Origin of the sequence: Peribacillus sp. NPDC101481 (assembly GCF_044767165.1) — a bacterium.
Classification (GTDB): Bacteria; Bacillota; Bacilli; order Bacillales; family DSM-1321; genus Peribacillus.
In genome coordinates, this window is record NZ_JBIWNJ010000002.1 from 1 (window position 1) to 115343 (window position 115343).

Here is a 115343-nt window from a genome sequence, read left to right on the forward strand (position 1 = left end):
GCCTCCAACGCGATAACGGCAGCTGATATGGCGCTTGCAGGCATTACGAGCCGCATTCCATGTGACGAAGTTATCGATGCCATGTATAAAATAGGATTGACCATGCCAGTTGCACTTCGTGAAACGGCAGAAGGCGGCCTGGCTGCGACTCCTACTGGGCGTAGATTGGCAAAGGAAATTTTCGGTTCATATAAATAAACATTCAGTCCCATTAACAAAAGGTTTGTTAATGGGATTTTTAATTTGTCTTAAAAAAACAACTCCAATCCCTTAACCTGCTCAATAATAAGATTATCTTTTTGTGAATGAAAAAAGGAAATTAGAGGAAGATGGAGGAATTTGGCGTTTATGGACACGGAGATGGAAAGAATCGTTAAAAAATCTGAATTATCAGTGAATATGGAGCCGTAGCAACTTTGTTAGTTATCAATTTCAATGATAAGATGAGTACGAAATTCACTATGGGAAGGATTGATTCTTCATTAATTTTCTCGAATTAACGTACACGTCGGCAATGGAAAAAGCGATGTTTCAGGCTCATGGAATCGGCTATGCACTATATGCTCAAAAACTGGAGCAGCGCATGATGGTTGAACAAGAACGGGAACAGGATTATCTAAAAAGCAGGCGTATATCAGACGAGATGAGAGCCAATCTTTTTTTGGGTAGTTAATTTCGAAGATATCGAATAACATAAAACGAAAAAACATGAACAAGCGAAAGAGCAATCTTAAAGATTGCTCTTTTTGTCCTGCCCTAAAGGGGTATTTTCTATTAAAAAGGAGGTGACACCAATTTTAAATAGAATGTATGTTGATGAAGAGGAGGATTGATCTTAGTGGAGAGAAGAGCTTTACTGGTATCAGCATTACCGGGATATGAAGAAGAAATTGGGCGGTGGCTATGGTGTTTAGAAGATGTTCGCCGTACGTTGATAACGAAATTGACTGGAATCAGCCAAAATATACTTGATACGAAAATCGATGAAAGGCAAACGATTGGCTCGATGTTGTATCACATAGCTCTGATAGAGGCAGATTGGTTATACGAGGAGGTCCTTGTTTCGGAATGGGATTCGGAAATACGCGCGTTGTTTCCATTAGGATGTCGTGCCGAAGATGGCTCCCTAAACCACATTGAAGGACAAACATTAGAAGAACATTTCTACCGCCTCAATAATGTACGTGAAGTATTTCTTTCAAACTTTCGCACAATGGACCTAACGGATTGGCGTAAACCGAGGGTACTTGAACAATATGACGTCACGCCTGAATGGGTCGTTTACCATTTGGTTGAACATGAATCACATCATCGAGGACAGATTTTTCAGTTGCTGAAGAAATTACGGAATGAATAAGAAATTAAAGAATGTGTTTTTTTAATGGCCTGCTATCCATATCAGTTTGTCGACAAATCTGCCGAATAACTGCTTGGCAGACGATCGCTGAAACGTTTGTCAAAGAAAAAAACTGTAGGCAAACTCGCTTTTCTTCGAATTTGTCTACAGTCAATATTCCTGGACTGATTTATATCATTAATCTATTTGGTGATTGAATTTCGACTTTAAGACGCTGCTGGCATACCCAATGAATCCTCCAACAATGGCAGGAATGACCCATCCTAGTCCTGCCTCATACATAGGAAGTATTGCAGTGAAGAAATCATTGATGAATGAAATGTGTACACCTGCTCCATTTAATCCATCAAATAAACTGACGATGAATGTTAAAAGTAAGCTGCCTTGATAAACTTCAGGTCTTCCTTTAAATAAAGAATGAAGAAATGTTAGGAAAATCAAAACAATGGCCAATGGATAAATGGCTGTCATAACAGGTACGGAAATGGCAATTAACTCGGTTAGTCCAATATTGGCAATAATTGCACTGAATATGGATAAACTTATGGCAATCGTTTTGTAAGGCAGATTTGGAAATAGCTTATGGAAGTATGTCGAGCAAGATGTAATGAGTCCTACGCTTGTCGTTATGCAAGCCACTGTGATCATTAATCCTAATAATAGCCCACCATATGCTCCAAAGTAATAATCCGAGACTTTCGCTAAGACAATGCCTCCATTATCCAAGCGTCCAAGTTCCCCAACGCTTGAAGCACCCATATAAGAAAGAGCTGTATAAATGGTGGCAAGAATAACAGCCGCAATGGCAGTCGCTTTCCCACAAACGATCATTATTTGTTTTTTTGTTTTAGCCCCTTTTTCTTTGATGGCATTAATGATGATGATTCCAAAAACAAAAGATGCAAGGGTATCCATGGTTAAATAACCTTCTCTGAACCCATTGAAAAATGGTTGAACCATATAGTGCTCTGCAGGTGCTTGAAAATCTCCAATTGGATTAACGAAAGCGACTACCACCAGGATTCCAATGAATGTCAACTTGATCGGTGTTAAAACTTTCCCCACAATTTCGACAATTTTCGCAGGATTGAGCGAAAGAAGGCACGAAACTGTAAAAAAGATGATGGTGAAAATAAGTAAAGGCAATGGACCTGAATCTTCAGGTAAAAAAGGTTTTACACCGATCTCAAAAGAAACGTTTCCTGTTCTAGGCATTGCGAATAATGGACCAATGGCTAAGTAAAGAACGGTTGTGAATACAATACCAAAGACTGGATGGACACGGCTCGCTAATGATTGTAAGTCATCTTTTCCAGAAAAACCGAGTGCCAGCACACCAAGTAACGGTAATCCTACTCCTGTGACCAAAAATCCTGCATTAGCTGACCATATATTCATACCTGCTGATTGACCAAGCATTGGCGGGAAAATTAAATTCCCTGCCCCAAAGAAAAGGGCAAATAACATGAACCCAATCACTACTATAAATGAAGATGGTACCTTATTAGACAAAATAAACCCTCCGAAAAACCAAAATTTGCTATTTTAGAAAATTATTAAATTTTCTAAAAATTATATAAACAGTAATACTAAGACCGTACAGTATTATAACTAAATTAAATTGATATTTCAATATATTTTTTGTTTTTTATTAATTACCTTGATGTTAAGTGATCCGCCCTTATCTTATTTTGAACATCTAAAGGCTGCTCATACTCATGAAATTTGAAATGTTAAAGAAATGAGGGTGCGGAAAAAAATGCTTAGCGTCGCGAACCTGCTTGAGCTCACGATAAAGATTGACGGTTTAGACGGCGGACTTTAGTTTAATTTAGAGTGGAAAAATTAAGGGGTGTTTAAAATGGGAGTATTTTTTGAAAAAATACTGGGGTTGTTTTTTGAAAAACGGAAACAAAGCAAAAAAGATGTTTTATTACTAATTTTCATATTCGCGCTTCCTATTGCTAATATGGTTGGGTATATCACGGATATGGACTTATTTTGGTTAACTGACATTGTATTAATTGCAATCATTGTTCTTTCGGCATTCATATATTTTGAAGGAAAACGAAACAGGGAAAATGAACATTAAAATTTGTTTTTTTTGGTGAGGGACGTTAGGTTAAATGTTGTAGTAAAGTAAAATAGTGGTGTTAAAATAACACACATGTCCACTCATTGTGTTAAATAAGGAACAGTTGTTTAAAGTGATAATATCGTTCTGGTATTAATAACAAAGATTGCTAAAAATTTTAGTGGCCTTCGCTGTATAGTTTGCGCAGAAAATATTCCTGGCTAATAAAATTGGCACGTTAAATGCAAGAATATGTATTGTCTTAATTAAACGGGGAGAGCGAACAAAAAACTGAGAAAAACTTAATTTTCAAAGAGTTTGTCTACAGTTTGGGCTGATTATGCAGCTCTTTTTTTATGGGGCCATAGGGGCAGCTATAATGCGCAGTATTCCGGAATTATTAAAAAGTGAATCGAAGCTCTAAGTTATCTCCTAACAAGGGGAGTCAGGATTTATAAAACACATTATTTCTAATTTTTCAAACTGCCTGCGGCTTGAAGTGGCAAAAAAATAACTTGTATTCAGCAGGGTTTGTATATTCTTCTTCTGTCAATAATGGTTATGGAATCAGAATTTCTGCCTTTTGTATATAACACTTTACCGTTTTGTCGTGAAAGGAACTTATGAAAATGCTCGAGAAGGGTAAAATCGGAAGCCGTCAACTGACGATATTAGTGATTTTATATACGCTTGGAGATTCTATATTAGTCATTCCCTCCATTGTCGCTTCTGAAGCTAAACAAGATGGTTGGATTTCGGGTATTATAAGCGTGGTGATAGCACCGTTATTGGTTGTTTTTATATATGACGCTTTAAGGAAATGCTATCCTGATTTAACATTAGTGGAATACAGCCAAAAAATTCTGGGTAAGTGGCTGGGAATAGCAATTTCTCTTTTATTTATAAGCTACTTTTTTATAACCACAGCGACTTATCTGAGTGAAATTGGGGATTTTATGATAAGTCATATTATGCCTGATACTCCAAATCAAGTAATCATGATTCTATTTATGAGTGTCGTCCTCATGGCCGCACGTCTTGGTTTGGAACCTTTGGCCCGAAGCGCAGAAATATTTTTCCCATTTGTTGTATTACTTGTATCAACATTGATAATTCTTCTACTTCCTGAGATTAAATTTCAAAACCTGCAACCCATATGGGAGGGGGGATTGAAACCGGTTATACGGGGATCTATACCATTTATTGTTTTTCCGTTTATTGAACCGGTTGCGATTCTAATGATTCTCCCGTTCGTAAGTCAAAAAGACAGAATAAGAAAAAGCCTTTTTGTCGGTCAAGTGTTGGCTGGAAGTGTTTTGATCATTATAACCATGTTAGCACTTCTTGTACTTGGTCCAGAGTCAACAGCAAGACAAAATTATCCAATCTATATGCTGGCTAAGAAAATAAATATCGGTGATTTCATGATGCGGCTGGAAGCAATACTAGCCATAATATGGTTCATCACCATTTTTATTAGATTTAGTTTGTTTTTTTATGTGACCGTTTTAGGCTTGGCACAAACGTTTAAATTGCAAGATTATCGTCCTCTGATTTTTCCGTTTGGTATCCTTTTGATTGCCTTTACATTGATTATGACACCCAATATCGTCCATTATAGTAAATTCATTTCAGAAATCTGGCCGTTTTATGCAATGACATTCGGGTTTATTCTTCCGTTGATATTACTAATAATCTCCAAAGTTCAGAAAAATGATGGACCAAACTAAGGGGTCTTATTTGTTAAGAAACTTGTGTAAATTTCTAGAAGGTTTTTATAGTTATCTAGAAGCTCAGGTGTTATTCCATAAAAGGGCGCAATTCTTTACTTTATCTCAGTTTTTATGAGGGTTTATAAAACCCCTCGACCGTTGATTTCCACTCCAGGCACTCGCTTTCCGCGGGCGGTCCGGGAGCCTCCTCGGCGCGCTTTTCCCGCAGCAGTCTCGAACACCTGATCAATCAACTGTACTAGATTATCTTTCATGTTTTTTTACAGTAATCCTTAATGGATGGAAGAAATTCGCGACACTCCTGATAACTGGCTAGCCGAGACCCCACAGACGCTTGCGTCGAGGAGGCTTGGCAGACAGTCGGCGGAAAGGGAGCGGATTTCTGAAATCAACTGTAGACAAATTCAAAGAAAATAACTGTAGGCAAACTGCTTTCTTCGAATCTGTCTACAGTCTGGGAGTTGCTTTTGCAGGCAGCTAGTATAACAAGAATAGGTGGATTTAATTTAATAGAGGAGGATTGAAAGAAAAGGCTACTTTGATCAAAAAGAGGATTTAATAGACAATAAAAAATAGTTTGACTTTTTTTAAAACTATGTTTATATTTGGTTTAATACTAACTACCGTTAGTTAATAAAATTCTAAAAGTAGGTGTTAGAAATAAAAAGTAAATTAATGAATCATAGGTTGTAAGCGATTACACCTTGTGTCTGTAAATTTATATGAAAAGATTTTTATTTAAAACCAGGAGATGATACTTATGAAATATCCACTTACACCAGATGTAAAGCCAGAGTTTTGTACAACAGGAACCTTTATGCGTTTACCTTCTCAAAAGTATGATGCAAAGCTGGCAATTGTGGGTATGCCCTTTGATACAGCAGCTTCTTTTAGGGTGGGAGCCAGGTTTGCTCCTCAAGCCATTCGCCAAGCATCCATGACCCTGTTTCCTTATCATCCTATTCATAAGGTATATCCTTTTGAACAATTGAATGCCATTGATATAGGGGATATCCCTGTTATTCCCCATAATATTCATCGAAGTTATGATCTAATGAAGGAATCCATGTTTGAATTGATGTCCAAAGGGGTCATACCTATTGGATTAGGGGGAGATCATTCTGTCACTTTAGCTAGTTTACGAGCTGCGGCAAAGGTATATGGCCCGGTAGCCATGATTCATTTTGATTCCCATACAGATACTTGGGATACATATTATGAGGAAAAATATTGGCATGGATCTCCATTTATACGTGCACACGAAGAAGGTTTGCTGCAGGCAGATAAAGTATTTCAAGTAGGAATCCGAGGTACGCTAAACCACTCTGGAGATTTACAGGCAAGTCTTGATTTAGGTTATCGTTTGATTACAACTGGTGAACTTTCCAATCGTGGATTTGAAGATGTTTTGAAAGAGATTAGAAAAACGATTGGTAACACACCTTGTTTCTTGACATTTGATATAGATTTCGTTGATCCATCTTTTGCTCCAGGTACAGGTACACCTGAAGCAGGCGGTTTTAGCAGCTTTGAAACACTTAAAATGATTCGTGCCCTAACTGACTTTAACTTTATAGGATATGATGTGGTTGAAGTGCTGCCATCATATGATCCAAGTCAAATCACTTCACTTTTAGCAGCAACACTTGTACATGAGTTTGCCAGCCTAGCAGCATTAAGTACGAAAGAAGTCAATCAATAAAAAGCAGTCATTACATTAGATAAAGGGGGCAGCTCTTTGCGATGAAAGGATTACCCGAGCTTAAGCGTTCACTAAATACAAGATATGTTATTGTATTTGGACTTTCCTTTATGGCGCCTGTGACAGTCTTTAGCACATATGGTATCGCCATTGATCGTACCCAGGGAATGATTCCGACAGCATATATAATTGCTTTAATTGTCATGCTGTTCACTTCATATAGTTACGCAAAAATGGTTCAGGTGTATCCGACTACAGGTTCAGCTTATACCTTTGTGCAGAAAGGAATTAATTCACATCTTGGTTTTCTGGTAGGATGGGTAATTTTATTGGATTATCTTTTCAGTCCTATGATCAGTGCTTTACTTTTTGGGATTATGGTGAATGCTTACTTCCCTGGTATTCCTATCATTGCAGTTATTATTTCTTTTATTATAGGTGTGACTACCATTAATATTTTTGGGATTAAGGTTGCTGCAAATGTGAATACCTTTTTGGTGTTATTTCAATTTCTTTTTATCATTATCTTCAGCCTGCTTTGTATAAATGGACTTTTAGCAGGAAAAGGTACCGGAGAGTTGTTTTCGAAGGATCCGTTTTTTAGTCCTGACGTAAATTTTAATAATCTGCTCTCGATTGTACCTCTATTATGTTTTAGTTTTCTTGGGTTTGATGCGGTTACTACATTAGCTGAAGAAACCAAAAATCCGAAAAAAACACTTCCTAAAGCTATTTATGCTACGACATTGATCGGGGGGGTATTATTTGTTGCATCTACCTATTTTGCACAATCCATTTTCCCGAACTTCAATGCTTTTAAGAACCCTGATACAGCTATAGTGGATATCATGATTTATACCGGGGGTAATTTTCTGAATAGTTTGTTTGTTTCCGTGGTAGTGACATCTGCTACTGCTTCTGCAATAGCTTCAGGAGGCAGCGGAGCTAGGATCTTATATGCAATGGGGAGAGATAATGTTCTGCCTAAGAGGGTTTTCGGATATGTTTCTCCAAAATTCCAAACGCCCATTTTCAATATCCTAATCATTGCTTGTGTTGCAATGAGTGCTGTATTTTTGGATATCGCAACAGCTACTTCTTTCATTAACTTTGGAGCCCTGTTTGCTTTTACATTCGTTAATCTTTCAGTGCTTATCCATTATTTTGTGAGGCAGAAGCAGAGATCGCCTAAAAGTATCGTTTTATATTTACTTCTTCCCTTAATAGGCACCGGTATAACTATATTGTTTATGACAAAGTTAGATATCCATTCTTTAGTATTAGGGATTACTTGGATGGCAGTAGGGTTCATATATTTATTGTACTTAACTAAAATGTTTAAGGAACGTCCTCCTGAACTGAATTTTGCAGAGCAAAAAGAAGAATTTGATGTAAAACTAGTGCAATGATCAGTTACTGTTTATTATTTTGAATGAAAAGAGGTAAACTCCATGGCTATTAAAAACGCGGATATTGTTCTTTCCAGTGATGCTATTTTTACAGGGCTTGCACAAGAGCCGACGTCTGGTGCAATTGCTATCTTAGGTGACAAGATTATGAGTGTAGGATCAAAAGCGGAGATTGAACCTTTTATAGGTAGTGAGACAAAAGTATTTAACTATGGAAATCAATTAATTATGCCTGGTTTTCATGATTTTCATCTCCATATCATGTTTAGTGCCCTAAGTTTAAATAGTGTAAATTTATTTGAAGCCAGGTCAGCTCATGAAGTAGCTGCAAAAGTACGGGAATTTTCTAAAGACTGTCCTGAGGAAGAATGGATTATTGGTATGCAATGGGACGCAGGTTATTGGCATGATAAACAAGAGCCCCATTATAAAATACTTGATGCTGTTATTCCAGATCGTCCTGTTGTTCTTTTTCATGCTGAGGGTCATTATACATGGGTGAACAGTAAGGCCATGGATTTAGCAGGAGTTACTGAGGATATACGTGATCCGGATTTTGGTCGCTATGAAAGAGATAAGAATGGTTTACTTACTGGGATTTTATATGAAGAAGCCCAGCAAATCGTTTTAAAAGAGGCATTACGGTTAACACAAGATAAAAAAGAAACGATACTAAAAAAGTATTTAAGATTGTTATCGCAATATGGGATTACTTCTGTAAACGATTTGTTTGCTCCAATAGATGACTTCCTTCAAGACTATGACCTTTTCGAGAAATTAGATAAGCAAGGAAAATTAACGACTAGATTTCATATCACTCCTGAATTAGATGGCAATTTGGATAAAGCCCAAAAGCTGAGAAATAAATATGAATCAAAGAAACTTCAATTTTCAGGATTAAAGCAATTTGTTGATGGAACAGTCACGGGTCATACTGCTTACTTCCTGAAACCTTACTCCGATCAAGTGGATATCTGTGGTCATCCAGCTCTAAATCCAGAAGTATTGATTGATCGAGTTGTTAAAGCAGATGAACTTGGATTTAGAATCCGGTTTCACGCTATTGGAGATGCGGCAATTCGTTTAGCTTTAGACGCTTTTGAAGAAGCAGTACGTAAGAATGGAAAAAGAGACTCAAGGCATACAATAGAACATATTGAAGTAATCGATTCGGGTGACATTGAACGTTTTTCCAAACTAGGGGTCATTGCCTCGATGCAGCCTGATCACATGGCTGCTTCATCAAGAGAGGTATATTCTTCAATTATAGGTCCTGAAAGGGAAAAAAATGTTTTCCTGACGAAGTCGCTTTTAAATTCAGGTGCATCTTTAGCATTAGGAACAGACTTTCCGGTTTCCATCTCATTAAATCCTATGCGGCAAATATATACTGCCATTACAAGAGTTGATAGCAGTGGAGATCCAAAAAACACATGGCATCCTGAACAAAAGCTCACTTTGGCAGAGGCATTGCAAGCATATACATATGGCTCAGCCTATGGAAGTTTCAGGGAGCATGAGCTAGGTACAATAGAAGAGGGAAAACTTGCTGATCTTGTGGTTTTAGACAGAAATCTTTTCGATATTCCAGAAAGTGAAGTGCTCAAAGCTAAAGTGGAACTTACAATAAACGATGGGGAAGTTGTGTATAAAAGTGAAGAAACATCTTTATCCAGCATATTCTAATTCTCTAATCATTTAGAGAAACAGAGGTATCAAATATTTAGTTTAAAAAGGGAAATGAGTTTATAATGATATTAACTAACGTTAGATAGTTTGGGGGATCATTATGACAAAAAATGAAATTAAAAACATTTCCTTAACGCTTTTTACCAAGTATGGATACGAGGGAACCGCTTTATCGGAAATTGCCAAGAGGGTAGGTATACAAAAACCCTCAATCTATAACCATTTCAAAAATAAGGATGACCTTTTCTTGTGTCTGTTTGAAGAAATACTAGAAGAGCATATAAACCAGGTCGAACAATTTGTCGAAGAAATAAATACACTCTCTTCTGAAGAAAAGTTAAAGCATATCCTTCTTGATACTTGTAACTATTATAAAAACCATGAAGATAAAGCAACTTTTTTAAAGAGGGCAATGATTTTTCCGCCGGAGCATTTGAAGCACATATTAAATGATAAATTCCTTAGATCTGAAGAATCATTTTCCGCTATCTTACATGATATCTTTGTCGAAGGAATTGACAAAAAAGAAATACGCCAAGGGACAATCGAGAACTTAATCATGTCCTATCTCTGTTTGATTGATGGGATATTCATGGAATTTTCTTATTATGGAAAAGAGAATATGGAACCTAGAATTCAGAATATATGGGAAAATTTTTGGTATGGACTAAGTGGATGATACATTCAAACAGTTCATGCTCTAAAAGCTATCTAATAGGAATACATTATTTGCTCATATAGAGTAAGTGAGTTTGTCGACAATAGGGATTCCATCTGAATTTTTAAACAAAGTTGATTGGATCGGGTGTTCGAGACCCCTGCGGAAAAAGCGTGTCCAGGGGAGACACCGCAATGCGCATAGGCGCCGGGGAGGCTCCCGGAACGCCCGCGGAAAGCGAGTGCCTGGAGTGGAAATCAACGTTCATATTCTAACACTCCCTCAAAAAAATGTAGGCAATCCTAATTAATATCAAATTTGTCTACAGTCTGCCTTGCTCATACCGAGTATGTTTTTTAAATATAATAAAAGCTATGTGAATATAAGGTTTCACATAGCTTTATTATTATTTTTGGTTATGTGATTAACATGGTCGCCATCTACACGTAAATCTTATTTTTAATCTGAAGCTAGGAATACCTGCCAAAAATCCTGCTTTAAAGTAAACTTACAATTCCTTTGACTTAATCCTTTTAATTAACTCTTCAAACCAATATATTGTGTGATCAGTCCTGGTCGAAAAATAGCTACCCAAAAATTCACGAATATTCTCGTTGCCATTAGGTTCTGACTCGAAATTCCCTAGCTGCTCCCAAATAGCCTTGATGGACTTTACTTTTTTTTCTAGTATTTCTACTACTTTGTCCCGATCTACATACTTGATGTTGGCTAAACCTACAATCATATCCTTAATTTCATCCGCACTTTCAAATAATTTATAGATTTTCTTTGGTAGTTCTTCGCGACCCTTAGCCGTAATCGCAAATACTTGTTTATCAGGCCGATGTTCTTCTTTTATGACTTCAACTGGTTCGACTAAACCTTGTTTTACTAATGATTCAAAATGGTAGTACAGTTTACTTTCAGTTAACCCACCCAGGCGATCCAACGGAATGGGTTCTGAAAGCTGTTTTTTTAATTTATAAGGATAGTTTTTATCCTCCATCAGCTTGCTCAATATAAAAATTTGAATAGACATTTACTACGCTCCTTTAAGAAGTATTATCTCCTTATTGTAGCAAAAACTAAGCTGAGATTTCTGCCGCTTTCTTTTCAACTTCTGTTTCAGAAACCTGTACTGGCATTGGTTTTTGTAAAAACGCGACAATAGCCATATTAATTAACATTGCAACGGCACCTACCGCAGCCATTGACCAAATATATGGACTTGGACTGATGCTGCCAAATAGGTTTGCAAAGTATGCTTGCACCGAGTAATACATCGGTGAAATGTGGCTCATCCATTCATACGGTAAATGCATCATATCACGTGTGATAGTGGCACCATTAGCTATTGTTTGCATTAATAAAATCGGTAAGTTTAAAATCATGCCGCCTTCACCAAATAAGAAGATTAAAATCGCAGTGAAATTAAAACATACCATATAGTTTAGTATTTGTTGACCTACTATACCGAAGAATAGGTCACCGCTCGGCTTGTCAATTAAATATGCTACACCTACAGCGATGATTGATGAAACCACTGCAATCAATAATGCAGCCATTTGCACATAAGTGAATAACCGTGTTTTGCTTGCTTTTCCCCGGCTGGCTCTAAATGCACCCACTAATTGCATCGCCCCGATCATCGCCCCTACATAACCGGCCATTGTTAAGAACATAGGCAGCATATTATGATTCATGCCATCCGGTATTTCGTTGATTGTAACGACATTTCCTACATAGGATTTCTCAATCTTTTCGGCTAATTCAGCGGATTGCTTTTCTGGTACATTAAAGTTCATCAATACGCCCTGAGCTGTTTGTTGCGAGAATTGTGTGCTTAACTGACTGTTAATTTCAGTTACGATCGCATTCATGGTAGAAGAAACGACCGTTGCCCCTGCCTCATTGATTGTAAAATCGATGCTTGATGACGCTTCACCTTTTTGTATATTCTCAGAGAAGGTTTTTGGGATGTGAACGACTAATGCTAAATCATTGTGCTCCAAATCTTTTAAGGCTTGTTTATTGGTTATATCCGTCTCGATTTCTTTAAAGGGTAAATTTTCTTGTAAATTTTCGGCGATCATCGCTCCATTTTTACCAGCATCATCATTGATGATGGAGATCGGTAATTTATCGACATTTCCTGGAATGGCTGTATACCCAGGCAAGAAGATGCCTAGCATGGCAACTGCATAGAAAATCCCCATAAAGATTGCCGCTGTTGCACCTCTTGTTTTTAAGAATGCAGTAAATTTCATATGTTGAATCCATCCTTTTAATTTCAGTATTTTACTCAATTTGTAGTACTCTAATTAGAGTAGTTTAATTTAAAGTACTTTGAATTTTATTTTAATTTTTATAAAAAGTCAATTGAAAAATTTTATGTATATGAAAAAACTCGCAACAAAGCGGAACGTCAAAACTTCTGCTTTGTTGCGAGTAACTATGAGGGAGGGAGGCATTTTGATTCCTTCGGCACTTCTCTGACTAGCATATATGACAACGTTTTAGATACTCATTTTCTCAGTGTCATTAAACCTGTTTAATACAACTTCAACAAATGCCTGTTGAGTGTGTTATTTTACCGTTTAATGAGTCGATTAAATTCGTTGCTATATATTTAGCTTTAACGATTTTTCTGGGATGGATGGCATTGCTTCTGTGGTCTGGATTCGGCTCGCTTTTTAAAGATTTTTTTGCTAAACATGATAAGTCCTTTCGGTTAATTATGTGTCTATTATTGATTTACTCTGCCAGTACAATCTTTCTGTGATTAATCAAAAAGTAGCTGTCTTTAAGTTCTTAGCTTGCTTAAAAACGATAAGCTTTAAAAAAAATAAGCAATCTTAATTTATGAACAATGACATTAATGCGGTCTTTTTTTCATACGATATTTTTGGGGTGAAAAAATGGCAAGAGTAAGTTACCGGAGCTCAGATGTCGACTTAATGGCAAGGATGATGAGAGCAGAAGCCGAAGGTGAAGGAAAACAAGGGATGTTATATGTTGGAAATGTAATTGTTAATCGTCTTAAAGCGAATTGTATAGACTTTATAGATTTAAGAACAATTCCACAGGTCATTTATCAAGTACAAGGAGGAAATTATTCTTTTGAAGCAGTTCAAAAAGGTAATGTATTTTATCAAAGAGCAAGATCTGCTGAAAAAAGATTAGCAAAACAGAATTTGGATTATTGGAGGGAACACCCAGGGAAATATGCCCTTTGGTATTTTAATCCATATGCCCCGTGTCCTCCAACATGGTACGATCAACCTTTTGCTGGTCAATTTAAAAATCATTGTTATTATGAACCAAAACCTGGAACATGTGAAAGTGTTTATACCGGAGGTTGACTGGGAGCTATTATTTCATTTCAAGGAGCTGATCAGCAGCTCCTTTTTTTATGCAACAATCGGGCATTTCAAAAAGGTAATGTGGATTTTGTGGTAAAATATAGTAAAAGATGGATTATTGTTTGGGGGACTTTTAGTGGAGGCTATAATGTTTTTTGTTTATTTTACTGTTGGGTTATTCATTCTCTATATAGTTATTGAAACAGCAGTAAGAAAAGGAATTAACAATTCAATTATCGGTCAATTTCTTGAAAAAAAATATGGGGTTAAAGAAGATAATAAGTCTTTTCTTGATGATGATTTAGATAATGAAAATAAAACGGATCATTAAAATAAGGGAGGTTGCTGCGGTAACCTTTTTTAGTGGGAATCTTTTAAAAATAAATTCAAAAAGACAACAATGATCTTACTCAAACAGACGCCAGTTTGTGGAAAAGCACACCTATTCAGTGTCTTTCCGAGGGCGACGAAATTCTCCGTAGTAGACCTTCCGCTTTTCTCGTTCGGATTCAATATTTTCGATGAAAGCCGTTTTTACTTCCTCCAGTAACAACCCCTTTAATTTCCGAAGCTTTATTGGTCCCACTCCTGGTAACTTATCAGGTATAAGAACTTCGAAATTACCCTGCCGTTTATAAAAACGAACGCTGCCAAGCCCCGTCCTTTCGACTTTCCCCAAGGTATATGCGAATTCAAATCGTTGCTGAATGAATGAAGATAACTCAGGCAGCCCTAAACCTTCATATAGGGGAGGGAATTCATGATAAACTGGAGGTTCTTTGAATGATATTGAAGAGATCTTCAAATGGATACCCCTCCTTTTGTGGAATAAAGACAGACATACGTTGCCTATATTATTGTGCTATGGGCCGTTTTTTTAAACATCCTTACAGTGATGGTGCTTTCCTGTAACCAGGAAAAATGCAGATTTTTATTAATGAAAATATTTTATAATCTAGAATAATTTTACAGGAATCTAGATAGTTATCAATCTTTTAAATTAATTGGGGCTAAAGTTCAATATGTAATGACAATAAATCTTCAGCAAACGTGAGCGATTCTTTAATAGGATCGCTTTTTTCATTGAACTAACGGGACACCTCAATAAGAAGTCTATGGTATTAAAAATAGATAAAACGATAAAACTTTAAATGGAAGGTTATTAGATGGTACATAAGTTGAAGGGGGCTAAATGATGACCGAATTAAACGGGAAAGTAATTATAGTAACAGGTGGGGGCAGCGGAATCGGAAAGGAGACTGCATTGCAGCTATCAACAAAAGGTGCATCCGTAGTAATTGCAGATTATAATGAAAATTCTGCCAAGGAAGTGGTTGCTGAGATAGAAGCCGCATCTGGTATTGCAGCTTCCTATAAAGTTGATGTATCAAAAGGTGATGAAGTTAGTGCTCTTATTGATTGGACAGTAGAAAGATTCAGTACTTTAAACGGGATCTTTAACAATGCTGGAATTGGTCTGGTAAAACCTTTCTTGGAGATGGATCCAGAATCATATCATCGGGTCATTGATGTTGACCAACACAGTGTATATTATGGGATGTATTATGGAGCTAAAAAGATGGTTGAATTAAATGTAAAAGGAACTATCGTTAATACAGCATCAATTTATGGAACAATGGCAGCAGTTGGAAGCTTTAATTATAACGCAGCTAAGGCAGCTGTGGTCATGATGTCTAAATCCGGGGCATTAGAGTTAGCTGAACATGGTATCCGAGTCGTAGGAGTTGCTCCAGGATTCATCGATACGCCAATACTTGGTGACAATGAAGAAGTGAAAAATGCTCTAGCTGCACAGCATATGCGGGAAAAGCTCATCCAACCGAAGCAAGTAGCTAGCGTAGTTACATTCTTGTTTAGTGAAGGGGCCAGTGCAATTAATGGTCAAACAATCCCTGTTGACGATGGTTTCCTAAGCTTCAAATCTAAATAAGAATTCTTAAAAAAAGACTTAACGGTGTAAATTTTTTACGCCGTATTTTTATGTAAATTAGCTTTTAACCTTCAATTGAGAAGCCTACCTAAGATTTTTTAGATCTTAGAAGAGAAGGTTAAAGGTTGTAGAATTGATACCAATTCTATTTAGGAATGTAACCTTCCTTTAAGTTGTTGTTGAAATCCGAATAATTCTAGAGCAGTCGCGAGATTGTGATTCGGTACTTAACGTTTGTATCCTTTGAATAAATTACTACTGTAAAAGCCAGATTATTAACATAGGAAATATAAGTGATATAAATGAGGGTCCTGTATGAACCAAGCTGGTGTGAATGAAAAGTATAAGGTATCGCCATTTTATGTGTTTTTTTTACTGCATTCCATGCAAACTGGGTTAGGCGTGTTAAATTTTCAAAGAGATTTAGCCAAGACGACGGGAACCGATGGCTGGATCTCCATACTCCTAGCCGGACTGATTGTTCATATATTAATTTGGCTTATATATAAGATTTTCAGTATTGTTCCCGGTGATATCATTTCTGCTAATAATCATGCATTTGGTAAATGGATCGGAAATATCTTTAGTCTCCTATTCATTCTGTACTTTTTCGCCCTTGGAATGACGGTCATAATCGGCTATATAAATGTAATTCATGTTTGGATGTTTGAAGAGATACCTTCTTGGGCATTTGCTTTGGTTTTCCTGATCCTGATTTATTATATATGTACGGGAGGTTTCCGAACCATTACGGGTATAGCCTTTTTAACCGTAATTGTTTCATACTGGCTTTTAATTGTACCTCTATATGGCTTTAAATACGCTGATTTCACTAGTTTTCTTCCTATTTTCGATCATACTTTAATGGAAATAATGAAAGGAACTAGAAGTACTTCATTATCAATGCTTGGTTTTGAAATGATCCTGATGTTTTATCCATTCATCAAAAATCCTGAAAAATCACAAAAATATGCTCATGGAGGAGCCTTGGCCACTACGTTATTGATCCTATTACTTTATTTTGTTTCGACAGTCTTCTATTCACAGAAACAGTTGGTCCTTACCCTATGGCCAACACTCTCATTGACCAGTGTCATTGAATTCCCCTTTATTCAACGTTTCGAATACATAACTGTTTCTTGGTGGGCCATCGTCATCATTCCCAACATGGTCATTCCTTTGTGGGCTGCCAGCAGGGGTGTCAAGCGCTTATTCAACGTCCAGCAAATGTATCCCTTATGGGTAATGTCCATAATCATATTGCTTGTCAGTATATTTTTTTTCGATGTCGATTCCTTATATGTATTAAATAAAATAATCAATCCATACAGCGTGGGCTTCCTTGTTTTATACTTGCCGCTTCTTTTTGTTTTAATAAGCATAAAAAATTCGAGGAAACGTTTATGACAAATTATCATTTATATAAATATATTTACTCAGACTGTAGACAAACTTGAAGAAAAGAGAGTTTGCCTGCAGTTTTTTATTCTAAAAAACGTTCCAGGTGATTTCAGAAATCCGCTCCCTTTCCGCCGACTGTCAGCCAAGCCGCATCAAAGCAAGAGTCTATTTTGAGCTATTACAGAACTTCTATCAGCTTAGTTTGGGGTTAAATTCACAATAAGTCTTATGGAGTTAACGGCAGGTTAGTAACCCAGTATATTCACATTTACATCCAATATTTATGGCACTATTCTGATTTTTTCAGAAAAAAGCAATTACTCATTTTTGTATATTAATTTGAAAGTATTTAATAAAAAAAAGCCAGGAAACCCTGCCTATATATTTATCTTTTTATGAAATACTTCATATAGGAGGCAGCATAAAAGGGTCATCTTTTTTAATTCGTTAATGATATCCCTTCTAAAACCTGATCCCAAATGGCATTATTACTGGGATCATTACGAGGAACTCGTACAAAGCATATCCCATCATGTGGCCAGTTCATGTCTGTAACTCCTTTTAAACCATCTACCGGCTGCATAAACAATAGGTTAAACTTACCCGTTGTAAGTTGAGATAAAATAGATTGTAATTCAATAATATCTTCATAGTTCGCCGTTGACCACTCATATCTGATGAATAAAGTATTTTTACTTTGTTCGATTTTTGTAAGGAAGTTTTGGATGCGATGATTCAGCTTATTTTTAAATGCTGGATATTGAACAATCCAATCTTGGTTTGGTATCTTCGGAAAATCATGAACGGAATCAATCTTATATTGGCTATCATGAATAAAATGGGCATTTGATGGTTGAGTACCCCCTGGTTCAAGAACAACATTTCCTTCATCAACAAAATGAGCGAGTATATTTTTCTCATGCATATTTTCTAACTCCATATATCCCTCGAATTTATTCTTTAATAATCTATTTACTTCAGGGAGAAAACCAGACTGAACCCAATCCAAGGGAAATGAATTCCTTCTTAAATCATGCCTCTTTGTATGGAGGGCAGGACCACACCAGCTGCCCAAACCAGCGATCAATCCATATGATCCTTTTATGTCCAATAAATTCAAATAATCACTCCTCTGCTTTTTAATATTCTATATCAGAGCAATTCTATTTGATTGGACAATTAAAAAATGTGTGTAAAAAAAGATGTCAACATAAGAAAAGTTTATAACTTTAAATCTCTCTGTTTAAAAGGTTTCCACGGAAGCCTTTATTCATTGTTGAACCAGAGGAGTAAGATACCAAACTTTTCTTTTATCGAAAGCAAGTTAGTAAATTCTTGTACTTAAAGCATAGGGTGCGTTACTGAAGATCGGTGCTGTCTTTAAGGCAGCTTTTTCTTATGGCTCTAACGGGGAAGGATAGTTGAAGAGTGCTCTTTGACCTTTCTTCAACAATTGGGACAGTTTGTTAAAGAAGGATATTTTCTGTTGTTAGAGAATTAAGATTTAAGAATACAGGATATTGCAAAATAACAGGAACATAGGAGGTATGAAATATGAAAATCCACAGAATAGATCATGTAGGTGTAATCGTAAATGATCTCTCTGCTGCTAAAGAGTTTTTTCTCGATTTTGGACTTGAAGTGCAAGGGGAATGGGAGATGGAAGGAGAATTGATGGATAAGATGAGTGGGCTTAATGACGTTAAAGTAGCATGTGTAGGATTGGGGAAGCCAGACGGTCAGGCATGGATAGAGCTAATTAAATTTCATACGCCGTCAGATGAAAAAGATATTCAGCAACCTTTTGCAAATACCCTGGGTATCCGGCATATTGCATTTGCTGTTGAAGATATTGAAGCACTTGTTGCCAAATTGAAAAAGAAAGGTACGGAAATCTTTAGTGAGATACAACAATATGAAGATAGTTATAAGTTATGCTACTGTCGTGGACCAGAGGGAATTATTTTAGAGTTGGCGGAGCAAATCAAATGAATTAAGGGTAATTAATAGTTGTTGGGTCAATTGTGGATTTAGAATAAAGTCACGATGCTTTGCCCCTTTAGATGTTATCAAAAGGATTATTTTTATAGTGAAAGGAAAAGTACATCTGAATTAAAAGTGGATAGGTAATTGTTGAGTGACAATAGAGTTGTTCCGCAATCGGGCAATTATATTGAATAAGAGGTTAGATAAACTCCACATTTTTATGCAGTAACCAGGCTTTTTCAGAAGCCAAAAACGTTGATGTGAAAAAATGTATAAAATCATGCATGAATGATAAAAAACGAACAGGTGCCAAACCCTTTAACTGTATGGGATTTAAATTACTTTGTTTACTGGATATAAAAAAAGCCACCTTCAAAATGGTGGCTTGTGATATTTGTCATTCTTGTTTTATAAATAAAGAACCTGCTGTATCAGAGTCATTGATGGTATACCCTCTGTTAATTTTCATGAACAGCAATTCTTCCAATTACTTAGGAAACTTTATAAATAATAACACCACTAATCCTGAGATATATTAATAACAGCAATAATGCAACAATGCATATCGTTCCGATCAAAGCTAAAACATTAAGGATTTTATTTGCTTTTGTACTAAACAGCTTACAAAATACAATATAAACTCCAACTCCAATAATTCCACCTAATGTATTTCCCATAAAGTCAGTTATATCGCTAGCTCCTATAGCAAAGCTGAATTGCAATACTTCAAATAACAAACTAACTCCTGCTATTACTGCAATCTTATTCAAGAAAGACCAATTTGGTTTTAGCATACTGATATAAATTCCAAATGGGATAAATGCAAGTACATTATAGATTATTTCATTAAAATCTATTTGATTATTAACATTAGCTGACCCAGCAAAAGGGATTAAGTTGATTTCCCTAAAATCCGGCAAGCCTTGAAATGAAAATTGCATTTTAAAGACTATAATCCAGGTTAATGCAAATAAATATACGGCCAACAAGCCAGCAGTTATTTTTTTTTGATTTTTTTTTGATTCTTCCATATAAATCCTCAATTCCTAATTCTTTTTCAAATTTATAATCTAAGCTTATCCTACTTACTTTACACTATGCTATCATCTCCGGAAATTTTTCAGCTATTTTTTCTGATAATTTTATTTCACTATTAAGTAATTGGTATCCGATTGTTAATTCTTTGTGTGTAAATAGATTTATGTTTTGATTTCTGCTCTTTTTAGTCTCCTCCTTGATGTAATTTGTTTATAGGATAGGAAAAACTTTTAAAATAAAAAGTGGGGTAAATATAAAATTTTTCTTAAATTTATACTTGGATTTTATTATTAATCTTCTTAGGAATCCGCCATTGGTAATTGTGTCTTTAAAATGAAATTGCGATGTTTTTAAGAAAGATGCAAATTTTTGATAAAGTAATGATACTTTATCTTTTCAATCAAAGATTTCTAAATGAGTTTTGATTAAAAAATTATGCCAGATTGCGAAGGAAGAATTGCTGACTTTACAAAAGTGAACCGAAAAGAAGGCGCTATTGAGTGGAGTTATTATTTGGAATTTAATGCATACGATTGGAACCAATGCCCATTTCAAACGTAAGTAATGTAAAAGACTTAAGGTTGGGAGGCATAAGTATGAGGCAGCTTTATATAAAGCAGAAGGTATTCAGTCTTAGCGGGAAATTTACAGTAAAGGATCAGCAGGAGAAGGATATATATTACGTGGAGGGAAGTTTTATGCAAGTTCCAAAGACTTTCTCCATTATGAATACAGCAAGGGATGAAGTATCTCTCATTACGAAAAAGGTGTTCAGCTTTTTACCAAAGTTTTTGGTTGAGGTGAATGGTCGAGAGGTATTAACAATAAAGAAGGAATTTTCCTTCTTTAAAGCACGTTATACAATTGATGCGGCAGGCATTGAAGTACATGGTAATTGGTGGGATATGGATTTTCAAATTTTACAGAATGGTAAAATCGTAGGCAAAGTGGGCAAGGAGTGGTTCACTTGGGGCGATAGCTACAAGGTTCAAATAATAGATGAAGAGATGGAAACCATTATTATCGCACTCGTTGTTGCTATTGATTGTGTGAAGGCTGATCAAGCAGCTGCTTCCTCAGCAGCGTCGATTTAAAGTAGAAGTGTAAAATAAAAATGCTGACAGTTTTTAAAAAATCACTGCTTGAATAGGTGCGGTGAAACGTATCATAAATAAATGACAAGGCCATTTGGTACCAAGGTTTTATATTCGTTATTCAGTAATCGAGCGCGATTCTTGAATAAGGTTCGCTTTTCTTATAGAACTAACAGGCTGAAGATCGGAGCTGTCTTTAAGGCAGCTTTTTCTTTATGGAACTATTGGGGCAGGTTAGTTGAATAAAGAAGGGAATATAAAATTTAAAGCGAATGAATTTATTTAACAAATTCGGTTTAGGAGTGAGAAATATGAACCCCATATTAAATCAAATCGGAACAATTTTTATTCCCGTAAGTAATATTGAAAGTGCTCGAAAATGGTATTGTGACTTATTGGGGTTAGCAGCAGCTGGTGAGATATTATACGGTCACTTATATATTGTACCTATGAATGGAATAGGGATTGTTTTAGATAGCAAGATTTATTCAGAGGGAAATATTTTTAAAACTCCAGTTTTTCATTTTAACAGTAATAATATAGACGAAGCATATGAATATATTAAGGAAAGAAAAGTGGAATTATCAACAGAAATTATGCATAATCATTGGTTTAATTTCAAAGACCCTGATGGGAATCATTTAATGGTATGCAAGTGTTAATCTTTTGAATGGGACTAAAGATAAATCGCTGTTGCGGTCATTTTTCTTGTTGAACTAGCGGGTGCATTAGTTCATTAAGGATAATCAAAAATAATAAAACTATATTATAAAAACTGTATACTAATCACAAGAAAAGAATAAGGGCTTGTTAGGTATTTTTTTATCAAACTTATTTTCAAAGCTTCACAGGCAGCTATTCTAACAAACATTAAAGGACCGTCAATAGACCTGTTTTTTTGTACGAAAGAAGGATAGCCACCAAGTTTCGACGAATATATCAATATACTTTTTGGAGGTGTTGATATGGCCATTTGTTGTGGAGAGTGTCACGTTGAATTAAAGAGTGATGATTATGTCACATTAGATGAATTTAGCACGATGAGGCACACATATTGCGGTTATGATCTTATTGCCGATCTGATCAAAGACATTGGGACTTATCGAAATATCAAAACAAAGTATTGGTTTTCCCGTGAGCGCACTAAATGAAAATCGGGGAAATCTTGGAGTTAATTAAAACTGATACACCAGCGAATATTGCCAAAAAGGCTGATGTTCATCTTTCAGAAAAATTACTAAGAAAAGCATTGAAAAAAGCTGGTTATGAGTATAGAAATTCAGGCGAAAAAGGCTGGTATTTCGTTGGTGAAGGTGACGAGGAAACGGTACAAGAGCAGCTTATTTATGACTTTGCAACAGCAGGAAAAGCAAAGGCCAACGTTACAACTAATGTAAATAAAGAACCTATTAACGATACCAACCAACGTTCTAACGTTTGCATAAAACGTGGTAAAGAACAGGTCAAACAAGCGAACGAACAATCAGCACCAACCATAGAACGAACCAACGTTATAAGAAAACGTTCTTCATTCGATATGGATGTTGAACTTATGAAGGAACTAAAAATACAAGCAATCATTCATGATAGGACGGTTTATGAACTAGTTGAAAGTGCCGTAAGACACTATTTAGTTGAATTAAAGGGAAAATGATGTGGCTTTGAAATAAGGTCACGATGTTTATAATAAAGTTACACCGTTTTACCCCTTTGGATAATATCCTCTAAAGGGGTGTTTTTATGTCCAAAAGATAAAGTACATCTGAAATTTAAAAATGGATCAAGGGAATTATACAACTTAATTTTTACAAACAAAATCCACTGAAACTAGCATTCTTAATTGTCTACTATGAGTGTACTCAAAATTTACACTATACATTTGTGTTATTGTAACATTGTGTTATAAAAACATTAATTGTCTCTAGTGTGGATTTTTACTTGTTCAACTATCGGGACAGGTTAGCTTAATAAGAACAGGACAATCAATATACTATGTAGAATATAATAAGATGATATTGTTTAAAGATTTAGAAAAAACAGTATATAAAAATTAGGAGTGTTTGTTATGGTTCATGCAAAAGATGTTTTATCGGATCAGTTTTTGGCAAATGCTAATGACCCAAGTTGGTACCTACCATTTTCAGATTCAATAGAAAGATTGTCTGAGGAACATGCATTTTGGAAGCCAAACGAAGAAAGTAATAGTATTGCTGAAATTGTGCAGCATCTACTATATTGGAATCAAACATGGCAAACAAGGTACCAAAAATCTCACGTTGATGCTGTGCCTTCAATAGGAAATAATAATAACAGCTTTATTATTCCTGAAAATCATACTTTTGCTGACTTAAAAAAACAACTATTAGAGGTGCTTTTACGTTGGCAAGAGTTATTATCTGAAGAAAAAGTTGAGAGAGAAGTTAATGGTTATCCTGGACACGTGAAATGGTGGGCAATACTCGGAAATGTGTCAACTCATAACGCATATCACATTGGTCAGATCATTTATATCCGGAAGTTACAAAATAGCTGGAAAATAGATGCAGGAGTAGATAAATAAATAAAAGTTGCACTAGTGCCTACTTGAACTATCGGGTGCTTACTTCAATAAGGAAGGTTGCTGAGGCAGCCTTTTTCTTATGGCACTAACGGGGCAGGATAGTTGCACAAGGATTATTTATTATCGTTGAAGAATATATACTCATAAATAGTACAGGTTGAGGAGAGATATAGGTGGATAAAGGCAAATTAGAGTTAATAAAAGTTGTGAGTTTAGCTGTAATTGCAATTAGTTCAGCAATAATAGCCTGGAGAATGGGTAAAGTTGTTAATTACTTGTATGACTTAGTTATGTTATCAGGAAATGGCTAATTCCTTTCTTTCCTGATAGGCCTTTTCTTAAGGCACTAACGGAGCAGGTTAGTGAAAGAAGGAGTTTCGACAATAGTTAGCGAGCAAGCAACAAGAATTTGAAACCTTCTATCAAAAGCGAACGTAGTATAAATATACTTACGAATAATAGAAAGGGGATGAAAATGTGGGCAATAGTGAAAATGTGTTTTCATTAGATGATAAAAAGGAGAAAAAAGAGGGATTTAGGAAAAAGGCATTAGATACAGCAAATGATATTACTGACAAATCCACAGAAGCATTTAAGGAACCTGTAAAATCCGTAACTGATTTAGGAAAAGACTTCTCAAAAACCATTAGAGATGGAATGAAACAAAGAACAGAAACAGTAATTCATATGTATGATACAGCAGAAGATAAAGCCGAAAGAGAAGATATTAGAAAAGGTGAGCTTAAAAAAAGTTACTGCCAGTATGGCTTGTTGGGTTTAGGGCTTGTTTGTGGAACAGCAATAGCAGTAACCCGGATAAAGAGCAACTCATAACTTTCTTAGATTCTTTTTCGATACGATTAAATATCAAAAGCATTTAAGTTTGTGAACAAATGTACTTCAACTAACAGGTGCGTTAGTTCATTAAGGAACACAAAAATTTTCAAGTATTTTGGTCATACAGACCGTTTTGAATAGTTTTGTGAACTTTTTTATATTGAGTAAAACGCTAACACTTGTTATACGGCTTACTAGGGCCTTAAAACACCAGCTTATAGTAAGTTCTTCGACTTAAATAAGCTTCGTAAACACTCATTGATTAATTCGGCTTAACTCTACCGCGTCACCCCTAATTTTCCATATTTGCATTTTGTGTTAATCACTTTCTAACCTCTTCCTGTGATGGTAAAATGAGTTGTTTTGGATAGAGCATCTAGGGGGAAAAGAGAGAATGGCAGATATATCCTATTTATCATAGCCGTCATGTTTACGGATATAGGGACGGAAGCAACTACTGAAGAGGTGGAGCCTGAAACAGTCGAACTGACTGCAACAGTAGAAACTGCCACTTTTAACAAGAAAAAAAATACGGTCTTTGCACAACTTCCAGAGCACACACCTGGGCGATCATCATCGTTAAGAGCGCATTTTCCATACAATATTCCCCTTGAAAAAATCTTTTCCTACTCTGTATGACGGACTTACTGAACTAAAGGGGCAGGTTAGTTTACAAACACAAAATGCGTTATTGTACTACCCTGTCTACTGTTATAGTAAAACCATAAATAAATGGTCAACCAGAAATATCTGATTGACCTTACTAATATCTTTAGAAATTTATTTAAAAAAGAAATCTAAATAAAAGCAATGAGCTATTATGACCTTTATATATCTAAGTTTATACTTTTAGCTTCTGCAAGAGTATTTTTAATTAATATTTCAACGGTTTCACTTTTTGCTAATCTTGGACTCTGTCCAGACCAGAGTGACATGAAATCCTGATTATTTTGTCCACTACACGTTTTTCTAATTACTTGAGTTAATAGGTTTTGAACAGGAAAATCGGGTACAGCCAATTCATGCTCTAGCATATCTTCAATAAATTTGTTTTTAATACCTCTTGCCCACTTACCAGAAAAGGCACGAGTAAAGGTTGTCTGGTCTTCATCAGCATTCAAAATGGCTTCTTTATGAACCTTATGTGCTCCACTTTCGATACAAGTCAAGAAAGCTGTACCCATTTGTATACCTTGTGCTCCTAAGCAGAGTGAAGCCATTAATCCTCTTCCATCCATAATTCCTCCAGCAGCAATAACAGGTATGCTTACATTGTCAACAACCTGTGGTATAAGTGACATTAAACCAACTAAGCTCTCCTGATGACCATCAATAAAGTTCCCGCGGTGCCCACCAGCTTCACTGCCCTGTATAACAACCATATCCATTCCTGCTTTTTCATTTTCAACGGCTTCCCTCACAGTTGTAGCTGTCCCTATAAGAGTAATGTTGTGCTGTTTTAATTTATCTATCACTTCCTTAGGAGGAATACCAAATGTAAAGGAACAAATAGATATATTTTCTTCAATGACAACGTTAACTTGTTCAATAAAGCTTTCAAAAATTTTGTTATATTCAGGAATATCAAAGCTGTCTGTTTGTTCTAAGTTTAATTGCTTACGGATAGTGTGTAATAGCTGGTTAGCTGAATGGACTGCTTCAGGCGTTACGTTAAACTCGTTTGGCACGAAAAGATTGATGCCAAAAGGGTTTGATGTTAACTGCTTAATTTCTCTAATCTGCTCTCTTGATTGTATGGGTGTCTGATAGCCTGCTCCAATCATTCCAAGGCCCCCATTATTAGATACCTCGGCTACTAAATTCGAAGTGGTGATCCCGCCAGCCATAGGAGCTTGTATAATAGGATTCTTAATCTTCAAATGCTTCATCATTTCATTATTTAACATCAATTAATCCCCCGATTTTGTATTTTAACCCCAATTAATTCTCTTCTATTTTTTGTATTGGACGGTTGAATTTCTTATGTTAGGGTTGTTCTCGAAATGAATCCCACTTAAAAGCAAAATTGCCCCAAAGAAGACAACACATGCTGCGCCAATAAAAGCAGCATTAAAATCATGTGTGAATGATGATAAGACTCCAGCAAGAGTTGGTCCTATCAACTGTCCTAAAGCATAAATAGCAGAAAGAATACCAATAGTCCGACTGCTATCAGATGGATTCATTTCTCGTCCCACTGTTGTAGCAAGGGTGGTGATACCCATAAAAGTGGCTCCAAATAATAAAGCACTTATGACAAAACTAGTTTTTGACATCCAAAAGACTGGCATCGCAATACCCAAGGATTGCAGAGCCATTGCAAGCACTAAAGATTTAATGTATCCCCACTTTTTAGCTAGTAAAGACCAAATGAGACAGGATGGAATCGCAGCCAATCCCACCATCATCCAAACTAAGGTGGCACCATTATGAAAGTATGAGGTCTTTTCAGCGATAGATACGATAAACGTTCCTGTAACAATGTAACCCAATCCTTCTAAACCATACGCAATAATCAACCATATAAGCCATTTAGTGGGGGGCACTTTTACAATAATATCTTGTTTATTTTTCTTCTTAACAACGTTGGGGGTTTCATCGAGCCAGATCCATACAAAGATAGCAAGGATTCCACCCACAACAGCTAGTCCTATCCATGTTCCTTCCCACCGAAATAAATGGTTTAAACTCGGAATCATTAGACTGGATAAAAAGATTCCCAAGCCTACTCCCCCATAAAACAACCCCGACCAACTGGTTTTTCTTATAGCCGCAAGTTTATCTAACACGATACCAGAGGCTAAGACCAAAACAAACGCACTGGCAAACCCTGATAGAAAGCGAAGTACATTCCATAGTAAATTAGAGTATGTGAGACCCATTAGGGCAGTGGTTAAGATACTGATGATAAGACTTACTCTTAATAAATTGGTTCTATACTTCTTAAACGGAATGGCACCAGCTAAAATTGCTCCAAGTAAATATCCTGCGTAATTACTAGATGCTATATAACCAGCTGTTGTATTTGATAAAGAAAGGTCTTTTTGCATAAGTGGAAGAATGGGAGTATATGCAAATCTTCCAATCCCCATTGCAATGATTAAAGAAAATATTCCCCCTATTAAAAAAAGATAAGTTTGCTTCTTCATAGATGCACCTCAATAAAATTGTATATTATAACCATATCTTATTTAGTTATAATGAACCTGTTAGAAACTGTGCTTCTCCTTGCCCAAAACTCCAATCAGCATCGCTGTTTTCTGTTATAGAAACCATCAAGTCTTGTGGAGAAATCCCACATTCTGATTCAAGTTTAAGTGCAAGGAGTGTGTATAATGTTTCTTTCTGTTTTTCAGTTCTTTTTTTACTAACAATACTAATAATTACTAAGTCTCTGCTCCTTTTAAACCCCAGTCCAGTATCCTCGATTATTAGCTCATGCGGTGGGTGCTGATGAACTATTTGATAACGATCACTTTCAGGCACTTGGAAAGCTTCCACCATCGCACGATGAGCTGAATCCAATAATTTTTTAAGAGTTTCCTCGTTTCTTCCTTCTACTAAGTCAAAACGTAATAATGGCATTTTGGTGTGTCTCCCCTCAAAAAGTAATGATGTCTTTAGAGTATCCAGTTAAATGTAGGATATTATAAGCATATCTTTTCTTTGCTATATGGTACAATACATAAAAATGATATTTGGTATCACTTTTAACGATGGCTAAAAGATATATTAACTAAGGAGAGATCATTTTGGATTTGCATACATTAAAAATTTTCCAGAGTGTTGCTAAGATGGGGAGTATTTCTCAAGCAGCAAGGGAACTTCAATATGCACAGTCAAATATTACGATGAAAATACAGCAGTTGGAATCGGATCTTCAAACAACTCTTTTTTATAGACATAATCGTGGCACTGCATTAACTGACAAAGGAATCATGTTGCTAACATATACAGAAAAAATATTCGATCTTATAGAAGAAACCAAAAGTATGATGAATGATGACCAAACACCTAGAGGTCCGTTAATTATTGGTTCAATGGAAACAACCGCAGCAATTCGCTTACCAGTCTTATTTTCAAAGTATCATAAAGACTTTCCAGAGGTTGATTTAACTTTAAAAACAGGTTCTACAGAACAAAATATTCAAGCAGTTCTTCAGAATGAACTTGATGGAGCATTTGTATCTGGCCCTATTAATCATCCTGATCTCATCCAGAAAGAAGTATTCGAAGAGGAACTAATGCTTATCACAGATACAGTTCATTCCCCAATATCTTCTTCTATCAAAGAAATTCAAACAAGGACGTTGCTTGTATTTCATTCAGGATGTGCATATCGTGAAAAGTTTGAACAATGGTTATACCAAGAGAAGATGATACCCAATAAGATAATGGAATTTGGCACTATAGATGGAATTATCGGTTGTGTAGCAGCTGGTCTAGGTATAAGTATGCTTCCACAAAGTGTGATTACAAAGCATGTACAAGACGGAATCATTCGACAAAACTCAATTCCAAATCTATACGGAAAAGTCAAAACAGTATTCATTTATCGAAAAGATAAGTATGTACCTGCGTCTTTAATTAAATTTATCAATATGTTAAGTGCTGAGGAGGAATTGTTAGATATTAAAATTTAATTTAAGTGGGTAGATATTTTCTTCAATGTACAAAGATTGTGAAGAAATGTACTTAAACTAACGGGTGCGTTAGCTGAAGATCGGAGCTGTCTCTAAGGCGGCTTTTTCTTATGGAACTAAAGGGGCAGGTTAGTTACAAGCGTAGGTTGTTCGTACTGTGTAGCTACATCGAATAACAATACTTTTAATTATTAGTATGTTATAGTTAATTAAAATTAGAATTATATGGGGCACCTCCAGACTGCTTTTAGTCATATTCCCTCTGTAATAGAAGGGAGACTAAGACGATATGTCCTTAGACCACATTAAAACAATGTTAGAAACCTTAAAACAGTATAATAACTGTGATATAACATTAACTTTCAAAAACAAAAATAGTATACCGTTATTGTCTGTATGCTATGACAATAATTGTTATGAACTAACACATTTGGATACACGAATTATCGAAACCTGTGAAGATATAAAATCTACTATCTCAGCTATTGATAAAGTTATGCAAGATAGTTCTAAAAAAACCTCTAATTAATTGAGGTTTTTTTGTTTCACATTTTTTTTTGTAGCTCTCTTCTTCAACTAACGGGTGCGGTAGCTTAAAATTGGAGCTGTTTTAGGGCAGCTCTTTCTTTATGCTACTTCGGGCATTTTAGTTGAAGATCAATACAACTGGTAAATCGGTTGCTGAGATAGTTACTAATAACGTATTTAAACCTCTAAATTTTACTGAGACTGGCTGGTATGGAGAAATAAATGAAAAACTTGTTGCTGTAGTACGGAAGCCTAATGATCCAAACTGGACTATAAGTAAGAGTACAAACGGTGATAAGATGAATATGTATGTATCATCAAGAGAGTTGGCTAAATGGGGATACTTCCATCTTAAAAAGGGAGATATAAATGGAAAACAAATTGTCCCAAATGAAATTATAGATATTGCTACAACCGTTCAAAGCCCAAATTCATTAGATTTGGAACTTCCCCAAAATGGTTACTTATGGTTCGTGAAAGATTTACCTGCAAAAAAATCAGAAATTGGTGAACTTGTATCTAAAGGCTGCTTTCAAATTTTAGGCTATACAGGAGTAACTCTTTTGGTTATACCTCAACATAATCTTATGGCAGTGCGTGCGTTTAATAGTTTTGGTTCTCCTAAAGGATTTGATTACTTAGCTGATGTCCGAGAGTTTGGTAATACGATAATGACCTGCTTAATGAACTAACGGGTCCTTTACTACATTACCAAGCGAATCAGTAGCTCCTTTTGTTATGCAACAAACGGTGCAGGGCAGGTTAAAGAAGGGATTTGGACTACGAATAAAAGACATTCTGTTTTCAAGAATGTCTTTTATTAATTTATTATTGTATTTTAAGTTTTTCTTTTTCAACAATATCCTTAGCAATATCTTCAATGGTTACATTTCCCAGTACCTTTTCCATAGCAAATTGAGCTGCTGACAACACAGGAGTGATCGAATCTTGAATGTTCCTGCCCACAAGGCAATCAGGGTGCGAATTTTCATGCACACTAAACAATTCTTTTTCCTGCACAACATCGACCGCCTTATAAATGTTAAGTAATGTTATATAAGAAGGTTCCTTGGCTAGTTTTGCCCCTGCAATACCAGGTTGTACTTCAATTAACCCTGCCTTTTTTAACATACCCATAATTTTTCTTATCAAGGTTGGGTTCGTGTTTACGCTCCCCGCTAAGAACTCCGATGAGCTTATTCCCTCTTTATTTAATTCAATAAGAGCTAATATATGAACACCAACGGTAAATCGGCTGCTGATGGACATATCATTCACCTACCTTTTACTTCATCGTAAAGTTTATTACACAGATTAATCATCTATTTAATTTGATTACAACGTATTATACCTTAAAATTTGAAGAAAATATAAAAGGTTTATAAATTGGTTGACAAGACAACTACATGTATCTATTATAAATACATGTATTAGATGTAGATACAGGTTAATGGATGGTTAATTTGAATATAAAAAATTATTGGAGGAATACCAAATGAAAATATTAGTAACAGGAGCAACAGGAAAGTTGGGAACAAAAGTTGTAGAAACCTTATTGAAAACTGTACCAGCTAATCAACTGGCTGTAAGTGTGCGAAATCCAGAGAAAGCTGAAGAATTAAGAACTCGCGGAGTAGACGTACGTCAAGGAGATTTTGATCGTCCAGAAACATTGGATACAGCTTTTGCAGGAATTGATCGCTTGTTAATTATTTCTGCGGATGGAGACAATGAAACAAGGATACGTCAGCATTCAAATGCGGTAGTTGCGGCAGAGCGTGCTGGAGTTAAATTTATTGCTTATACTAGCTTGGCCAATGCAAAGGAAAGTAAAAATTTTCTTGCTCCAACGCATCAGGCAACAGAAGAATCCATTCTGAAAACAGGCATTCCATACTCCTTCTTACGCAACAACTGGTATTTGGAGAATGAAATTTCAAGTATTCAAGGTGTTCAAGCAGGAGCTCCTTGGGTGACGTCAGCAGGAAATGGCAAGGTAGGATGGGCACTACAACAAGATTATGCAGAAGCTGCGGCATCGGTACTATCTGGTAACGGACACGAAAATACAATCTATGAGCTTTCTGGCAAGTTATTGACTCAGGAAGAACTTGCATCTGCAGTTGGTAATGTATTGGGTAAAGAAGTACCTGTTCAACAGGTTGATGATGCTACTTATGCTGATATTATGAAAAGTGTTGGCTTACCTGATTTCCTTATTCCTATGCTCATTGATATCCAAAAAGGCGTCCGAGAAGGCACCCTTGAAGTAGAAAGCAATGATTTCGAAAAACTTCTTGGACGGTCAGCTACACCAATTAGTGAGGGCTTAACTCAAATCATTAAAGGTATCTCTTAAACAGCATAATTGAACTTAATTTAAATTAGAAAGGTCGGTCGGTTTTAAATATAAGAATCATGCAACGCCAATAAGAGATTACTTGTATTCAATTTGTAAAATGTTCATGGGGAAGGTTGCTAAGGCAGCCTTTTTCTTATAGAGCTAAAGGGGCAGTTTAGTTCCATAAGCGTAGTGTATTCATACTTTCAGCTATTAGTTTGTTTCTTGAATAACCATTGTAAGAGCCATATTATTAAAATGATGAAAAATATAAAACGACTCCCTATCCTAATAATAGTTTTTTCAATTTACTTATTTGTATTTCTCTTTATTGTCGCTGGTACTTTTCTCTTTGAAAAATATGGACTTTAACAAAATCTGAGGTGAGTTTAATGGATGATATATGGATATATAGCCATTTCATCAATACAGCGTTCTTCCCGATTTTTTTGCTAGGTGTAACGATATTTATATTCATTATCATTATTCGTTTCGTGACTAAGAGTAAAGACAATACGTAATTTCAGGGATTCTCTAACGTCACAGTTGTGTCAACTCTACAATAAGTTTTAGAATCAAACGGGAGCATTACTTCATTACTAGGAGCTGGTCAGCAGCTCCTTTTCTTATGTAACAAACGGGGCAGGATAGTTCAATAAGGAAAATGGTTATTTGTGGTAAAATTCAAGAGGGATGATTGTTTAATTTACAGGGGATGTTCAAATGAGTGATGATAAAGAAACACCTGAGAGAAGAAGAGAAAGACTTAGACAAGAAGAAATAAAAAGAAATCCTCTTGGGGGCCTTCATGGCGGAGGTCTTCCGGATTTAGTAGGTGGCTTGGGATGGGGATGGAAAGGTACAGGAATCCTCATTCTTGTAATCATTATTGGCTTTATTTTTGTATCACTTTTCTTCAAGTAAAGGATGCTAGTTTAACAAAGGGGGCTGCGGCAGCCTGTTTCTTAATGAACCGTTAGTTGGATAACAAAGGTCATAACATATTAGTCATATATAATATGTTATGACCTTTAATTTATAAATCTTTTATTAATTTAGGTCTTGATAATTTTAGGGATGTAGGTCTTATTATTAATATTATTGCATTACGTTAAATGTATAAGTTATTTTTGAAGAACCTGGATTTTCGAATTTAATACGGTATGTAGCGCCTTTGGTAACACCAGTCCATTTCATGTTTGTATATCCATTTTTAGAAGGATATTTTGTCTTGTAATTCTTCCAGACACCATTAGTCTTTTTTTGAAGTCTTGCTGTGAATGTTCCAGATGCAGAGCTCTTTGCACTTACAGCAGTCCAAATTTCATCTGATACAGTAGTATGCATAGTACGTTGGTAAACATAATTAGTGAATGAACCAGAATGATAATATGTAGTCCAAATAGTTCCTTGGTCTACCCAATCTGCTGCTTCAGCTTTTTGAGTACCTCCAAAGCTTGAAAAACTTAAAACAAGAGCAAGTGCAAGTGAAGCAATGATGCTTTTTTTCATATGTATTCCCTACCTTTCTATTTTAATACATTAGTATATTAACATAAAAGATATGGTATCTTATAAAGGATTATATTGGTATAAATTGGAGTTTTAGATAATTTTGGGGAATTACCGTGAAATGTTGTAGTTAATAAAGGCAAAGCAGTCGGCGACATTATGTATTGTCCCTTAGACGGCAATTACTTGGCAGATCCGGTTTTCCGTCCGGCTAATCATTGAAGAAGTGCTTGATGAGTTCATATTCTTTGGAAAAGTGCCGGAGATTCCGCAGCTATCTCCTGGCTTCAAAGGCGATTTTTTCATTCATAATTTCTATTGTATTTTCTGTTTTAGCTATAAAAAATCTCTTTGGTAAAATATTGTTAGTATTAAACATATTTCTAATGCTATTTATGATTTTTTTTGGACCATAAATATATACAAGAAGACTAACTTAAGATGTAATAGTCAGGCTGTTGTTTAGACAGCCTTTATGGAACTAAAGGGGCAGTTTAGTTTAATAAGACTTTTAGAATCAAACCATCAGTTGAAACCTTCTTAGGAAAAATCTCGTATACAGATTTAGGAAAATGTTTTTTAGAAAAGGAGAAACGGGTTATGTTTATAGGGGATATTATATTTCAAGTAGTTGTTTTCGGAGGTATAGCATTAATTTTAGGTGTTTTAGGTTATTTATTTTTTAAGAGGACAAAGAAAAGCTAATTAAATTTCTAATTTAAGTAACGATTGCTTTACTTATCAGGAGTTGATCAGCAGCTCCTTTTTTATGCACCCATCGGGGCAGTTTAGTTCAGGAAGGAAAATTACAGACAGATATAGAAACTTGTATATTTTCTAACAATTATCATAAAGATATATGAAATTAATTAAACGATTTATTTTAAACCGTCCTGCTGAAAAGCGACTTGCATATTTTTATGGTATGGTTGCAACGGATGAACAGGTGTGGTTACTACGCAACGAAAATGGCGACTTATTACTATTAGAAGATGATGATGGAGACTATCCATTTTTACTACCTGTTTGGCCAAGTCGAAGTTTTGCTGAAATGGAGGCTGCCAATATAGATGAGTCATACGAAGCGTTCAACATACCACTTTTGAATTTTTTCGATTTACTAGTTGATATTGAAAATGACGGTGGTGCCACAGCGATTTTCCCAAATAAAAACGATACAACCATTCAAAAACGTGATGAAATAAAGGAAATGATTCGCAATTTATAGCAAGTAAGAAGCTCTCTCACATTAAATTGGAAAATTTAAAGTAAGACAAGATCTTACATCTAGTTTTATGTCATTTATTTAATTGTAATATTTATAAAATAAATAAAACCGCAATTAGACTAGTAAAAGAGAATCCTATCATTAGTAGGTCCAGTTCTTTAGTAGAAATTGATTTTGTTATTTAACTAACGGGTGCTTTACTTCAATAAGGGAGGTTGCTGTAGCAGCCTTTTTTTTTAACTAGAGAGGTAGCTTAGTGAAAACGCACAGTGAATGACGTTTGCTTTCACAATATGACTGTATGGATATGTGTAGTACAGCTTCCTCGTACTGCGACATAGCAAAATAACAGCAACTGATGTTTCTGTTTCTTTTTTGATTTGGAGAATTATAAATAGGGATAGTCTAATCACTATCCCTAACAATACATATGATTTCGATTAACGAGTTCTTCCGCCTAATTGTTGTTCAGCCATTTGCACTAAACGTTTTGTAATTTCTCCACCAACAGATCCGTTTGCACGAGATGTTGTATCAGCGCCAAGTGTAACACCGAATTCACTAGCGATTTCGTATTTCATTTGTTCTAGAGCTTGCTCTGCACCATTAACTACTAATTGATTATTGTTGTTATTTCTAGCCATGTTGTCAGCTCCTATGAATATAATGTGTTGCTAGTCATAGGTTTTGATATTGTTAAGAGTTATATACATAGAATTTAAAATAAATTAAGGCAACTTTTTCTTATGGAACTATCTGGGCAGGTTAGTTTAATAAGCGTAGTGTCTTTGTAAGACGATGATTTTTGTAGAAACGTGTAGTGAATTGTCAGACAATTATCTTTCAATTATCTTTAAACCCTTGTTGGAAAAATGTATAATTAGATATATCATTATCAAGTTTATTAAGGAGGTATTAAATTATCAATTTAATTAATGAGGTTGACTCAAATATTGATTTAGATATTGAGTCGATAAATTTAATTCTTTTAGCTAAAGAATCTGGTATATATATTTATGAAATTAAAGAATTTTTAAATCAATCTTCGGGACCTCGATAAGGTCCTTTTTTTATTTTTACCTTTTATGCGAGAGCGTAAAGCACAAAGTATTTCATGTTCCTCGTTTTCAATAATGGCAGCTACTACGTTGATAACTTTTTTCATGGAATTCTCCTATAGTGGTAATCATTGTTATCATATCATTTTTATTTAAAGGAAATGTAAAAAGGTGTTTACCCATTTCTATTTTTGTATAATCAAGTTATACAGTAATCAGAGGTAGCTTGATAAAGAGGCTATATTACGGAGGTGAAATATGAGCAAGTATGATGCTTTCTATAACTATTTGAAAAGCACCTGGTGGGCAAATGAAGGGTATATTCGATGAGGCAGGATGGAAAGTTCAAAGTGTAGTGTTAGGTGAGTATGTTGAATTTATAAAATGAAAATTTACATAACGCGAACTAAAAAAAATGTAGAAGTGAATGTGGAGGCTGTTAATTAAACTATTAGGGTAAGGTAGGTACGCAATTTTCTTGAATTAAGGTATGAGTGGTGGATTTTAATGAAAATAGTAAACAAATTACCAAAAAGTAACCAACGTTTACATTTGGACCTAATTAAAAATGGATGGGTTCCGATGAAAGAACCTAAGAATTTAATAAGTGCTATTTTGTTATCTATCCCTTTAATGATTGTCGCTGCCATTATCTCTATTGGGATAATAAATATCTTTTCAAATATTTCTTTAAGCGACTTTGGACTGACATCAAGTTCAATATCAATAACAATTAACCTAGGTATTATTTTTTTGCTAGTCTTCCTTTTAATACTTCACGAATTACTTCATTTGATTTTCATTCCTAATTTTATTAAATCAGAAAAAACATATGTAGGACTTACTCTTTTCGGGGGTTTTGTGATAACGGAAGAAGAGATTTTAAAATCAAGGTATATCTTCATTACAATTGCTCCCTACATGATTATTTCAATAATTTTCCCATTAATATTAGGTGTATTTGGACTATTAACACCGCCACTGAAATTTTTGATAATTCTAAACTCAATGGCATCATCAGTTGATATACTTAATCTCCTACTTATAATTAAACAGGTACCGAATAATGCAATTCTGAAAAGTAATGGACCATATACTTATTGGAAAAAATCACTTAAATAAGAAAACTGTAAATAGAAAGTTTCCTTATTATTTAAGTAATATTTTTTGCAATATTCAGAAAAATATAAGTACTAATTGATTTATACAAAAAGCTCGGTTAGTCAAAAAGCCGAGCTTTTGTTACTCTATTTTTTTCCATTTTTTAAAGCATTCATAATAACATTCGTAAATATTTTTCGAAGTTAACTCCTTCTACTTTAGGAATTTGCTCCAAGGAGGAATCATTGATAGCCTCTGTCAGGAATGCCACTGCGAGCTGTACGGATTTTTCTAGGTTCTCTCCACGCATCATGCTTCCCATAATCACAGATGCAAATAAATCACCAGTACCTGAATAGCTTTCACCGTTATACTGCGTCGCACTATAAAAGGTTCTACTTCCGTCCAAATACATATTTCCGATAAACTGCTTCTCTGAATCTGCTGACGGTGGATTCATTCCAGTGATGATAACCTGAGCTCCCGTTTCTTGCTGCAACATATTACCGGCTTCTTCTATCGCTTTAATATAGTCCTCTTCGTTTGAATAGCTATGCAGCTTTTCATAAGACAATCCGGTTAATAAACAGCACTCTGTAACATTTGGTGTAATGACATCTGCACGCTTCACCAGTTCTCTCATAAGTACCAGTAATTCATCGGTAAAAAGTTTATAGACTTCTCCTATATCCCCCATTACTGGATCAACAAGTAAAATGGTTTCTTTTGTATAAAATTTATCTAAAAAATGGAAAATATTATTAATTTGCTCTTCACCAGTAACGAAGCCGGTATAGATTCCATCAAAGGTTACATTAAGCTTGCTCCATTCTTCTATGAAGTATTTCATTTTGGATGTAAAATCTTCACAAAAAAAACTTGGATATCCGGTTTGCGCAGTCAATATGGCCGTTGGTAAAGGGCATGCCTGCACGCCCATGACCGAAAGAACCGGAATTGCAGCTGTTAATGAACATTTTCCAAAAGATGATAAATCCTGTAGTACAGCAACTTTTTTCATAATAACCTCCATATGGCCTATCCACTTTAAACTTTATTTATCTTATCATAAATCAGCTAAAAACAGTCATCTCCTCTCTCTTTTCAATACGTATAATATCTGTATTTTTTATCAACTGACCTCATAGTTTTTTAATAAATTGACACTTTTATAGACACCAGTCTTTTGCTAAAATCATAGGAAAATTCTAGTTAGGAAGGTTTAAAGATATGCAAAATACACAAAGTTATTCAAGGTCAAGTCAAAAAACTATGGATTTAATTATTACCGCAATGTTGATTGCACTTGTGTTCCTATCTACTTTCTTTTTGAATATTAAACTGCCAATTGCCGCAAATGGAGGGTTAGTTCATCTAGGAACAGCTATGCTTTTTATTGCATCTATTTTATTTGGTCCTAAAAAAGCAGCTCTTGCTGGTGCGATAGGAATGGGGTTATTTGATATAGTTGGAGGGTGGACATTGTGGGCACCTATCACCATTGTGGCGCGTGGTTTGCAAGGATATATAGTTGGTAAAATCGCTTGGTCAAAGGGTCGCAACGGTACTAGCACTGCTTTCAATGTAATAGCAACAATCGTTTCCATTCCATTTATGATAGCTGTTTATTATATTGGTGAAGGGATTCTATACGGTAATTGGATTGCACCTTTAGCTTCGATACCTGGAGATCTCGTTCAAAATATATTAGGAATTATCGTTGCCGTTCCAGTTTGTGTGGCTTTGAAAAAGGTTCCTTATTTTAAGTAAATTCGCTATAAAGGTAAACATCAAGTAGCCCCCAAATACTACATGGATCGTGTATTTCGGGACTATGTTTTGTTTGCTTCCCTTTTTATCGGTACTCTGCATGCAGAGGGTAAACTGGATGACCACGGCAAGACTTTATCTATTTCTTTTTTATTCGTAAGATCCATATTTGGTAGCATTTCAAACAAATAGCGAAGATAATGATAGGGACTCAAATCGTTCTCTTTTGCCGTTTCAACCACACTATACATGATGGCACTCCCTCTAGCACCTCGCGGTGTATTAGAAAACATCCAATTTTTTCTCCCAATCACAAACGGCTTAATGGAACGTTCACTTCTGTTGTTGTCGATTTCTAAATGTCCGTCCAATAAAAAAGCTTCAAGATGATTCCATTGATTCAAACAATAAGTGATGGCTTTTCCTAGCGCGCTTTTTGGTAGAACGAGATCTTTTTATTCATAAATCCCAGCTGAAAAAAGGTCCAGAATGGGCCTGCTTTTTTCCAGTCGCTGCTCATATCGTTCTGTAGAGTCGACATGTTTTAGCTTTCTTTCGATAGAATAGAGATGATTACAGAAATACAACCCTTCGCTCGCCTTCACCTTTTTTCCCTGCTGTGAATCAGGTAAAGCCTTTAAGGCTTCATCAAACTTACGTCTGGCATGCGCCCAACATCCCACAAGGGTGACATCCGGTACTTGATTGTAACCACTATATCCATCCACTTGTAAATAACCTTGATAACCCGTTAAAAAACGTTTCGGGTGTTCGCCTGCTCTTGTTGAGAACAATGGGGATATCATCTCGCCCTGTGCGATATAACCACAGATAGGACTTGGTAGTTGCGGCACGACCAGGTTCACGTAAGACTTGGAAGGTTGTTTCATCCGCATGAAGGATGGTTCGAGCAAGTAGATGCTCATGCATCCTTTTATACAATATCACTAACCATTGACTAGCCCCGTATAATAACCAATTTCCCATCGTTTGACGCGATAAGTAGATTCCCATTCGTTCAAAATGCTTTTCCTGACGATAAAGAGGCAATCCTTCTACATATTTTTGAGTCATGATATACGCCATAATGGACGGGGAAGTTATACTTTTGGGAAAGGCAGGAGCTGGCATATTCGCAGTCACGATCGGTGTGGAAACCTCATCTAGTTCACACTTGCGGCAAGTATATATGTATCTCTTATGTTCTGTCACCTTTACTTCTGCAGGAACAATCGTCAGTTCCTTACGGACTTCTACACTCATCTCATGTAGAGCACCACCACAGCACGAACAAACCTGTTCCTCGTCAGCCAAACGATATTCAATCGTTTCGATAGAAAGGTTTTGGACGGACTCATCCCTATGGGACTTTAATTGATACACGTGCCGTTCAAAGAAGTATAAGTTCTGCAGGTACATCAAGATTTCCTGTTGCATCTACCAATGTAAATACTGCTGCTATTACTGGAACCACAACATATGAAATTAGAATCGCATATACAGTAGCATCAAATGTAACCTCATCAAGTGCTATAAATATCGATATTAACGCAATACGTTTTCCTTAATAAAAGTAAGGGTTCGATTCAGTAAATCAGTATGAAACATAAAAAAGAGCATCCTGTAATGATGCTCTTTTTTATAATAGATGAGATTCGTTTTTCTTTTAGTGAACTAACAGGTGCTTTAGCTTAAGATCAGAGCTGTCTTTAAGGCAGCTCTTTCTTTATGCAACTAACGGGGCAGGTTAGTTCAACAAGGATATAAAAAGCATTATGAAGTTCGGAAAATTACTGTCTCCTATATTTAGGTGTTACTTGTCCTACAATATGCAGAGGTATGGTTTTTCAATTTTAAAACCTGATTATTTTATATAGTTGACCCAGTCAACTATATGCATTATACTGTCATTAGTTCAAAGTTTCAGAATATTAAGGAGAATTATCTATGGAATCAAATAATTATGTAGAAAAAATTCGAAAATTCAACAGGTATTATGCAAATGTTCTGGGCAAAATTGATCAAGAAATTTATAATCAACCTTTTCCATTAACAGAGGCACGGGTAATAACAGAAATTAATTACAGAAATGGTTGTACTGCTACTGAAGTTAGAGAAAACCTAGGAATTGACCGAGGCTATATGAGCCGAATTGTCCAACGATTTGAGGATGAAAATATCATCATAAAAAAACAGTCAACAGAGGATAAACGACAGTATTCACTCTATCTCACCGAATTTGGAGAAAATATTTACAAAGACTTAGTTGAAAATGCAAATCGGGGAGTAGATAAAATGATTGATAATTTATCAAATGGTGATCTGTCTAAGCTAGTCACATCCATGGAAAGAATCGAATCCATTTACTCGGAAGAACGTTCCTCCCATTCAGAAGTCTTAATTCGACCATTTCAACCCGGAGATGTAGGATACGTCGCATACCTTCATGGGAATTTATACGATAAGACATATAAGTTCGGACAGATGTTTGAATATTACGTCATGAAAGGTTTAACAGAATTTATGATTAATACCGATGGGGGAGAGCTTTGGATTGCGGAAGTGAATGGCGAAATTGCCGGTTCGATTGCAATTACGAAGTTCAGTGATACAGTAGCACAGCTAAAATGGTTTGTTTTAAATGAAAATTATCAAGGCATGGGAATAGGGAAAAAACTTATGGAGACTGCCCTCAACTTCAGTAAAGAACAAAATTATCAGCATGTCTTCTTATGGACGGTAAGCACGTTAGAAACGGCTCGCCATCTTTATAAAAAATATAATTTTAGACTAACTGAAGAAAAACCGAATGAAGAATGGACTACAACTAAATTAATCGAAGAACGATGGGATCTCATTCTTTCCGATGAAAACCAAACAAAGTAAAGCAAAAAATCAAAATTAGAAACAAGGGATGAAAATTGTAAAGTTTGTGAGTGAGTACACTTAAACTAACGGGTGCGTTAGCTGAAGATCAGAGCTGTCTTTAAGGCAGCTTTTTCTTATGGAACTATAGGGGCAGGTTAGTTGCATAAGGATTTTGTTATGATTAATACAAACAAGTTATCGGAGGTCATAATGGATAAAGAACAAGAAAAAAGAATTGTAAAAAGGTTCTTTCCAAAAAGACTTCATACTTTGTATAGAAGTCTTTTTGTCTGTTATTATTTAGATTATTGGATAATTCAGCTCGTAACTTGGGTAGCAATAGTATGGTGGTCTCAGTCCTATTTTTGGCATGGGCCAGGAATCCTCCATATAGACCATCTTTACTTTTTCATTTGAATGGTTTACTAGCAATAGCTTTACTTCTGGATTAAATTCATATCTCAAAATGGTAACCCCCTTCCATTAGGAATGTGTTGATTCTCCCCCATCAACATGAAGAACTTGACCAGTAACAAAACGAGAATCATCAGAAGCAAGATAGACAAAGGTTGGTGCGAGTTCAAATGGATGGGCAACTCGTTCCATTGGATTAAATGCTCCATATACAGCAACTTGGTCTGACGAGAAACTTGCTGAAATAAGTGGAGTCCAAATTCGGCCGGGGGCGACGGCATTGACTCGGATCCCTTGTTTCACGACATTTTTAGCCAAGGCACGTGTCCAACCAACTATTGCTCCTTTTGTGGCCGTATAATCAATCATTTGCTGCTCACCTACATACGTCACCACTGAAGAAGTGCCAATGATTGAGCTGCCTGGTTTTAAATGAGGAAGCGCTGCTCTTGTTGTGTAAAAATGAGAGTATATATTAACTTTGAAGGTGTCATCGAATTGCTCATCTGTAATGTCAAGCAGACTTAGTTGTTGGAATTGGATACCAACGTGGTTACAAAGAATATCGAGACGTCCAAACGTATTTACTGTTTGTTCTACAATGGAGATACACTGTTGTTTGTCTCGCAAGTCACCAGGCATTAGAAAACAACGTTGTCCGAGTTGTTCAATCCTCGTTTTTGTTCTATTTGCATCCTCATGTTCATCTAAGTATGAAATAGCAACATCTGCACCTTCTTTAGCAAACGCAATTGCTACTGCTGCACCAATACCACTGTCACCCCCTGTAATAAGTGCTACTTTTCCTGTTAACTTTCCACTCCCTTTATAGTTCGGGTTTTCGATAATTGGAAGGGGTACCATAAATTTTTCCACTCCGGGATGGCGCAGTTGGCGCTGTTCAGGTAAACTTATCGGAATTTCTTCGTAACGTGTGATTTTCCCATAGTTTGGGTACATGGGATAAGGTTGAGTTTTCATGTTCGCTTTAAACATTTGTTGCATTTGCTTTATTTGGTCTAATTGACGACTTTGATCCTTTTGATCCATGGAAACCTCCTATAGAAGTAATTTCTCTATAGAATGTTTATGTTGTTCACTACAAATAATGTAAAATAAGTGTGAAAAAAGTTGTTTACTTTCAACACAGAAGCGTATTCTTCCCAAAAGAGACACCTTTTTTCTCGCTGCATCTTTCGAACAAATTCAGGACCTAAACGAGGCACCCCTACTTGTTCGCAAAATTCGGGTAGATTCTCTTCATATTCATCCCATGAAATGAGTTGTTTTCGATTATCCTGAATACTCGGCAAATTATATTCCTTCTCTTTGTAAGAACTTTTTGATAACTTCATTTTATACTAAAATAAAAAACCTATCATCGGAGGTAGGTTAGGTTATCTTTAAATTACTATAATTTCCAGAGTGGCCTCTTAATCAGCGAATCGTTTCCTTACCCCTTAATGAACTAAAGGGGCAGGTTAGTTGAATAACAGTTACAGAAATCAGTATGAAATCCTTACTTCAATGCAGGAAGTAAGGATTTTTTGTTGAACAAATAAAATTAGAATATTATGGAATTTTTATGTGAATAGGAGAGTTTAATATGTCGTTTATGATGGTTAAAAAAGAATTTAAGCTTGTTGGATTAAAAGGTAGTGGGGAGTTTGTTAACTTTGGTAATTTAGTACCCTTGCTTGCAAAGCAACTATTAAGTCGATTAAACGAAATCCTAAATCTAACAGAGAACGAAATTGCATTATTTGAGCCTAAAAAGGATGAGGAGCATAGGATAGGTCATTATTATGTAGGGTTAATTGTGAGTGAGAAATTAAATGAAGTACCAATAGGAATGGATTATATTGAAATAAATAAAAGTTACATAACTACAAGAGGGAATATATCTAATTTGGGGGAACTTCATTTGAATTTATTGAATTGGGCAGAAGAACAAGGTTATCAAAGAGATCTCGATTCTTATATTATCGAGACATATCACCCTATGGGGGAAGGAGATGAAGAAGTACAGATTTATTTACCAATTCAAGCTTAAAAGACAAATCAAAAGCCTTCTTCAACAAACGGGTAGTTTAGTGAAAGAAAATAAGGGTCATTTTTTTATGCACCTCGAGTAGTTTACAATTATGAAAATTTGCCCAATTTGGAATAACAAAAGTTGGTGAAAGAATGTACTTAAGCTAACGGGTGGTTAGTTTTAGAACAGAGCTGTCTTTAAGGCAGCTTTTTCTTATGGAACTATCGGGGCAGGATAGTTCCATAAGTAGATGTTTTTAATGTGGTATTATATGGATATAGAAATAACTTACATAATTTGTAGGGAGATGATTTAATGTCATTTAATATTTTAATACCAATTATCATAATGGGTATCATAACTCTTTGCGGCTTTGGAATTTTCAAGATTGCCAAAATCATAAAAAGGTAATAACTTTCAATAATTTAAATATAGGTGCAATAGTTGAGAATTGAGGCTGGCGGATGTGGCAGCCTTTACTTAATGAATTGAGGGGGCAGGATAGTTGAACAGTTTACGGATTATAGAAAGTCATAAGTTGAGAGGAATATATAGATGTCAAACCATGAAAACGAAGAAATGCTAACTGGAGGGAATGTTTCAAATGTTTATCGTTCGGGAGATACTGTTCGACGAGAATTAAAGCCATATAGTCCCAAAATTCATAAGCTATTAAAGCATTTGGAGAGCAAAGGTTTCAGTTATGCACCAAAGTTTTTAGGTATTGATGAAAAAGGAAGAGAGATATTATCATTTATTGAAGGAGAAGCTGGTAATTATCCTTTAAAGGAATACATGTGGTCTGAAGATGTCTTAATAGAAATAGCGAAAATGCTCCGTCTTTATCATGATTCTGTCAGTGATTTTTCATTTGATGGTAGCTGGGAATCGATAGATAACACCCCCCAACAATTTGAAGTACTATGCCATAATGATTTTGCGATGTACAACATTATTTTTAATAATGAAAGACCAATGGGCATTATTGATTTTGATGTTGCTGGACCTGGTCCAAGACTTTGGGACATAGCTTATTCTCTTTATACTTGCGTCCCCTTAAGTAAATTTTATCTTTCTGAAACAGGTGAGAAAGTTTATTATAATTCATTACAGCATGCTAACTGTATAAAACAAAGAGTTAGATTGTTTTTTGATTCTTACGGTGAGGGAATAGAAGAAAATTATTTGGAAATGGTATTGCTACGATTAGAAGGGTTATGTAAAACCATTACAAGAAAAGCCAGTGAAGGTGATACTGCTTTTCAAAAAATGATTGCTGAAGGGCATCTCGAGCATTATGAAAATGATATCAGATTCATTCGACAACATGGAAAAGAGTGGATTTAAGGGTAGATTTTTGTTGAACTAACCGGTGCTTAACTTCATAAACAGGAGCTGATCAGCAGCTTACTTCTCATGCCACAAACGGGGCAGGTTAGCTTGAAGAGGGAAAAGCGAGTATTTGGGATATTTTTATAATGGACAAAAAAGGGGAGTGGAAAATGGAAAGTGAATCTTCGTTAAAAGAACATTTACGTCAACTGGAAGAGAAGTTGTTAAAACCAGAAATTCGTACATCTAAAAAAGAGCTTAATAATTTACTTGCAGACAATTTTTTTGAATTTGGAAGTTCTGGTAAAGTCTTGTACAAAGATGAGGGGATTGGCGAAGAAGGAATAGGGGAGGTAAAGATGACATTGAGTGATTTTGATATACATCCATTGTCTGAAGAAATAGTGTTAACTACCTACCGAATATTTAACGAAGGAAAAAAACAACATTCATTGCGAAGTTCAATTTGGAAATTAAGAGATGGAAGATGGAAAATGTTTTTTCACCAAGGTACAAAAACAACTCCTTCGCTTTAATTACTGACTAACGGGTGCGTAGCTTAAGATTGGAACTGTCTTTTAGGCAGTTTTTTCTTTATGGAGCTATCGAAATTGTACATCCTTCACAAAGTAAGAAAAAACGCCGACTGCAACTATCCTTCATTTTTCGAAACTATGCGGCTATAGGCGGCCCCGGTATTGTACCGGGGCCATTTTCTTTCGTCCCCTTTGATAACGACACTCATTGAATTCTCCTATTACTCAATCAACTCCTTCACATCCGTTAATACATATTTTATATTCTGCTAAATCTCCTGTTTTAAGTTTTTTCACGTTTTTCAGCCAAATAACAAGAGAATACTGATAAGTATGCCTGAATGTTTATCGACTGGACAAGGTTTATTATATATGATTGCTTATATTCTTGGGTTTTCCATACCTTTCTTAACAATGTCATTTTTTATAGGAAAATCAGGATGGATAAAAAAATATAACCACAAAATAGCTCAATTTGGTGGTTATATAACAATTATTATGGGGATTGTCTTATTTTTTGATTGGATGACCAAGATTACATCTTATCTAATAAATAATGTATTTGGTGGCTTTACGGGTTTCTAATGCTAATAGAAACGGGTGCTTTACTTCAATAAGGAAGGTTGCTAGGCAGCCTTTTTCTTAGGCACTAAAGGGGCAGGTTAGTTTAATAAGAATTTCTTCTCTAAAGAATTATTATTGATATTATGAATTACTTGTATACTTTTAATTACTTTTTGTGAAATAATATGTAAATGTGGAAATGTTACTGAAAAAATTTAATCACAGAACAAATAAAAAGAAAAAATAAAATCATAAAACAAAACAAAAAAAGATAACATTTTAAGCCTTTTTTAATTGGTTATCCTCCATACTTTTATTTAAAAAATTACATTTTTAGTAAAATTAAGTTAAGTTAAAAGATAATATTTACAAGGGGAAAAAATGAAAAATTCAAAGTTGGATTACAACCTAATTACACTTTTACTTTTACTATTTATAACAAGTTGTATAGCTATATTAAATGCTCAAGATTTTGGTCAATATGAAGGGAATTTTTTATTTAGACAAATAACCTGGTATATAGTGGGGATCGGAATAATTGCAGGAATTATGTATTTAGATTCTGAACAGATCTTTCGCTTGAATTGGTTTATATACTCATTTAGCATAATTCTATTAATCACGTTAATTTTGGCACCTGAATCAATAGCTCGTGAAATAAATGGAGCCAAAAGCTGGTTTCAACTTCCGGGAATCGGATCTCTACAACCAGCTGAATTCACAAAAATATCTTTAATAATTTGTTTAAGTTTCTTAGTACAAAAACATCATGAAAAATATTTAGATAAAACTTTAAAAACAGATTTGTTACTGTTAATTAAGATGGGAGCTGCTACAGCTCTTCCTATACTTTTAATTATGCTACAACCAGATTTAGGTACGTCTTTAGTATTAATATGTATTTTTACTGGGATTTTTATTATTTCGGGCATTTCATGGAAAATTATTAGTGTTATTTTTATTATTATTTCCTTGATTTCTAGTATTCTTATATACTTAGTCTTTTTCAACCCTGAAATGCTTCAATCAATGGGTTTCGCAACATATCAATTAGGAAGAATTTATGCTTGGATCGATCCAGAATCTTATGCATCAGGTGAAGGCTATAATCTAACCAAAGCATTATTAGCCATTGGTTCAGGAGGGGTATATGGTTATCTGGAAAAGGGTATATATGTTCCTGAAGCACATACGGATTTTATATTTAGCGTTATTTCTTCTAAATATGGTTTCTTTGGAGCTAGTATTTTAGTAACAATTTATTTTCTCCTTATTTCGAGTATAGTGAAGTTAGCTCTAGACGTAAAAAATAGTTTTGAATCTTACATATGTACCGGTGTTACTTCTATGATTTTTTTCCATGTTTTTGAGAATATAGGGATGAATATAGGCCTAGTACCTATAACAGGAATACCATTACCTTTTATAAGTTATGGAGGAAGCTCATTAATTGGTAATATGTTAGCGATGGGGTTAGTCTTTTCAATAAGCTATCGAAAAAAAACCTTTATGTTTGATTAAGATGGCTAAGTATTCCAGGATTAATTCTAAGTATGTTTTTATAAAGAAAGCTATTTATTAGACGGTAAAACCGTCTTTTTTTTATGTCTCAGTCTTTGTCAACTCAATAAAGCCTTATGCAACTAAATGGGCAGGTTAGTTCTATAAGAAATTGGAATATTGTGGTATTATATTTAGGTTATTGTCTTCAACACTCAATGTTAGGGTGGATCATTTAATGGTTTGGAATTCACATCCATTTTTTAGGAGGATAGGCCTTTGTTTACTTTGAAAAAGATCACAGTGGGGCTCCTGCTTTTAGGTAGTCTTGCTGCTTGTGAGACAGAACAAGTCAAACATACTGATAAGGTAGATAACCAAGAAGGAACAACTAAGGAAGAACCCACAAGAACTAACAGCGTTCCATCTTATGAAGTAACCAAGTATCATATTTACGGCGGTTGGATGACAGATAAGTCATACATAGTGATTTCATCTAATGGCGATGAGCTAAAGTACGAAAATATCAAAAAGATAAACGAAAAAAAGGATATCAGGTACTTTAAATTAGCTGAATCCACGGGAAACAAAATGACTGCGGTATTATACAGCAAAGAAAAGACCAATCGGACTTCATTTATAACTTTAGAGTTAAACAAGGATAGAACAGAATTAACTATCACTATGCCGAACGAAAAACCGGTAACCTACACAAAAGCAATGATGGATCCGGAAGAGTTTAATCCTGAATTTGAGTGGTGAAAATTTTTCCGTAAAATGGAATATATAAGTATAAAAGTTAAAAAATAAGGGGTGTTTTTTTTGGGGGAAATATTGGGGATTCAGATGTTTTTAAGCAAGTTGTAAAGAGACTTTGCAAAATCAAAAATATTTCTCCCCGGAAGCCTAAATTTGAAGTTATCGAGAACTTAATGGTTGTTAGTATAAAGAACCATTTAAAGATGGAGTAGACTTAGATTGTTTTAATATTTTAAATCTGATTTACCAAATAATTGGACCTTTAGGGATAAGATTCAATCAACAAATGTACCACTATCCAAATTCGGAAAGACTGGCTAGAGTAACAGTATCTTTTAAAAAAGAAGATTATGATGATTTAAATATGAAAATGAAAGATATGATGACATAATTTTATATTGCAATCGGGCACGATTTTTGAATAAGGTTCGCTTTTCTTATAGAACAAACGGGTGCGTTAGCTGAAGATTGGAGTTGTCTTTAAGGCAGCGCTTTTTAAAAATTATATTATGTTTTACTGAGAGATAGAGGGAGGGGAATTTTCAATGAGTAAAGCAATTATTTTTGATATGGATGGAACCTTATTTCAAACAAATTTAATTTTAGAACCTGCCCTTGAAGAAACATTTGATGTACTACGAAAAGAAAGTTTATGGGATACAATAACACCGATTGAGCAATATAGGGGAATTATGGGTGTCCCTCTACCAGTTGTATGGGAAACACTTTGCCCAAACCACTCACTAGAAATACGAGTAAAGAGCAATGAGATTTTTCATAAAAAGCTTATTGAACTAATCCAAGCACAAAAAGGTGCATTATATGCTGATGTGGAGAGAACATTAAATGAGTTATGTAAAAAGTATCCCTTATTTATTGCCAGCAATGGACAGATAGAATATTTACAAGCAATTGTAGAAACCTATAATTTGGATAGATTTATTCAAAATACATATAGTATCCAACTGATTAAATCTGGGCATAAGTCTGATTTAGTGCAAATGGTGAAAAGTAAAAATCAAATTGGAAAAGGTTACGTTGTCGGAGATCGTTCTTCAGATATAACTGCTGCTAAGGATAATGAACTTATTGCCGTTGGTGTGAACTTTGACTTTGCTCAAGAAGATGAATTAAAACAAGCTGATTTTGTAGTGAATAATTTCAAAGAAATCTTAGAGTTAGTTTAAACTTCAAAAGGCTGCCAATTGGCGGCCTTTTGAAAATACGATTCTTAGCATTATCATACATTCGCATTAAAGTGAAAAAATACCCTTAATGAACTATCGGGGCAGGTTAGTTGAAGAAGGAACTATTTTGAACTATCTAGAAGTAAAGACTATAAAGAAAAAGGATAATGAGGTGTTTGTATAGAAAAGGTACCTGTTAAAACGATTAAGAAGATAGAAGAGGACATTGAAAAAAATGATTTAGGGAAAGCAAGGGATAGACTACACGGGTTAATTTCCACCTATCCTAATGAGTTAGAACTTCGCAGAAAGTTGGGGGACATTTATTTTGTATTAAAATACCCTTCGATGGCCGGTCGATATTGGTATCTAGAAAAGAATAAGACACCTGAAATGGTAGATGCGTGTATTCAGTTTGAAAATTCTATGGGTAACGATCCTATTAGAATAGCAAGAGTTCTAAAATTTAAAGGAGATAGTGAAATAATAAAAAGACTGCAAGATCAAGCAATTTCTCCTATACAAAATAAAGTTAAAGAAAAATTAACGGAAGAACCTGATGAGACATTGGAGGATAAGTTATTTACTATTGGGTGTATCACGATATTAATATTAATCATTTTCTTTACATTAATCGGAATTTACACTCTCTTTAGCTGGTTTTTTTGATCCCTAGAATCTGCGAGGTATTTATAGTTGTTGTTCTCCCTAACGCGTGCGTTGGCAGGAAATCGGAGCTGTCTTTAAGGCAGCTTTTTCTTTATGCAACTATCGGGGAAGGTTGGGGAGAAGGAAATTTCGGTAAGATAGCGAATTATGCAATAAAATGAAGCTAAAGGTGATTAGCTATGACCACAAATGATGTGCAATATCTACGCTCAGGATTAAGAGTCAGGTGTGAGAAGGATGTAAATCCATCAGTAATACGAACTTGTTTAAGCTTTGCGGTTTGGTTACGTATATACATGGAATTTCCTATAAGGGTTGTTGTATATCTAAAAACGGATTCTCAACTTAAAACCAGAGATACAAGAGAACTGGCAAATGCTACTTTTTTTGCACCTTATGATAAAACTGTTGAACCTTACATAAGAATTGCAACAGGAGATTATGAAGAATTAGTTTCAGAAAGGAAAAAATAATGCTTTATGGGCAATTTTACGCAGCACGGCTCATGAAATAATCCATTATCAACAATGGCTAGAAAATAAGGAAATGGATGAGAAAGAAGCAGAAAACAGAAGCGAAGAATTATTAGATAGTTACTATGAATTTTGTGATTTGATATTATTGTTTGAATAAACAGGTCCATTAGTTGAGATATAGAGTTGCCATGTGGTGGCTTTTTTCTTTATGGAACTAAGGGGGCATGATAGTTGCACGAGGCTTAATTATTTTCGTTGCAGAATATATGCTCATAAATAGTTCAGATTGAGGAGATTAGAACTATAAAAGTTGTGAGTTGAGTTTAGCTGTAATTGCAATTAGTTCAGTAGTAATAGATTTGAGAATGGGCAATGTAGCTAATTACTTGTATGACTTAGTTATCAGGAAATCGCTAATCTTTTCTCATCCTGCTAGGCCATTTTCTTTTTAACTAACAGGTGCTTTAGTTCGTAAAAAGATAAAAGGAGAGTACATATTATTCATGGTTAATATGTGCTCTCCTTTAATATTAAGGTTTTTATAATTTTGGTCTTGATAATTGAAGTTCAGTTATAAAATCTCCATCTTCGAAGGGTTGCTCTGTTTTGTGTAATAGCGTTGGGAAGATAAACAAAGTTACCATCATAAAAAATTGTCGCACTAAAAATCAATATTCTCTTAGGTAGATAATGTAAAATCAAAGGGAAGGCGTTATTGATTCGAAGCACAAAGGAACAGGTACCAATGGTGGTACCCTAGTGATATAGCTTATTTCATTTAACTTCTTACAATTGTATTTTCTTCTTTGCATGCTTTAATGACTTCTAACCAATGATTCGGCTTTTGTCCTTTAAACTTCTCTTTCAAATTGAATGTAGCTAATCTTTCTAATTTGTTTTTTGCTGCCTTAGACATGACTGAATTAAGATTAGAAGCTTCTAACATTTGGATAGAACCATCTAGTTCAATTGATCTTCTTAATGCATGAATAGACGTTCCCGTTACTAATCGATTCATGGTTTCTTTAAAGCTCTTGCTATCCATAGTTTCACTTATCGAATCTAAAACCAATTCTTCTATATTAAATTCATGGGCGGCCTCTAACAACTCTAAATAAAGCGCGGCTACTCCCTTCATATAAATACTACGGACTAGTTTTATAGCAGAAGCGTCGCCAGGATTCTCACTCACCTTAGTTATATCCATGCCGTATGGAGTCATTAAGGCGATAAGCCGATCTACTCCGTTACCACTTGCTGAAATAGGAACTTTATGTTTATAAACTGGTAAGGGTCCTAACATTGCTGCGTCGACAAAAAATGCTTTTTTTTCTTGTATGTTTTTGTTAATATTTTGTTTTACTACAGGAGTCGAAGCCGATACATCAACGTAAATACAATCTTTCTTCAGATGAAGTTTTAACACTTCGCTAACCTCATAAGCTTTATCAGCTGGTACTGCTACCATGACTACATCAACTTCATTTAATACGCCCTCGGGATCGGAACGAAGCTCCACTTGCGCTTGTATAGCCCGTTCTTTTATTTGCGGACCGAAAGTAGGATGGTCTAACATGACATCATGAGCGAGGATCTTCTCTAAACCTTCTTGTTTTAATCCAACGGATAATTCAAAGGCTGCTTCTCCAAATCCAATAAAACCCAATTTCATTCTAAAGTTCTCCCTTCTTTTTATAGTCCATACGCTTTTATTTGTTCTCTCAACCAAGGAGGTTCAATGCTTCCTTCTGGTTTACCTTGCTTGCGGGTTGTTTCATAAGCTGTAATGGTTTCTATGCGCGTTTTCTCATAATCTAGTTTTTTCTCTGCCTTAGAAAGAGCCACTTCAATCTTGTCTCTTGGAACCACAATAACACCATCATCATCACCAATGATCAAATCTCCTGGAATTACAGATACCCCTCCACAAGAAATAGGTTTATGAAGCTCACCAGGACCATCTTTAAGAGGACCGTTTGGAATAAATCCTTTTGCAAAAATAGGGAATTTTAATTGGCTAAGTGTTTCTTTATCACGAACTAATCCATCAATGATGACTCCTTCAAGTCCAATGGCTTTCGCAGCTCCTGCCATCAATTCTCCAAGGTAGGCGTTTGAAGTATGTCCTTTTCCATCCGCAACTAATACATAACCTTCTTTCCCATCATAGATAGCTTGATGAAGGAACAAATTATCTCCAGGTCTTAAGCTTACTGTTAGAGCAGTACCAACTACTTTCATACCTGGTGCTACAGGCTTTATTTTATAATCCATAGAACCTGTACATCCCATCGCATCTGATATAAGTGTAGTGTTAAGACGTTTTGCTCTTTCGATAATTTCTTCCGACAATAACGGTGCTAAGTTACTCAATGACATGCACTCCTTTTACTTTTTTATGTTTCCAATAACTAAACAATTAGCTACTAAATGTAACTTGTTATCTTTGATGTACTATCAACTAAGATAACGCTTTCAAAAATTACATAATTTTTAGTGTATCTCCTGTCTCTTCAACACTTTGTCACGTTATTTTACTAAGTTTATTGACAAAAAAAGAGTTGTAGGTCATTGGAAAATCCACTATTTTTGTTAACTTCAGTTTCAGAGTAATAAATATTACTAAAACTAGTTTGGGGGTAATATTTATTACTAATAACTTAAATGTATACTAACAGCGTTATTTATTAAAGTAAACCCTTTTTTTTAATGACATTGAAAAGAAACTGAATTTTAAGAAGAAAAAGGGCTTAAGAACAAAGAAAGCGAATTAGATTGTTAACTTGAAAGGTTCAATCACCTTTATTAGCTCATTTATTCCAAAGTTCTAAAAGAAATTAATTTTATTTACTACTTATGAAGTAATCATGCATAACGTTTATGGATACGTTCTAGAAGTTTCAGATAAGGAAATTATTAATACTCTTATTTAAGGGACTCCTTTTTACATTAATAAATAAAAATGCTAAAATTCAATTAAATATCGTAATAAATACTTTATTGGAATAAAAAAATATAAAATTTACACTATAATATGTTCAATTGGAGCGAATCTTATGGAAAACCCAATAATAAAATTAAAAAACAAGATATCAGAATTAACAGAAACACAACAAAGAGTTGCGGACTATATTATTAAAAATCCTGTGGATGTCGCTTTTTTAACCGTTGATCAGTTGGCTGGAATTGTAGGAACTAGTACTACCACCATTATGAGATTGACTTTTAGTCTGAATTATTCGGGATATACTGAATTTCAAAAAGGACTTCAGGAACTTTTACGTAATAGAGCAGCTCCTCAAATTAGATTAGAGGCAAATTTGAAAGATTTAAATGAAAGTGATTTGTGGATTCGCTCTGCAGAAAGTCAACTCGATAATATTCAATCTACAGTAGAGATGATTTCCACGGAGAGTTTAAATAAAACGATGGAAATGATTGTGTCTGCAGATCGAATATTTTGTACCAGTGTGAGAAGTGGATTACCAGTGGCACAACATTTAACTTTTGGACTTAATCGTCTACTTGGAAACTGTGAATTGATTGTTGCTGATTTAAGCGATTGGGTTGACAAAGGAATTAATTTTACTTCGAAGGATTTAGTCATCGCAACCTCTTTTCCAAGATACGCTAGAAGAATTGTTGAATTCGCGATGGTAGCTAAAGACAATAAGGCACAAATTATTTCTATTACTGATAGTTATTCTTCTCCTCTAGTTAAGTATTCGGATTTAGTATTGCCATGTAATTCTAGTAGTATCGCTTTTCATAATTCACCAATAGCATCTATGCTTGTAGCAGATTATCTTGTAAGCGCAATAGCCATTAATTATCCTGAAAAAACAAAAAATCGTCTTGATGAAATTAATTCAATTCTTACCAAAATGAATTATCACTATAGTGATTAAATTTAAAAGATGATAGGAGCAAGGATTCAATTGAACCCTTGCTCCTATCATCTTTTTATTTCTTCTTAACCAGATATCCTACTCACCATCATCTACTCTCTGCTTGATAAAAAAAGGTTTACTTTCAATAAGCATCCATGATAGTATGCTTTTAATAGTTAAAAATATTACAACATAAACTATAAAGGTAAAAAATATTACTACGAAAAAGGACGTTAATTCTTAGAGATATAGTTAGTTTTCTCCAATTTATGGTTTTGTTAAAAATATCACCAGTATATGCCTGAATTTTTTTACAAAAGAAATTATTATAATATGCTGAATGACTATTGGAATCTAAGAATCATCGAATATTGCTTTATTTTTAAAATTAAAGGTTTTTGAAAACGTTATCTTTTTGAGTTTTTTGTTTACAGATAATAAATGATCTTTATGTTACTTTAACTATTAGAAAAATTTCTTACATGTAATGAGCACTCTTTAATTAAAGTGGTGATTCATAAAAAAATTTTAAATGAAAAAGAGGTGTAATTAAGTGAATAATTTAAAACTGTAAAAATCAGATCAGACTATTAAAAGAGCAAGATACCAGCGTATTGGTAATATTATCTTAACGGATCTAATGTTCAATTGGATGTATAATTACTAGTACTTCAAGATATGGTTCATAGCAACAATTACAGGGGAATTCAATAATGTCAGTTTTGTAAACCCTTACAATGAAGTGGTGTTAAGAGTCCATTAAGCAGTGCTAACTTATATTATTGAAAATTTTCATATATGATTCGAAATAACGTATTCAACATGTATTCTAAAAAGTCAGGGAAGATAAAGAGGGGGCATACTATGTTAACATTTCTGGGATTTGCCATGATTGTGGTCTTTATGTATTTAATCATGAGTAAGCGCTTATCAGCATTCAGTGCACTTACGGTTGTTCCAATAATTTTTGCGCTAATTGCAGGATTTACGGATTTAGGACCGATGATGTTAAAAGGTCTAGAGACTATAGCTCCTACTGCTATTATGATTATTTTTGCCATTCTTTATTTTGGTGTATTAATTGATACAGGATTATTTGATCCACTAGTATCAAAAATTTTAAAAATGGTAGGCGGTGACCCATTAAAAATTGTGCTGGGCACTGCGATTTTATCATTGGTAGTTGCTTTAGATGGTGATGGTACTATTACCTACCTTATTGTAGTAACAGCTTTTCTTCCTTTATATAATAAACTGGGTATGAATAAACTCATTTTGGCCTGCATTCCTGCGTTAGCGATGGGGGTTATGAACTTGTTACCGTGGGGTGGACCAGCTGCCCAAGCTACGGCGGCGGTAAAAGTGGATATAATAGACTTGCTTTTGCCAATCATTCCTTCTATGATTGCGGGTGTGTTATGGATTTTAGGAGTGGCATACTTCTTGGGTCGACGTGAGCGTAAGAGATTAGGAGTTATCAATATTGAAGCTAGCTTTAATGAAGAAGAACTTGCTGCTGCACTTGAGGTAGGAATGGACTCATCAATAAAACGACCTAAATTATTTTGGTTTAACCTAGGCCTTACGATTTTAGTATTGGCAGCTTTACTTACGGGCTTCCTACCGTTGCCTGCGTTATTCATGCTCGGCTTTGCCATCGTTATGATTGTAAATTATCCAAACTTGCAGGACCAGAAGGATCGCTTACACGCACATGCAGGTAATATATTAACTGTTGTCTCCATGATATTTGCAGCAGGTGTATTTACTGGGATTATAGATGGTACTGGCATGGTTAGCGCGATGGCAGATACCCTAATAGCAGTTATTCCAGACTCTCTCGGACCAAAATTAACAGTCATTGTTGCACTTATAAGCATGCCATTTACATTTTTCATGGCTAATGCTCCCTTTTATTTCGGGATTATTCCGATTATGGCAGAAACAGCTGCCAACTTCGGTATCCATCCGATGGAAGTTGGACAAGCTTCTTTATTAGGACAACCCTTGCACTTGTTAAGTCCACTCCAAGGTTCTATCTATATATTAATGGGGCTTCTTGGTATAGAAATAGGTGATCATATTCGCTTTACAGCCAAGTATGCGATAGGTACAGCATTAGTTATGATAATTGTTGGTGTTTTGTTCGGAGTACTATCCATTTAATCATATAAACATAATAAATTGCAGAGAGCTAGTAATTCAAAATAGCTCTCTCTTTTATTGGTCTAGAATTACTTATTATTGTAACTATTTTATTTCACTCTTATTTATAAAGTACTAAAGTTGATTTTACTTTTTAATTAACTTCTAATGCACCAGGATTAAGCAGCGTACAAAAGCTTTAAAAGAAGTCCAGGATGCTTAGTAGGCCTTGGTATAGCAATGGGTAATGCAGATGAATAATTAATTTTTTTTGCTGATCTTTACTAAAAAAACAGTGAATACGGTATAGCTTTTATATAGAAAAAGTAATTGAAATTTTGTACTTAAACTAACGGGTGCCTAAGTTCATTAACAGGGGTTGTTTCGGCAGCCTTTTTCTTATGGAACTAACGGGGCAGGTTAGTTGAATTAAAGGGGAAAAAAGAATGCAATAGTTTTCATTTTACTTAAAAGCTGTAAGTTATTATAACTAAGCATTTATATTACATTAATAATGACATGACTGTAGGCTATTTTTCATACAATATTTTTGGGGTGAAAAAAATGACAAGAGCAAACTACCGAAGTTCAGACGTTGACTTAATGGCAAGGATGATGAGAGCAGAAGCCGAAGGTGAAGGACAACTAGGAATGTTATATGTTGGAAATGTAATTGTGAATCGTCTTGTAGCTAATTGTTTAGACTTTAAAGGTTTAAGAACAATTCCACAAGTCATTTATCAAGTACAAGGAGGAAATTATTCTTTTGAAGCTGTTCAAAAAGGGAATGTATTTTATCAAAGAGCGAGAGGTATTGAAAGAAGATTAGCAGAACAGAATTTGAAGCACTGGAGACAGCATCCGGCTAGATATGCGCTTTGGTATTTTAATCCATATGCTCCATGCCCTCCAACATGGTATGATCAGCCACATACTGGTCAATTTAAAGACCATTGTTTTTATGAACCAAAACCTGGAACATGTGATAGTGTTTATAGAGGTTAAGCTTACTCTTTGAGTAAGCTTTTTTACATATTTAAAATATTTATACAATATAAAACTTTTAGTAATAGTTTTTATCTAAAAAAGTAAGATTGTGAATTATTGTACTTCAGCTAACGGGTGCGTTAGCTGAAGATCGGAGTTTACTTAGGCAGCTCCTTTTCTATGCAATAAACGGGGCAGGTTAGTTCCATAAGCGTTGTGTACTCGAAATACGAAGGCTTAGTTTATTTATTTTTACCCAACTTCTCGTTACCCGTAATTTTAGCTAACAATAACTGTAGTTCTGTTATATTATTTTCAACTTCATTGATTCTTTCTATTAGACGAAGAGCCTCCCTATCCTTTAAAAATTTAATTTGTTTACCTTTGTAATAGATTACTACTGTTCCTTTTTTCGTTATTCGATAAGTAAATGGTTCTTCACTTAATCTGTTTCGTTTGTCTATATCGCTCACTACGCCGTCTCCCTACTTATTATAGTTCAAAGATTATATTCAAAAAAGGCAGTTGATTCTCCTGTTTTCTTTAAATATTTTTATTCACAGTCTGTGTCAAATCTGTGATAAGTCTTATAGAACTAACGGGTGTGTTCGTTAATAGCTGTGGCGATTGGCCTTTTTCTTATGGAGCTAATGTAAGCAGGGTAGTTTTAATTAGCTATAAAAAATGTCATTAATATTTCAAAATAGATGCATATCCGTTTCGGATCTATTCATTAGTTCATATCCTATTAATACTAGGGAGGAGATGAATAGATTGGCATCTAATGATGAATTGATTTGTCAAAAGTTTGCTAGGATTATCGGTGGCCAAGAAGGATTTGCGGGTGGCAAATGTGTGGCAACCATAAATCGAAATGAAATAAAAGTAAAAATTTTAGGGGAACGTTTTAGTGTAACCTCTTCTTTCTCATATGAATCCAGAGATAATCAGACTGGACGAGCATTGTGCCTAGGCAGGGTAGCACTCTTGCAAAAAGAAGTCGGGAATTTTGTTGCTTCCATTCTTAAACAAGGAATAATAGTTTCATCCGTACACAATGAGTGGCTATTCGATAATCCAAATTTGGTTTACGTTAATATCGAAGCTGTTGATGATCCATTAGTTTTTGCAAGGAAAGTCAGAAAAGCGTTAAGGAACTAATGGATTTCCCACTAATGGTAAAACGGAGCTGTCATAAAAGCAGCTATAAACTGATCACGGTAAAAACCGAGTTTTGTTGAACTAAAGGTGCGTTAACTGAAGATCGGAGCTGTCTTTAAGGCAGCTTTTTCTTATGCAACCATCGGGCAGATTAGTGGAAGAAGGTATTTATTGTTCAGCTAAAGAATAGTATTCGGTAAAGGTTGATTTTAAGGAATAAACTAACTTAATATCAGGAGGGGAAAATGGTTGATAATAGTTATGAGAAACAACATCTCAAAAAACTTAGGACTTTTACTTATATCACGATAGCATTAATATTTTCAATGATATTTCTATTTATTAGCATTTTTCTTTTGTATTTTCCTATGATAGGCATTTTAGACCTTGTGTACTTTACACCAAAAATAGCAATTTTCGCATTCTTGATTTCTTGTGTATTTTCTGTTTTAGCTATAAAAAATCTCTTTGGTAAGATATTGTTAGTATTAAACATATTTCTAATGCTATTTATGATTTTTTATGGACCATAACTAGATACAATTAAATGAGGACTACACATTTTAGATATCTAATATGTGTAGTCCTTTTCCTATCAATTGTGGAAAATGTTTGTTTTTTGAAGGTGATTCTCTTATTTTGTTGTATTTTTATTAATTGATGGATTAATAAAAATACAACAAACGGAGGGAAATCAAATGTTTAACAATTGGAAAAAAACACTGATGGCTGGAGTGATCAGCTTATCCTTGCTAGGTACTGGGTACGCCAGTCACGACCTGATCTCCTCGCAAAACGTCTCGGCTGAACCGGCAGCTAAAAATGCACCAGGGCATTTGAAAAAAGTGGAGTCTTCCCAGCTTGATGAAATTATCAAACGTGGATACATCAGGGTAGGAATGACCGGGGACTACAAACCCTTTACCTATTTGAACCCGGAAACAAATGAGTATGAAGGCTTTGACGTGGACGCTGCCAAAGAGCTTGGAAAAGACCTTGGTGTGGAGGTGAAATTTGTCGCTACCACATGGCCTGCGATGATGAAAGACTTGCAAGCGGACAAATTTGATATTGCTGTGGGCGGTGTGACTCGCAACACAGCCAGACAAAAAAGCGCTTATGTATCCCAAGGTTACCTTTCATTCGGTAAGGTGCCTTTGATTCGCAAGGAAAATAAAGACAAGTATCTTACCATTGAAGATATTAACAAGCCTTCTGTACGCATTGGCGTAAATCCTGGCGGAACAAACGAAGAATTTGTCCGTCAGTATCTAAGCAATGCTAACGTAACGGTTGTAGAAAACAATCTTGATATCCCACATCTTGTTGCAGAAGGTACGTATGATGTTATGATCACAGACACAGTAGAAGCAATGCTGTATGCAAAAGATGATCCAAGATTGTATGCGGCTCAAACTGACAAGCCTTTCACAAACAGTGAAAAAGGTTATATGATCCCAAGAGGCGATTTCATTTATGCAAGCTACTTAGAAATGTGGATGGATGAAATGAAGCTCCAAGGGAAATTTGATGCTCTCTACAAAAAGTGGATGGAATAGAATCTGCCCTTAAAACTGCCGTGTAGGGAAGCATTTTTTCGCTAACAGGTGCTTTAGTTTGGTTAGAAGTGAATTAGAAGTTTTTTACGGTTTATAAAACTATAAGCTTGTCTCAGTATTACTCTGTGGACATTACGCCCGGTCACCCCAATTTCCATAGCACATTAGAAATAATGTCACAAAAGTCTATTCTTTAATTCCCACCGGTGTTTGTACCTTAAAAAAAGGCCATCATTTGATGGCCTTTTAAATGTAAAAAACATCCTTAATTTACTAAAGGGGCAGGCTAACTCATTAATTTTCAAGCAGAAAAATAAAAATCCACTCAGAGTGTTTTTTAATCGCGCATTGCTCCTGCCTCTCGGGAAGTCATTGCACCTTGTCCTTCGCTTACATCTTTTTGAATTTGTTGTTTTACTTTTTGTGCATCAGATCCGGCAAATTCCGGTTTCATAATTGAACCCAAGTTTCCTTTAGCTGGTTGATTTTGTTGCATACAAGTCCTCCTCAATTTATTGTTTGACAATCTTATTATTTACAAAAAAGTTCAAGAGTACTATTTGAAATTTGTTTAACAATTGGGCCCGATTGTTGAAGAAACTGAAGCAAATTACTTTTGCAAAATAGCCCTGAAAACGAGTAACATCTCTCGGAAACTCAAGTGATGCTCTACATACTTCATCGTATTATTTTGTGGAATTGAAGGGAATATATGTGTCGTAAAGAATATATATTGAAAAAAATTATATTGATGAGAGGGATATATCATGATTAGTGAAAAGAGCAAAGAAATCATTGGAAATTATATTATGACCTACAATTCGTTTGATATTGAAGGTATGGTTAAACTCCTTCATAAAGAGATAATATTTAGGAATTTCACGAATGGCGAAATGAACACAGAGACCAGAGGAATACAAGAGTTCAGAGAACTGGCGGAAAAGTCGTCAAAGATCTTCTCTAGTCGCCGTCAGACGGTTATTGACTATAGTGCTATAGATGATAAAGCAGAAGTGCAAATTGAATATGAAGCAACACTTGCTGTTAATTTGCCTAACGGATTAAAGAGTGGAGATAAGATTCAATTAAAAGGAAAGTCAATATTTGGACTTTATGAAGGGAAAATATCATTAATTGAAGATTATAGTTGAGTGCATCTAACGGATTTCTTTATTGCAATAAACACGTGAACAGGCTTCAATGGCCTTTAATAATGCTGTCGGTATTCAACCAAAAGGAACGGTTCTTTAATAAGAAGTGCTTAATGAATTAAAAGGTGCTTTACTTCATTATCAGGAGCTGATCAGCAGCTGCAGCTAAAGGGGCAGTGACTTCAAACAATTTAAGTTATTCAAATAGGTATTTTTTTGTTGAAAAACAATACTTTTGGTGTAAAATTACACTAAAAAGGAGAATTTAGTATATATGGAAAAAGAAGACTTCATCAATTTAATATCAGAAAAAATGAAACTTGTTCGCACAGAACAAAGTTTTTCTCAGGATAAGATGTCTGAAATTCTAGGGATTTCAAAAAAAACACTAGTTCAAATTGAAAAAAGAAGAATAGAAGCCAATTGGACCACCGTTGTTGCCTTTTGTGCTTTGTTTAATCATAGCCAATTATTGATATCATCAATTGGTGACAATCCAGTTGATTTTGTTCAGTTAATTGCTAGCAAAAATGGTGGTACGCCTAAAGAAAAAACAATGGGTGGTAAGATATGGTGGAAAGAAATCGAGTCTAGAGGGGATTTTCGTTTGCAACAAAATTTGATTAGTAACCATTACCGTATATTGGATCAATATGATTATCGTTGGCATAGTTCTTTTGATAAAGAAGAGAGTTTAAGTCGTTTAAATGAATTACAGGATATGGGGAATATCGAGATAGACAAAGGTATAGGGATATATGAAGAATAAGATTTTGCTTGTTCTATTGATAATAAGTTTAGGAGTGAATTTTTATATATTCGGAAAATGGTTTCTGACTGAACAAAGGTATGAACCTTCCTCTGAAGAAAAGGTTATTTTAAGTGAAATGGTTCAAAAAACGGTTGAGAGTGAAGAGTATAAAAAGATAGCAGAAAAAGAGAATATCATTGCTATTGATGCAAACATGGATAAAAGTAAAGGTGGAATATTCCCCTACTATTTTGGAGTAAGTGTCCGTACTGACATACAAACCTATCTGTTTGCTTGCAGTAATGAACAATGCTCAGAAATGGAAAGCGCAGGAACGACTTATTCTCGATATAAAGAAGAAGAACCCCGTATTCCATTTAAAAAATAGAGAAAAGCCAAAAAATAACTGAAATAAAAGAAAGCCTACATCCTTTAATAGCAAGGGGCGTAGGCTTATTTTATTCTTATAGTTGTTTAATTTACAATAAAGTCGTACCGATTTAAAAAAAGTTTAACCGTTTTTCTTAATAGGGGCAGGTTAGTTCAAGAAACAAAAAGGGGTTCTACCTAAATTTTAAAACAAACAAGACTTGATTATACTTAATGTTTTTTTTATTATAATCCTTATTGGATTGAAGAAATTTGCGACACTCTGCCGAATTACTGGCTAGCCGAGACACCGTAGCGCTCGCGGCGAGGAGGCTTGGCAGGCAGTCGGCGGAAAGGGAGCGATTTCTGAAATCAACTGGAACGTTTTTTAAATAAAAAACTTCAGTCAATCTCGCTTTTCTTCGAATTTGTCTACAGTCTGAAACCATTCTATAATGAATGGTTTTTATCTTTATCATAATTTGGTGATGTACTGGAGTGTGTTAATATGCGGTCTAATACTTTTTCAGTAAATGGCATAAAGAAATTAAGTATTAGCCCCCCTAAACAAACGGTTAATAAAGTTCCAACGCCAATTGGTCCATTTGAAATCATTGCCAATATCAAGAATAGGAGGTAAATGAATGTTCTCGAAAGGAATATATTTGTTCTAGTTAATTCTTGTATGATTAATGTTAATCGGTCAACTGGGATCGGTGCAAAATTTGTGTGTAAATATGTTGCAGTTCCTAATCCTATAACAACTAAGCCAATTCCAAAACAAACAACTTTGCTGTACCAAAGTTCAGGTGTTATCAAATTGTGGAATAAAAAAAGCCACATATCAATACCGATACCAGTTATAAATGCTGTTAACAATCCCAATACTTCAGGTCTTTGTCTTTTTAAAAATGAATTACTGCATATCAATATTAAAGCTATTATTATTTCCCAACTTCCCACAGTAAGCCCCACATTTATGGACAGTCCCACCAAAAGTGCATCAAAAGGTGAAGTTCCAAGGTCTGATTGTATAGTGAAAGAAATACCAAGGGTTAATATTATAATTCCCAATACATAAAAAACATATTTCACTTTACTAGGCCCCTCCATCATATTTTTTTGTTGCAAACGCAACAAAGCTGAGTTAAATTAAATATATGGTATTTTTATTGCATTTGCAACAAAAATACACACTAAGGGGTTAATTATGAAGGAAATTCTTCGTGGAATTGGAATGATAGCAAGAGCATTAGATTCCATAAGTAATATTGAATTTAAAGAATATGACCTTACAAAAGGGCAGTATTTGTACCTTGTTCGAATATGTGAAAACCCAGGCGTCATTCAAGAAAAGTTAGCTGAGATGATAAAAGTAGATCGAACAACAGCAGCTCGTGCTATAAAAAAACTTGAAATCAATGGCTTTATTGTAAAGAAAGAAGATAAACATAATAAAAAAATAAAAAACTCTTTCCAACAGAGAAAGGAAATAAAGTTTATCCTTTCATAAAAAGCGAAAATGATTATTCCAATATCGTTGCATTAGTGGGATTTTCCAAAAGAGAAGTAGAAACCATTTTCAATCTTAGAAAAAATATAGAAAAAGACTGGGAATTTGTAAAAAAGGGAACAAGAGAAATTATTGATTATATAAAGGAGCGATATATTTAAATGACTATAAAAAAGTGTACCCTTGAAGATACACGCAAACTTCAAGAAATTAGTTATGAAACATTTAATGAGACATTTAAGCATCAGAATTCTCCCGAGAATATGAATGCCTATTTGGAAAGGGCATTTAACTTAAAACAATTAGAAAAAGAATTATCCAATATTTCTTCACAATTCTTTTTTGTTTATTTTGATAATGAAGTCGCTGGATATTTAAAGGTCAATACCAATGATGCTCAGACTGAAGGAATGGGTGATGAATCACTTGAAATCGAGCGGATTTATATAAAGAACAAATTTCAAAAACTTGGGCTTGGTAAATATCTGTTAAATAAAGCTATGGAAATCGCAATGGAACGTAATAAAAAGAAAATCTGGCTGGGCGTATGGGAAAAAAATGAAAATGCTATTGGCTTTTATCAGAAAATTGGGTTTGTACAAACTGGGGCCCATTCTTTTTATATGGGTGATGAAGAACAAACGGACTTTATAATGACCAAAACACTCATATAATTTATCTTGAAAGGTACATCATTGATAAATAATGAAGGAAATCCAAATTCAAACAAATGGCAGATCTGATGGAAAAGAGATTTAAAAAATCACATATAGCCCACTTTTATTTAACCCTCAGGTTCAATAATTTTGGATGGTACTGCACGAACGGTTAAAAACAAATTGGAACTCATTATTCACTTTATTATTTACCCGAATTACATGACGGATTCATGCTACTGCCGGTTTTATTCGGAGTATATTTCTTCATTCTGATCTCATACTAAAGTTAAGAAGGAGGGGTATACATGGCAAAACGAACAAAGAAAAATGATGCAGATCAAAAAAACAAACAAGGGTTTGATTCAAGCAAAACTGATTCTGAATTCTCTAAGGAATTCGGCAGTGCAAATGCTAATCAGGCACATAAAAATAAAGCAAAAAAAGAAAAAGCATCTAAAAATCAAGGTGAGTGGAAAGGCATGCATTGATGCCTGCTCGAGTACGCTTATCGTGCTTCAAACTTTTTACTTAACTTTATGTAAAGGAGCTTATTTAGATGACTCAATCCAAGCGACAGCAAGAACGCCAATGGAAAGATCGTAAACAATCTCAGAATCCACATGGTAAGGTCAATTCCTTTGAACAATTAGCTGAAGATACGGGCAAAAATGAATCTGAAACTAAGTAAAACGGTTCTCTTTTCGTTACCTAAAAGGCCATAATCATCGATGATTATGGTCTTTTTAGGTTTATATATACGAGCTGGCTTTTTTTTAGGTAATAGAATGATTCGTATGTCATCCCCTTAAGTAGATACTGTAAAAGACAAAGACTACATAAAAATGCGGATTATTACAAAACCTTTTAGTAAGGAGTTTTTTGGAAGGGGGGAAAGATTAGATATATGTTTTCGTTACGGGGAGATGCTCATAAAATTTATCTTCAATTAAAAAAAGCCTCATACAAAGACCGATCTTTCAAAGGGATGAAGAAACTGATTGAAGTGGAAGAAATTCAAAATTTTTATAGTTCGATTGATAGTGATACGTTAAAAAAAATTTATTATTGTATGATAAAAGAGAAAAACGGATCGGGGATCATTCCTATTATAATATCCTCTGGGCCTTGGCTTTTTCTTCTGTTTTCAAATCAATTGCAAGATTTCCTTTTTAAAGATGGGAGTTTGCTTTGGGTCGTCTTTAGTATAATATATATTTCGATTCTTTCCATAAGTGTGTTTCTTCACTTTCATGAAAGATCATGGTCTTTTGTTCATATTGAAATCATTCAAGAAATTTTACATGATCGAAAAGGGATAAGGGAAAAGGCATGAGGTTCCCTCAATGGGAGTTTTGAGGGAAAAACATATACTTTCTCACTGTTTTCTGGTGTATTATTAGCACGAAATATTATAGCAAAATGAGGCATCGAAACCTTTTATGAATAGTGATTATTTTTCTGCATATTCAATCTTAATCCCATTTACTCTTTCATCCAACTCGTAAGTTCGGATGTTTTTTTTATACAGGGGCTTGTACAATTTGATAGTTGATTGGTACGTAGGGCACCCGCTCCAATCAACTTTGTTTTAACTTTTAGAAAGAACCCTTTTGTCTACAAACTGCGCGATTCTTAAAGAAGAATCGCTTTTCTTATTGAGCTTACGGGGCAGATTACTTTAACAAAAGTAATGTAATATATAATAAAAAAGCGTGTAGTAGAGGAGTCAGAAAATAATATGGAATGTCATTGTGAACAAAAAGAAACAAGTGAGTTAAAAGTTGAAGGTGATGTTGGGGCGGACCGTATATGGTGCAATCAATGTGGTTGTAACTTGGAAATAGAGGATATTCCGATTTCAAATAAGTTAAGTAGAGAATTGATTGAATGGGTAAATATGTATGGTGAATGGATTGATTGGGATGAAGATAAATTGCTTCATAATGGGATTGAACTTGAAGAAGAACACAATAAACAAGGATTAAATTTAACAGAGAAAGTTAAGAAAGAACTTGAAGGGAAATATAGAATTAAATTTTCACCTTTGACAATGGCAAGAAGTATGCCAATAAAAATCATTAATCCTCATTCCACTAACAGGTGAGTTAGATGAATATCGGAGCTGTCTTAAGGCAGCTTTTTTATATGCAACTATCGCGGGAGGTTAGTTCATGAAGGACAAATGAAACTTTATATCGAAATTAATTAAGTAAGAGATTAAGTAAATGTAAAAGAGGTAGAACAATGGCTGTTTCAATCAACCCCATTTCCAAAGATGAAAAGCATATTCTTCAGAATTTATATTCCCTTTATTTACATGACCTTTCGGAGTTTACCGACGGTTTAGACATATCAACAGATGGTTCATTTGAATTTGATTCATTTGAATTAATTTGGAAGAGGGAAGGATTAACACCATATTTTTTGAAAAAAGATATGAAAATTGTCGGTTTTTTATTACTGTTAGAAAGGCCGTTTTTAAATAAGGACTATGATTACAGCATTAATGATATTTTTATTTTGAAAAAATATAGAAGAAAAGGTGCTGCAATTTCATTATTAAAGGAATTGTTTAAACAAAAAAAAGGTAGTTACTTTGTTGTTCAATTAGCCAAGAATATCCCTGCTGTTATATTTTGGAGAAAGATTTTTAGTGAGCTAAATATAGATTTTGAAGAAAAAAAGCAAATTGTCGATAATGAAGAATGTTTGGTTCAATCCTTTCAAATTTAAACAGATATTAAACAACGGGTGCATTAGCTGAAAATCGGAGCTGTCTTTAAAGAAGCCTTTTCTTTGGGGAACTAAGATTAAAAAGCGATCTTAAGATCTTAATATATTCAATTGATTATAAAAAAGGTTCAGGTTAGCACAACCTGAACCCAAAATATTATTGAAGCGTATTTAAATTTTGTGCCCTTAAGTAACTTACAACTACCTCTCCAATTTGTCTGCCTAACCTTAAGCCTTCATTGTTATCCACGTTAAAATGTACGCCAGCGTACAAACGAGATTGAGCACTTTCTTCCATTATTTTTTTTATTTCTGAAGACTCTTGAGGGATGAAATAACTTAATACTGTTTCTGCACATCCTGCCACAGTTGCGTGTGCAGAAGGGTAAGCGGGAAAACGAGGGGTAAACAACACAGTAGACAGATTTCTGCCATATTGATTTGGACGTGCAACATCCCAATGATATTTAAGAAACCACGTGATAACAAAGGTATCATTCATAGCCGCGTGGAAATAACTCTGAACCCTTGCAACACTCGGTGATCCCAGCATATACTTTTCAGCTAAATTGAAAATTAGAGTGGTAATTTTCGCCGTTAATTCACCTGTTCCCCAATATTGTGCGATGCTTATTTGCTGGGAAGTCAATGACTTTAATGTATCTTCTACAATGAATAACTCTGTTACCCAATCAATATCTAGAGGATTTTTAATTCGCCAAATGATTCGTTGATGAAAGGGGTCCAGGAACTCATTGTCTCTTCCCCTTGAAATAAAAAACATTGGCCAATTTCCTGCTTCTGGAGAACCTTTAGGGGGGTTACTTTCCCCTGGGTAAGGAAATTCTGTCCATCTTCTATAACTTGTTCTCATAAAGACCACCCCCTAATAAATGTTCTCCTTGTTCCTTATGATTAAGAGTAATGAAATATGACCATATAACTTTTTGATCCCTTATCAGAGAGAAAGATCAGGGGGTTGAGCCAATTTATGCCTTTATAGCTGATTCTCCCAGCTTTACAACATAAATTAACATTTCAAAGTTTTATTTGAAAAACTTCCAAATATTCTAAGGTATTTTAATGATCATATCCTGAAATAATAAAAAAAAAGCAGGAGAAATAATATGAACAGCAAAAAAAGTTATAAAGGATTTATCGCTATTTTTATATCTGTCTTAATGTTGAGTCACTCGGTCTATGCGAATGAATGGGAAGATAAAGAAGTACCTATAAACTTTAAAACTGAGATATTACCTTGGGAGATAGTAAACAACACTATTCCTAATAAAACGACTTTCACCATTATAGACATTGAAACGGGATTATCATTTAAGGTTCAACGAAGAGCAGGTAGTCATCATGTCGATGCTCAGCCAATAACCAAGGATGATACTCAGATTATGAAGAAAATTTATCATAATCAATGGAGCTGGAAAAGAAGAGCGATTATTGTATTAATTAATAATCAAATGATCGCTGCCTCTATGAATGGAATGCCACATGGTGCCGGTTCTCTTCAAAATGGTTTTCCAGGCCACTTCTGTATTCATTTCTATGGAAGTTTAACGCATCGTTTAAAAAACGAAGATTCCGCGCATAAATTGATGATACTGAAAGCGGCCGGTAAGCTTGATGAATATTTAGGCACGATAAGTCCCTACGAACTTATCCATATTTTTACCATTGCCATAAATCAAGGAGATCGAAAATTATTATCAATGACCTTATCAAATTCGGATCATTCCAATCGTTTCATTAAACTTGCTGAAAATATTACATACTTTGGGGTTAGAGATTTTTCAAGACAACCACTTGAAGACGCAAACGGGTTAATATTCGTGGATGTACCGGTTCAAGTGAAGGTTTATAAAGAGAGAAAAGGGAGTGAAAGCAAAATCATCCATTTTATGATCCGGAGGGAGAGTTTGACTGATCGTTGGTTCATTGATCAAGAGGCGATCTATGAAGCCTTAAAATAAGATTTGTGAAGATACGGAAAAATAAATTCCAATCCATTGTGGGGGTGCATTCTATGCGATTAACATGGATTGCCGGACTTTTACTATTCGTTCAACCTGTGAATATTTCTGAAAGCTTATCGGTAACCCACCAAGGACAAACGATTGCCAGTGTCAACCATGCTGATATTACATTGCCCTTACTGAATGTTCCTATCATGGACGTGGATAAATACAATCAATTTGTCGAAAAAATAGATCGACAAGTGTACCAAAAACCTGTAGATGCCACAATAGACAAACAAGGTAATATTCTTCCTGGGCGGGTAGGTTATAAGCTATACCATCAAGCATTTAAAGAGCAATTTTATTCCTTTTTGTACAGTAGTAAAGCATATAAACTAGAAGTACCTTTGCTTGCTATTCATCCAAAAGTTGACAGCGAATTACTTGCAGAGATTCGTGAAAAAAAGATAGGTGAATATAGAACTTATTTTAATGTGAACAACAAAAATCGTACAAATAATATCTCGCTTGCTACAGAAGCCATTAATAATTATGTCGTGTTTCCTGGAGAGGTATTTTCTTTTAATCAAGCCGTTGGCAAGAGATCAGTAAATAAAGGATATATGCTCGCTCGAGTTATCGTTAAAGGAGAGTTTTCTGAAGGGATTGGTGGAGGGATATGTCAGGTGTCATCCACCCTGTTTAATGCTATCGACAATGCAGGATTGAAAACTATTCAACGCTATTCCCATACTAGGAGCGTTCCGTATGTTCCATCTGGCCGCGATGCTACAGTAAGCTGGTATGGTCCTGATTTTAGTTTTAAAAACACATACAATCAACCTATTCTAATCCGAGCTACAACCCAAGGAGGAATGGTAAGTATCATGGTTTACTCTTCAGATATGATAAATTATAAGACACGAAAAGTTCCCGCTGCTTCAAATCAGAAATCAAAAGAACAGATTTACCGTTCCTAAAAGTACACTTTTACGAACGGTTACTTTTTTATAAAATCATCTACTAAAATATTTCTGAAAAATTTCATTTTCAATCCAACAATATGGACGGGATACGCAATAGCCTTTCCGTTGTATAATTTCTGAGCCTTCCCCTTGCAGCTAATCTTCGGAGCTATAAATGAATTTCACCAACAATTATATCCTGATACTAGCTATAGAATTGTTTCCTGTCTGCAGGAGTGACAAACTCCATTATGCCGGCTGGCTTTATCCGGTTATTTTCTTCAATTCCTAGAAGCAAACCAATTTTGTCTATTCTTAATCCGGTTATTAATGCATTGGTATATTGAAAATTAATAACCGTATCAAGACCTAAATTATAAAAAAAACTTAATAAATAAAGGAGAGCACATATTAGCCATGTAGAAAAGGATTTTGGGGGTATATTAATATTGCTATCTCTTTATTTGTTTTCTTTGCTTCCATACAGGCTTTCTTAATGAACTAACGGGTGCGAGCTTGATGTAATAGCGATTCTTCGCTATTGGTGATACCGGTGGCCGGGGTCGAACCGGCACTCTAGAGGAACACGATTTTGAGTCGGGCAAAAAAATGTTAAATTCCCCATTTGCGGAAACCGATATCCCTTAAAAACCATCATATTTCTCCCTCTTTTTGAACCGCGCAATGGGGAAACAAGCAAAAATTAGTCTCAGAACTATGAAAAACCACCAAAAAAACAGTAAATTCCTAATCAAATGGCAACCCCAAAGAGAACCACAAGCATAGAATTTCCAGATTCAGTGCCACTATGGTTTGATACTTATATCTTTCCGCTAAACTCCCACAGCCCAAGCTGCCCTTTTGCAGGAATATATTCATCGAGCATCCGCATGTCCTCAATTTCCCAGGCATAGCCGCCAATTCTGTAATCCCCTAAAAACAAGTCGTTCCCTGAAATAACCCGACTATCTTCTAAGACCGCCCAGTTTCCATTGTTTTCTTCTATTTTCAAACAGTTTTTCAGCTTGCAGACTCCAATTATCATTCCGGTCGGCAGATTATCTTCTGTATACCCATGCTTAGCCAGCAGCTCGGCAACTCCATCCAGTCTACAGGCGGGCTTATCTACTTTTTTGCTCGTATGAATAGCAAGAGGACCCCGATAATGCGTTCTCCAAGTCCTTGTTTCATATTCGGCTTCCCTAAGGACAAATAAGCTTGCCCAAGGCTGGATCATCGACAGTACTTTCATTATTAATCCCCCTGCTCCTGACATCATTAAGTTAATTGGTTATATAGTTCCCTTGAATAAGGATAATATAGACTGTATCTAGATTTAATGTTCTCTTTTGCCATAAAAAAGACAGCTAACCAAAATGTACGCTGTCCTCGTGGTCCTAACTATATTTTGTTGCAACACTAAGTGCATGTGGACATAATAGATGCTAGTGCATTATTTTGGCAGTTCTACAGTAAACGGTTCTAACTTTTCACTGTCGATAAAGCTAGAAAAATCGAATTGTAGAACAGTTTTCTCCTGCTTAAAATCAGCTATTTTTTCCTTTGTTTTGTCTATTAACTTGTGCTTAACGGCAGCTCACAAGGGAATACCCTAAAAAAGGCAATACTAAAGACACCTTGCAACATCGAATTTTTTTCCATACTATAGGGGTAAGGAAATTCCATATTTAGTTTTATAGGATTATTGATTTAAAATGTTTGGAGGCAGGGTATTGCGAGTACCTTGTCTTTTTTTTTTCATTCGACTTAATTTCGTACCCTTTTTTTATTTATATTTTCAATCGGTGAAAACTCTTTGTGCTTTCTGATAACGTCTTAAGAAAACAAATTTACATAGTGCTTTACCATTTCCATTGATGTATGTCCTAAAATTGCTTGAAGTTCAAAGATACCAGCAGATGCTTCTACAGATAATCGAGCAAAAGTATGTCTGAATTTATGACAAGTAGCTTGGATATTTATCGCTTTACCGTATCTGGATATTTGCGATTGCATCTGTCTTTTAGTTAATGGATCATTGTCGATATTTACAAATAGAAAATCATGTTCTAATACTCTCTAATCGAGAGGTATCGTTGGAGTTGTTCTTTCATCCTGTCTTGAATCGGTACGAAGCGTTGTTTGTATCCCTTTGTGTTTTGAATCAGTATTCTTGAGCGCGAGTAATCAATGTCTTTTATATTGATTCCTATACATTCAGATGCCCTTATACCTGTTTCAAGCAGCATCATAATTGTTAAGTCTCTGATGCCTGTAAATTTTCTGTGATTAGGTTGTTTAAAGAGAAGGTCAAGTTCATCATTTGTATATGTTGGAACAGCGCACTTCCTATCTTTTAACAGCTTTATTTCACTCATTGGATTTTGTTTCTTCGTTATTAGCCGTTCTCTAACGAGGAAATTAAAGAAAGCTCTTATCTCCCTTAAACGCGTGTTAATAGTTACGGTCTTACAATTCTTGCTTTTCATATAACGAATGTCGCTTCGATTCAATGGTTCGAATGAGGCAGGTAATTTTGTAGTAAGTGTAGAATTAACTGAGGAAGAAATTAAAGAACTCGGGTTCAATGAGAAGGAGGAAGAAGAGTAATGAATAAAGACAACCTATTTATATATATTCATCCTGCATCTACAAAGACTGATGTTGATTTCTTTGGATATGATCATGAGGACACCAAATTTGAAGCACCTACACTGGCTAAATTAGAAAAATTTGATGATCTTTCTAGTTGGCTTCATAAAATGCCTGAGGGCTCAAAAGTTCATTTAGCTGATATAACTTTAACTGTTTCAAATAACACTATTGAACTTAAGGATGAAGAATACACAAAAAAAGGCACAGAGATTTAGGAGTAACAAATAAAGATTCAAATTGAGGTTCAATTGTTTGCGAACGGTGCTAATTTCTTACAGTCTGGTAGTTGTTCAGTAATAACAACTGACTTTAGAAAAGAACCGGAATGGACTGCTGCTGTATCAGCATATGAGTGGATACAAAAGATAAAAAACACTGTTCGCTATCCAGACGACTTTCAAATTGTTAGAGTTGTTTACAACGGAGAAAATGACATTACAGATTTAGTAAGAAAAGTACGCCATATAATCAACTAATATTTTGGATTGGACAACCCTTAAACCAAAGAATTTAGAGGGCTTTTTTTTATTTGTATCAATTTCTATTCTTTTTTTACATGCGATAATAAGGAAAAAAAGCTAATTTCGGGGGAGAGATATGTTTTTAATCGGAGCAGCAGTTCAAAGTTCAGGGTTACCACCCAGTTTTTATGGTTCATTAATCGGTTCATTTATATCAGGTTCGGTAGCAGTAGGCATATTGATTTACAACAACTGGCAAAAGAACAAGGAATTTAATTTTCGTTGCTATGGCACAATGAAAGTTATTAATGATCATTTGGTTTATCTATCTCAATGGGAACAATTGACATTGAAAGTATTAAGAGAAATGATAGATAAAGAAGGTTATAGAAACGAAGGACTTTTAAAAATTCTTAAAAACAGCAAAGGTTTTTTCGAAGAACAACATACATTATTAGAAAAAGAGCGAGCAAATATTCCTTATGACTTTACAACCAGATACTTCACAATCGTAAGTGCCATCCATTCGGTCACTGTTGCATATGATCAGCTCATCGAGGAACCCTGCGATCCTGATAGATATGAAACTCTTGTTAATCAGATGAGTTATTGTAACAAGATTATAAAAGTATTTAATAAGAATACCACTCAATACCTGAAAAACGTGGAAAAGAAATATAAAATAAAGGATTTTTATTAATACACTAACCGGGAGGATGTAAATGAAAAATTTACTTAAATTATCTTTGATTCTTGCCTGTGCCTATTTTTTGATTCCGGCATCCGAAGATTGGATGACTTGGAAACCATCCCTTTACCTTTTCGATGAAAATGGAAAATTAGTGGATAAATTAGAAGATATACCTAAACATCCTCCAATTAATTTGGCAGATTTTTTTCCTTAATTCAAATAGATAAATTAGTAGATACACCTTAATGAATCTCTTTAGAGGTTCTTTTTTTATTCACCTTTCAATTGTGTAATTGTGGTTTTGTGTTATGAAAGCATTAAATGACTCTAGTGTGCATTTTTACATGTTCAACTAACGGGGCAGATTAGTTCAGGTAGCATAGTTTATTCGAACTGTGCAACATAATCATTTTAAATTACTTTGGAATATTTTTTGATCTACTACGAATCCTAATTTTAGGAGGCGACAAAAATGAAAAAACAAGAAAAATCAAAAAATCTTGGCCAAAAATCCGATTCAATGAATGCCTTGGATCAAGGGTTAAACTTGTTTCCACAAATAGTTAATAACGCTACTGGTATTGACAAGGGGAACGACGGTAAAATAAATAAAGATGATTAAATTGAACGCCTTTTTTGTGGCGTTTTTCTATCTTTTCTAATGATCTTCTCCATCCTACTCCCTCCTTCACTTGTCAACTCAACAATAAGTCTTATAGAACTATCGGGTGCGTTAGCTGAAGATCAGAGCTGTCTTTAAGGCAGCTTTTTCTTATTGAACTAAAGGGGCAGAATAGTTAAATAAGATATTAAAAAAATTATTTAATAACCGAGGGTAAATTTATGAAAATAATGACTATTGGCATAATATTGGTTGTTGTTGGTTGTAGCATTTTAGGGTGGCTAATTAAAGAAGCCTACAAAAATAATAAGGGTGAAAGTCCAAAAAATAAAATTTTCTATTTATTATGGGTAATATTAGGTGTCTTACTAGATACAAGTGAATTAATCATTATCTTTGGTCTTATTTTATTAGGAGTTTTTTTAATAATCTATTACCCACTCTTCAACTAACGGGTGCTTTAGCTGAAGATCGGAGCTGTCTTTAAGGCAGCTTTTTCTTATGGCACTAACGGGGCAGGTTAGTTCCATAACTTTTTGGATTTTTATGGTATGATTTTAAAGGTTGCAACGGATCCTGTATCATTCTCACCCTTTGGTCACCTTGCTCTATATCATTACCGAAACAAATAACGTATTGAAAATATTAGTGTTTTTCACTGAAGTTTTGTTTCATTCGTAGTGATCGTTATAAATTACAGAAAAGGACGATTTATTATGTCTAAAAAAATAGTAATTATTCTAGGAGCATTTATATTAACTCTACTTACTTGAAATAATCCTTTAACTGTTATGTGGGAAACCTCTGGAGTATTTGAAGTTTGGAGTTTTTGGATTATAGTTCTTGTTCTATTTTTCTATTTATGATTCTATTCTACATCACCTTGTTGAGATCCGGGGGCTGCCATTTGGCCTTTTTTGCTTAAACGGGTGTGTTAGCTTAAGATCGGAGCTGTCTATAAGTCAGCTTTTTCTTATGGAACTAAAGGGGCAGGATAGTTTAACAAGGAAAAAGTTCATTTATTGTTATAATCATAAAAAAATAGGGGATGTTTAGTTGGATTGCCAGCCAAAGAATAGGAGTGGTTTGAATTTATGGCAATAACAAAGAAAAGATTCTTCATTATTTGTATAGTGGTTATCATACTCAAGTATCTTGCAAGCTCTGGTCTGCAATACTTCAGGGGACAAACGATAAATTGGTTAGGGAATTTAGCATACGCATTCTATTTCGTAGCATTTCTTTCACTTTTACTTTGGTTATTTGGAGATTCTGGTAAGAAAAAAGCCGATCATTAATACAGTGATTGGCTCAGGCTGTTGAGAAACCCTCGAAAGCCGTTAATGAACTAACGGGTGCGTTAGTTCATTAACTTGGGTTGCTTCGGCAGCCTTATTCTTTATGCAACTATCGGGGCAGGTTAATTCAGTATCGTGGCATAAGGCATATATTAAACGAAAAAAAGAGACAGTGTACCACGCTGCCTCTTTTTGTATTTTTCAAATCTCATCTGGTGAAATGATTCTATGTTTTAATTCTGAATTCATATCTAAAACACCTATCACAATTTGATTATCTTCCGTCAATGTTATGTATCTGAAATAATCATCATCAGAAATCAACAAATCGGTTTCATTCGTCGTTTTTTCCATTTTGGCAAATACATCTACTGTGTACTCAAGGTGAAAAAAATCATCCAATCCCTTGCTTGAGCTACCTACCCAGGTATATAGAAAATCTTTCAGTGTGATTTGTTCAATCACCGATAATTGTTTCTTAAATTTTAACTTATCTACTGTTACGCTTATCATCTTTCATCTCTCCTTAACGAGTTTTAATTATATACATTGAAGTCTCCTCCAACAATGCTATTTGCGTAACAATCCGTTTACAGTTTAGATACTTTACTAAAGGGGCTGGTTTATTGAAGAAGAATGTCCATATTCAAAGGCTAAATGATTGTTATCTGCTAAAATGATGTAAATTACAGCCTTTTAGGAGGAGAAAGATTGGATGCTTTGGTTAAACGGGAACAAAAGTCGAAGATCCAGCTGCCATAATTGGTGGCCTTTTTATTGACTAAGGTGCAGATTTGGTCTTTATATAGAGGGGGGAATCGAGGATTAAATATTTTGCCCCCTTAATACTAAGGTTCAATTCGAATTAATATAAATGGACTGTGTAATGGACTTAAAAAAATGAAATTTTCTATACACGCTTTGATATATATCTTTTTAGGCTGTATCTCTATGGTATTCATGAAAAATTTTAGATGGTACACAAAGGTATTTTTCGAAAATAGTAGGAACGCTATCCAGCATTTATCAACATGGGTATTTGCTTCATGTATAACGTCTTTGAAAGACAAAGCTGGTCGATAATTGCATTCTTATTCAGTATAAATTTTAAGACTATTCGCTTCAAATAAGTAGACGTGTTTCCCTACTTAAGACAATCAGAAGTTGTTCTCGAAAGGGGGATCTAATTTGAAGAAATTTATTGTTTGTTATACCTTGGATAATGATATTAAACGAGAAAAAATAATAAAAGGGCCAGATGTAAAGAAGGAAGACGTTCTAAAAGATGTATTAGATAAGATAGTACGAAGTAATTACTTTATTGCGAAAACCGACCAAGGAGAGTATAGGATAAATTCTTCCTTAATACGTTATATACAGGTTTTGAATGAAATGCATTGTTTTAAATACCATACTGATCATCAATGACTAGTGAGTAAATAAAAGGTTATTTGCATAGTTTTCTTCAATTTTATTGAGTAACTTGAATATGGGAGAGAAGATTAATGTCAGAAACGTATCGTTCTCGTCAGGAACGAAAACAAGTGGAAAAAACAAAACAAGATCAAAAAAAAGGTAAAACCCCCCCTAAAAGAAGGTCTTTCTTGAAAAAAGTTTTACTTTGGTGTTTATTATTAGGTGTTGTTTCAATTGGAATAGGGGCAGTTACGGTTGCAGCAATGATTAAGGATGCACCTGAAATAGATGCTTCAAAACTAGTCGACCCGCTTTCTACCAAATTATACGATAAAAACGGGAATTTCATTTACGAATATGGTAAAGAAAAGCGGACAAAAATTAAATATTCTCAAGTTCCAAAAATGTTGGAACATGCTTTCATTGCCACGGAGGATGCACATTTTTATGAACACAATGGCATTGATATAAAAGGAACTTCGAGAGCAATCTTCAAGAACCTAAAAGGGGATTTCGGATCTCAAGGCGGAAGTACGATTACACAGCAGGTCATTAAAAACTCCTTTTTGTCACCTCAGAAAACAATAAAGCGAAAGGTACAGGAATGGAGCTTGGCCTATCAGCTTGAGCAAAAGTATTCCAAACATCAAATCTTAATGATGTATTTAAATAAGATCTACCTTGGAGACGGGGCATATGGTGTAGCAGCTGCCGCCAAAAATTACTACGGAATCGATGCCGATCATCTAAATAAATTAACGCTTCCGGAGGCCGCTATGCTGGCGGGGCTCCCACAGAGTCCAAGTTATTACGATCCCACTGAACCCGAACATGTGAAAGCTGCAACAAATCGTCGTAATATTGTTTTAGAAGCTATGTATAAACAAGGGTATATTACGAAACAGCAATTGGAGGATGCAAAGAAGGTTCCAGTTACAGCAGGACTTGTTCCAAAAACGAAACAACAAGGAATGCCGTACGAGGCGTTTTTGGACGCTGTTGTAAAAGAAGTTGAAAGAAAGCTGAAAAATGTAGATATCAATTCGGATGGATTATCTATTTATACGACGCTAGATCCAAAAGCTCAGACCTTTGCGGACAAAATAATGAACACCGATACGATTATTTCTTATCCAAATGACAATTTTCAAGGAGCCTTCGTATTTTTAGATACAAAAACAGGAGAAGTTCGAGCTATTGGAAGCGGTCGAAACCAATATAAAGCTTCCTTCCGAGGCAACAACTTTGCGGTTGATATTAAACGTCAACCAGGATCTACTTTCAAGCCAGTCTTTGATTATGGTCCGGCTATTGAAAATTCAAAATGGTCTACAGCACACCAAATTAATGATCATGAGATAACCTACTCAAATGGTCAATCTATTTCTAACTGGGATCATCAATATCACGGAATGTTGTCTATTAGAACAGCACTTCAATGGTCATACAATATTCCAGCACTCCTTACCCTTCAAGAAGTAGGGATGGATAAAGCACAAAACTTTGCAGAAAATCTGGGTATTACTTTTAATAATAATAAGGTGTACGAATCATATGCAATTGGAAGTAATACGGTTAATCCATTAGAGTTGGCAGGGGCATATAGTGCTTTTGGAAATAACGGTGAATACAATACACCACATTTTGTTCGTAAAGTTGTCTATCCTGATGGCAGAGTTGTTAATTTAACTCCAAAGCCAAAACGAGCTATGCATGATTACACAGCTTATTTGGTGACGGATATGTTACGGACAGTCGTAAAATCTGGTACAGGAAAAACAGCAAATGTCCTTGGACTAGATGTGGCTGGAAAAACTGGCACAACTAATTTTGACAGTAAAACCAGAGCACAATATGGATATCCATCCGGTTCGGTAAATGATAGTTGGTTCGCTGGTTATACACCGCAATACACTATGGCGGTTTGGACTGGATATACTAAAAATGGTCCAGGTAATTATATGGATGGAAATACAACTAAAATCTCGCACCAAATGTTTAAGGTCATGCTGGAAGCGTTTGGAACAGACCAAAGTAGCTTCCAGCAGCCTAGTGATGTATACCAGGTGAATAATGAACTGTTCATTAAAGGTGCAAATCCTGAAGAAGGTCCACCAGTTACAAAAAATAATAAAGATAAACCATTTTATATTGGTGGAAATAAAGACAATAAAAAACATACACAACAAGAGGAAAAGAAATACCAAAAGGAAGAGAAGCATAAACAACAAGAGGAAAAGAAACACAAACAAAAGGAAGAGAAGCATAAACAACAAGAGGAAAAGAAACACAAACAATAAAGATTTTTAGGATGGGATCGCATTGGTTCCATCCTTTTTTATGATACACATAAGAGAATGTGAAGGTTTCTACTTAAACTATAGGGTGCGTTAGCTGAAGATCTGAGCTGTCTTTAAGGCAGCTTTTTCTTATGGAACTAAAGGGGCAGGTTAGTTGAACAAGTAAAAGGTTTTTGTGGTGGTTATCTCGAAACTAAATGAGTAGGAAAATCATTTTAACATCAGGGAGGATGGCTGTTGTACTTAATTTAGGGATCCATATTCTAATTAGAATTGAGGAGTGAATAGAATGACCAACGTAAAAGATATTATTTCTGACCAGTTCTTAGCGAATGCTAATGACCCTAGTTGGTACAAACCATTTTCAGAATCAGTTGAAAATTTGACGGAAGAACAGGCTTTATGGAAGCCAAGCAAAGATAGTAACAGTATAGCTGAAATTGTACAACATCTGATTTATTGGAATCAAACTTGGCAAACCAGGTACGAAAAATCCAACGTAGACGCTGTATCTTCAATCGGAGATAATAATCGGAGCTTTTTAAGTACTGAATATATGTGCTTTAACGATTTGAAAAAAATCTTATTAGAAGTCCTTTTAAAGTGGGAAGGGTTATTAACTAATGAAAAAATAGAAAGTGATGTTATAGGTTTTCCTGAAAAAGTTAAGTGGTGGCAAATTCTTGGAAATGCAACTACCCATAATGCATATCATATCGGTCAAATTATTTATATAAGGAAACTGCAAAACAGTTGGAAGGCGAATGCATGAGAAGTTGACTTAGCTGCTAATTGGAACTTTTCGCTAGAATGGATTGCTGCGGCAATCCTTTTTTCTTCATCAACTAAAGGGGCAGCATTCCTGTAATGAACGAATCGGTTTATTTATGCAAAGCCAACTAAGTTTGTGAATAAGTACACTTAAACTAACGGGTGCGTTAGCTGAAGTTCGGAACTGTCTTTAAGGCAGTTTTTTCTTTATGCAACTAAAGGGCAGGTTAGTTCAATAAGAAGGGCTATTATAAGACCTAACCAAACCTATTTTAAGGAGGCAAACATGAGCTTGGATCATGAGTTTTATCTTATTTCTAAGACAACTGGCATAAAGGATTTTTGGATGTACAGAGAAAGAAATAGCAGTGTAATCGATAGTATTGTTATACATGATGATTTGATTCAATATATTATGGACTCATTGGAATGGATTCCAAGTAAAAACCCATCATTGCAAGCAACTCCAAGTGGCAGGGGTATTAACTATCATGGAGAAACCCTTTTTGATAATCACTCTTCTGAAACTTTAATAAGTATTTTTTCGTCATGGAAGAGTCTTATTAAAAATGCACCTGATAAATTTGAACTCACTGGAAAATTCGTTTACGGCGAAGCTGACAATCAGGAGGGGGACTATAAAAAATCAGTCTTCAACCGGGATGAAGTAATTACAAAATTTGAAAAAATGATTTTAATGTCAGAAGCTTTGGCTAAAGGTGAATTTTATTTGTACCATTGTGGAATATGATTGGTTTAAAAAAACTATTCAACTAATAGGTGCTTTACTGTAATGCAGAGGTTGCTACCGCAGCCTTTTTCTAATGGAACTAACGGGGCATGATAGTTGAACAAGCAAATCAATGTCTATGCTACAATTACAAGCATAGCCATTAATATAAGTTGATGTTTGGGAGATCACTATGGGAAAAATAAAAATAGCTTTATTACACCTATTGCCTATCGCTGGTGATGTGGAGTATAACCAAAAACTAATTGAACAAGCCATTCATATAGCATCAAATAATAATGCCGAATGGATTATAACACCCGAACTATGTGTCAGCGGACTTCAATTCAATCATAAGATTGGGACTGGATGGATTAACCGGCAACCTGATGCTTGGATGGGTAATTTGAGCCGTAAACTAAAGAGTTTGAAAAGCACTGTATTTTTGGGTTGCCCTGAAAAAGGCAGTAACGGAGAGTTGTATAATTCTGTGTTTGTCATAGATAAACAAGGTCATTTATTAGGCAAACAGAGAAAAATAAGTGTTATTGATGATTGGTCAGCATCAGGGGATGTAATAGAGCCAATAAAAACAGACAATGTTGAGGTTGGTATTATGATTTGTGCAGACGCCTATCCCAAAGATATTGCTTACAGCTTATTTGAAAAGGGAGCAGAAATATTAATTGCACCGTCTTCCTGGGGTCCCGGATTACACGGTCCAGAGGGAGAATGGGAACAAAGGTCATTAGAAACAGGACTGCCCGTATTTGTCTGTAATCGTACTGGAGAAGACGAAACTGTCCGTTTTTGGGATGCAGAAAGCATGATCATAAAAAATGGAGTACGCCTTTTGACACATAAATCAAAACAATCAGCCATCCTTACTTTTGAATGGGATTTACAAATCATGGAATTAATATCCCCTCATTTCGATATCGATTACATATAATGAGTACATACTAATATACTACACTCTTGTTGAATTAAAGGGTGCTTAGCTAAAGATCGAAGCTGCCTTTAAGGCAGCTTTTCTTTATGTAATTATAGGGGCAATTTTTATTGCCGATATTATCTTCAGAATAAAGTACAGGCTACTGGAATCAATCTAATCACCTCTTTATTTGCATGAGGGCAATTGATAAAATTCGATATAATATTATGGATTTTATATCTTTTGAATAGTTTCACATGTATCCAGATAATTAACATGAGAAATTTGAGTGAAACAAATGAGGGGCTTAAATGAACCAAGCTAGTGTTAATAACTTCGGAAAAAAACTTTAGGACTATGATTGTCCAATATTTATATTGGACAAATTACGAGCTTACCAGAATATTTCAGTAAGATGCTTTAACTGACGGATCGATTATATAACCTAAATGGCTAAAAACCGATTGACATTGATAATCATTATCATTATTATATAAAGTAATATTTGATATTGATAATCATTTTCAATTAATCCTCTTCCAAACCCCTATTCTCTGTCAATGAAAATTAAAAAGGCATCAACATATTGAGTAAACAGTTTTGGATCAGGAAGAAAAATGAAAATAGTTCAACCTTAAAAGAATAGAAAGGTAAGTCTGACAAAAAACAGTCAACTGACTAAGTTAGCGATAACAAATAAAATTCAATAAATATTGAATATGGGTGGAGGAGGAAAATCTGTGGATAAAAAATTTATAATATTGGAACAATTTCAGCATCAAGTAAGCTGCTGCTGTCCTGGGCAAAAGCACCAACATATGATTGAGTTCCTTCAAGGTGATGTTTGGACAATTACAAACGAGCGGAAGTATGTTGATTGCTTAGGATGGCACTTTTTAATAGATATCAATAACGAGTTTCAGTTTTTTATGCATGTGGAAGATATTGAGGAACTGTATTTCAAGGGAAGCATTTGCTCCATTTTGGATTTGAATCTAAAAATTAACCATTTAAGCTTTAAAATAAACGAAGCCCTCGATGCACATGATAGGCAGTCGTTTCTTTCATTTGCCGATGAACTGAGTAACATACAGAAAATAAAGAATAAAATCAACACTGGAGATTTACATGCTTTTTGGGAAAACACGACAATTTTATGAACATATTCAATAAAGATGTAATTGACTTTTATATTTTAAAAACAACGATACCTATCTTTTTTGCTAATAGGTCTGGAAATTCAATTTCACCAAAGTTTAATTAAAGGTGATAATGCTGCTGAGTAGTTTGAATTTTTACTAATAATCATCAGTGTTGGAAGGGGAACTTATCATGTCTAAAATCATTATGATTTTTGCCAGTATGAGTGGAAATACAGAAGAAATGGCGGATATCATTATAGAAGGAATCACAGAAATCAGTGATGTGAATATCGAAAGGATAGATATAATGGAAGGTCCTGAAGCCTCCATACTTGGAGAGTACGATGGTATCTTATTAGGTGCATATACGTGGGGAGACGGAGAATTACCGGATGATTTTTTAGACTTTTATGAGGAAATGGATCATATTGATTTAACTGGCAAGAAAGCTGCGGTGTTTGGATCCTGCGATTCATCGTACTCACAATATGGTGCAGCCGTAGATATTTTGACCGAAAAATTAAGGGAACAGGGTGCTGATATCGTCCTGGAAGGGTTAAAAGTAGAATTAAACCCAGATGATGAGGATATCAAAAACTGCCGAAATTTCGGGAGGGATTTTATAAAGAATAGTCTTGTCTCTTCAATATAGAATTAGCTATTTTATGAGGAAAGAGAGGTGAGGGGAATGATGGGTAAGGAACATCGGATTTCCATTGCTACTTTAACTGATTACCATTTACAAGATTTTATAAGATGTCCTTATCAATTTTACTTTCATCATATAGAAGGAAAAATCACAACTCGATTGGATTGGAGGAAAATGGTTCAAGCTGTGGTTAATCAAGTTGTAAGCCGCTATTATAAACTGCCTCCAATATGTCAGACATCTAAGAAAGTTATGGAGTTAATAGATGATCATTGGAGTGCCATTGATGTACGTCAGTTCGAGTCAAGGAGTCATTATTATATGGCTCTTGCTAATATAACTGACCATTTACTCCAATTTTTAACTTCCAAAAAAATTCAAAATCCACCTTTATTTTTATATGAAAAGTTTAACATCAATATTGAGGAGTTGGGGACCGAACTCTCCTTGACTTTTGAAGTAGCAGAATGGTCCAGCGGCTCATACATCATAAAAAAATATGTAGTTGATACACACGAAGAAATGAACTTATTATTTACTAATATGATTTCGGTGTTTTGTGAAAGGGCATTTGGTCAATTACCGGCAAGAATAGAGATTTTCTCGCTTATGGAAGGCAAAATAGAAACTTATATTCCAACCATGAATGATGTTTCGGATGGATTGGAATACCTCAACATAATCAAGAATCTTTTACAAGAACCAAAAAAGTATTTGAAAACGAATTCTTTACTGGTTTGCAAAAGCTGCTCTTATCAAAAAAGGTGTTATGACGGTAATAATAAAAACCAATAAATGGCTAATTTTCAATAATTTTATATATGTTCAGAAAACCTCGGATTATATCAGGTTATGGACAAAAGTATACATACAGATCAAGGTTGTTCCAATACTTACTCTTAGAATATAAAAGGTGTGTATAAGGATGGATTACAAGATTGGTGCCAATAAGATTCTAATTGTGCTTACTAAGGGAGGTTGCTGAGGCAGCCTTTTTCTTTTTGGCTCTTTCTAGGCAGGATAGTTGAATAAAGATATCAAATATAAGTATTGGGGGAGTTGAAAGAAAATGAATGACGAAAATATCGGCTCGGCTAGCGGAGTAGTAATAGCTGTAAGTAAAAGTGATAAACACACATTCAGCAAGGAAAATTGCAATAGTATAAAACTGTTGAAGGGTTTGGGCGTTGAAGGAGATGCCCCTTCGGGTAAAACTGTTAAGCATCGTTCACGTGTAGCGCAGAACCCAAATCAACCTAACCTGCGGCAAGTGCACCTAATCCACTCAGAATTATTAGATGAATTGAAAGACAGGTTTAATGTTTCAACTGGACAAATGGGTGAAAATATTACCACAAAAGGTATCGATCTGCTTGAATTACCGAAGGATTCGTTACTATTTATTGGGGAAACAGCAGTTATTAAAGTAACAGGCCTACGAAATCCATGTGCCCAGATTGATCAATTTAAATCAGGACTTATGAACGCTGTTTTGGACCGGGATCTGCATGGGAACTTGATACGTAAAGCAGGAATCATGAGCATAGTTTTGGAAAGTGGTGTGGTTCACCCCGGGGACCTGGTTAGAATTCAATTACCACCGTTACCTCATACACCACTTGAGAGGGTATAGTGTTTTCAATAGAACTGTTTTTATTTTCTTTAAAACAATTAGGGGGTTGCTGAGGCAGCCTTTTTCATATGCATTTAAAAGAAATTCGTTTGAAATATAGGTAAATTATGGTAATCTAAAATTAGAGGTGATTACTTGAGGAGATGCTTTGTTTTTATAAGCCTATTTTTTGTTTTATTCTTTTTATCAGCTTGTTCATCAAATCCTTCTCTGGAACTAGTGGATGCGAAAGTTGATATTGTTAAAGATAAGGATTTGCTCGGTGCAATTGTGATAACTGAAGGGGAAAGAAAGGGAGATGAGCTGATCCCGACAGCTTTATTTTACGAATTCACCATTAAAAATACAGGTAATAAAACAGCAGATATTGAAGAAGTTGATAAAGGAATTGAACTTAAGATTGAGCCCAAAGACAAATTAAAAGCCGTGTCGGAAGACGTAATAGGCTTCAATATTTATGATCCTGAAGATTATAACGGGAGTGGTGTAGGGTTCGGTCATTCATTTTTACCGGTTCTTAATCCTGATCAAAAGGGTGAGTATACTCTTAACTACGATTTAGGTGTAAGCGAAGAAAATTCCCAAGTTCCACTGCGGGTACCTTCAAAAGAAAAATTAGCTAAACTTAAAGAGTATGCATTTGATGCTTTTTTAGTTGTGACAATTGATAATCAAGAAATAGCAAGATTTGACCTGAGTAAACTTAAAAACTAACGGGTGCTTTTTGAAGGTGGATTTAAAAGGTAAATTAAACTTGGTTCTGATATAAATTTGTTTGAAGGAAGGTTGCTGAGGCAGCCTTTTTCTTATGGCACTAAAGGAGCGGGATAGCGGAAGTAAGCAATGGAATGATATGGTATATAGATAAGCAAACTGCTGAATAAGGAGGTTATTATATGAGTTATAAGAACACACTTATTACCATTTCAGAGGATTCAAAAGTTACTTCAGCAAAGGTACCTGTCATAAAAAACGAAAAACCCACAATTGCTTATATTGAACATGATTTAATTAACAATAACCCATATAAATTTACACAAGAAGACGTCCAATTTAAAACTTTTTTAATCAAGAGTCAAATAGAAGAGGAAAATACAGCTGAACTTCGAGAACAGTTCTTTTCAAAACCCAAGGCATGCTTCAGAGCTTCTCCTTTGGTGAAAAATTATGGTTGGGGAATTCATTATGATAATCAAGGGAAAATTGCCATATATGATGTTAACAGTAAAATGTATAACCAATTGCTTAAGCAAGCTGACATTACAAAACTTAAAGGTATGCGTTCTAAAAGAAAATAAATACAAAATTACTTTTATATACGGGGCAGGTTAGAATGCGTAAGAGATTGTATTATAAATACAAGGGGGGATATATAGAAATGATGAAAAAAAGTAAACAAAATGCTGAACATTACATATGGGGAGATAATTGTGATGGGAGTTTAGCGTAAGAAGGTATAGAATAACAGAATATTTCCAACAAAACCTATTCATAGGGGGTGCTTAGTTTGAATAATCACAATGAAACGCCTGAAGAGAAAAGAGAGAGATTAAGACAAGAAGAACTTAAAAAAAATCCAATAGGTACATTAAAAGATGGATTTAATGGAAATGGCAATTTAGCAGACTTAGTTGGTGGTTTAGGTTGGAAAGGAATGGGGATATTAATTGTTGTTTTAATAGTTGGATATGTTTTATATAAACTGTTTTTTTAAAGATGTTACTTAACCTTCTTCAACTACTTACTTCATATCACGAGCTGATCAGCATCTCCTTTTCTTATTAGTAACATAAGTACCTTTCAGAAATAATGAAAATATAAAAAAACTTGGCGTGATCAACAATATTTAAATGATTAAGGGAGGAAGAATTATGTCAATTAACGTAAGACCAAGAAGAATGATTTTAGATTTAGCAGTTACTTTAGATGGTTTTATAGAAGGGGAAAATGGGGAAGTTGATTGGTGCATCATGGACCCTGAGATGGGGTTTATTAATTTCTTAAATCAAATTGATACTATTTTATATGGAAGAAAAAGCTATGATTTATGGGGACAATTCACTCCAGGAATTGAAGATGCCGATACTGAAAAAGAACTTTGGGAAATGGTTCATAGTAAAGAAAAATACGTGTTTTCCAGAACGCAAAAAGGGACTGATAATAAAGCGATCTATATAAATGATAATATTGTTGAAGAAGTAAATAAATTAAAGAATAAACCTGGTAAAGACATCTGGCTATATGGCGGAGCAAGTCTTATTACAACATTTATCAATTTAGGGCTTGTTGATGAATTTAGATTATCTGTTCATCCTGTTATTTTGGGAAAAGGAAAACCTTTGTTTATTGATATAAAGCAGAGGTTGAATCTAAAATTGGTTAATACAAGAACGTTCTCCTCTGGCGTTGTGCAACTAATATATCATTTGAATGAAAATTAATTATAGTGTTCATTCGTAAATATGCGATAGTTATTGTTGTCATTTCCCTTCAACAATTGGGCGCTTTAATGGTGCAATGAAAAAGCTTAATTTCTTAATGCTCAGAAATTAGGCTTTTTAATATTGTGAGCATGATTTAATTAAATAACCTATATAAATAAGAAGAAACCGAAATTATAGATGAACTTTAATTAAGCAAGGTTGATGAAGATGACGCAACAAAAGATGATTGAATTTAAGAAACTATAGTCATTTTTAATCATTTTAATAGTCAGTTTATTCTGATATTATGAAAGGGATAAAGATTGGAGGAGGAAATAACATAAAAAGCTTATTTTTAATCTTAAGTACCTTTGTGTTAGTTCTGGTAAGTGGAATCGTATTTGGTACTTCTGCTGCTCAAGCAAGTGTTCCTCAGTATTCTTTTCAAACAGAAGATGGAAAATGGGATGGTGAAATTGGAAATCCTAACAAAGGTAGTGACTTAGAGGTAGAACTGGTTTCCCCAATCTATTTAAAGACCTCTTCTGGAAGTAAGTTATTGACTAATTATAGTAACATATGGTCTCGTCTCTGCAATGCTAGTACTGGAAAGTGCACAGGCTATCATAGTTTAGCAGGTGGAAAGTCATTATTCACAGATATGAAAATAGGTAAATTTTATGTTGATGTGAAAGATGGATACTCTTCTGGTAAAGTATCTGGAAAACTACAGATTGTTTTCAAATAACTTGTATTACTTGCTACCCACACTTGATGGGTAGCTTTTTTTATATGAAAAGTTTCTGAAATAAATTAATTCTAAGTAATTTTGTATAATTTTTTACGAAGATTGAGCTTTACCACTGCCTTTTACGGAAAAGAAGTGAAGTTTACTGACATGACTAGTACGTTACAAACGCTACAAAGGGTGTCGAGCTAAATGGTGTTTGTGTAGACATGAACTAAAGTTTGATATTTTGTTAATGAACTTATGGGGCAGGTTAGTTGAACAAGGATTGAAGCTTTATTAATTTAGGAATCGTTTAAAAGAGAGTGGCGGGTAGGAAACGATTATGGGTGGTGGTAATTGAAACTTTTAGTAAATGCGGCAACGAACTTACGAGAGCCTATATCTGGATTTCAAGGAGAATTTCTGATAAACAAAAAACCAAGAGGTCTTTTCACGGATAGTCCGATTTACAGCAAGTATCTTCTTATGTTTGTTCTAAATGTGGGTATTTAGAGTTCTATGTAGAACAAGCTGTGAAAAGGATTTCTACATCTTGAAACGACTCAAGGTTGCTGAGGTAACCTTTTTCATATGTTATTAACGGGTGCGTTAGCTGAAAATCGGAGCGTCTTTAAGGCAGCTCTTTTCTTATGAAACTAAAGGAGCAGGTTAGTTGAATAACAATTGTTGAATTTTATTAAGAAAAATAAATAAAAATTGACTAGAGAAAAAGTTAATGCTAAATTTAACTAACGAACGGTCGGAAGGCTGGGAAATTGACTGCAGAGCGAATTAAAGAAGTTGCCTTAAAGTATTTCGCACAAAATGGATATTGGCGTGGACTTTCTAATGATTAATGGTCTTGGAGGGGATTTTATGAAACGAAATTGGGCATATGTTATCATTGCCGGTATTATTGCTTGGTATTTGCATTGGCGTGGACTTTCTAATGATTAATGATCTTGGAGGGAATTTTATGAATCGAAATTGGGCATATGTTATTATTGCCGGTATTATTGAGGTAATGTGGGCAATGGGGTTGAAGTATTCAAATAATTTGATTACTTGGGCCGGTACATTTTTTCTTATATATGTATCCTTTGTTGTATTGATGAAAGCTACAAAAAAACTACCCGTTGCTACTGTCTATGCTGTCTTTACAGGAATAGGAACAGCGGGAACAGTCTTGGTGGAAATGGTGGTTTTTGGAGAACCTTTCAGTTGGACAAAAATATTGTTTATTCTCCTGCTTCTGTCTGGTGTAGTAGGATTAAAACTTGTCACAACTGAATCAAGCAAGAAAGAAGGTGCAGTATAAATGGCTTGGTTATATCTTATCTTGGCTGGAACTTTTGAAGTAGTTGGGGTTACGGGTATGAATAAAGTTGTTAAAGATAAAAACTTACAGTCGTATATAGTATTGTTTATGGGATTTATAATTAGTTTTGGTTTTCTAAGTCTGGCTATGAAAACTCTCCCTATGGGAATCTCCTATGCGGTATGGACAGGGATTGGAACTGTGGGAGGAGTAATTATTGGAATGTTGTTTTATGGAGAATCAAAAGATTGGAAACGAATTTTATTTATAGGGGCAATTTTAGTAGCGGTAGTGGGGTTGAAATTGACATCATAAATAATATACGTTGTTGAACTAACGGGTGCTTTAGCTTATGATCGGAGCTGTCTTTAAGACAGCTTTTTCCTTATGCAATTAACGGGGCAGGATAGTTGAAGAAGAACTGATAAATAAAAACAGCCAGGTTCTGGCTGTTTTTATATGAAAAATCCAAATGCTTGAAATAAAAACTAAAATTCAAGCAGACTTATGGGATCATTATATTAATTCCAGTTTTTCTCTATAAATTGAACTGCGGGTTGTAAATTTGTTTTGTTAGCAATTGAAATGACAGCTGGAACCACAGAAGGGTCCGTTTTGGAGAAATTAGGGATCCGTGGATTTAACCGAAAAAAACGATTTCCTAGAAGCTGAGAACTGACTATGGATTCATAGTAACCGGATCCACTAGCGACAATCTGTAGAAATGGCAGTAAGGGTTCATTGGGCGATCGGTCCAAAAGAACTCCCCAATTTGGGGGAAGGTTTTTCATATTTTCGGGACGTATGTTATCTGCACTTACCATCCCCCACCCCTTCGTATCTCTTCTTAATCGAGTCGGCTCTTCACCTGTTCCAATGGATAATACCGCAATTTGATCCAACGGCTGTTTGGCTTTCCCCACTGCAAACGCGATACTGGCTGTACTGGGGTTAGTTGCTACTGTATACCCATCCACGTAGTTTTGATAGGCTCGTTGCGTCGCGGGAGCACCACTGCTCCGTAGTATTACATCACTCGCTTTCTCATTTAAATAGGGAGATCCAGGAAAGTTGTGGAATAACACAGGAGTCCAACGATTCAGCTCCGGTGAGAATAAATGAAATGCAGGGACAACAATTCGTCTTTTTAAGTTTTTGAGGAGAAGATCTGATGGAAAAAATGTTTGTACCGCTTTAATGAAACCAGAATATGGCAATTGTTGGTTGAAAACAGGTCCACCTGGTCGGGAAACGCTGAAAGCCGGCAGGATTTTATCCTTAAAAAACTGAAGTGTCTCCTTCGGCGATCTTCCACTTGCTAACGCAAGGGCAGTGAATGAACCGATTGAATTTCCCGAAAAAACATTGGTTCGACTAATTAATTTTGGGTTTTGCTGAGCCAGTCTGTTCAAAAGTTGTAAACTTAAAGCACCTAAGGTGCCGCCTCCATCAAAGGACATGATCCGATATTTTGTCAAAGCTGATTTCTCCCTTCTAATCAGGTCACAAGTATCATTCAGTATATGTTTATTTTTCAGGGGCAGGATTATGTAGCTAAACATCCAAGAAAAGACTTCATCGAGTATAAAAAAAAACTACGACGAGGATAGAGGAGACTACGTTTGAGTGGCAGTACGGGCAAGCCGAACAGGAATTATGCACGTACTTTGTTTGTAATGGGTGATGAGAAAGTCAGAAAGTACAACCAAAAAAACTTGAAAGAAAATAAAAAAGCCATAGCGTCCTCAAACAGGCTATTTTGCAACCTTATACACAAAAGGTTATTGATGAAATATCTTGCGATCCTTTAAGATGGAGATCGCTTTTTCCAACAACAGGATTGTGAACAATTAAATTAATTAATTGTCTTTTTGCTCTGTTATTACTGTCATAAATGCACACGGTGCTTCGGCATCTCTTTTTCTTATTCAACAAACGAAGCAGTAGAGTTGAATAAGAAATAACTTTACAAGGCTCTGTTAAATAACTGTGTCGATTTGCAGCTGAAATAATAGCTTGGAAAAAAACGCCAAGCTATTATTATTTGTTTGGTTAGTACGTTGGTTTGACTATATTTCATATCTTCCATAGTCATTACCCTATATTTATATCCCCTATTAAGTAGAGTGTTGCTTTTCCAGCCATCTTTACCCGTGTGTCCTCGTGCTTACAAAAAAGTGTACCGCCTCTATTGGATAACTGTCTTGCTACCATTTCACGTTTCTTTAGTTTCTCTGCCCACAAGGGCACTAAACCGCAGTGTGCAGAACCGCATACTGGGTCCTCATTTACCTTTAACTTTGGGAAAAATGCTCTTGAAACAAAATCATAATCATTTCCTTTGGCAGAAACAATAACTCCAAGACCCTCTGGCAACTGTTCTAGTTTTGAAAAGTCAGGACTTAGATTTTTCACTGCTTCTTCTGACTCTACTACAAATAACAAATCTCTATTTAGATATGCTTCTATCGGTGTGGTTCCCAAAGCATCAATCATTTGTTCAGTAATAGGTATCTCCTTTGAAGGGACAGTTGGGAAATCAAGTTCATACAAATCATCTTTTCTATTTACTGTAAGTACCCCACTCATCGTGTCGAATTGAATGGTTTTCAATTGCTTTTCAACATAGTTCATAATGATAAAAGCAGTTGCTAAAGTTGCGTGACCACAAAGGTTGATTTCTCCTCCAGGCGTAAACCATCTAAGTTTATAGTTTTCCGCACCTTTTACTGCAAATGCCGTTTCAGAAAGGTTATTTTCGATAGCAACCTTTTGCATAATATCATCAGAAATCCATTCATTCATAACACAAACCCCAGCAGGATTTCCTTCAAAGACTTTTTCTGCAAATGCATCAACCACATAATACTTCATAATTTTTTCCTCCTAGATTAATCAAATTGTACGTAAAATGTTCAGGTGTTATACTTGAATATCCTTATATTAATGGGTATATATGTATAACAGTCAACTTGATCATATAACACTTAACTTTCAACACAGTGCTGATGGAGGCTTTATTATGAAGATTGAAATAAACAGGAACTCCAATATCCCGATTAATCAACAAATTTATGAGAATATAGCGGATAGAATAAGGTCAGGGGGGTTATCGGAAGATGAACGTTTGCCTTCCGTTAGAGCGTTAGCAAAACAATTAGGGGTAAGTGTACTTACGGTTGTAAGAGTGTATGCATTGTTAGAAAAAAATGAGTTAATTGAACGGATACAAGGGAAGGGGACATTTGTTAAAGCTAATATTACATCAGAAGATAATAATAAAAAGAACAATTTCGAGTGGCAATTATCCGTTTTAGATTATCTTCCCCGGACTCAATTTGGTACACATTATGGTTCATTTGAAAACTGTATTCAGTTTTCTGTTGCAGCGATTTGTCCATCCTTACTTCCGAATCATTATCTGGAGAAAGAAATCCATTCAAATTTAGAAAAGAATCCCAGTATTTTATCAAGTTATGGACCTGCTCAAGGGGATGAGGAACTTAGAAAAGCTATGAGCGAGTATCTTCGCAAACAAGATTTAAATATTGACCATAAAGATATATTGGTAACTAATGGCACTCAACAAGGAATAGATTTGGTGGCGAAAACTTTTATAGGACCAGGAGATGTGGTGGTTACAGAAGCACCCACTTATCCTAATGCAATTGATACATTTCGTGCTCGTGGGGCTACTATTATTCCTGTTCCATTAGATAAAGAAGGAATGAGAATGGACCTGTTACAAAGAGTTTGCGAAATATATAAACCCAAAATGATATATACCATCCCTAACTTTCAGAATCCAACTGGAAGGGTTTTAAGTCGAAAAAGAAGGGAGCAATTATTAATATTTGCCCAAGAACATCAAATAATCATTGTAGAAGACGAACCCTGGAGTGAGATATTTTTTGACAAGAAACCTCCATCACCTATAAAAAGTCTTGATACAAATGGTTTCGTCATTTATTTAAAGGGGCTAAGCAAGACATTGGTTCCTGGTTGCCGGATAGGACTGCTGGCCGCAAATGGCACTCTGTTTAATCGTTTAGTGGCATCTAAAGTGAATACGGACCTTGGTAGTCCATTATTAACACAAAAGGCAATTCTCCCATTTTTTCATTCGAAAAGGATGGAGGACCATATGGAAAAGCTGAGATTTGCTTTGAAATTAAGAAGGGATAAAGTTATAGAGCTCTTCAATTCCTATATGCCGAATGAAGTTCAATGGATAGAACCAACAGGTGGATTAAATATATGGGTATCCATTCCATCAGAGTGGAACACGAACCATTTATTAATCGAATGTCAAAAAGAGAATATTTACTTTCTTCCTGGTTCAGCCTGTTTCGCTGGAGAACCCGAAAACCATCATTTAAGGTTAAACTTTTCTTATTTATCGGATAGTGAATTAGAAAATGGAATTTTAAAATTTTGCAATATCACAAGAAAATTTTTATCTTCAAATCAACTATTTAGACAATCCCCCATTATGTAAGGAAGGCTGCAATAAAAATACTTTCAGAATAAAGTTTGATGGTTGTAAATTTTTTCGGTTCATCTCATAGAAATTATATAAAGACCCCGTTTTCCTGCTTACATAAGGAGATCAGGGTTTTGACGTATCAGCACCCTGAATTTATAGAGTTATCTTTACAGAAGCAATATATAACCCTGCAATAACATACTATATGCTATTAAAGTTAGGATGTACAATTACATGAGGATATCTCGAAAGGAGTTTACCTCATGAATATTACATCTTTTGTATTTTACTGTTTTATTGTTACATTTACACCAGGACCCACTAATATCGTCATATTATCCACCGTGCATAACTCTGGGACAAAAAAGGCAATGGAATATACGTATGGAGCAACGATTGCTTTTGGTTTCTTACTTGCTATTTCTGCTATGTTAAATACGATACTTGCAACGATCATACCAAAAATTTTAATTGTTATGCAGATAATCGGAAGCTTTTATATGTTGTATCTTGCTTATCAAGTTTACAAAATGGATTCATCAAAACCAACTGTAAACCAAACGGGTACCTTTATGTCTGGATTTCTTACGCAGTTTTTAAATCCAAAGGTAGTACTATTTACAATGACTGTCATTCCCACCTATATTATGCCCTATTATGTCTCAATGCCTGCGGTTACAATAAGCGTTATCGCTATAACTGTTATAGGATTCTTAGCATTTATTACATGGGTACTTTTTGGTGCAATCTTCAAGGAGTTTTTACTGAAGCATAAAAAGATTGTTAATATATTGATGGCAGTGTTTTTAGTTTATGCTGCAATCATGATCTGGATGTAGGTAGCTACTTAAGAGGTGAATGAAATGGATAAATTTATCTATAAAAAATCGGCGGGTATTACGGCTTTGTCAGCAAGTATTACTGATTTCACATATAAGAAGCACTCTCATAAAGAGTATGCAATAGGAGTCACATTGCGTGGCATTCAACACTATAACTTGGATGGCAGTTTACACTTGTCTTATCAAAATGGCGTTATGCTTTTTAATCCGGAACAGGCACATGACGGAATGGCACATGATGAGACAGGACTAGATTATGTGATGCTATATATTGAGCCACAATTGCTTCTGGAGGTTATTGAGCAGAAGGATATCATACGCTTTTCAACCCCCATTGTGTATGATTATAGGCTTAAGCAAGGAATACTAAGTCTTTCTAATGCAATATTAAGCGAAAAAGACGAGGCATTGTGCAGTGAATTACTGTTATCCCTCACAGATAACCTTATTCAAACTGATCTTTCTACAGACTATAAGAAAGATAACACTCTAATTAGAAAAGCGAAGGATATGCTTCACACCAACTTGGAAACTATACCCAAACTTGACGAGATATGTAAAGAGCTTGATTTATCGAAATTTAAGTTTATCCGGTTATTCAAGACTCATACTGGCATTTCACCATATCAATACTTTCTTAACTGCAAGATAGAATATGCAAAGCAGTTAATAGAAAAAAATAGAGATATTCATTCAGCTGTAGCTGAATGTGGTTTTGTTGATTTAACCCATTTAAATAAACACTTTAAAAGCGTATACGGAACAACAGCCTTTGAATATATTTCACATTTAAATTGATTAGTAGTTTGTTCGATTATTATTGGTTAGTCTATTTGAATTTAAGGAGGAATGGCTTATTAAAAAATCCAGTATTATTTTCTTTGAAAGAAAATTCCCAAGTGCAAACATGATCCTTATTAAGGATCAGCTCCCGGTCCTTATTGATACTGGTTTTGGAAGTGATGTGAAAGATACAGAGCAATTAATTAAAGAAGTAGGCATTTCACCAGAAGAATTACACCTTATTGTGAACACGCACTATCATAGTGACCATGTAGGAGGCAATTTTCATTTTCAAAAAAATTTTGGAGTAAGGATTGGTGCTCATAAATGGGAAGCAGAATTAATTAATTCTTGCGACTCGGAAGCCTGTAGTTCAGAATGGTTAGATCAGCCTGTAGAACCTTATCGAGTCGATCTAAAGTTCTCTGATAACGATGATATTAATACAGGAAGCAGAACGTTGAAAATCTTGCACACACCAGGACATACGTTAGGACATATTTCTTTATATGAACCGGAAGAAGAAGTATTAATTTGCGGGGATCTCTTCCACAAAGGTGATATCGGATGGTTAAATATCTTTCGAGAGGGTGTTTCATCTATCCAACGATCGATAGAAAGTTTGGATCGGTTGTCCATGCTTCGAATTCAACAGGCATATTCAGGACATGGACCGCAAATAGAGAATCCTCTGACTGCCATTGATGCAGCAAGGAAACGGTTTGAAAAGTGGCACAGAATGCCAGAAAAAGTTGCATGGCATGCCTGCAAAAGGATTTTTTCATTCACATTAATCATTAAAAACGGATTGACAAAAGAAGAACTCGATAACTACCTACTAAAGTGTGGTTGGTTCCAAGATTTTGCACACTACTCTTTCCAACTTCATCCAGAAGAATTTATCCCAATCCTGCTCGATGAAATGATTCGTTCCGGAGCAGCAAGCTGGCACAATAATCATTTAATTGCCTCCACCCCATACCAAGCACCACAAAAGAAATGGATGAATAAGAACATAAAGCCGAAAGATTGGAACCCTCAAGATTTTCTCACATAAGGATATCTGAAAAACGTTTCTGGTTTCTATGCAGCGTAATTATCTTCCTTTCCTCAGATAATTATCTTATATCCAAAATCCGAAAACAAATTACCAAAACAATACTTCAACGACGCTGTTAGTTATTAAGATATAAAATTCGCGTTTTGTCCGCGGATATTAATCAACTTTATTAATCCTTCAGGGGGGATTTTATATGTCATTAAAAGTAGGAGATATCATTACGTTTGAACGGACTTTTACAGTAAGGGATGTTGAATTATTTACAGAGATTTCAGGTGATGAAGGGAATCATCATATAACCCCAGATGAACAGGGAAGACTTGTAATTCAAGGGTTATTAACGGCAACTCTACCAACAAAAATAGGTGGAGATCATCACGTAATGGCTCGTACTATGAATTTTGAGTTTTTAAGACCTGTGTTTACCGGGGATACAATAATATGTGAAGTTAAAATTGAAAAATATGAAAGGCAAGAAAATAATAGAACAGCTATTATTGCATTCTTTTTATGTAAAAATCAGTATGAAAAAGAAGTATTAAAAGGGGATTTTTCAGGTGTAATACTTTAAATTTTGGGGTTAATATGTGTCTTAATGAACTAACGGGTGCGTTAGCTGAAGATCGGAGCTGTCTTTAAGGCAGCTTTTTTTTTATGGAACTAACGGGCAGGTTAGATACATAAAGAATATCTAAATATTAGATCTAATAGCATCGTTGGGAATGATGGTATCCATAAAAGACAATTTTTTTGGACAGGATAAAAAGAAAAAGGAATGAAAGAGGTCCGGTCTATGGTTTCTTTTTTCAAACAAAAAGGACAAATGAAGAAATGTGAGAAGCGAAGGATTGATGAAAAGGACCAATCTAAAGGTATAACAACTGAACTTATTGACAGCTCCATTTCAGCCAATCTGGAAAAGGTGAGGCAGAAAACAGGTAACAGCCCCGACATTATTATCCGAAATTTGAAAATCAGTCAAAATCCTGAGATTAAAACGGCTATTTTGTTTGTGCAGGGTCTGATTGATAATCCAAGCGTTACTGACTTTTTAATTGAATCCATCATGAAAAATCCTCATCTTAAAGAAAAACTACTTGCACAAGAAGCGTTGGAGGTAATCTCTAAAGACGTGGTTTCTCTCGGTGGTGTAGAATCCGTAACGGACTGGAAACAAATGGTTTTGTCATTATTATCAGGAGATAGCATCATTTTTGTTGACGGAATAAACATAGCCCTGGTTGCAAGTACAAAAGGGGGAGAAAGGCGTTCCGTTCAGGAACCTAGCACAAATTCGGTAGTTCGCGGTTCAAGAGAGGGATTTACGGAATCGAATGTAACAAACATAGCACTGGTACGCCGCATCATTAATAGTACGGATTTATGGATAGAGTCGATGAAAATTGGGACGGTGACAAAGACGGATGTTTCCATCATGTATATAAATGGGATTGCCAAAGAAGGAATCGTCGAGGAGGTTAAAAAGCGCTTAAAAGGAATAAATATTGATAGTATTCTTGAATCCGGATATATTGAACAATTGATAGAAGATCAGGTCATGACCCCATTCCCCACCCTGGATCATACAGAAAGACCGGATAAGGTCGCAGGCAATCTACTTGAAGGAAGGGTAGCCATTTTTGTTAACGGAACACCTTTTGTCTTGGTGGCACCTGCGTTATTTATTCAGTTCTTTCAATCTGTCGAGGACTATTTTGCTCGCTTTGATATAGCCTCATCTATACGTTTTTTACGTATTTTTATTTTCTTTATTTCGCTAATTGCCCCATCTGTATATGTGGCAGCTACAACGTATCATCAAGAAATGATTCCAACAAAGCTGCTCGTCATTCTTGCAGCCCAACGTGATTCCGTTCCTTTTCTGGCAGTTGTCGAAGCATTCATAATGGAAATAATATTTGAACTCTTACGAGAAGCAAGCCTAAGGATGCCCAAAGCCATTGGCGCGACTATGTCCATTGTTGGTGCTCTGGTGATTGGGCAGGCGGCAGTCCAAGCTGGAATTGTATCACCGGCAATGGTCATCATCGTATCGATTACGGCCATTGCAAGTTTTGCCACCCCTTCCTACGCCATGGCAATTTCGGCTCGCTTGCTGCGGTTCGTATTTATCATTTGCGCAAGCACAATGGGTTTATATGGTATGATTTTAGTATTTTTTGTCGTCGTAGTTCATTTATGTAGCCTACGTTCATTCGGAGTTCCTTATATGTCACCACTTGCTCCACTTAACCCGGAAGGACTAGGCGATACATTCTTTAGGAGACCAATGTGGGCGTTAAAATACAGACCCGAATTTTTAAGCTCCGATAATAATTTGAAAAGGGAAGGCGATAATCAAAGGCCACTACCTCCTACATCACGTGGGATGAAGACTTTTAACATGAAGAAGGGTGACGGCACTGAATCGTGACATGCTTTTTTCAAAACGGGTGCGTTAACTTAAGATCAGAACTGTCTTTAATACAGCTTTTTCTTTATGGAACTATCGGGGCAGGATAGTTGAAAAAGGAATATTAATTTTATTGGGTTATGGGAAGAACAAAATATAATAAAAAACTCGCCAAAAACTGAACGAGTTTTAAATACCTATTTTTATTGCTGGTTGAAATAATAATGCGCTCAACATAAAACGATTATACGATAGGGTGTGGTTTGAGCAGGGATACTTCTTGTGGCAGGTCCATAGAAAACAATTAAATCTCGGTTCGCTGGATATCTTGAAAAGAGTTGCCCATTTGTTAATAATATTTGGGTATAGGGAGATAATTTTAATAGTAATTGTCCATCACTACTCACCAATTGGTTATTAAAATAATCAACTTTTACATTCTGATTTGGGTTATCTTTTACCATGACAAGCGCTTGATATTGTGGAGGGTAAATAAGAATAGCAGGTAAATCTCCATCATAATATCCTGTCACGCGATCTCCTACTATGACCATTTCCTGGTCAACGAAGTAAGTTGAGGGTGAAACCACGAAATTTACTATTGAACCCAATTCATTTTCTATTGTAAATAATTTATAACAACCTTCTCTTTCACCATTTTGACCTGTAAAAAAATCACTAATCACCGTGACAGTTCCATGAAATGAATAAAAAGTTGTCATACAATACCTCCAAAATTAAAAGATAGGGGCGATCTTTTATTTTGAGACTATTCGAGATAAAGCTTTTTTAGGATTTTAGTATAATGTAGGGATAGGAGGACAGGTAACAGCATCTATAAGTCTTGGGTCAATACCGTAGAATTGCCAGAAAGCACCGTTCCATCTATATCCAGATACTTCTCCATATTCCACACGAGTAGGGTAAAACCAAAATTGTCTGCCATTTATAAGCCATACATAAGTGTTTTGATATAGACAGTCGACGATATAGGACACAGAAGGTTTTGGTGGAATGAATGTTGGAGGAGGGGATTGTGGACTCATTGTCCCCTGGCGTGGGAAATATCTCATGTGATTTCACTCCTTTTAGTTAGGTTCTCAACATTATATGTTGAGAAGAAGTAAAAGGATTATTTAACGCGAAAACTAAAGATTGTGAAGAATTGTACTTAAACTAGCGGGTGCATTACTTGAATATCCTACTGGATTGAAAGCAATTCTCAATAAGGAGAATTGCTTTATTTTGGTATTATTCTATCCAATATCCATTTCAATTTCTCTTCTAAAGATACTTATCTCAATTCATCCCAATATAAAAAGACATACTCTGGTTCATGCTCTTTTTTCAACTCATCAACACTTGCTATTATATCCAAAGTTTTCTGTTTATTCGTACGTAAAGTATTACTAGCGTTCTGTTTTAAACCCTTTTCATCCATGATATACACTCTCCTTTTTAGCATAGTTTGTGTCCTGCCCCTCTTCTTATTCTTGTTTTTGCAAGGAATGTAATCAGTTGAAATATTCAAAATAAAAGAAGAAAAATGGAATGTAGGATAGTTAGTCTAGTATGAGGGCTGATTATCCTTTTTTATTTATATAATTGAACGAATAAATAATGATTGAAAATATGGTTAAAAATGTATCCCTTGGACAGATGATTGGCAAAAGGAATTTTTATCAGAGAAAGAGAAAATTCACGAGGTAATTGGTCAGCATATATTAGCAATTCATCATATTGGAAGTACAGCAGTAAAACATTTAAGTGCAAAACCCATTATTGATATTGCCGTCGAAATCAAAGCATTCCAGGAGGGTGAAAAGTGTGTCAAACCTTTAGAGTCACTGGGTTACTCATATAAGGGGACAGATATTTTGCCAGATAGACATTATTTCAACAAAGGTGAACCAAGAACTCACCAAATTCATATATACCAAAGTGGAAATAAATATCTTCTTGAACAGTTGAATTTTAGAGATTATATAAGGACTAATGAAGCAGCCAGAATTTAATATGAACAACTTAAATTGGAACTATCAAAAATAAATAAAGATAATAAACATAAGTATGCGAATGATAAAACTAATTTTGTGAAATCAATATTGGATAAAATTATAAAGTGATTTCAAATAGATACTCAACTAACAGGTGCGTTAGTTTAAATACAAGTTAATTAAAGAACGCACATATTAGATAAATCGTTGACATTGTTTTTTATCCATGATAGGGTTTAACCATCAATTATATGCATACGCATGCATTTAAATATTTGAGTGAGGGATTCACTTCCCTGTCACTTATATCATTTATATATTCATTAATGTTATCAAGTAATAGCACTTTTTCTCCAATGTCAAGTCAGTATCTTTGTGAAATTTCTTCATCATTTAAACAGGTATTCAAAAAATTACCACAAAAGATTCACTGTTGTCCTAAGTATACAGTTTCATTCTAAACCTGTTATTGACTATAGTGATGTATTTTGATTTAGAAAGGGAGCCAATGAAATGACAAATATAAAAATACCGGTTTCTGTCTTAAACCTTTCCCCGATTCGTCAAGGACAGGAACCTAAGGATGCAATTGATGCGATGGTTGATTTAGCAAAAGCTACGGAGGAACTGGGATATAATCGCTATTGGATTGCAGAACATCATAATACTCCTACACTTGTAAGTTCAGCTACCTCCATTTTAATTAAGCATACATTGGAGCATACGAAAACCATCCGTGTTGGATCTGGCGGGGTTATGCTGCCTAATCATTCTCCATTAGTCGTTGCCGAACAATTTGGAACGATGGCAACCATCTATCCAAACCGTTTGGACTTAGGACTTGGAAGAGCACCTGGTACTGATATGATGACGGCAAGTGCGTTAAGACGTTCACAGAAAGATTCAGTTTATACATTTCCTAATGACGTAAATTCCTTGCTTACATACTTTGGACCTGAAGAAAAACAGGGTTATGTCAAAGCGTATCCAGGTGTTGGTACTAAAATCCCATTATATATTTTGGGGTCATCGACAGATTCGGCGTATTTAGCTGCTCAATTAGGGTTGCCGTATGTGTTTGCCTCACACTTTGCACCTAGGCATATGGAGGAAGCCATCTCGATTTATCGAAATCGATTCCAACCTTCTGACTATCTTGATTCTCCATACATGATGGTTTGTTTAAATGTGATTGCAACTGAAACAGATGAGGAAGCGAAAAGAGAATCAACAACGATGCAACAATTTTTCCTAAATGTAGTACGAGGTACACAATTTCCATTGCAGCCACCAGTAGATAGCATGGATAACCTATGGAGCGAACCTGAGAAAGAAATGGCTTCCTCGATGACCAGTGTAGCGTTATTGGGAAGTAAAGAGACAGTAAGAGAACAATTAACAAATTTTCAAGAGAAGTATAATGTAGATGAAATAATGGCTGTTTCCTATATCTTTAATCCTGAGAAACAAAAGCGGTCATATCAAATCTTTAAGGAAATTGTTGAAGGTAAATAAATAGCAGGAAAACACCTTTGTTATGGAGTTAAGGGGGGATGGTATCGCGTTATCTTATAAATTAAATTGTATTTTTTATATAACAGACGTTAAAGCCGTGGTTTAGTAAATGTGATCACGGCTTTTTCTGTTTGCCTTAATTTACTTAATATGTGACGAAATACGCTTGAACGATAACGTTCTTTAATCCATAAAGGATTAAGGCTAATATTGAAGAAGTCTTTATTGAACTACCATGAAAATAAGTTTCTTTAAAAATGAAAAATAACAATACTTAAGAAGACCCTGCTCAATCGTTTTAAAAAAAGAGGAGAGCGTTAATTAATTAGTCTATGGATTAGGGTTGACTGGATTAAGGTCAGTATCAGTATTGACACTTCCTAACCATTTTCATTCTTTGTGGTGAATCGCCGATTTTTGCGATTCATGGATGGCTAACGGGTGCGTTAGCTGAACCCATCGGAGCTGTCTTTAAGACAGCTTTTTCTTATGGAACTAATGGGCAGGATAATTCAGTAACCGTCAAATAAGACATATAGTGAACAAATAAAAAAAGACAGTGTACCACGCTGTGCTAGATGGTGACTTATCACCAATTTTAGACCATCCAACAATCCGAAGTGTAGGCTTTCTGAATAAGAGACATTACAATATTAAAGATGATAAGATGGATGCTTTGTTAAATGATAAAAATGGTGGAGAAGAATTTAAAACTGTTATCAAGTATGGAAAATATGAGACTTTTAGATATATTTATTAACTCAATTGTTAATGAACTAACGGTTGCTTTACTTCATTACCAGGAGCTGATCAGCAGATCCTTTTCTTATGCAACTATCGGGGCAGGTTAGCTCCATAATAAACAAGTGATTTATCTATTAATCATATATGTTAATATACAAAATAAACCAATACAAAAATTTAGGGGGATGAGTATGTTCATACATAAGATTGATGAGGAGTTATCATTGAAACTGTTAGAATTAAAGGATGCAGAAAGAGTTTTCGAAATAACAAATCAATCCAGGGAATACCTACAAGAATGGCTTCCTTGGCTGGATAATACAACAAAACTTGAAGATACAAAAGGGTTTATTAATATGTCTTTAAAAGGTTTTGCTGAAAACAAGAGTGTCAATACAGTTATTATGTATAAGGGACAAATTGTTGGTGTAGCAGGTTATAATCAAATTAATTGGTCAAATAAAACTGCATATATTGGTTATTGGCTCGGAGAAGAATATCAAGGAAATGGAATTATGACAAGAGTAGCTAAGGCATTGACTGATTATGCATTTATTGAATTGAAACTAGATAAAGTGGAAATAAGGGTTGCTGAGGAGAATAAGAAAAGTAGAGGAATTCCCGAAAGATTGGGTTTTGTTAATGAAGGTTGTATAAGACAAGCAGAATGGTTGTATGACCATTATGTTGACCATATTGTTTACGGTATGTTAGCTAAGGATTGGAATAAGTAGTAATACCTTATAGAACTAACGGGTGCGTTAGCTGAAGATCGGAGCTGTCTTTAAGGCAGCTCTTTTCTTATGGCACTAACGGGGCAGGATAGTTGAAAAGTGCCGTTTGATCTTTGTTCAACAATTGGGCCAGATTCTTGAGGATTTCTTTCAAAGGGGGGCGTTTATTTATGTTAAAATATTGCAAGTGAAAAACAGAGACAAGAAGGGAAGGTGCAAACATGGATAACGAATCAAATGTAGATAAATTGGAATTAATAAAGTCCTTTAAATCGACAATTAGAAAACTTGAAAACTCCTTGGATACGATGACTAAAAAAGGCGCAAATACTACGTTAGTAAAGAAACGACTTAAAGCTAATTATATCGGCTTGGCCATACTAGAAAACGTTTGGAATCAAAGACCCCATCAATACACCCAGGAAGATTTAGTAGGATCTCGCAATGTTCTTACTGGTTTACTTCCATCAATTGAGAGCAGTTATGCCAAGTTAAAGGCGGGTAGTAGTCCCCAAAGAACGCTTTTGGAACGAAGAATTAAAGCGTTGGAACTGGCTGTTCAAGCGATTGACGAACTTTTCAATGAATAACTGATCTAGCTAAAAGAAACTATCAACTTTAGTTGTAAAGATTAAGTTATTTTAGGATTGAAAGCACAATTTTGTTATTCAAGATAAGGGCGCGATTCTTTAATAAAAATCGATTTTCTTAATGAACTAACGGGTGCTTTACTTCAATAAGGGAGTTGCTTTGGCAGCTCTTTTTCTTATGGAACTATCGGGGCAGTATAGTTCAATAAGGTTTCATTACTTTATATGGGTTATTTTAGAAATAAATGAATTGAAACATCATTGATTCGGAAAACGTATAAGAGGAAACTCTAAAAAAGGAATTGAAGAATTTTGGCACAGTATTTCTCTTTACTAATCTTATCATTTGTAATGCTTGTGGGAATGTCAGCTTACTTTTGGCATTTTTATAAATTGAAAAAGAAAAACGGAGATGTATAAGATACCGATCAAGGACATTCTTGGAGTCGCCTCTTTATTTCTCCTATCAGGGTCCCTATTTGTTTATTCTTTGTTAGACCTGCCTAACGTTTTAGCTGATAAGACTAAACAATACAATGGGAACTGTGAGATCGTTATATTCAGTAACGTAAGAGGAGGACACCAGGAAGCCAACTTTGGAAACCATAGCATATCGTTTCCTAAGAATTATCAGGGTGCAAAAGAAGGCAGCTACTACTGCGAAGTGGAGTATTATTCACGAACTGAACTGGGAAAGTCCTTGAAACTTTATCAATCAAAGGGCGGAAAACTAATAAATAATAAATAGTGTTTCATCTTCAACTAACAGGTGCTTTTGTTGAATATCCAGCAGCTATCGATTTCAGCTCTTTTTATACAACTAACGAATCAGGTTACTTAAAGAAGTAGGAGAAAAATGAAAATATAGATGGTATAAAAGGAGAGCTTATTATCAGATGGACTTTATATTAGGTGAAACTTTAAAGTTTGAAGAAATCTGGGTCAAAGTAATTGAAATTAAAGATGAGTCAATTGTATTTGAAGTCTTATTTACAGGTCACGAGGAAGATGAAGGGGACTTGATGGAAGTTCCAATGTGGTATCTAAAAGCAAATAAAGACCAAGTAAAAAGATAGAAGACCTTATTCAACTAACGGTTGCTTTACTTCATTATCAGGAGCTGATCAGCAGCTCCTTTCTTATGCAACTATAGGGGCAGAATTGTGCAATAAGGATTACAAAATAGATAAAGACAAGCTCATTTAATCTTCGTTTATTTTGGCTTAGATTTTTTTTTTTAGAAAAAATAAAAAAATCTAAGCCAAATGAAACTCTAGTTTGTCTAATGAGTGTAAGACTTAAAAGGGAGAGGGTGAATGATAATTATTAAATTAGTGAAAAAAGCTCAAAAAGGTGATGATAAAGCCTTTTTAAAACTTTTCCAACAATATGAAGAAGATATTTATCGGATGGCTTATGTATATGTCAAAAATGAAAGTGATGCCTTAGATGTGGTTCAAGAGGTGGCATATCGCTCATTCAAAAAAATAGAAACATTGAAAAATCCAGAGTATTTCAAGACGTGGTTAATAAAAATAGCAATCACTTGTTCCATTGATTTAGTTAGAAAGAATAAAAATGTGGTCCAACTTAAACCAGAGTATGATGAGTGCATTAGCTTTGAGGATGAAGATATTCCTCTTTCAATAACACTTCAAGAATTACTAGATCAGTTAAATGAAGATGAAAAAAGTATCGTTATTTTAAAGTTCTATGAGGGTTATTCATTTAAAGAAATAGCAGACTTGTTAAATATGCCTATAGGATCAGCAAAATCGGTGTTATATCGTGCGTTAGGTAAACTTCGAAAACAATTTAAGGAGGCTGATCTTTCGTGAGTAATATAAAGCAAGAGTTAGAAAAAATTAAGATTCCAAAAGAATTACACGAAAGAACAAAACTTGGCTTAGAAAAAGTAAAATTAGAGCAACGAAGCAACAAGAAAAGAACACTTTACAAAAGGTTTTCAATAGCTGCAGCAGTTTGCTTGATTGTTGTTTCGACATTAACTTTTACACCCGTATTAGCAGCTATTCAAGAGGTATATGATAAAATATTTTCGAGTAAGCATATTGATGATACAGGTGTAAGAACTGCAATTAATCTAGGACATGGTCAAGCTGTTGATCAAACATTTTATGATGAAAAGCATGACATAACCGTGCATTTTGAGAGTGTGATGATGGATGATAAGGAGACAAAACTCTTATTAACCTATCAAAGTAAAAAAACAAATTTAAAAAACTTTTATATCGACCTTTTTGAGGGTGTAAGTTCAATCTACTTGATTGTTGGAGATGAACGAAAGAAGTTAGACAATGTGGGATGGGGAAGTAGTTATTACGATAGTAAAGAAAACAAGATGGCTGAAGCCTTATCCTTTGAATCAATCAAAAAATATGAAGGCCAAGACATTCGTTTAGAAATCGAAAATTTGACAATTTGGAATGACAGTGGGATGGACAGCGTACAAACAACATGGCCACTCGATTTCAAGCTCGATAAATCTGCCATCTCAGAAAGAGAAACAGTAGCAGTAAATAAAGATTTTGTTTTTGAAAAAGTAACATACAAGATTAAGCAGGTAGAGTTTTCAGCACTAGAAACAAGAGTTGTTGTTACAGGAAATGATACTAAGCCTATGAAGGATGAAACCGGAATGAAATATAGAGTGATGAGTAAATTGGAACATCAATTCCTTAATGCAAGGAGAGTAGATGAAGAAGACGGTTATGTCGTGAATCATAAGAAATCCGGTGTATTTCTAAGATCAGCTGGTGAAAAAATTGAACCGGTTTTTAGTAAAGGGGAAGTAGAAGGCGAAGACGATGAATATATTATGATTTTTGCTCCGGTTAAGGATCCCCAAGACTGTATTCTTGAAGTTGGAGATGAAATTAAAATACCATTAACTAAGTAGGCGCGTTTTTCCTGATTGGTTAGTGAAAAGCTTCATTTTTACTAACTGTTCAACTAATGGGTAGCTTTACTAATAAGGGAGGTTGCTGAGGCAGCCTTTTTCTTATGGCACTAACGGGGCAGGTTAGTTCATTAAGAAAAGTGAAAAAAGGTTAATTTTTTCCAATTCATTGTGATAATATAAATTTAATTCTTATTATAAGAGGTGAGTCTAGTTGAGTAGAGTTGAGCAGAGTACAAAGTTAGATTTAGAAAGAATTATTTTTATTGGAAGAACCTTTGAAGTCACTTTCGGTAGAAGAACTGAAGGGGAAAAAAATAATGGATTGTCCAGCAGGGGCTTGTTCTTTTACTGCGGTTGGTAACAAATCAGGTTTGGATGTTACTGCTTGTGATATTGCGTATTATCATTCGGGTGAAGACCTAAAAAATAAAGGTCTTCAGGATATTGAACACGCTATGGAGCATATGCGAAAAGCAAAAAGTAATTATATTTGGGATTATTTCAAAGATATAGATACTCTTAGAAATAATCGTTTGAGTGCTTTAAAAGATTGTGCTAAGGATATGAGGGAATCGAGTGATCGATACGTTCCCGTCACTTTGCCTTCTTTACCGTTTAAGGATGGGGAATTTGATATTCTTCTTTCTGCACATTTTTTATTTATGTATGCTGACCGATTAGATTACCAATTTCATATTAAAACGCTAAATGAGTTATTGAGAGTTACTAAAGAGGAAATTCGTATTTTCCCATTAGTTGATTTGGAAGGAAAACGATATGAACATTTAGATAAATTAATAAGTTATCTCGCTGATAATAATGAATATACAGTCGAAGAAGTTAAAGTGCCATATGAATTTCAGGCAAATGCTAACTCGATGTTAAAAATTAGAAAAGGGTAACAAAAAAAGGGACAATGTTAAACGTTGTCCCTTTCTTTTAAATAAACCTTATAGAACAAACGGGTGCGTTAGCTGAAGATCGGAGCTGTCTTTAAGGCAGCTTTTTCTTTATGCAACTAAAGGGGCAGTTTGGTTGAGTAAGGACTCAGATGTTTTTTTTCTAATTGCTGTTTCTTGTTTATTTGGTATGAGTGCATCTGTAAAAGAGTTTGATCCATTAATTGTATAGTGGAAGAAAACAATCCTGAAGAAACTAAACGAATAAAGAAATGCTTGGCGGTACCCCTAGGTGAAAGTTAAAGGATAACATTGTGATATGTAGCAAATGTGTTGGGGATTATTGGGTAGTTATAATTCTTTACTAATCGTTCTAAAAAGGGTATTATTTAATCATGGTTTGAAATTCATGTGTTTGTTTTAGAACGTTCATTCTACAATGGATTATGACGTTTGTTTTTGTTAGTATTGGTTCATGGATTTTTTTTAAGGAGAAATAAAATGGCTAGAAGTAAAGAGTTTGACGAAAAAGCAGTATTAAGAAAAGCAATGGAGCTTTTCTGGGCACAGGGTTATGAAAAAACATCCATGCAAGATTTGGTGGATCATATGGGGATACACCGCAGGAGTATATATGATACATTTGGTGATAAGCGTTCATTGTTTTTAGCTTCCCTTAATCACTATGAAGAGCTCATCGTCAATGAGATGGAAAGCATAATTAGTAGCACTTCATCCATTAAACAGACGATACGTGATGTTTTTATTTTCGTACTGAATTCCATTGAACAATACCCAAAAGGTTGTCTATCAGTAAATGCAGCCATAGAATTATCTTTGCTGGACAAAGAAATTGGACGCATAGTTACTAAAATGTTTAACCGTACTGAAGATATGTTTAATAACCTTATAAAACGGGGCCAGACTAGTGGAGAGCTATCAAAAGAAATCGATTCTGATAACACATCTCGTTTCTTACACAACAATTTGGTAGGTATAAGGGTACTAATAAAAACTAATTACAATAAAAAAGAATTAGAAGGCATCATCACTCTAGCACTTTCAGTGTTGGACTAGCTTTCTTTTTTTACCCTTTTTAGAACGTTCATTCTAAAATTAGCATGAAACAAACCATCATAATGATACTTATAAAATCGTTTTTTAATTTCTAAGGAGGAACACAAAAATGACAAACTTTAAAATACCAACAGAATCAGAATTTATTGAAGCAGATGGAACTCGTTACGCATATAGAAAATTTGGTACACAAGATGGTATACCAGTAGTATTTCTTGTTCACTTTAGAGGAACGATGGAAAACTGGGATCCAAACATGCTTGAACCTATTGCAAATACACGCCCAGTAATCTTATTTGACAATAAAGGGGTTGGTGAGACCGATGGACTAACGCCTACTACAATTGCTGATATGGCAAAAGATACAGCAACATTTATAAAAACTCTTGGATTAGAACAAGTTGACATTCTTGGTTTTTCCATTGGTGGCATGGTTGCACAAGAGCTAGCTCTACAAGAAGGAGATTTAGTAAGAAAAATTATTATGGCAGGTACTTCGCCTGAATCTGGTATTAATCCAAATCCAGAGATTTTTGAAAGAATGAATCGTCACGGCGGAACGGAAGAAGATGAAATAAATGATTTTATGTTCTTTTTCTACGGACAAACCGAAACAAGTAAATCTGCAGGAATGGCTTCACTACAAAGAATTTTTAATCAGAAAAAAGTTAACAGTTCAGAACAAGTAAAAGAGGCACAATTACAAGCCATTGCAAAATGGGCTAAACAAAGATCCAATCATGATTATGAATGGTTACAAAACATCAAACACCCTGTACTTGTTACTAATGGTGTTAATGATGTGATGGTACCGACTAAAAACAGTTATATCTTAACAGAGAAATTACCCAAAGCACAGCTGATTATATATCCTGATTCTGGTCACGGGCACCTGTTTCAATTTCCAGAACTATTTGCAGAACACGTAAATTCATTCCTTGATTCTAATTCTTATTAAAAAGGAGATTCATATGAGCAGATTATTTGAAAAAGTTCGTATCGGAAACATTGACCTGAAAAATCGTATAGGAATGGCTCCGATGACTAGAAGTAGAGCTTAACCAGATGGTACGCCGAGCGATTTAGTAGCAGAGTACTATGGTCAGCGTGCTTCAGTCGGTTTAATTATAAGCGAAGGAACCCAACCTTCAGATGATGGGCAAGGTTACACTAATACACCTGGTATTTATAAAGAAAATCATATTAAAGGGTGGAAAAAAGTAACTTCTAAAGTTCATAGTGAAGGCGGTCATATTTTTGTTCAGCTTATGCATGTGGGACGTGTATCACACCCTGATAACACACCTCACCCCCGCCAAGCAGTTGCACCGTCAGCTATTGCACCTGGTGTAGAAATTTTCACGGCAGAAGGAATGAAAGATATTCCAACACCAAGAGAATTGAGTGGGCTTGAGATAAAGGATGTTATCAATGAGTTTCGTTTAGCAGCACGTTCAGCAATTGAAGCTGGTGCAGACGGAGTTGAAATTCACGGAGCGAATGGTTATCTGATCCAACAATTCCTTAGTGAAAACTCCAATCATCGTCAAGATGCATACGGTGGTACGATTGAGGGGCGTTCTCGATTCGCTATTGAAGTAGCTAAAGCAGTTGTTGATGAAATAGGAGCAGAAAGAACAGGCATCCGTTTTTCTCCTCAAGGAACACTGCAAGGCATTGATGAGGGGGAAAATAGCCTTGAGATGTATCGTTATTTAATAAGTGAATTAAATAAGCTTAACCTTGCATATCTGCATTTAATGCACTTTGGAAACGAGCAATTCCTAAAAGATGTGCGTCAACTTTGGGATCAATCACTTCTTGTTAACCGTCCAGGTCGTCCTCTAGATCAACTTTCGTCTGATGTAGATAATAATCTTGCAGATGTAGTCACAGTAGGCACTTGGGTACTAGCTAATCCAGACTTTGTAGAACGGATTCAATCAGGGGCTCCCCTAAACGAACCTGATAAAAACACGCTCTATGCAGGAGGAAAAGAAGGTTATACAGATTATCCTTTCTTAAAATAATTTATTTAATATGAATATCCCATCTAGGGATATTCATAATCTTTTTTCTTAGGTTCGTTATGAAAAGATACATGTGCGTTAAATAAAAATGTGGAGGATTGTAATGAAAGCTTTAGCAATTGAAACCTACGGTAAAAATCCAAATTTTTTAGACTTCCCTATGCCCAAAATAAATAATGACGAGGTCTTAGTTGAGATATATGCGGCAAGTATAAATCCTCTTGATACAAAAATTCGAAAAGGTGAATTAAAATTAATATTGAAATACAAGATGCCGTTAATTTTAGGAAACGATTTTTCTGGAAAAATTGTCGAAGTAGGTACTAGTGTCACGAAGTTTAAAGTCGGTGATGAGGTATATGGTCGACCTAGAGCAAATAAAATGGGAACTTTTACTGAATATATCTCTGTCAGCCAAGAAGATATTGCATTAAAACCTAAAAATTTAAGTTTTGAAGAAGCCGCCTCCATCCCTCTAGTCGGATTGACATCCTACCAAGCTTTACATGATATTCTGCGAATTGAAAAAGGACATAAAATATTAATACATGCAGGATCAGGGGGAGTAGGAACATTTGCTATCCAACTTGCAAAACATATGGGGGCTTTTGTCGCAACTACAGCTAGTGATGGTAGTGATTTGGTAAAATCTCTTGGCGCTGACGAAGTTATTAATTACAAGACAGAAAAGTTCGAACATTCTATCCGTGACTACAACGCAGTTCTTGATACCATTGGGGGGGCGACGTTAGAGAAATCATTTGTAACATTAAAAAAAGGAGGAAAGATTGTTTCTATATCTGGAATCCCGAATGGTCGCTTTGCTAAAGAAAACGGATTTAGCTCATTAAAAAAAACCTTATTTTCCATTGCAAGTTATAAACTTACGAAGCTAGAAAAAAAACATAATGTCCAATACACGTTTCTTTTTATGAAGCATAGTGGGGAGCAGTTGAAAATTTTAACAGAAATGTTAGAGTCAGAAGTAATTAAGCCTACACTTGATAAAGTTATTATTTTCGAAGATGCCCAAAAAGCATTGGAGTATGCAGAGACTGGAAGAGCAAAGGGAAAAATAATACTTAAATTGAAATAATCAGTCTTATCTAACAAACCTGTAGAAAGTGTTTGTTTTTTTAACTTATCGAGGTTGCTAATAGAACTAACGGGGCAGGTTAGTTTAAGATAAACCATGCAAACATCATTAAAAAGAAAAAGCTAAAGATCAGTATAGGCTTTAGCTTTTTCTTAATTCCTTATATTTTTTCCCCCACTCGCCCATACTCTCTAGTATAGGAATAAAACTTTTCCCTAAAGATGTTAGCGAATATTCTACCTTTGGAGGAACTTCTTTATATACTTCTCTGTGAACCATTTGGTCTTCTTCCAATTCTCTCAACTGACGTGTCAGTATTCCTTTTGAAATATCAGGTAAAAGCCTTTGTAGTTCATTAAATCTTCTTGTCTGTCTGCTTAAATGCCATAAGATAATTATTTTCCATTTTCCTGCAATTATGTCTTGAGTTTCTGTAACTGGACAAACCTCTATTTGGTCCTCTGGAGGTTCACCGAACCTACTTCGTGCCATAATCAATACCTCTCTTTCTTGATGGTACTATTTTTGTGACTATGTTATAAAAAAGTGACTACTTTTAAAAAAACGTCTAACACTATAATATTAGATTACGATTAGTAATCATATAAAAGGTTATTAAATATTTGGAGGTTATTTTAAATGAAACATCTTGTTGTTTATGCACATCCAAACCCTGAAAGCTTAAATCATTCTATCTTGGGAACAACAGTCAATACATTAAAGAAAAATGGTCACGAAGTTGTTGTCCGTGATTTATATGCACTTGATTTTCAACCTGTACTTAAACCAGAAGATACAGCAGCTATGAAAGTAGGAAAAACTCCTGATGATATTAAAATTGAACAAGAATTTATTGCTGAAGCAGACGTAATAACATTTATTTACCCTATTTGGTGGACAGGTCTTCCAGCTATTCTTAAAGGATATGTAGACAGAGTATTTGCATTTGGGTTTGCTTATTCTGCTGGACCAGAAGGTGTAATTAAGTTATTAGAAGGTAAAAAAGGTTTTATCATCAATACACATGGTACTCCTAATGAGCTTTACGATGAAATCGGTATGACAGCAGGTTTGAAAGTAACTTCTGATATTGGAATATGGGATTTTACTGGAATTGAACCTGTGGACCATTTACTGTTCGGAAGTATTGGATACCTTG

At 35.0% G+C, this 115343-nt stretch carries 119 protein-coding genes and 6 pseudogenes (1 of these 125 running past the window's edge); 94 read left to right on the forward strand and 31 right to left on the reverse strand.

Annotated features, from left to right (window positions below; translation table 11 throughout):
• The 3 genes from ACIROD_RS09885 to ACIROD_RS09890 all read left to right on the forward strand — a co-directional run.
• A partial coding sequence (locus ACIROD_RS09885) for an L-serine ammonia-lyase, iron-sulfur-dependent, subunit alpha (RefSeq protein WP_185150925.1) occupies positions 1 to 198 on the forward strand: 198 nt, incomplete at its 5' end.
• Positions 199 to 526: 328 nt separating this feature from the next.
• Positions 527 to 673 (forward strand): YuzK family famiily protein, encoded by a 147-nt coding sequence (locus ACIROD_RS26210; RefSeq protein WP_170971720.1) that lies wholly within the window; start codon positions 527 to 529, stop codon positions 671 to 673.
• Between the two features lie 165 nt (positions 674 to 838).
• Positions 839 to 1357 (forward strand): DinB family protein, encoded by a 519-nt coding sequence (locus ACIROD_RS09890; protein ID WP_230177755.1) that lies wholly within the window; start codon positions 839 to 841, stop codon positions 1355 to 1357.
• A 177-nt stretch (positions 1358 to 1534) separates the two neighbouring features.
• Here the strand turns inward: ACIROD_RS09890 and brnQ are convergent, their stop codons facing one another.
• A complete protein-coding gene (brnQ, locus tag ACIROD_RS09895; RefSeq protein WP_101224771.1) occupies positions 1535 to 2869 on the reverse strand; it encodes a branched-chain amino acid transport system II carrier protein in 1335 nt (444 codons plus the stop codon).
• Between the two features lie 349 nt (positions 2870 to 3218).
• Between brnQ and ACIROD_RS09900 the strand changes: the two genes are divergently transcribed.
• The 6 genes from ACIROD_RS09900 (at position 3219) to ACIROD_RS09925 (ending at position 10643) form a co-directional block, all read left to right on the forward strand.
• Positions 3219 to 3449 carry a hypothetical protein gene (locus ACIROD_RS09900; RefSeq protein ID WP_101224770.1) on the forward strand — a complete coding sequence of 77 codons (231 nt, stop codon included), beginning with the start codon at positions 3219 to 3221 and terminating at the stop codon, positions 3447 to 3449.
• A 611-nt stretch (positions 3450 to 4060) separates the two neighbouring features.
• The gene (locus ACIROD_RS09905) at positions 4061 to 5161 is read left to right on the forward strand and encodes a GerAB/ArcD/ProY family transporter (protein ID WP_402940232.1); all 1101 of its coding nucleotides are present in this window, start codon (positions 4061 to 4063) and stop codon (positions 5159 to 5161) included.
• 763 nt (positions 5162 to 5924) lie between these two features.
• Positions 5925 to 6866 carry an agmatinase gene (gene speB / locus ACIROD_RS09910; RefSeq protein ID WP_402940235.1) on the forward strand — a complete coding sequence of 314 codons (942 nt, stop codon included), beginning with the start codon at positions 5925 to 5927 and terminating at the stop codon, positions 6864 to 6866.
• A gap of 41 nt (positions 6867 to 6907) precedes the next feature.
• On the forward strand, positions 6908 to 8275 hold the full coding sequence (locus ACIROD_RS09915; RefSeq protein WP_402940238.1) for an APC family permease: 1368 nt from the start codon (positions 6908 to 6910) through the stop codon (positions 8273 to 8275).
• Positions 8276 to 8317: 42 nt separating this feature from the next.
• The gene (locus ACIROD_RS09920; protein ID WP_402940241.1) at positions 8318 to 9961 is read left to right on the forward strand and encodes an amidohydrolase; all 1644 of its coding nucleotides are present in this window, start codon (positions 8318 to 8320) and stop codon (positions 9959 to 9961) included.
• A 103-nt stretch (positions 9962 to 10064) separates the two neighbouring features.
• Positions 10065 to 10643, forward strand: coding sequence for a TetR/AcrR family transcriptional regulator (locus ACIROD_RS09925; protein WP_101224765.1), 579 nt, complete (start codon positions 10065 to 10067; stop codon positions 10641 to 10643).
• Positions 10644 to 11130: 487 nt separating this feature from the next.
• On the opposite strand, the gene ACIROD_RS09930 is transcribed toward ACIROD_RS09925, so the two are convergent.
• Entirely contained in the window at positions 11131 to 11661 is a 531-nt protein-coding gene (locus ACIROD_RS09930; RefSeq protein ID WP_230177750.1) for a PadR family transcriptional regulator, read from the reverse strand.
• A 46-nt stretch (positions 11662 to 11707) separates the two neighbouring features.
• Complete coding sequence (locus tag ACIROD_RS09935) at positions 11708 to 12889, reverse strand: YhgE/Pip domain-containing protein (RefSeq protein ID WP_402940246.1); 1182 nt, start codon at positions 12887 to 12889, stop codon at positions 11708 to 11710.
• Between the two features lie 651 nt (positions 12890 to 13540).
• Between ACIROD_RS09935 and ACIROD_RS09940 the strand changes: the two genes are divergently transcribed.
• Both ACIROD_RS09940 and ACIROD_RS09945 read left to right on the forward strand, forming a co-directional pair.
• Positions 13541 to 13984: a cell wall hydrolase gene (locus ACIROD_RS09940; protein WP_101224760.1), complete on the forward strand. Its 444-nt coding sequence runs from the start codon at positions 13541 to 13543 to the stop codon at positions 13982 to 13984.
• A gap of 136 nt (positions 13985 to 14120) precedes the next feature.
• Entirely contained in the window at positions 14121 to 14315 is a 195-nt protein-coding gene (locus tag ACIROD_RS09945; protein ID WP_402940249.1) for a hypothetical protein, read from the forward strand.
• 111 nt (positions 14316 to 14426) lie between these two features.
• Here ACIROD_RS09945 and ACIROD_RS09950 read toward each other — a convergent pair whose 3' ends face one another.
• The gene (locus tag ACIROD_RS09950) at positions 14427 to 14789 is read right to left on the reverse strand and encodes a hypothetical protein (protein ID WP_402940252.1); all 363 of its coding nucleotides are present in this window, start codon (positions 14787 to 14789) and stop codon (positions 14427 to 14429) included.
• Between the two features lie 390 nt (positions 14790 to 15179).
• Between ACIROD_RS09950 and ACIROD_RS09955 the strand changes: the two genes are divergently transcribed.
• Both ACIROD_RS09955 and ACIROD_RS09960 read left to right on the forward strand, forming a co-directional pair.
• On the forward strand, positions 15180 to 15935 hold the full coding sequence (locus ACIROD_RS09955) for an SDR family NAD(P)-dependent oxidoreductase (RefSeq protein ID WP_402940255.1): 756 nt from the start codon (positions 15180 to 15182) through the stop codon (positions 15933 to 15935).
• 315 nt (positions 15936 to 16250) lie between these two features.
• Positions 16251 to 17342, forward strand: a complete 1092-nt coding sequence (locus ACIROD_RS09960) for a GerAB/ArcD/ProY family transporter (RefSeq protein WP_402940258.1) — start codon at positions 16251 to 16253, stop codon at positions 17340 to 17342.
• Positions 17343 to 17775: 433 nt separating this feature from the next.
• Here the strand turns inward: ACIROD_RS09960 and ACIROD_RS09965 are convergent, their stop codons facing one another.
• Positions 17776 to 18423 (reverse strand): DUF1796 family putative cysteine peptidase, encoded by a 648-nt coding sequence (locus ACIROD_RS09965; protein ID WP_402940261.1) that lies wholly within the window; start codon positions 18421 to 18423, stop codon positions 17776 to 17778.
• A gap of 467 nt (positions 18424 to 18890) precedes the next feature.
• Here ACIROD_RS09965 and ACIROD_RS09970 point away from each other — a divergent pair, with 467 nt between their 5' ends.
• Positions 18891 to 19328 (forward strand): VOC family protein, encoded by a 438-nt coding sequence (locus ACIROD_RS09970; protein WP_402940264.1) that lies wholly within the window; start codon positions 18891 to 18893, stop codon positions 19326 to 19328.
• Between the two features lie 485 nt (positions 19329 to 19813).
• On the opposite strand, the gene ACIROD_RS09975 is transcribed toward ACIROD_RS09970, so the two are convergent.
• Entirely contained in the window at positions 19814 to 20353 is a 540-nt protein-coding gene (locus ACIROD_RS09975) for a VanZ family protein (protein WP_402940267.1), read from the reverse strand.
• Positions 20354 to 20420: 67 nt separating this feature from the next.
• Positions 20421 to 20528: pseudogene (locus ACIROD_RS09980) on the reverse strand (D-Ala-D-Ala carboxypeptidase VanY); the annotation flags it as partial.
• A 428-nt stretch (positions 20529 to 20956) separates the two neighbouring features.
• On the opposite strand from ACIROD_RS09980, the gene ACIROD_RS09985 reads away from it, so the two are divergent.
• The 7 genes from ACIROD_RS09985 to ACIROD_RS10015 all read left to right on the forward strand — a co-directional run bounded on the left by ACIROD_RS09985 (position 20957) and on the right by ACIROD_RS10015 (position 25490).
• Positions 20957 to 21454, forward strand: a complete 498-nt coding sequence (locus tag ACIROD_RS09985; protein ID WP_402940270.1) for an LURP-one-related/scramblase family protein — start codon at positions 20957 to 20959, stop codon at positions 21452 to 21454.
• 311 nt (positions 21455 to 21765) lie between these two features.
• Positions 21766 to 22116, forward strand: coding sequence for a VOC family protein (locus ACIROD_RS09990; RefSeq protein WP_402940273.1), 351 nt, complete (start codon positions 21766 to 21768; stop codon positions 22114 to 22116).
• 485 nt (positions 22117 to 22601) lie between these two features.
• Positions 22602 to 23108 carry a hypothetical protein gene (locus ACIROD_RS09995; RefSeq protein WP_402940276.1) on the forward strand — a complete coding sequence of 169 codons (507 nt, stop codon included), beginning with the start codon at positions 22602 to 22604 and terminating at the stop codon, positions 23106 to 23108.
• A gap of 411 nt (positions 23109 to 23519) precedes the next feature.
• On the forward strand, positions 23520 to 24014 hold the full coding sequence (locus ACIROD_RS10000) for a DinB family protein (RefSeq protein WP_402940279.1): 495 nt from the start codon (positions 23520 to 23522) through the stop codon (positions 24012 to 24014).
• 173 nt (positions 24015 to 24187) lie between these two features.
• Positions 24188 to 24325 (forward strand): hypothetical protein, encoded by a 138-nt coding sequence (locus ACIROD_RS10005; protein ID WP_157830938.1) that lies wholly within the window; start codon positions 24188 to 24190, stop codon positions 24323 to 24325.
• Between the two features lie 166 nt (positions 24326 to 24491).
• The gene (locus ACIROD_RS10010) at positions 24492 to 24848 is read left to right on the forward strand and encodes a hypothetical protein (RefSeq protein ID WP_402940282.1); all 357 of its coding nucleotides are present in this window, start codon (positions 24492 to 24494) and stop codon (positions 24846 to 24848) included.
• 366 nt (positions 24849 to 25214) lie between these two features.
• Positions 25215 to 25490, forward strand: coding sequence for a hypothetical protein (locus tag ACIROD_RS10015; RefSeq protein ID WP_402940285.1), 276 nt, complete (start codon positions 25215 to 25217; stop codon positions 25488 to 25490).
• Between the two features lie 188 nt (positions 25491 to 25678).
• On the opposite strand, the gene ACIROD_RS10020 is transcribed toward ACIROD_RS10015, so the two are convergent.
• From ACIROD_RS10020 to ACIROD_RS10030, 3 genes are read right to left on the reverse strand one after another with little or no spacing between them, the layout of a single operon-like run.
• Positions 25679 to 26758 (reverse strand): NAD(P)H-dependent flavin oxidoreductase, encoded by a 1080-nt coding sequence (locus tag ACIROD_RS10020; protein WP_402940288.1) that lies wholly within the window; start codon positions 26756 to 26758, stop codon positions 25679 to 25681.
• A 45-nt stretch (positions 26759 to 26803) separates the two neighbouring features.
• Positions 26804 to 28000, reverse strand: a complete 1197-nt coding sequence (locus tag ACIROD_RS10025) for a YbfB/YjiJ family MFS transporter (protein ID WP_098866194.1) — start codon at positions 27998 to 28000, stop codon at positions 26804 to 26806.
• A 46-nt stretch (positions 28001 to 28046) separates the two neighbouring features.
• Complete coding sequence (locus tag ACIROD_RS10030) at positions 28047 to 28436, reverse strand: tautomerase family protein (RefSeq protein ID WP_034304408.1); 390 nt, start codon at positions 28434 to 28436, stop codon at positions 28047 to 28049.
• Between the two features lie 167 nt (positions 28437 to 28603).
• Here ACIROD_RS10030 and ACIROD_RS10035 point away from each other — a divergent pair, with 167 nt between their 5' ends.
• Complete coding sequence (locus ACIROD_RS10035) at positions 28604 to 29494, forward strand: LysR family transcriptional regulator (protein WP_402940293.1); 891 nt, start codon at positions 28604 to 28606, stop codon at positions 29492 to 29494.
• A gap of 650 nt (positions 29495 to 30144) precedes the next feature.
• A complete protein-coding gene (locus ACIROD_RS10040; protein WP_402940296.1) occupies positions 30145 to 30714 on the forward strand; it encodes a serine hydrolase in 570 nt (189 codons plus the stop codon).
• A 136-nt stretch (positions 30715 to 30850) separates the two neighbouring features.
• Here ACIROD_RS10040 and ACIROD_RS10045 read toward each other — a convergent pair whose 3' ends face one another.
• Positions 30851 to 31291, reverse strand: a complete 441-nt coding sequence (locus ACIROD_RS10045; protein WP_402940298.1) for an Rrf2 family transcriptional regulator — start codon at positions 31289 to 31291, stop codon at positions 30851 to 30853.
• A gap of 226 nt (positions 31292 to 31517) precedes the next feature.
• On the opposite strand from ACIROD_RS10045, the gene ACIROD_RS10050 reads away from it, so the two are divergent.
• From ACIROD_RS10050 to ACIROD_RS10060, 3 genes are all read left to right on the forward strand, one after another.
• Positions 31518 to 32381, forward strand: a complete 864-nt coding sequence (locus ACIROD_RS10050; RefSeq protein ID WP_144528162.1) for an SDR family oxidoreductase — start codon at positions 31518 to 31520, stop codon at positions 32379 to 32381.
• Between the two features lie 374 nt (positions 32382 to 32755).
• A complete protein-coding gene (locus tag ACIROD_RS10055; protein ID WP_402940302.1) occupies positions 32756 to 32884 on the forward strand; it encodes a hypothetical protein in 129 nt (42 codons plus the stop codon).
• Positions 32885 to 33086: 202 nt separating this feature from the next.
• On the forward strand, positions 33087 to 33287 hold the full coding sequence (locus tag ACIROD_RS10060) for a DUF6366 family protein (RefSeq protein ID WP_101226136.1): 201 nt from the start codon (positions 33087 to 33089) through the stop codon (positions 33285 to 33287).
• Positions 33288 to 33461: 174 nt separating this feature from the next.
• Here the strand turns inward: ACIROD_RS10060 and ACIROD_RS10065 are convergent, their stop codons facing one another.
• Positions 33462 to 33875 (reverse strand): hypothetical protein, encoded by a 414-nt coding sequence (locus tag ACIROD_RS10065; RefSeq protein ID WP_101226135.1) that lies wholly within the window; start codon positions 33873 to 33875, stop codon positions 33462 to 33464.
• 859 nt (positions 33876 to 34734) lie between these two features.
• Here ACIROD_RS10065 and ACIROD_RS10070 point away from each other — a divergent pair.
• Entirely contained in the window at positions 34735 to 35103 is a 369-nt protein-coding gene (locus ACIROD_RS10070) for a DUF2750 domain-containing protein (protein WP_402940307.1), read from the forward strand.
• A 440-nt stretch (positions 35104 to 35543) separates the two neighbouring features.
• On the opposite strand, the gene ACIROD_RS10075 is transcribed toward ACIROD_RS10070, so the two are convergent.
• Entirely contained in the window at positions 35544 to 35747 is a 204-nt protein-coding gene (locus ACIROD_RS10075; RefSeq protein ID WP_034315006.1) for an alpha/beta-type small acid-soluble spore protein, read from the reverse strand.
• Between the two features lie 921 nt (positions 35748 to 36668).
• On the opposite strand from ACIROD_RS10075, the gene ACIROD_RS10080 reads away from it, so the two are divergent.
• Entirely contained in the window at positions 36669 to 37283 is a 615-nt protein-coding gene (locus tag ACIROD_RS10080; protein WP_402940310.1) for a DUF3267 domain-containing protein, read from the forward strand.
• Positions 37284 to 37434: 151 nt separating this feature from the next.
• Here ACIROD_RS10080 and ACIROD_RS10085 read toward each other — a convergent pair whose 3' ends face one another.
• The gene (locus tag ACIROD_RS10085; protein ID WP_053346497.1) at positions 37435 to 38283 is read right to left on the reverse strand and encodes a pyridoxamine kinase; all 849 of its coding nucleotides are present in this window, start codon (positions 38281 to 38283) and stop codon (positions 37435 to 37437) included.
• 209 nt (positions 38284 to 38492) lie between these two features.
• Here ACIROD_RS10085 and ACIROD_RS10090 point away from each other — a divergent pair, with 209 nt between their 5' ends.
• Positions 38493 to 39032 (forward strand): ECF transporter S component, encoded by a 540-nt coding sequence (locus tag ACIROD_RS10090; RefSeq protein ID WP_402940313.1) that lies wholly within the window; start codon positions 38493 to 38495, stop codon positions 39030 to 39032.
• A gap of 62 nt (positions 39033 to 39094) precedes the next feature.
• Here ACIROD_RS10090 and tnpC read toward each other — a convergent pair.
• Positions 39095 to 40403 (reverse strand): annotated as a pseudogene (tnpC, locus tag ACIROD_RS10095) (IS66 family transposase); the annotation flags it as partial.
• A gap of 576 nt (positions 40404 to 40979) precedes the next feature.
• Here tnpC and ACIROD_RS10100 point away from each other — a divergent pair.
• Entirely contained in the window at positions 40980 to 41918 is a 939-nt protein-coding gene (locus ACIROD_RS10100) for a bifunctional helix-turn-helix transcriptional regulator/GNAT family N-acetyltransferase (RefSeq protein ID WP_402940316.1), read from the forward strand.
• Between the two features lie 465 nt (positions 41919 to 42383).
• Here the strand turns inward: ACIROD_RS10100 and ACIROD_RS10105 are convergent, their stop codons facing one another.
• A complete protein-coding gene (locus ACIROD_RS10105; RefSeq protein ID WP_048687630.1) occupies positions 42384 to 43364 on the reverse strand; it encodes an SDR family oxidoreductase in 981 nt (326 codons plus the stop codon).
• Positions 43365 to 43920: 556 nt separating this feature from the next.
• Between ACIROD_RS10105 and ACIROD_RS10110 the strand changes: the two genes are divergently transcribed.
• From ACIROD_RS10110 to ACIROD_RS10150, 9 genes are all read left to right on the forward strand, one after another.
• A complete protein-coding gene (locus ACIROD_RS10110; RefSeq protein WP_402940321.1) occupies positions 43921 to 44367 on the forward strand; it encodes a GyrI-like domain-containing protein in 447 nt (148 codons plus the stop codon).
• A 537-nt stretch (positions 44368 to 44904) separates the two neighbouring features.
• Entirely contained in the window at positions 44905 to 45696 is a 792-nt protein-coding gene (locus tag ACIROD_RS10115) for a phosphotransferase (protein ID WP_402940324.1), read from the forward strand.
• A gap of 155 nt (positions 45697 to 45851) precedes the next feature.
• Positions 45852 to 46217, forward strand: coding sequence for a nuclear transport factor 2 family protein (locus ACIROD_RS10120; protein ID WP_402940327.1), 366 nt, complete (start codon positions 45852 to 45854; stop codon positions 46215 to 46217).
• Between the two features lie 333 nt (positions 46218 to 46550).
• Positions 46551 to 46802, forward strand: coding sequence for a sulfite exporter TauE/SafE family protein (locus ACIROD_RS10125; protein ID WP_402940330.1), 252 nt, complete (start codon positions 46551 to 46553; stop codon positions 46800 to 46802).
• A 360-nt stretch (positions 46803 to 47162) separates the two neighbouring features.
• Positions 47163 to 48302, forward strand: coding sequence for an FtsW/RodA/SpoVE family cell cycle protein (locus ACIROD_RS10130; RefSeq protein WP_402940333.1), 1140 nt, complete (start codon positions 47163 to 47165; stop codon positions 48300 to 48302).
• A gap of 258 nt (positions 48303 to 48560) precedes the next feature.
• A complete protein-coding gene (locus ACIROD_RS10135) occupies positions 48561 to 49043 on the forward strand; it encodes a hypothetical protein (RefSeq protein WP_402940336.1) in 483 nt (160 codons plus the stop codon).
• 542 nt (positions 49044 to 49585) lie between these two features.
• A complete protein-coding gene (locus ACIROD_RS10140; protein WP_230177728.1) occupies positions 49586 to 50227 on the forward strand; it encodes an HAD hydrolase-like protein in 642 nt (213 codons plus the stop codon).
• A gap of 180 nt (positions 50228 to 50407) precedes the next feature.
• Complete coding sequence (locus tag ACIROD_RS10145; protein WP_402942859.1) at positions 50408 to 50896, forward strand: DUF6584 family protein; 489 nt, start codon at positions 50408 to 50410, stop codon at positions 50894 to 50896.
• Between the two features lie 179 nt (positions 50897 to 51075).
• Positions 51076 to 51369 carry a hypothetical protein gene (locus ACIROD_RS10150; RefSeq protein WP_402940340.1) on the forward strand — a complete coding sequence of 98 codons (294 nt, stop codon included), beginning with the start codon at positions 51076 to 51078 and terminating at the stop codon, positions 51367 to 51369.
• 781 nt (positions 51370 to 52150) lie between these two features.
• Here ACIROD_RS10150 and ACIROD_RS10155 read toward each other — a convergent pair.
• Positions 52151 to 53044, reverse strand: a complete 894-nt coding sequence (locus ACIROD_RS10155) for a prephenate dehydrogenase/arogenate dehydrogenase family protein (RefSeq protein ID WP_101224749.1) — start codon at positions 53042 to 53044, stop codon at positions 52151 to 52153.
• Between the two features lie 20 nt (positions 53045 to 53064).
• Positions 53065 to 53745, reverse strand: a complete 681-nt coding sequence (locus ACIROD_RS10160) for an RraA family protein (RefSeq protein WP_101224748.1) — start codon at positions 53743 to 53745, stop codon at positions 53065 to 53067.
• A gap of 683 nt (positions 53746 to 54428) precedes the next feature.
• Here ACIROD_RS10160 and ACIROD_RS10165 point away from each other — a divergent pair.
• The 3 genes from ACIROD_RS10165 (at position 54429) to ACIROD_RS10175 (ending at position 58412) form a co-directional block, all read left to right on the forward strand.
• Positions 54429 to 55280, forward strand: a complete 852-nt coding sequence (locus ACIROD_RS10165; RefSeq protein ID WP_101225846.1) for a MurR/RpiR family transcriptional regulator — start codon at positions 54429 to 54431, stop codon at positions 55278 to 55280.
• Between the two features lie 846 nt (positions 55281 to 56126).
• Entirely contained in the window at positions 56127 to 57428 is a 1302-nt protein-coding gene (locus ACIROD_RS10170; RefSeq protein ID WP_402940345.1) for a CitMHS family transporter, read from the forward strand.
• 543 nt (positions 57429 to 57971) lie between these two features.
• Positions 57972 to 58412: a cell wall hydrolase gene (locus ACIROD_RS10175; RefSeq protein ID WP_402940348.1), complete on the forward strand. Its 441-nt coding sequence runs from the start codon at positions 57972 to 57974 to the stop codon at positions 58410 to 58412.
• 224 nt (positions 58413 to 58636) lie between these two features.
• On the opposite strand, the gene ACIROD_RS10180 is transcribed toward ACIROD_RS10175, so the two are convergent.
• On the reverse strand, positions 58637 to 58867 hold the full coding sequence (locus ACIROD_RS10180) for a hypothetical protein (protein ID WP_402940351.1): 231 nt from the start codon (positions 58865 to 58867) through the stop codon (positions 58637 to 58639).
• A gap of 301 nt (positions 58868 to 59168) precedes the next feature.
• On the opposite strand from ACIROD_RS10180, the gene ACIROD_RS10185 reads away from it, so the two are divergent.
• A complete protein-coding gene (locus ACIROD_RS10185) occupies positions 59169 to 59555 on the forward strand; it encodes a DUF1259 domain-containing protein (RefSeq protein ID WP_101225786.1) in 387 nt (128 codons plus the stop codon).
• A gap of 698 nt (positions 59556 to 60253) precedes the next feature.
• Positions 60254 to 61114 carry a transporter substrate-binding domain-containing protein gene (locus tag ACIROD_RS10190; RefSeq protein WP_402940355.1) on the forward strand — a complete coding sequence of 287 codons (861 nt, stop codon included), beginning with the start codon at positions 60254 to 60256 and terminating at the stop codon, positions 61112 to 61114.
• Positions 61115 to 61451: 337 nt separating this feature from the next.
• Here the strand turns inward: ACIROD_RS10190 and ACIROD_RS10195 are convergent, their stop codons facing one another.
• On the reverse strand, positions 61452 to 61610 hold the full coding sequence (locus tag ACIROD_RS10195; protein ID WP_202190661.1) for a hypothetical protein: 159 nt from the start codon (positions 61608 to 61610) through the stop codon (positions 61452 to 61454).
• Positions 61611 to 61881: 271 nt separating this feature from the next.
• Between ACIROD_RS10195 and ACIROD_RS10200 the strand changes: the two genes are divergently transcribed.
• From ACIROD_RS10200 to ACIROD_RS10210, 3 genes are all read left to right on the forward strand, one after another.
• A complete protein-coding gene (locus ACIROD_RS10200) occupies positions 61882 to 62265 on the forward strand; it encodes a nuclear transport factor 2 family protein (protein WP_402940358.1) in 384 nt (127 codons plus the stop codon).
• A 274-nt stretch (positions 62266 to 62539) separates the two neighbouring features.
• Positions 62540 to 63034, forward strand: a complete 495-nt coding sequence (locus ACIROD_RS10205; RefSeq protein WP_402940361.1) for a helix-turn-helix transcriptional regulator — start codon at positions 62540 to 62542, stop codon at positions 63032 to 63034.
• Positions 63024 to 63404: a hypothetical protein gene (locus ACIROD_RS10210; RefSeq protein WP_402940364.1), complete on the forward strand. Its 381-nt coding sequence runs from the start codon at positions 63024 to 63026 to the stop codon at positions 63402 to 63404. The genes ACIROD_RS10205 and ACIROD_RS10210 overlap by 11 nt, the downstream gene beginning before the upstream one ends.
• 431 nt (positions 63405 to 63835) lie before the next feature.
• Here the strand turns inward: ACIROD_RS10210 and ACIROD_RS10215 are convergent, their stop codons facing one another.
• Positions 63836 to 64480 (reverse strand): YczE/YyaS/YitT family protein, encoded by a 645-nt coding sequence (locus ACIROD_RS10215; protein WP_402940367.1) that lies wholly within the window; start codon positions 64478 to 64480, stop codon positions 63836 to 63838.
• Between the two features lie 115 nt (positions 64481 to 64595).
• Here ACIROD_RS10215 and ACIROD_RS10220 point away from each other — a divergent pair.
• The 6 genes and pseudogenes from ACIROD_RS10220 to ACIROD_RS10245 all read left to right on the forward strand — a co-directional run bounded on the left by ACIROD_RS10220 (position 64596) and on the right by ACIROD_RS10245 (position 68290).
• Positions 64596 to 65059 (forward strand): annotated as a pseudogene (locus ACIROD_RS10220) (MarR family winged helix-turn-helix transcriptional regulator).
• Entirely contained in the window at positions 65060 to 65572 is a 513-nt protein-coding gene (paiA, locus tag ACIROD_RS10225; RefSeq protein WP_101225793.1) for a spermidine/spermine N(1)-acetyltransferase, read from the forward strand.
• A 290-nt stretch (positions 65573 to 65862) separates the two neighbouring features.
• Positions 65863 to 66045, forward strand: a complete 183-nt coding sequence (locus ACIROD_RS10230) for a hypothetical protein (protein ID WP_034310968.1) — start codon at positions 65863 to 65865, stop codon at positions 66043 to 66045.
• A 68-nt stretch (positions 66046 to 66113) separates the two neighbouring features.
• The gene (locus tag ACIROD_RS10235) at positions 66114 to 66245 is read left to right on the forward strand and encodes a DUF6254 family protein (protein ID WP_350301337.1); all 132 of its coding nucleotides are present in this window, start codon (positions 66114 to 66116) and stop codon (positions 66243 to 66245) included.
• A gap of 1050 nt (positions 66246 to 67295) precedes the next feature.
• Positions 67296 to 67661: a hypothetical protein gene (locus tag ACIROD_RS10240; protein ID WP_402940372.1), complete on the forward strand. Its 366-nt coding sequence runs from the start codon at positions 67296 to 67298 to the stop codon at positions 67659 to 67661.
• Between the two features lie 140 nt (positions 67662 to 67801).
• Positions 67802 to 68290, forward strand: coding sequence for a GNAT family N-acetyltransferase (locus ACIROD_RS10245; RefSeq protein ID WP_402940375.1), 489 nt, complete (start codon positions 67802 to 67804; stop codon positions 68288 to 68290).
• Between the two features lie 157 nt (positions 68291 to 68447).
• On the opposite strand, the gene ACIROD_RS10250 is transcribed toward ACIROD_RS10245, so the two are convergent.
• Positions 68448 to 69164, reverse strand: a complete 717-nt coding sequence (locus tag ACIROD_RS10250) for a vanadium-dependent haloperoxidase (RefSeq protein WP_402940378.1) — start codon at positions 69162 to 69164, stop codon at positions 68448 to 68450.
• Between the two features lie 253 nt (positions 69165 to 69417).
• Between ACIROD_RS10250 and ACIROD_RS10255 the strand changes: the two genes are divergently transcribed.
• Positions 69418 to 70272 (forward strand): hypothetical protein, encoded by an 855-nt coding sequence (locus ACIROD_RS10255; RefSeq protein WP_402940381.1) that lies wholly within the window; start codon positions 69418 to 69420, stop codon positions 70270 to 70272.
• Between the two features lie 53 nt (positions 70273 to 70325).
• Positions 70326 to 71237: a VanW family protein gene (locus ACIROD_RS10260; RefSeq protein WP_402940384.1), complete on the forward strand. Its 912-nt coding sequence runs from the start codon at positions 70326 to 70328 to the stop codon at positions 71235 to 71237.
• 805 nt (positions 71238 to 72042) lie between these two features.
• Here ACIROD_RS10260 and ACIROD_RS10265 read toward each other — a convergent pair.
• The 3 genes from ACIROD_RS10265 to ACIROD_RS10275 form a co-directional block, all read right to left on the reverse strand.
• Complete coding sequence (locus ACIROD_RS10265; protein WP_402940386.1) at positions 72043 to 72474, reverse strand: ASCH domain-containing protein; 432 nt, start codon at positions 72472 to 72474, stop codon at positions 72043 to 72045.
• Between the two features lie 584 nt (positions 72475 to 73058).
• A complete protein-coding gene (locus ACIROD_RS10270; RefSeq protein WP_402940389.1) occupies positions 73059 to 73238 on the reverse strand; it encodes a site-specific integrase in 180 nt (59 codons plus the stop codon).
• Between the two features lie 53 nt (positions 73239 to 73291).
• Positions 73292 to 73711 carry a tyrosine-type recombinase/integrase gene (locus tag ACIROD_RS10275; protein WP_402940392.1) on the reverse strand — a complete coding sequence of 140 codons (420 nt, stop codon included), beginning with the start codon at positions 73709 to 73711 and terminating at the stop codon, positions 73292 to 73294.
• A gap of 120 nt (positions 73712 to 73831) precedes the next feature.
• Between ACIROD_RS10275 and ACIROD_RS10280 the strand changes: the two genes are divergently transcribed.
• The 4 genes from ACIROD_RS10280 (at position 73832) to ACIROD_RS10295 (ending at position 75651) form a co-directional block, all read left to right on the forward strand.
• On the forward strand, positions 73832 to 74092 hold the full coding sequence (locus tag ACIROD_RS10280; RefSeq protein WP_402940395.1) for a hypothetical protein: 261 nt from the start codon (positions 73832 to 73834) through the stop codon (positions 74090 to 74092).
• Positions 74093 to 74474: 382 nt separating this feature from the next.
• Positions 74475 to 75038: a hypothetical protein gene (locus tag ACIROD_RS10285; protein WP_402940397.1), complete on the forward strand. Its 564-nt coding sequence runs from the start codon at positions 74475 to 74477 to the stop codon at positions 75036 to 75038.
• 22 nt (positions 75039 to 75060) lie between these two features.
• Positions 75061 to 75243 (forward strand): hypothetical protein, encoded by a 183-nt coding sequence (locus tag ACIROD_RS10290; RefSeq protein ID WP_095396578.1) that lies wholly within the window; start codon positions 75061 to 75063, stop codon positions 75241 to 75243.
• Positions 75244 to 75501: 258 nt separating this feature from the next.
• The gene (locus ACIROD_RS10295) at positions 75502 to 75651 is read left to right on the forward strand and encodes a hypothetical protein (protein ID WP_402940400.1); all 150 of its coding nucleotides are present in this window, start codon (positions 75502 to 75504) and stop codon (positions 75649 to 75651) included.
• 1499 nt (positions 75652 to 77150) lie between these two features.
• Here ACIROD_RS10295 and ACIROD_RS10300 read toward each other — a convergent pair.
• Positions 77151 to 77462 carry a hypothetical protein gene (locus ACIROD_RS10300; protein WP_402940403.1) on the reverse strand — a complete coding sequence of 104 codons (312 nt, stop codon included), beginning with the start codon at positions 77460 to 77462 and terminating at the stop codon, positions 77151 to 77153.
• Positions 77463 to 78137: 675 nt separating this feature from the next.
• Between ACIROD_RS10300 and ACIROD_RS10305 the strand changes: the two genes are divergently transcribed.
• From ACIROD_RS10305 to ACIROD_RS10380, 16 genes are all read left to right on the forward strand, one after another.
• The gene (locus ACIROD_RS10305) at positions 78138 to 78377 is read left to right on the forward strand and encodes a hypothetical protein (protein ID WP_101225802.1); all 240 of its coding nucleotides are present in this window, start codon (positions 78138 to 78140) and stop codon (positions 78375 to 78377) included.
• 77 nt (positions 78378 to 78454) lie between these two features.
• Positions 78455 to 80665, forward strand: coding sequence for a transglycosylase domain-containing protein (locus tag ACIROD_RS10310; RefSeq protein WP_402940406.1), 2211 nt, complete (start codon positions 78455 to 78457; stop codon positions 80663 to 80665).
• Positions 80666 to 80954: 289 nt separating this feature from the next.
• Positions 80955 to 81437, forward strand: coding sequence for a DinB family protein (locus tag ACIROD_RS10315; RefSeq protein WP_101225804.1), 483 nt, complete (start codon positions 80955 to 80957; stop codon positions 81435 to 81437).
• A gap of 285 nt (positions 81438 to 81722) precedes the next feature.
• Positions 81723 to 82187 carry a hypothetical protein gene (locus tag ACIROD_RS10320; protein ID WP_402940409.1) on the forward strand — a complete coding sequence of 155 codons (465 nt, stop codon included), beginning with the start codon at positions 81723 to 81725 and terminating at the stop codon, positions 82185 to 82187.
• A gap of 172 nt (positions 82188 to 82359) precedes the next feature.
• On the forward strand, positions 82360 to 83118 hold the full coding sequence (locus ACIROD_RS10325; protein WP_402940411.1) for a carbon-nitrogen hydrolase family protein: 759 nt from the start codon (positions 82360 to 82362) through the stop codon (positions 83116 to 83118).
• Between the two features lie 722 nt (positions 83119 to 83840).
• The gene (locus ACIROD_RS10330; RefSeq protein WP_402940414.1) at positions 83841 to 84260 is read left to right on the forward strand and encodes a hypothetical protein; all 420 of its coding nucleotides are present in this window, start codon (positions 83841 to 83843) and stop codon (positions 84258 to 84260) included.
• A gap of 172 nt (positions 84261 to 84432) precedes the next feature.
• Positions 84433 to 84894, forward strand: coding sequence for a flavodoxin (locus ACIROD_RS10335; RefSeq protein WP_402940417.1), 462 nt, complete (start codon positions 84433 to 84435; stop codon positions 84892 to 84894).
• 36 nt (positions 84895 to 84930) lie between these two features.
• Positions 84931 to 85686, forward strand: coding sequence for a hypothetical protein (locus ACIROD_RS10340; RefSeq protein WP_402940420.1), 756 nt, complete (start codon positions 84931 to 84933; stop codon positions 85684 to 85686).
• 274 nt (positions 85687 to 85960) lie between these two features.
• A complete protein-coding gene (locus ACIROD_RS10345; protein WP_402940423.1) occupies positions 85961 to 86524 on the forward strand; it encodes an MOSC domain-containing protein in 564 nt (187 codons plus the stop codon).
• Positions 86525 to 86743: 219 nt separating this feature from the next.
• Positions 86744 to 87238, forward strand: a complete 495-nt coding sequence (locus ACIROD_RS10350) for a hypothetical protein (protein WP_402940427.1) — start codon at positions 86744 to 86746, stop codon at positions 87236 to 87238.
• Positions 87239 to 87420: 182 nt separating this feature from the next.
• Positions 87421 to 87822 carry a DUF6157 family protein gene (locus tag ACIROD_RS10355; RefSeq protein ID WP_402940430.1) on the forward strand — a complete coding sequence of 134 codons (402 nt, stop codon included), beginning with the start codon at positions 87421 to 87423 and terminating at the stop codon, positions 87820 to 87822.
• 209 nt (positions 87823 to 88031) lie between these two features.
• Positions 88032 to 88238, forward strand: a complete 207-nt coding sequence (locus tag ACIROD_RS10360; protein WP_101225813.1) for a DUF6366 family protein — start codon at positions 88032 to 88034, stop codon at positions 88236 to 88238.
• Positions 88239 to 88395: 157 nt separating this feature from the next.
• On the forward strand, positions 88396 to 88965 hold the full coding sequence (locus ACIROD_RS10365; RefSeq protein WP_402940435.1) for a dihydrofolate reductase family protein: 570 nt from the start codon (positions 88396 to 88398) through the stop codon (positions 88963 to 88965).
• A 289-nt stretch (positions 88966 to 89254) separates the two neighbouring features.
• Positions 89255 to 89695 carry a hypothetical protein gene (locus tag ACIROD_RS10370; RefSeq protein WP_402940438.1) on the forward strand — a complete coding sequence of 147 codons (441 nt, stop codon included), beginning with the start codon at positions 89255 to 89257 and terminating at the stop codon, positions 89693 to 89695.
• A gap of 958 nt (positions 89696 to 90653) precedes the next feature.
• Positions 90654 to 90995: a DMT family transporter gene (locus ACIROD_RS10375; protein WP_402940441.1), complete on the forward strand. Its 342-nt coding sequence runs from the start codon at positions 90654 to 90656 to the stop codon at positions 90993 to 90995.
• On the forward strand, positions 90996 to 91310 hold the full coding sequence (locus ACIROD_RS10380; RefSeq protein WP_101225815.1) for a DMT family transporter: 315 nt from the start codon (positions 90996 to 90998) through the stop codon (positions 91308 to 91310).
• A gap of 206 nt (positions 91311 to 91516) precedes the next feature.
• Here the strand turns inward: ACIROD_RS10380 and ACIROD_RS10385 are convergent, their stop codons facing one another.
• Both ACIROD_RS10385 and ACIROD_RS10390 read right to left on the reverse strand, forming a co-directional pair.
• A complete protein-coding gene (locus ACIROD_RS10385) occupies positions 91517 to 92473 on the reverse strand; it encodes a patatin-like phospholipase family protein (protein WP_402940445.1) in 957 nt (318 codons plus the stop codon).
• Positions 92474 to 93089: 616 nt separating this feature from the next.
• Positions 93090 to 93869, reverse strand: coding sequence for a PhzF family phenazine biosynthesis protein (locus tag ACIROD_RS10390; protein ID WP_402940448.1), 780 nt, complete (start codon positions 93867 to 93869; stop codon positions 93090 to 93092).
• A 148-nt stretch (positions 93870 to 94017) separates the two neighbouring features.
• Between ACIROD_RS10390 and pdxR the strand changes: the two genes are divergently transcribed.
• The 6 genes from pdxR to ACIROD_RS10420 all read left to right on the forward strand — a co-directional run bounded on the left by pdxR (position 94018) and on the right by ACIROD_RS10420 (position 100600).
• Positions 94018 to 95493, forward strand: a complete 1476-nt coding sequence (gene pdxR / locus ACIROD_RS10395; RefSeq protein ID WP_402940451.1) for a MocR-like pyridoxine biosynthesis transcription factor PdxR — start codon at positions 94018 to 94020, stop codon at positions 95491 to 95493.
• A 251-nt stretch (positions 95494 to 95744) separates the two neighbouring features.
• Complete coding sequence (locus ACIROD_RS10400) at positions 95745 to 96320, forward strand: LysE family translocator (RefSeq protein WP_402940454.1); 576 nt, start codon at positions 95745 to 95747, stop codon at positions 96318 to 96320.
• Between the two features lie 24 nt (positions 96321 to 96344).
• Positions 96345 to 97121, forward strand: a complete 777-nt coding sequence (locus ACIROD_RS10405) for an AraC family transcriptional regulator (protein ID WP_402940457.1) — start codon at positions 96345 to 96347, stop codon at positions 97119 to 97121.
• A gap of 109 nt (positions 97122 to 97230) precedes the next feature.
• Positions 97231 to 98163 (forward strand): MBL fold metallo-hydrolase, encoded by a 933-nt coding sequence (locus ACIROD_RS10410; protein WP_402940460.1) that lies wholly within the window; start codon positions 97231 to 97233, stop codon positions 98161 to 98163.
• A gap of 196 nt (positions 98164 to 98359) precedes the next feature.
• Positions 98360 to 98737 carry a hotdog domain-containing protein gene (locus ACIROD_RS10415; protein ID WP_101225823.1) on the forward strand — a complete coding sequence of 126 codons (378 nt, stop codon included), beginning with the start codon at positions 98360 to 98362 and terminating at the stop codon, positions 98735 to 98737.
• A 222-nt stretch (positions 98738 to 98959) separates the two neighbouring features.
• The gene (locus tag ACIROD_RS10420) at positions 98960 to 100600 is read left to right on the forward strand and encodes a spore germination protein (RefSeq protein WP_402940464.1); all 1641 of its coding nucleotides are present in this window, start codon (positions 98960 to 98962) and stop codon (positions 100598 to 100600) included.
• 209 nt (positions 100601 to 100809) lie between these two features.
• Here the strand turns inward: ACIROD_RS10420 and ACIROD_RS10425 are convergent, their stop codons facing one another.
• Entirely contained in the window at positions 100810 to 101301 is a 492-nt protein-coding gene (locus tag ACIROD_RS10425; protein ID WP_402940467.1) for a hypothetical protein, read from the reverse strand.
• Between the two features lie 572 nt (positions 101302 to 101873).
• A complete protein-coding gene (locus ACIROD_RS10430) occupies positions 101874 to 102020 on the reverse strand; it encodes a hypothetical protein (RefSeq protein WP_176526417.1) in 147 nt (48 codons plus the stop codon).
• Between the two features lie 205 nt (positions 102021 to 102225).
• Between ACIROD_RS10430 and ACIROD_RS10435 the strand changes: the two are divergent.
• From ACIROD_RS10435 to ACIROD_RS10490, 12 genes and pseudogenes are all read left to right on the forward strand, one after another.
• Positions 102226 to 102705, forward strand: a pseudogene (locus ACIROD_RS10435) (GrpB family protein).
• Between the two features lie 384 nt (positions 102706 to 103089).
• Positions 103090 to 104091, forward strand: coding sequence for an LLM class flavin-dependent oxidoreductase (locus ACIROD_RS10440; RefSeq protein WP_063576580.1), 1002 nt, complete (start codon positions 103090 to 103092; stop codon positions 104089 to 104091).
• A gap of 935 nt (positions 104092 to 105026) precedes the next feature.
• Positions 105027 to 105569 carry a GNAT family N-acetyltransferase gene (locus ACIROD_RS10445; protein WP_402940471.1) on the forward strand — a complete coding sequence of 181 codons (543 nt, stop codon included), beginning with the start codon at positions 105027 to 105029 and terminating at the stop codon, positions 105567 to 105569.
• 221 nt (positions 105570 to 105790) lie between these two features.
• Entirely contained in the window at positions 105791 to 106159 is a 369-nt protein-coding gene (locus ACIROD_RS10450) for a hypothetical protein (protein ID WP_402940474.1), read from the forward strand.
• Positions 106160 to 107055: 896 nt separating this feature from the next.
• On the forward strand, positions 107056 to 107235 hold the full coding sequence (locus tag ACIROD_RS10455; protein WP_063574992.1) for a hypothetical protein: 180 nt from the start codon (positions 107056 to 107058) through the stop codon (positions 107233 to 107235).
• Between the two features lie 240 nt (positions 107236 to 107475).
• Positions 107476 to 107997, forward strand: a complete 522-nt coding sequence (locus ACIROD_RS10460) for an RNA polymerase sigma factor (RefSeq protein ID WP_063574993.1) — start codon at positions 107476 to 107478, stop codon at positions 107995 to 107997.
• Positions 107994 to 109079, forward strand: coding sequence for a DUF4179 domain-containing protein (locus tag ACIROD_RS10465; protein WP_402940478.1), 1086 nt, complete (start codon positions 107994 to 107996; stop codon positions 109077 to 109079). Before ACIROD_RS10460 ends, ACIROD_RS10465 begins: the two co-directional genes overlap by 4 nt.
• A 214-nt stretch (positions 109080 to 109293) precedes the next feature.
• A pseudogene (locus tag ACIROD_RS10470) lies at positions 109294 to 109984 on the forward strand (SAM-dependent methyltransferase).
• A gap of 498 nt (positions 109985 to 110482) precedes the next feature.
• Complete coding sequence (locus ACIROD_RS10475) at positions 110483 to 111058, forward strand: TetR/AcrR family transcriptional regulator (RefSeq protein WP_101226031.1); 576 nt, start codon at positions 110483 to 110485, stop codon at positions 111056 to 111058.
• A 109-nt stretch (positions 111059 to 111167) separates the two neighbouring features.
• Complete coding sequence (locus ACIROD_RS10480; RefSeq protein ID WP_402940481.1) at positions 111168 to 112016, forward strand: alpha/beta fold hydrolase; 849 nt, start codon at positions 111168 to 111170, stop codon at positions 112014 to 112016.
• A gap of 121 nt (positions 112017 to 112137) precedes the next feature.
• Positions 112138 to 113088: pseudogene (locus ACIROD_RS10485) on the forward strand (alkene reductase); the annotation flags it as partial.
• Between the two features lie 103 nt (positions 113089 to 113191).
• The gene (locus tag ACIROD_RS10490) at positions 113192 to 114184 is read left to right on the forward strand and encodes an NADP-dependent oxidoreductase (protein ID WP_402940484.1); all 993 of its coding nucleotides are present in this window, start codon (positions 113192 to 113194) and stop codon (positions 114182 to 114184) included.
• Positions 114185 to 114325: 141 nt separating this feature from the next.
• Here the strand turns inward: ACIROD_RS10490 and ACIROD_RS10495 are convergent, their stop codons facing one another.
• A complete protein-coding gene (locus tag ACIROD_RS10495) occupies positions 114326 to 114676 on the reverse strand; it encodes a winged helix-turn-helix transcriptional regulator (protein WP_101226027.1) in 351 nt (116 codons plus the stop codon).
• A gap of 147 nt (positions 114677 to 114823) precedes the next feature.
• Between ACIROD_RS10495 and ACIROD_RS10500 the strand changes: the two genes are divergently transcribed.
• Positions 114824 to 115343, forward strand: the 5' portion of a protein-coding gene (locus ACIROD_RS10500; protein ID WP_101226026.1) for an NAD(P)H-dependent oxidoreductase. The gene runs 65 nt beyond the window's last position; the window shows 520 of its 585 coding nt (coding positions 1–520); it begins with the start codon at positions 114824 to 114826; its stop codon lies beyond the right edge, outside the window.

Excerpts from the sequence above, each read along its gene's own strand:
- ACIROD_RS10045 (WP_402940298.1), bottom strand. The coding sequence starts at position 31,291 with ATGTCCATCAGCAGCCGATTTACCGTTGGTGTTCATATATTAGCTCTT.
- ACIROD_RS10075 (WP_034315006.1), bottom strand. The coding sequence starts at position 35,747 with ATGGCTAGAAATAACAACAATAATCAATTAGTAGTTAATGGTGCAGAG.
- ACIROD_RS10260 (WP_402940384.1), top strand. The coding sequence starts at position 70,326 with ATGCGATTAACATGGATTGCCGGACTTTTACTATTCGTTCAACCTGTG.
- ACIROD_RS10375 (WP_402940441.1), top strand. The coding sequence starts at position 90,654 with ATGAATCGAAATTGGGCATATGTTATTATTGCCGGTATTATTGAGGTA.
- ACIROD_RS10080 (WP_402940310.1), top strand. The coding sequence starts at position 36,669 with ATGAAAATAGTAAACAAATTACCAAAAAGTAACCAACGTTTACATTTG.
- ACIROD_RS10315 (WP_101225804.1), top strand. The coding sequence starts at position 80,955 with ATGACCAACGTAAAAGATATTATTTCTGACCAGTTCTTAGCGAATGCT.
- ACIROD_RS10265 (WP_402940386.1), bottom strand. The coding sequence starts at position 72,474 with ATGAAAGTACTGTCGATGATCCAGCCTTGGGCAAGCTTATTTGTCCTT.
- ACIROD_RS10495 (WP_101226027.1), bottom strand. The coding sequence starts at position 114,676 with ATGGCACGAAGTAGGTTCGGTGAACCTCCAGAGGACCAAATAGAGGTT.
- ACIROD_RS10050 (WP_144528162.1), top strand. The coding sequence starts at position 31,518 with ATGAAAATATTAGTAACAGGAGCAACAGGAAAGTTGGGAACAAAAGTT.
- ACIROD_RS10175 (WP_402940348.1), top strand. The coding sequence starts at position 57,972 with ATGACAAGAGCAAACTACCGAAGTTCAGACGTTGACTTAATGGCAAGG.
- ACIROD_RS10460 (WP_063574993.1), top strand. The coding sequence starts at position 107,476 with ATGATAATTATTAAATTAGTGAAAAAAGCTCAAAAAGGTGATGATAAA.
- ACIROD_RS10235 (WP_350301337.1), top strand. The coding sequence starts at position 66,114 with ATGACTCAATCCAAGCGACAGCAAGAACGCCAATGGAAAGATCGTAAA.
- ACIROD_RS10445 (WP_402940471.1), top strand. The coding sequence starts at position 105,027 with ATGTTCATACATAAGATTGATGAGGAGTTATCATTGAAACTGTTAGAA.
- ACIROD_RS10130 (WP_402940333.1), top strand. The coding sequence starts at position 47,163 with ATGAAAAATTCAAAGTTGGATTACAACCTAATTACACTTTTACTTTTA.
- ACIROD_RS10110 (WP_402940321.1), top strand. The coding sequence starts at position 43,921 with ATGTCGTTTATGATGGTTAAAAAAGAATTTAAGCTTGTTGGATTAAAA.
- ACIROD_RS10020 (WP_402940288.1), bottom strand. The coding sequence starts at position 26,758 with ATGTTAAATAATGAAATGATGAAGCATTTGAAGATTAAGAATCCTATT.
- ACIROD_RS09995 (WP_402940276.1), top strand. The coding sequence starts at position 22,602 with ATGAAAATCGGGGAAATCTTGGAGTTAATTAAAACTGATACACCAGCG.
- ACIROD_RS10440 (WP_063576580.1), top strand. The coding sequence starts at position 103,090 with ATGACAAATATAAAAATACCGGTTTCTGTCTTAAACCTTTCCCCGATT.
- ACIROD_RS10320 (WP_402940409.1), top strand. The coding sequence starts at position 81,723 with ATGAGCTTGGATCATGAGTTTTATCTTATTTCTAAGACAACTGGCATA.
- ACIROD_RS10155 (WP_101224749.1), bottom strand. The coding sequence starts at position 53,044 with ATGAAATTGGGTTTTATTGGATTTGGAGAAGCAGCCTTTGAATTATCC.
- ACIROD_RS10415 (WP_101225823.1), top strand. The coding sequence starts at position 98,360 with ATGTCATTAAAAGTAGGAGATATCATTACGTTTGAACGGACTTTTACA.
- ACIROD_RS10370 (WP_402940438.1), top strand. The coding sequence starts at position 89,255 with ATGAAAGGGATAAAGATTGGAGGAGGAAATAACATAAAAAGCTTATTT.
- ACIROD_RS10430 (WP_176526417.1), bottom strand. The coding sequence starts at position 102,020 with ATGGATGAAAAGGGTTTAAAACAGAACGCTAGTAATACTTTACGTACG.
- ACIROD_RS10335 (WP_402940417.1), top strand. The coding sequence starts at position 84,433 with ATGTCTAAAATCATTATGATTTTTGCCAGTATGAGTGGAAATACAGAA.
- ACIROD_RS09955 (WP_402940255.1), top strand. The coding sequence starts at position 15,180 with ATGACCGAATTAAACGGGAAAGTAATTATAGTAACAGGTGGGGGCAGC.
- ACIROD_RS10400 (WP_402940454.1), top strand. The coding sequence starts at position 95,745 with ATGAATATTACATCTTTTGTATTTTACTGTTTTATTGTTACATTTACA.
- ACIROD_RS10325 (WP_402940411.1), top strand. The coding sequence starts at position 82,360 with ATGGGAAAAATAAAAATAGCTTTATTACACCTATTGCCTATCGCTGGT.
- ACIROD_RS10420 (WP_402940464.1), top strand. The coding sequence starts at position 98,960 with ATGGTTTCTTTTTTCAAACAAAAAGGACAAATGAAGAAATGTGAGAAG.
- ACIROD_RS10490 (WP_402940484.1), top strand. The coding sequence starts at position 113,192 with ATGAAAGCTTTAGCAATTGAAACCTACGGTAAAAATCCAAATTTTTTA.
- ACIROD_RS09900 (WP_101224770.1), top strand. The coding sequence starts at position 3,219 with ATGGGAGTATTTTTTGAAAAAATACTGGGGTTGTTTTTTGAAAAACGG.
- ACIROD_RS10270 (WP_402940389.1), bottom strand. The coding sequence starts at position 73,238 with ATGCAATCGCAAATATCCAGATACGGTAAAGCGATAAATATCCAAGCT.
- ACIROD_RS10355 (WP_402940430.1), top strand. The coding sequence starts at position 87,421 with ATGAGTTATAAGAACACACTTATTACCATTTCAGAGGATTCAAAAGTT.
- ACIROD_RS10025 (WP_098866194.1), bottom strand. The coding sequence starts at position 28,000 with ATGAAGAAGCAAACTTATCTTTTTTTAATAGGGGGAATATTTTCTTTA.
- ACIROD_RS10190 (WP_402940355.1), top strand. The coding sequence starts at position 60,254 with ATGTTTAACAATTGGAAAAAAACACTGATGGCTGGAGTGATCAGCTTA.
- ACIROD_RS10120 (WP_402940327.1), top strand. The coding sequence starts at position 45,852 with ATGGAAAGTGAATCTTCGTTAAAAGAACATTTACGTCAACTGGAAGAG.
- ACIROD_RS10390 (WP_402940448.1), bottom strand. The coding sequence starts at position 93,869 with ATGAAGTATTATGTGGTTGATGCATTTGCAGAAAAAGTCTTTGAAGGA.
- ACIROD_RS10030 (WP_034304408.1), bottom strand. The coding sequence starts at position 28,436 with ATGCCATTATTACGTTTTGACTTAGTAGAAGGAAGAAACGAGGAAACT.
- ACIROD_RS09920 (WP_402940241.1), top strand. The coding sequence starts at position 8,318 with ATGGCTATTAAAAACGCGGATATTGTTCTTTCCAGTGATGCTATTTTT.
- ACIROD_RS09990 (WP_402940273.1), top strand. The coding sequence starts at position 21,766 with ATGAACCCCATATTAAATCAAATCGGAACAATTTTTATTCCCGTAAGT.
- ACIROD_RS10310 (WP_402940406.1), top strand. The coding sequence starts at position 78,455 with ATGTCAGAAACGTATCGTTCTCGTCAGGAACGAAAACAAGTGGAAAAA.
- ACIROD_RS10100 (WP_402940316.1), top strand. The coding sequence starts at position 40,980 with ATGGAATCAAATAATTATGTAGAAAAAATTCGAAAATTCAACAGGTAT.
- ACIROD_RS10450 (WP_402940474.1), top strand. The coding sequence starts at position 105,791 with ATGGATAACGAATCAAATGTAGATAAATTGGAATTAATAAAGTCCTTT.
- ACIROD_RS10275 (WP_402940392.1), bottom strand. The coding sequence starts at position 73,711 with ATGAAAAGCAAGAATTGTAAGACCGTAACTATTAACACGCGTTTAAGG.
- ACIROD_RS10065 (WP_101226135.1), bottom strand. The coding sequence starts at position 33,875 with ATGAAAAAAAGCATCATTGCTTCACTTGCACTTGCTCTTGTTTTAAGT.
- ACIROD_RS10150 (WP_402940340.1), top strand. The coding sequence starts at position 51,076 with ATGACCACAAATGATGTGCAATATCTACGCTCAGGATTAAGAGTCAGG.
- ACIROD_RS10280 (WP_402940395.1), top strand. The coding sequence starts at position 73,832 with ATGAATAAAGACAACCTATTTATATATATTCATCCTGCATCTACAAAG.
- ACIROD_RS09930 (WP_230177750.1), bottom strand. The coding sequence starts at position 11,661 with ATGTCTATTCAAATTTTTATATTGAGCAAGCTGATGGAGGATAAAAAC.
- paiA (WP_101225793.1), top strand. The coding sequence starts at position 65,060 with ATGACTATAAAAAAGTGTACCCTTGAAGATACACGCAAACTTCAAGAA.
- ACIROD_RS10345 (WP_402940423.1), top strand. The coding sequence starts at position 85,961 with ATGAATGACGAAAATATCGGCTCGGCTAGCGGAGTAGTAATAGCTGTA.
- ACIROD_RS10090 (WP_402940313.1), top strand. The coding sequence starts at position 38,493 with ATGCAAAATACACAAAGTTATTCAAGGTCAAGTCAAAAAACTATGGAT.
- ACIROD_RS10105 (WP_048687630.1), bottom strand. The coding sequence starts at position 43,364 with ATGGATCAAAAGGATCAAAGTCGTCAATTAGACCAAATAAAGCAAATG.
- ACIROD_RS10425 (WP_402940467.1), bottom strand. The coding sequence starts at position 101,301 with ATGACAACTTTTTATTCATTTCATGGAACTGTCACGGTGATTAGTGAT.
- ACIROD_RS10230 (WP_034310968.1), top strand. The coding sequence starts at position 65,863 with ATGGCAAAACGAACAAAGAAAAATGATGCAGATCAAAAAAACAAACAA.
- ACIROD_RS10250 (WP_402940378.1), bottom strand. The coding sequence starts at position 69,164 with ATGAGAACAAGTTATAGAAGATGGACAGAATTTCCTTACCCAGGGGAA.
- pdxR (WP_402940451.1), top strand. The coding sequence starts at position 94,018 with ATGAAGATTGAAATAAACAGGAACTCCAATATCCCGATTAATCAACAA.
- ACIROD_RS10300 (WP_402940403.1), bottom strand. The coding sequence starts at position 77,462 with ATGATAAGCGTAACAGTAGATAAGTTAAAATTTAAGAAACAATTATCG.
- ACIROD_RS10475 (WP_101226031.1), top strand. The coding sequence starts at position 110,483 with ATGGCTAGAAGTAAAGAGTTTGACGAAAAAGCAGTATTAAGAAAAGCA.
- ACIROD_RS10055 (WP_402940302.1), top strand. The coding sequence starts at position 32,756 with ATGGATGATATATGGATATATAGCCATTTCATCAATACAGCGTTCTTC.
- ACIROD_RS10000 (WP_402940279.1), top strand. The coding sequence starts at position 23,520 with ATGGTTCATGCAAAAGATGTTTTATCGGATCAGTTTTTGGCAAATGCT.
- ACIROD_RS10365 (WP_402940435.1), top strand. The coding sequence starts at position 88,396 with ATGTCAATTAACGTAAGACCAAGAAGAATGATTTTAGATTTAGCAGTT.
- ACIROD_RS10295 (WP_402940400.1), top strand. The coding sequence starts at position 75,502 with ATGAAAAAACAAGAAAAATCAAAAAATCTTGGCCAAAAATCCGATTCA.
- ACIROD_RS10255 (WP_402940381.1), top strand. The coding sequence starts at position 69,418 with ATGAACAGCAAAAAAAGTTATAAAGGATTTATCGCTATTTTTATATCT.
- ACIROD_RS10205 (WP_402940361.1), top strand. The coding sequence starts at position 62,540 with ATGGAAAAAGAAGACTTCATCAATTTAATATCAGAAAAAATGAAACTT.
- ACIROD_RS10455 (WP_063574992.1), top strand. The coding sequence starts at position 107,056 with ATGGACTTTATATTAGGTGAAACTTTAAAGTTTGAAGAAATCTGGGTC.
- ACIROD_RS10060 (WP_101226136.1), top strand. The coding sequence starts at position 33,087 with ATGAGTGATGATAAAGAAACACCTGAGAGAAGAAGAGAAAGACTTAGA.
- ACIROD_RS10200 (WP_402940358.1), top strand. The coding sequence starts at position 61,882 with ATGATTAGTGAAAAGAGCAAAGAAATCATTGGAAATTATATTATGACC.
- ACIROD_RS10115 (WP_402940324.1), top strand. The coding sequence starts at position 44,905 with ATGTCAAACCATGAAAACGAAGAAATGCTAACTGGAGGGAATGTTTCA.
- ACIROD_RS10140 (WP_230177728.1), top strand. The coding sequence starts at position 49,586 with ATGAGTAAAGCAATTATTTTTGATATGGATGGAACCTTATTTCAAACA.
- ACIROD_RS09905 (WP_402940232.1), top strand. The coding sequence starts at position 4,061 with ATGCTCGAGAAGGGTAAAATCGGAAGCCGTCAACTGACGATATTAGTG.
- ACIROD_RS10165 (WP_101225846.1), top strand. The coding sequence starts at position 54,429 with ATGGAAAACCCAATAATAAAATTAAAAAACAAGATATCAGAATTAACA.
- ACIROD_RS10240 (WP_402940372.1), top strand. The coding sequence starts at position 67,296 with ATGGAATGTCATTGTGAACAAAAAGAAACAAGTGAGTTAAAAGTTGAA.
- ACIROD_RS10380 (WP_101225815.1), top strand. The coding sequence starts at position 90,996 with ATGGCTTGGTTATATCTTATCTTGGCTGGAACTTTTGAAGTAGTTGGG.
- ACIROD_RS09960 (WP_402940258.1), top strand. The coding sequence starts at position 16,251 with ATGAACCAAGCTGGTGTGAATGAAAAGTATAAGGTATCGCCATTTTAT.
- ACIROD_RS10210 (WP_402940364.1), top strand. The coding sequence starts at position 63,024 with ATGAAGAATAAGATTTTGCTTGTTCTATTGATAATAAGTTTAGGAGTG.
- ACIROD_RS10290 (WP_095396578.1), top strand. The coding sequence starts at position 75,061 with ATGAAAAATTTACTTAAATTATCTTTGATTCTTGCCTGTGCCTATTTT.
- ACIROD_RS26210 (WP_170971720.1), top strand. The coding sequence starts at position 527 with ATGTTTCAGGCTCATGGAATCGGCTATGCACTATATGCTCAAAAACTG.
- ACIROD_RS10125 (WP_402940330.1), top strand. The coding sequence starts at position 46,551 with ATGCCTGAATGTTTATCGACTGGACAAGGTTTATTATATATGATTGCT.
- speB (WP_402940235.1), top strand. The coding sequence starts at position 5,925 with ATGAAATATCCACTTACACCAGATGTAAAGCCAGAGTTTTGTACAACA.
- ACIROD_RS09970 (WP_402940264.1), top strand. The coding sequence starts at position 18,891 with ATGAAAATCCACAGAATAGATCATGTAGGTGTAATCGTAAATGATCTC.
- ACIROD_RS09940 (WP_101224760.1), top strand. The coding sequence starts at position 13,541 with ATGGCAAGAGTAAGTTACCGGAGCTCAGATGTCGACTTAATGGCAAGG.
- ACIROD_RS10070 (WP_402940307.1), top strand. The coding sequence starts at position 34,735 with ATGAAATTAATTAAACGATTTATTTTAAACCGTCCTGCTGAAAAGCGA.
- ACIROD_RS10285 (WP_402940397.1), top strand. The coding sequence starts at position 74,475 with ATGTTTTTAATCGGAGCAGCAGTTCAAAGTTCAGGGTTACCACCCAGT.
- ACIROD_RS09985 (WP_402940270.1), top strand. The coding sequence starts at position 20,957 with ATGAGGCAGCTTTATATAAAGCAGAAGGTATTCAGTCTTAGCGGGAAA.
- ACIROD_RS10405 (WP_402940457.1), top strand. The coding sequence starts at position 96,345 with ATGGATAAATTTATCTATAAAAAATCGGCGGGTATTACGGCTTTGTCA.
- ACIROD_RS09975 (WP_402940267.1), bottom strand. The coding sequence starts at position 20,353 with ATGGAAGAATCAAAAAAAAATCAAAAAAAAATAACTGCTGGCTTGTTG.
- ACIROD_RS10245 (WP_402940375.1), top strand. The coding sequence starts at position 67,802 with ATGGCTGTTTCAATCAACCCCATTTCCAAAGATGAAAAGCATATTCTT.
- ACIROD_RS10410 (WP_402940460.1), top strand. The coding sequence starts at position 97,231 with ATGATCCTTATTAAGGATCAGCTCCCGGTCCTTATTGATACTGGTTTT.
- ACIROD_RS10480 (WP_402940481.1), top strand. The coding sequence starts at position 111,168 with ATGACAAACTTTAAAATACCAACAGAATCAGAATTTATTGAAGCAGAT.
- ACIROD_RS09925 (WP_101224765.1), top strand. The coding sequence starts at position 10,065 with ATGACAAAAAATGAAATTAAAAACATTTCCTTAACGCTTTTTACCAAG.
- ACIROD_RS10340 (WP_402940420.1), top strand. The coding sequence starts at position 84,931 with ATGATGGGTAAGGAACATCGGATTTCCATTGCTACTTTAACTGATTAC.
- ACIROD_RS10170 (WP_402940345.1), top strand. The coding sequence starts at position 56,127 with ATGTTAACATTTCTGGGATTTGCCATGATTGTGGTCTTTATGTATTTA.
- ACIROD_RS10085 (WP_053346497.1), bottom strand. The coding sequence starts at position 38,283 with ATGAAAAAAGTTGCTGTACTACAGGATTTATCATCTTTTGGAAAATGT.
- ACIROD_RS09935 (WP_402940246.1), bottom strand. The coding sequence starts at position 12,889 with ATGAAATTTACTGCATTCTTAAAAACAAGAGGTGCAACAGCGGCAATC.
- ACIROD_RS10195 (WP_202190661.1), bottom strand. The coding sequence starts at position 61,610 with ATGCAACAAAATCAACCAGCTAAAGGAAACTTGGGTTCAATTATGAAA.
- ACIROD_RS09915 (WP_402940238.1), top strand. The coding sequence starts at position 6,908 with ATGAAAGGATTACCCGAGCTTAAGCGTTCACTAAATACAAGATATGTT.